The 112,985-nt window shown below is 68.1% G+C and carries 102 protein-coding genes, 1 tRNA gene, 1 other RNA gene and 4 pseudogenes (2 of these 108 running past the window's edge); 53 read left to right on the top strand and 55 right to left on the bottom strand.

Going from position 1 to position 112,985, the window contains the following annotated elements; all coding sequences use genetic code 11:
- Positions 1–1,360, top strand: partial view of a preprotein translocase subunit SecA gene (gene secA, locus MNOD_RS03440; RefSeq protein ID WP_015927445.1) — the 3' end only. The gene continues 1,517 nt to the left of window position 1, outside the view; the window shows 1,360 of its 2,877 coding nt (coding positions 1,518–2,877); its start codon lies beyond the left edge, outside the window; the stop codon is at positions 1,358–1,360.
- 492 nt (positions 1,361–1,852) lie between these two features.
- Complete coding sequence (locus MNOD_RS03435) at positions 1,853–2,212, top strand: hypothetical protein (RefSeq protein ID WP_015927444.1); 360 nt, start codon at positions 1,853–1,855, stop codon at positions 2,210–2,212.
- 64 nt (positions 2,213–2,276) lie between these two features.
- Here the strand turns inward: MNOD_RS03435 and MNOD_RS03430 are convergent, their stop codons facing one another.
- Complete coding sequence (locus tag MNOD_RS03430) at positions 2,277–4,040, bottom strand: carbamoyltransferase family protein (protein ID WP_015927443.1); 1,764 nt, start codon at positions 4,038–4,040, stop codon at positions 2,277–2,279.
- Between the two features lie 242 nt (positions 4,041–4,282).
- Here MNOD_RS03430 and MNOD_RS03425 point away from each other — a divergent pair, with 242 nt between their 5' ends.
- Positions 4,283–7,807 (top strand): AsmA-like C-terminal region-containing protein, encoded by a 3,525-nt coding sequence (locus tag MNOD_RS03425; RefSeq protein WP_015927442.1) that lies wholly within the window; start codon positions 4,283–4,285, stop codon positions 7,805–7,807.
- Between the two features lie 614 nt (positions 7,808–8,421).
- Here MNOD_RS03425 and MNOD_RS03420 read toward each other — a convergent pair.
- From MNOD_RS03420 to MNOD_RS03390, 7 genes are all read right to left on the bottom strand, one after another.
- Complete coding sequence (locus tag MNOD_RS03420; protein ID WP_015927441.1) at positions 8,422–9,924, bottom strand: DegQ family serine endoprotease; 1,503 nt, start codon at positions 9,922–9,924, stop codon at positions 8,422–8,424.
- Between the two features lie 130 nt (positions 9,925–10,054).
- A complete protein-coding gene (locus MNOD_RS03415) occupies positions 10,055–10,249 on the bottom strand; it encodes a DUF2065 family protein (protein ID WP_015927440.1) in 195 nt (64 codons plus the stop codon).
- A 46-nt stretch (positions 10,250–10,295) separates the two neighbouring features.
- Positions 10,296–11,228, bottom strand: coding sequence for a protease modulator HflC (gene hflC / locus MNOD_RS03410; protein ID WP_015927439.1), 933 nt, complete (start codon positions 11,226–11,228; stop codon positions 10,296–10,298).
- Positions 11,225–12,394: an FtsH protease activity modulator HflK gene (gene hflK / locus MNOD_RS03405; protein WP_015927438.1), complete on the bottom strand. Its 1,170-nt coding sequence runs from the start codon at positions 12,392–12,394 to the stop codon at positions 11,225–11,227. Before hflK ends, hflC begins: the two co-directional genes overlap by 4 nt.
- Before the next feature lie 206 nt (positions 12,395–12,600).
- Positions 12,601–13,092 (bottom strand): dihydrofolate reductase, encoded by a 492-nt coding sequence (locus MNOD_RS03400; protein ID WP_015927437.1) that lies wholly within the window; start codon positions 13,090–13,092, stop codon positions 12,601–12,603.
- 274 nt (positions 13,093–13,366) lie between these two features.
- The gene (locus MNOD_RS03395) at positions 13,367–14,161 is read right to left on the bottom strand and encodes a thymidylate synthase (RefSeq protein ID WP_015927436.1); all 795 of its coding nucleotides are present in this window, start codon (positions 14,159–14,161) and stop codon (positions 13,367–13,369) included.
- 115 nt (positions 14,162–14,276) lie between these two features.
- On the bottom strand, positions 14,277–15,011 hold the full coding sequence (locus tag MNOD_RS03390; RefSeq protein WP_015927435.1) for a CPBP family intramembrane glutamic endopeptidase: 735 nt from the start codon (positions 15,009–15,011) through the stop codon (positions 14,277–14,279).
- 42 nt (positions 15,012–15,053) lie between these two features.
- Between MNOD_RS03390 and ssrA the strand changes: the two genes are divergently transcribed.
- Positions 15,054–15,418: a transfer-messenger RNA gene (ssrA, locus tag MNOD_RS42330) on the top strand.
- Positions 15,419–15,467: 49 nt separating this feature from the next.
- Positions 15,468–16,103, top strand: coding sequence for an SspB family protein (locus MNOD_RS03385; RefSeq protein WP_015927434.1), 636 nt, complete (start codon positions 15,468–15,470; stop codon positions 16,101–16,103).
- Positions 16,104–16,195: 92 nt separating this feature from the next.
- Here the strand turns inward: MNOD_RS03385 and MNOD_RS03380 are convergent, their stop codons facing one another.
- Positions 16,196–17,530, bottom strand: a complete 1,335-nt coding sequence (locus MNOD_RS03380; protein ID WP_157091372.1) for a cytochrome P450 — start codon at positions 17,528–17,530, stop codon at positions 16,196–16,198.
- A 184-nt stretch (positions 17,531–17,714) separates the two neighbouring features.
- On the opposite strand from MNOD_RS03380, the gene fumC reads away from it, so the two are divergent.
- Genes fumC through MNOD_RS03365 form a run of 3 tightly spaced genes read left to right on the top strand, consistent with a single transcriptional unit; the run spans position 17,715 to position 19,583 of the window.
- Positions 17,715–19,124, top strand: a complete 1,410-nt coding sequence (gene fumC, locus MNOD_RS03375; protein ID WP_015927432.1) for a class II fumarate hydratase — start codon at positions 17,715–17,717, stop codon at positions 19,122–19,124.
- A 4-nt stretch (positions 19,125–19,128) separates the two neighbouring features.
- The gene (locus MNOD_RS03370; RefSeq protein ID WP_015927431.1) at positions 19,129–19,320 is read left to right on the top strand and encodes a DUF4169 family protein; all 192 of its coding nucleotides are present in this window, start codon (positions 19,129–19,131) and stop codon (positions 19,318–19,320) included.
- Positions 19,317–19,583 carry a ribbon-helix-helix domain-containing protein gene (locus tag MNOD_RS03365; RefSeq protein WP_015927430.1) on the top strand — a complete coding sequence of 89 codons (267 nt, stop codon included), beginning with the start codon at positions 19,317–19,319 and terminating at the stop codon, positions 19,581–19,583. Before MNOD_RS03370 ends, MNOD_RS03365 begins: the two co-directional genes overlap by 4 nt.
- Positions 19,584–19,749: 166 nt before the next feature.
- Here MNOD_RS03365 and MNOD_RS03360 read toward each other — a convergent pair whose 3' ends face one another.
- Positions 19,750–21,090, bottom strand: a complete 1,341-nt coding sequence (locus tag MNOD_RS03360) for a dihydroorotase (protein WP_015927429.1) — start codon at positions 21,088–21,090, stop codon at positions 19,750–19,752.
- 126 nt (positions 21,091–21,216) lie between these two features.
- Here MNOD_RS03360 and ygfZ point away from each other — a divergent pair, with 126 nt between their 5' ends.
- A complete protein-coding gene (gene ygfZ, locus MNOD_RS03355; protein ID WP_015927428.1) occupies positions 21,217–22,047 on the top strand; it encodes a CAF17-like 4Fe-4S cluster assembly/insertion protein YgfZ in 831 nt (276 codons plus the stop codon).
- A 263-nt stretch (positions 22,048–22,310) separates the two neighbouring features.
- Here the strand turns inward: ygfZ and MNOD_RS03350 are convergent, their stop codons facing one another.
- The gene (locus MNOD_RS03350; protein WP_015927427.1) at positions 22,311–22,565 is read right to left on the bottom strand and encodes a hypothetical protein; all 255 of its coding nucleotides are present in this window, start codon (positions 22,563–22,565) and stop codon (positions 22,311–22,313) included.
- 147 nt (positions 22,566–22,712) lie between these two features.
- On the opposite strand from MNOD_RS03350, the gene MNOD_RS03345 reads away from it, so the two are divergent.
- Together MNOD_RS03345 and MNOD_RS03340 are read left to right on the top strand one after the other, a co-directional pair.
- Positions 22,713–25,052 (top strand): ATP-dependent helicase, encoded by a 2,340-nt coding sequence (locus MNOD_RS03345; protein WP_043747959.1) that lies wholly within the window; start codon positions 22,713–22,715, stop codon positions 25,050–25,052.
- Positions 25,053–25,445: 393 nt separating this feature from the next.
- The gene (locus MNOD_RS03340) at positions 25,446–26,162 is read left to right on the top strand and encodes a PhoH family protein (protein WP_015927425.1); all 717 of its coding nucleotides are present in this window, start codon (positions 25,446–25,448) and stop codon (positions 26,160–26,162) included.
- A 358-nt stretch (positions 26,163–26,520) separates the two neighbouring features.
- On the opposite strand, the gene MNOD_RS03335 is transcribed toward MNOD_RS03340, so the two are convergent.
- From MNOD_RS03335 to MNOD_RS03325, 3 genes and pseudogenes are all read right to left on the bottom strand, one after another.
- Positions 26,521–27,501 (bottom strand): IS110-like element ISMno29 family transposase, encoded by a 981-nt coding sequence (locus tag MNOD_RS03335; RefSeq protein ID WP_015927424.1) that lies wholly within the window; start codon positions 27,499–27,501, stop codon positions 26,521–26,523.
- Between the two features lie 434 nt (positions 27,502–27,935).
- Positions 27,936–28,391 (bottom strand): annotated as a pseudogene (locus tag MNOD_RS03330) (YbaK/EbsC family protein); the annotation flags it as partial.
- A 10-nt stretch (positions 28,392–28,401) separates the two neighbouring features.
- Positions 28,402–28,665, bottom strand: coding sequence for a hypothetical protein (locus tag MNOD_RS03325; RefSeq protein ID WP_015927422.1), 264 nt, complete (start codon positions 28,663–28,665; stop codon positions 28,402–28,404).
- 429 nt (positions 28,666–29,094) lie between these two features.
- On the opposite strand from MNOD_RS03325, the pseudogene MNOD_RS03320 reads away from it, so the two are divergent.
- Positions 29,095–29,329 (top strand): annotated as a pseudogene (locus MNOD_RS03320) (hypothetical protein).
- A 151-nt stretch (positions 29,330–29,480) separates the two neighbouring features.
- Here the strand turns inward: MNOD_RS03320 and MNOD_RS03315 are convergent.
- The gene (locus MNOD_RS03315) at positions 29,481–29,732 is read right to left on the bottom strand and encodes a hypothetical protein (protein WP_015927420.1); all 252 of its coding nucleotides are present in this window, start codon (positions 29,730–29,732) and stop codon (positions 29,481–29,483) included.
- 327 nt (positions 29,733–30,059) lie between these two features.
- Between MNOD_RS03315 and fabI the strand changes: the two genes are divergently transcribed.
- Together fabI and MNOD_RS03305 are read left to right on the top strand one after the other, a co-directional pair.
- Entirely contained in the window at positions 30,060–30,920 is an 861-nt protein-coding gene (fabI, locus tag MNOD_RS03310) for an enoyl-ACP reductase FabI (protein WP_015927419.1), read from the top strand.
- A 74-nt stretch (positions 30,921–30,994) separates the two neighbouring features.
- Positions 30,995–32,200, top strand: a complete 1,206-nt coding sequence (locus MNOD_RS03305; RefSeq protein ID WP_015927418.1) for a pyrophosphate--fructose-6-phosphate 1-phosphotransferase — start codon at positions 30,995–30,997, stop codon at positions 32,198–32,200.
- A 123-nt stretch (positions 32,201–32,323) separates the two neighbouring features.
- Here the strand turns inward: MNOD_RS03305 and glcF are convergent, their stop codons facing one another.
- The 6 genes from glcF to MNOD_RS03275 all read right to left on the bottom strand — a co-directional run bounded on the left by glcF (position 32,324) and on the right by MNOD_RS03275 (position 39,328).
- Entirely contained in the window at positions 32,324–33,667 is a 1,344-nt protein-coding gene (gene glcF, locus MNOD_RS03300; RefSeq protein WP_015927417.1) for a glycolate oxidase subunit GlcF, read from the bottom strand.
- Between the two features lie 247 nt (positions 33,668–33,914).
- Positions 33,915–34,505: a hypothetical protein gene (locus MNOD_RS03295; protein WP_015927416.1), complete on the bottom strand. Its 591-nt coding sequence runs from the start codon at positions 34,503–34,505 to the stop codon at positions 33,915–33,917.
- Between the two features lie 2 nt (positions 34,506–34,507).
- Complete coding sequence (locus MNOD_RS03290; protein ID WP_015927415.1) at positions 34,508–35,152, bottom strand: hypothetical protein; 645 nt, start codon at positions 35,150–35,152, stop codon at positions 34,508–34,510.
- A 203-nt stretch (positions 35,153–35,355) separates the two neighbouring features.
- Entirely contained in the window at positions 35,356–36,543 is a 1,188-nt protein-coding gene (gene glcE / locus MNOD_RS03285) for a glycolate oxidase subunit GlcE (RefSeq protein WP_015927414.1), read from the bottom strand.
- Between the two features lie 197 nt (positions 36,544–36,740).
- A complete protein-coding gene (locus tag MNOD_RS03280) occupies positions 36,741–38,180 on the bottom strand; it encodes a lipopolysaccharide biosynthesis protein (protein WP_015927413.1) in 1,440 nt (479 codons plus the stop codon).
- Between the two features lie 173 nt (positions 38,181–38,353).
- Positions 38,354–39,328, bottom strand: coding sequence for a magnesium transporter CorA family protein (locus tag MNOD_RS03275; RefSeq protein ID WP_015927412.1), 975 nt, complete (start codon positions 39,326–39,328; stop codon positions 38,354–38,356).
- Between the two features lie 176 nt (positions 39,329–39,504).
- Between MNOD_RS03275 and groES the strand changes: the two genes are divergently transcribed.
- The 3 genes from groES (at position 39,505) to MNOD_RS42645 (ending at position 42,635) form a co-directional block, all read left to right on the top strand.
- Positions 39,505–39,792 carry a co-chaperone GroES gene (groES, locus tag MNOD_RS03270; protein ID WP_015927411.1) on the top strand — a complete coding sequence of 96 codons (288 nt, stop codon included), beginning with the start codon at positions 39,505–39,507 and terminating at the stop codon, positions 39,790–39,792.
- Between the two features lie 102 nt (positions 39,793–39,894).
- Positions 39,895–41,532, top strand: a complete 1,638-nt coding sequence (gene groL, locus MNOD_RS03265; protein ID WP_015927410.1) for a chaperonin GroEL — start codon at positions 39,895–39,897, stop codon at positions 41,530–41,532.
- A 50-nt stretch (positions 41,533–41,582) separates the two neighbouring features.
- A complete protein-coding gene (locus tag MNOD_RS42645; protein WP_157091371.1) occupies positions 41,583–42,635 on the top strand; it encodes a pyridoxamine 5'-phosphate oxidase family protein in 1,053 nt (350 codons plus the stop codon).
- Between the two features lie 9 nt (positions 42,636–42,644).
- Here the strand turns inward: MNOD_RS42645 and MNOD_RS03255 are convergent, their stop codons facing one another.
- The 4 genes from MNOD_RS03255 to MNOD_RS03240 all read right to left on the bottom strand — a co-directional run bounded on the left by MNOD_RS03255 (position 42,645) and on the right by MNOD_RS03240 (position 45,967).
- Positions 42,645–43,130 carry a flagellar biosynthesis protein FlhF gene (locus tag MNOD_RS03255; protein ID WP_015927408.1) on the bottom strand — a complete coding sequence of 162 codons (486 nt, stop codon included), beginning with the start codon at positions 43,128–43,130 and terminating at the stop codon, positions 42,645–42,647.
- The gene (locus MNOD_RS03250) at positions 43,120–44,022 is read right to left on the bottom strand and encodes a ParA family protein (RefSeq protein WP_015927407.1); all 903 of its coding nucleotides are present in this window, start codon (positions 44,020–44,022) and stop codon (positions 43,120–43,122) included. The genes MNOD_RS03255 and MNOD_RS03250 overlap by 11 nt, the downstream gene beginning before the upstream one ends.
- 216 nt (positions 44,023–44,238) lie before the next feature.
- A complete protein-coding gene (locus tag MNOD_RS03245; RefSeq protein WP_015927406.1) occupies positions 44,239–44,988 on the bottom strand; it encodes a hypothetical protein in 750 nt (249 codons plus the stop codon).
- A 346-nt stretch (positions 44,989–45,334) separates the two neighbouring features.
- Positions 45,335–45,967, bottom strand: coding sequence for a 2OG-Fe(II) oxygenase family protein (locus MNOD_RS03240; protein WP_015927405.1), 633 nt, complete (start codon positions 45,965–45,967; stop codon positions 45,335–45,337).
- Between the two features lie 313 nt (positions 45,968–46,280).
- Here MNOD_RS03240 and MNOD_RS03235 point away from each other — a divergent pair, with 313 nt between their 5' ends.
- Positions 46,281–48,071: an ABC transporter ATP-binding protein/permease gene (locus tag MNOD_RS03235; protein WP_015927404.1), complete on the top strand. Its 1,791-nt coding sequence runs from the start codon at positions 46,281–46,283 to the stop codon at positions 48,069–48,071.
- Between the two features lie 66 nt (positions 48,072–48,137).
- Here the strand turns inward: MNOD_RS03235 and MNOD_RS03230 are convergent, their stop codons facing one another.
- The 4 genes from MNOD_RS03230 to MNOD_RS03215 form a co-directional block, all read right to left on the bottom strand.
- Positions 48,138–48,854 carry an LrgB family protein gene (locus MNOD_RS03230; RefSeq protein WP_015927403.1) on the bottom strand — a complete coding sequence of 239 codons (717 nt, stop codon included), beginning with the start codon at positions 48,852–48,854 and terminating at the stop codon, positions 48,138–48,140.
- Positions 48,851–49,222 carry a CidA/LrgA family protein gene (locus tag MNOD_RS03225; RefSeq protein WP_015927402.1) on the bottom strand — a complete coding sequence of 124 codons (372 nt, stop codon included), beginning with the start codon at positions 49,220–49,222 and terminating at the stop codon, positions 48,851–48,853. The genes MNOD_RS03230 and MNOD_RS03225 overlap by 4 nt, the downstream gene beginning before the upstream one ends.
- 117 nt (positions 49,223–49,339) lie before the next feature.
- The gene (locus MNOD_RS03220) at positions 49,340–50,074 is read right to left on the bottom strand and encodes a glutamine amidotransferase (RefSeq protein WP_015927401.1); all 735 of its coding nucleotides are present in this window, start codon (positions 50,072–50,074) and stop codon (positions 49,340–49,342) included.
- Positions 50,071–50,553, bottom strand: a complete 483-nt coding sequence (locus tag MNOD_RS03215; RefSeq protein WP_015927400.1) for a tellurite resistance TerB family protein — start codon at positions 50,551–50,553, stop codon at positions 50,071–50,073. Before MNOD_RS03215 ends, MNOD_RS03220 begins: the two co-directional genes overlap by 4 nt.
- Positions 50,554–50,702: 149 nt before the next feature.
- Here MNOD_RS03215 and MNOD_RS03210 point away from each other — a divergent pair.
- Positions 50,703–50,778, top strand: a tRNA-Thr gene (locus MNOD_RS03210).
- Between the two features lie 290 nt (positions 50,779–51,068).
- Here MNOD_RS03210 and MNOD_RS46015 read toward each other — a convergent pair.
- The 5 genes and pseudogenes from MNOD_RS46015 to MNOD_RS03190 all read right to left on the bottom strand — a co-directional run bounded on the left by MNOD_RS46015 (position 51,069) and on the right by MNOD_RS03190 (position 56,916).
- Positions 51,069–51,230: a hypothetical protein gene (locus tag MNOD_RS46015; protein WP_157091370.1), complete on the bottom strand. Its 162-nt coding sequence runs from the start codon at positions 51,228–51,230 to the stop codon at positions 51,069–51,071.
- Between the two features lie 256 nt (positions 51,231–51,486).
- A pseudogene (locus MNOD_RS03205) lies at positions 51,487–52,727 on the bottom strand (acyl-CoA dehydrogenase).
- Between the two features lie 62 nt (positions 52,728–52,789).
- The gene (locus tag MNOD_RS03200; protein ID WP_015927398.1) at positions 52,790–53,938 is read right to left on the bottom strand and encodes a CaiB/BaiF CoA transferase family protein; all 1,149 of its coding nucleotides are present in this window, start codon (positions 53,936–53,938) and stop codon (positions 52,790–52,792) included.
- The gene (locus tag MNOD_RS03195) at positions 53,935–55,173 is read right to left on the bottom strand and encodes an ABC transporter substrate-binding protein (RefSeq protein ID WP_015927397.1); all 1,239 of its coding nucleotides are present in this window, start codon (positions 55,171–55,173) and stop codon (positions 53,935–53,937) included. Before MNOD_RS03195 ends, MNOD_RS03200 begins: the two co-directional genes overlap by 4 nt.
- A 48-nt stretch (positions 55,174–55,221) precedes the next feature.
- Positions 55,222–56,916 carry an acyl-CoA dehydrogenase family protein gene (locus tag MNOD_RS03190; protein WP_015927396.1) on the bottom strand — a complete coding sequence of 565 codons (1,695 nt, stop codon included), beginning with the start codon at positions 56,914–56,916 and terminating at the stop codon, positions 55,222–55,224.
- A 108-nt stretch (positions 56,917–57,024) separates the two neighbouring features.
- Between MNOD_RS03190 and MNOD_RS03185 the strand changes: the two genes are divergently transcribed.
- Together MNOD_RS03185 and MNOD_RS03180 are read left to right on the top strand one after the other, a co-directional pair.
- A complete protein-coding gene (locus MNOD_RS03185; protein WP_015927395.1) occupies positions 57,025–57,942 on the top strand; it encodes a LysR family transcriptional regulator in 918 nt (305 codons plus the stop codon).
- A 333-nt stretch (positions 57,943–58,275) separates the two neighbouring features.
- Positions 58,276–58,488 (top strand): hypothetical protein, encoded by a 213-nt coding sequence (locus MNOD_RS03180; protein WP_015927394.1) that lies wholly within the window; start codon positions 58,276–58,278, stop codon positions 58,486–58,488.
- Positions 58,489–58,719: 231 nt separating this feature from the next.
- Here the strand turns inward: MNOD_RS03180 and pyk are convergent, their stop codons facing one another.
- The 6 genes from pyk to MNOD_RS03150 form a co-directional block, all read right to left on the bottom strand.
- Complete coding sequence (pyk, locus tag MNOD_RS03175; RefSeq protein ID WP_015927393.1) at positions 58,720–60,132, bottom strand: pyruvate kinase; 1,413 nt, start codon at positions 60,130–60,132, stop codon at positions 58,720–58,722.
- A gap of 40 nt (positions 60,133–60,172) precedes the next feature.
- Entirely contained in the window at positions 60,173–61,432 is a 1,260-nt protein-coding gene (locus tag MNOD_RS03170) for a glycerate kinase type-2 family protein (RefSeq protein WP_015927392.1), read from the bottom strand.
- An 85-nt stretch (positions 61,433–61,517) separates the two neighbouring features.
- Positions 61,518–62,348 carry a sugar phosphate isomerase/epimerase family protein gene (locus MNOD_RS03165; RefSeq protein ID WP_425277502.1) on the bottom strand — a complete coding sequence of 277 codons (831 nt, stop codon included), beginning with the start codon at positions 62,346–62,348 and terminating at the stop codon, positions 61,518–61,520.
- Between the two features lie 93 nt (positions 62,349–62,441).
- Entirely contained in the window at positions 62,442–63,224 is a 783-nt protein-coding gene (locus MNOD_RS03160; protein WP_015927390.1) for an enoyl-CoA hydratase/isomerase family protein, read from the bottom strand.
- Between the two features lie 11 nt (positions 63,225–63,235).
- On the bottom strand, positions 63,236–64,864 hold the full coding sequence (locus MNOD_RS03155) for an acyl CoA:acetate/3-ketoacid CoA transferase (protein WP_015927389.1): 1,629 nt from the start codon (positions 64,862–64,864) through the stop codon (positions 63,236–63,238).
- A gap of 76 nt (positions 64,865–64,940) precedes the next feature.
- On the bottom strand, positions 64,941–66,341 hold the full coding sequence (locus MNOD_RS03150; protein WP_015927388.1) for an MFS transporter: 1,401 nt from the start codon (positions 66,339–66,341) through the stop codon (positions 64,941–64,943).
- A 143-nt stretch (positions 66,342–66,484) separates the two neighbouring features.
- On the opposite strand from MNOD_RS03150, the gene MNOD_RS03145 reads away from it, so the two are divergent.
- The 4 genes from MNOD_RS03145 to MNOD_RS48735 all read left to right on the top strand — a co-directional run bounded on the left by MNOD_RS03145 (position 66,485) and on the right by MNOD_RS48735 (position 70,995).
- On the top strand, positions 66,485–67,258 hold the full coding sequence (locus MNOD_RS03145; protein ID WP_015927387.1) for a 3-ketoacyl-ACP reductase: 774 nt from the start codon (positions 66,485–66,487) through the stop codon (positions 67,256–67,258).
- 194 nt (positions 67,259–67,452) lie between these two features.
- Positions 67,453–68,619, top strand: coding sequence for a dihydrodipicolinate synthase family protein (locus MNOD_RS03140; RefSeq protein WP_015927386.1), 1,167 nt, complete (start codon positions 67,453–67,455; stop codon positions 68,617–68,619).
- 98 nt (positions 68,620–68,717) lie between these two features.
- Positions 68,718–69,773: a LacI family DNA-binding transcriptional regulator gene (locus MNOD_RS03135; RefSeq protein WP_043747950.1), complete on the top strand. Its 1,056-nt coding sequence runs from the start codon at positions 68,718–68,720 to the stop codon at positions 69,771–69,773.
- Positions 69,774–70,533: 760 nt separating this feature from the next.
- Complete coding sequence (locus MNOD_RS48735; RefSeq protein ID WP_015927384.1) at positions 70,534–70,995, top strand: hypothetical protein; 462 nt, start codon at positions 70,534–70,536, stop codon at positions 70,993–70,995.
- A gap of 510 nt (positions 70,996–71,505) precedes the next feature.
- Here MNOD_RS48735 and MNOD_RS03125 read toward each other — a convergent pair.
- Together MNOD_RS03125 and MNOD_RS50480 are read right to left on the bottom strand one after the other, a co-directional pair.
- The gene (locus MNOD_RS03125; protein WP_012631034.1) at positions 71,506–72,840 is read right to left on the bottom strand and encodes an IS1182-like element ISMno38 family transposase; all 1,335 of its coding nucleotides are present in this window, start codon (positions 72,838–72,840) and stop codon (positions 71,506–71,508) included.
- A gap of 56 nt (positions 72,841–72,896) precedes the next feature.
- Entirely contained in the window at positions 72,897–73,325 is a 429-nt protein-coding gene (locus MNOD_RS50480; protein ID WP_425277495.1) for an alpha-hydroxy-acid oxidizing protein, read from the bottom strand.
- A gap of 553 nt (positions 73,326–73,878) precedes the next feature.
- Between MNOD_RS50480 and MNOD_RS42635 the strand changes: the two genes are divergently transcribed.
- From MNOD_RS42635 to MNOD_RS03105, 3 genes are read left to right on the top strand one after another with little or no spacing between them, the layout of a single operon-like run.
- Entirely contained in the window at positions 73,879–75,042 is a 1,164-nt protein-coding gene (locus tag MNOD_RS42635; RefSeq protein ID WP_015927383.1) for a cysteine desulfurase family protein, read from the top strand.
- Entirely contained in the window at positions 75,039–75,935 is an 897-nt protein-coding gene (locus MNOD_RS03110; protein ID WP_015927382.1) for a DUF4007 family protein, read from the top strand. Before MNOD_RS42635 ends, MNOD_RS03110 begins: the two co-directional genes overlap by 4 nt.
- Complete coding sequence (locus MNOD_RS03105) at positions 75,932–78,862, top strand: hypothetical protein (protein WP_015927381.1); 2,931 nt, start codon at positions 75,932–75,934, stop codon at positions 78,860–78,862. Before MNOD_RS03110 ends, MNOD_RS03105 begins: the two co-directional genes overlap by 4 nt.
- On the opposite strand, the gene MNOD_RS03100 is transcribed toward MNOD_RS03105, so the two are convergent.
- Positions 78,852–79,709 (bottom strand): IS5-like element ISMno12 family transposase, encoded by an 858-nt coding sequence (locus MNOD_RS03100; RefSeq protein ID WP_015927380.1) that lies wholly within the window; start codon positions 79,707–79,709, stop codon positions 78,852–78,854. The genes MNOD_RS03105 and MNOD_RS03100 overlap by 11 nt on opposite strands.
- A gap of 142 nt (positions 79,710–79,851) precedes the next feature.
- Here MNOD_RS03100 and MNOD_RS03095 point away from each other — a divergent pair, with 142 nt between their 5' ends.
- The 9 genes from MNOD_RS03095 (at position 79,852) to MNOD_RS03045 (ending at position 93,026) form a co-directional block, all read left to right on the top strand.
- Complete coding sequence (locus tag MNOD_RS03095) at positions 79,852–80,898, top strand: IS110-like element ISMno22 family transposase (protein WP_015927379.1); 1,047 nt, start codon at positions 79,852–79,854, stop codon at positions 80,896–80,898.
- 308 nt (positions 80,899–81,206) lie between these two features.
- Positions 81,207–81,485: a hypothetical protein gene (locus tag MNOD_RS03085; RefSeq protein WP_015927378.1), complete on the top strand. Its 279-nt coding sequence runs from the start codon at positions 81,207–81,209 to the stop codon at positions 81,483–81,485.
- Entirely contained in the window at positions 81,482–82,294 is an 813-nt protein-coding gene (locus MNOD_RS03080) for a phosphoadenosine phosphosulfate reductase family protein (RefSeq protein WP_015927377.1), read from the top strand. Before MNOD_RS03085 ends, MNOD_RS03080 begins: the two co-directional genes overlap by 4 nt.
- A gap of 8 nt (positions 82,295–82,302) precedes the next feature.
- Entirely contained in the window at positions 82,303–84,102 is a 1,800-nt protein-coding gene (locus tag MNOD_RS41220) for a hypothetical protein (protein WP_015927376.1), read from the top strand.
- Between the two features lies 1 nt (position 84,103).
- The gene (locus tag MNOD_RS03065; RefSeq protein ID WP_015927375.1) at positions 84,104–85,720 is read left to right on the top strand and encodes a hypothetical protein; all 1,617 of its coding nucleotides are present in this window, start codon (positions 84,104–84,106) and stop codon (positions 85,718–85,720) included.
- Positions 85,717–85,974: a hypothetical protein gene (locus MNOD_RS03060; protein ID WP_015927374.1), complete on the top strand. Its 258-nt coding sequence runs from the start codon at positions 85,717–85,719 to the stop codon at positions 85,972–85,974. The genes MNOD_RS03065 and MNOD_RS03060 overlap by 4 nt, the downstream gene beginning before the upstream one ends.
- Before the next feature lie 74 nt (positions 85,975–86,048).
- Positions 86,049–87,329, top strand: coding sequence for an IS66-like element ISMno2 family transposase (locus tag MNOD_RS03055; protein ID WP_012631399.1), 1,281 nt, complete (start codon positions 86,049–86,051; stop codon positions 87,327–87,329).
- Between the two features lie 99 nt (positions 87,330–87,428).
- Positions 87,429–92,468: an FtsK/SpoIIIE domain-containing protein gene (locus tag MNOD_RS03050; protein ID WP_015927373.1), complete on the top strand. Its 5,040-nt coding sequence runs from the start codon at positions 87,429–87,431 to the stop codon at positions 92,466–92,468.
- Positions 92,469–92,471: 3 nt separating this feature from the next.
- A complete protein-coding gene (locus MNOD_RS03045) occupies positions 92,472–93,026 on the top strand; it encodes a class I SAM-dependent methyltransferase (protein WP_050783268.1) in 555 nt (184 codons plus the stop codon).
- On the opposite strand, the gene MNOD_RS42630 is transcribed toward MNOD_RS03045, so the two are convergent.
- Positions 92,983–93,944 (bottom strand): IS630-like element ISMno11 family transposase gene (locus tag MNOD_RS42630; RefSeq protein WP_076611772.1). Its coding sequence is split into 2 segments (ribosomal slippage): positions 92,983–93,605 and positions 93,605–93,944, totalling 963 coding nucleotides; the frame shifts between segments, so codons are not numbered across the junction. The genes MNOD_RS03045 and MNOD_RS42630 overlap by 44 nt on opposite strands.
- Before the next feature lie 148 nt (positions 93,945–94,092).
- Here MNOD_RS42630 and MNOD_RS41215 point away from each other — a divergent pair.
- Entirely contained in the window at positions 94,093–95,523 is a 1,431-nt protein-coding gene (locus MNOD_RS41215) for a DNA phosphorothioation-associated putative methyltransferase (protein WP_244424652.1), read from the top strand.
- 1,138 nt (positions 95,524–96,661) lie between these two features.
- On the opposite strand, the pseudogene MNOD_RS48725 reads toward MNOD_RS41215, so the two are convergent.
- The 4 genes and pseudogenes from MNOD_RS48725 to MNOD_RS03025 all read right to left on the bottom strand — a co-directional run.
- Positions 96,662–96,862 (bottom strand): annotated as a pseudogene (locus MNOD_RS48725) (integrase core domain-containing protein); the annotation flags it as partial.
- Positions 96,863–96,967: 105 nt separating this feature from the next.
- The gene (locus MNOD_RS46010) at positions 96,968–97,837 is read right to left on the bottom strand and encodes a hypothetical protein (protein ID WP_015927372.1); all 870 of its coding nucleotides are present in this window, start codon (positions 97,835–97,837) and stop codon (positions 96,968–96,970) included.
- Positions 97,838–97,957: 120 nt separating this feature from the next.
- A complete protein-coding gene (locus MNOD_RS50475; RefSeq protein ID WP_425277501.1) occupies positions 97,958–98,125 on the bottom strand; it encodes an HGGxSTG domain-containing protein in 168 nt (55 codons plus the stop codon).
- A 28-nt stretch (positions 98,126–98,153) separates the two neighbouring features.
- Positions 98,154–98,429, bottom strand: coding sequence for a hypothetical protein (locus tag MNOD_RS03025; RefSeq protein ID WP_015927371.1), 276 nt, complete (start codon positions 98,427–98,429; stop codon positions 98,154–98,156).
- Between the two features lie 774 nt (positions 98,430–99,203).
- Between MNOD_RS03025 and MNOD_RS03020 the strand changes: the two genes are divergently transcribed.
- Complete coding sequence (locus MNOD_RS03020; RefSeq protein WP_015927370.1) at positions 99,204–99,653, top strand: DUF5681 domain-containing protein; 450 nt, start codon at positions 99,204–99,206, stop codon at positions 99,651–99,653.
- A gap of 117 nt (positions 99,654–99,770) precedes the next feature.
- A complete protein-coding gene (locus MNOD_RS03015) occupies positions 99,771–99,971 on the top strand; it encodes a hypothetical protein (RefSeq protein WP_157091369.1) in 201 nt (66 codons plus the stop codon).
- A 422-nt stretch (positions 99,972–100,393) separates the two neighbouring features.
- Here MNOD_RS03015 and MNOD_RS03010 read toward each other — a convergent pair whose 3' ends face one another.
- Positions 100,394–101,905: a DUF927 domain-containing protein gene (locus MNOD_RS03010; protein ID WP_244424761.1), complete on the bottom strand. Its 1,512-nt coding sequence runs from the start codon at positions 101,903–101,905 to the stop codon at positions 100,394–100,396.
- Between the two features lie 284 nt (positions 101,906–102,189).
- On the opposite strand from MNOD_RS03010, the gene MNOD_RS03005 reads away from it, so the two are divergent.
- On the top strand, positions 102,190–102,375 hold the full coding sequence (locus tag MNOD_RS03005) for a hypothetical protein (RefSeq protein WP_157091368.1): 186 nt from the start codon (positions 102,190–102,192) through the stop codon (positions 102,373–102,375).
- Positions 102,376–102,572: 197 nt separating this feature from the next.
- On the opposite strand, the gene MNOD_RS03000 is transcribed toward MNOD_RS03005, so the two are convergent.
- The 5 genes from MNOD_RS03000 to MNOD_RS02980 all read right to left on the bottom strand — a co-directional run bounded on the left by MNOD_RS03000 (position 102,573) and on the right by MNOD_RS02980 (position 105,880).
- Entirely contained in the window at positions 102,573–102,905 is a 333-nt protein-coding gene (locus MNOD_RS03000; protein ID WP_015927366.1) for a hypothetical protein, read from the bottom strand.
- Between the two features lie 887 nt (positions 102,906–103,792).
- Positions 103,793–104,200: a hypothetical protein gene (locus tag MNOD_RS02995; RefSeq protein WP_015927364.1), complete on the bottom strand. Its 408-nt coding sequence runs from the start codon at positions 104,198–104,200 to the stop codon at positions 103,793–103,795.
- 3 nt (positions 104,201–104,203) lie between these two features.
- Positions 104,204–104,767: a hypothetical protein gene (locus MNOD_RS02990; protein WP_015927363.1), complete on the bottom strand. Its 564-nt coding sequence runs from the start codon at positions 104,765–104,767 to the stop codon at positions 104,204–104,206.
- Positions 104,768–104,929: 162 nt separating this feature from the next.
- On the bottom strand, positions 104,930–105,574 hold the full coding sequence (locus MNOD_RS02985) for a glycoside hydrolase family 108 protein (RefSeq protein WP_015927362.1): 645 nt from the start codon (positions 105,572–105,574) through the stop codon (positions 104,930–104,932).
- 48 nt (positions 105,575–105,622) lie between these two features.
- On the bottom strand, positions 105,623–105,880 hold the full coding sequence (locus MNOD_RS02980; protein ID WP_015927361.1) for a hypothetical protein: 258 nt from the start codon (positions 105,878–105,880) through the stop codon (positions 105,623–105,625).
- Positions 105,881–106,108: 228 nt separating this feature from the next.
- Here MNOD_RS02980 and MNOD_RS02975 point away from each other — a divergent pair, with 228 nt between their 5' ends.
- The 12 genes from MNOD_RS02975 (at position 106,109) to MNOD_RS02935 (ending at position 112,525) form a co-directional block, all read left to right on the top strand.
- Positions 106,109–106,480, top strand: coding sequence for a hypothetical protein (locus MNOD_RS02975; RefSeq protein WP_015927360.1), 372 nt, complete (start codon positions 106,109–106,111; stop codon positions 106,478–106,480).
- 86 nt (positions 106,481–106,566) lie between these two features.
- Positions 106,567–107,352 carry a hypothetical protein gene (locus MNOD_RS02970; protein ID WP_015927359.1) on the top strand — a complete coding sequence of 262 codons (786 nt, stop codon included), beginning with the start codon at positions 106,567–106,569 and terminating at the stop codon, positions 107,350–107,352.
- A 4-nt stretch (positions 107,353–107,356) separates the two neighbouring features.
- Positions 107,357–108,562, top strand: a complete 1,206-nt coding sequence (locus tag MNOD_RS02965; protein WP_015927358.1) for a DUF7146 domain-containing protein — start codon at positions 107,357–107,359, stop codon at positions 108,560–108,562.
- The gene (locus MNOD_RS02960) at positions 108,562–109,143 is read left to right on the top strand and encodes a hypothetical protein (RefSeq protein ID WP_015927357.1); all 582 of its coding nucleotides are present in this window, start codon (positions 108,562–108,564) and stop codon (positions 109,141–109,143) included. The genes MNOD_RS02965 and MNOD_RS02960 overlap by 1 nt, the downstream gene beginning before the upstream one ends.
- The gene (locus MNOD_RS02955) at positions 109,143–109,361 is read left to right on the top strand and encodes a hypothetical protein (protein WP_015927356.1); all 219 of its coding nucleotides are present in this window, start codon (positions 109,143–109,145) and stop codon (positions 109,359–109,361) included. Before MNOD_RS02960 ends, MNOD_RS02955 begins: the two co-directional genes overlap by 1 nt.
- Positions 109,361–110,431, top strand: a complete 1,071-nt coding sequence (locus MNOD_RS46005; protein WP_015927355.1) for a hypothetical protein — start codon at positions 109,361–109,363, stop codon at positions 110,429–110,431. Before MNOD_RS02955 ends, MNOD_RS46005 begins: the two co-directional genes overlap by 1 nt.
- Complete coding sequence (locus MNOD_RS02950; protein ID WP_244424651.1) at positions 110,428–111,069, top strand: DNA adenine methylase; 642 nt, start codon at positions 110,428–110,430, stop codon at positions 111,067–111,069. The genes MNOD_RS46005 and MNOD_RS02950 overlap by 4 nt, the downstream gene beginning before the upstream one ends.
- Positions 111,070–111,132: 63 nt before the next feature.
- Positions 111,133–111,330 carry a hypothetical protein gene (locus MNOD_RS48720; protein ID WP_244424650.1) on the top strand — a complete coding sequence of 66 codons (198 nt, stop codon included), beginning with the start codon at positions 111,133–111,135 and terminating at the stop codon, positions 111,328–111,330.
- Complete coding sequence (locus tag MNOD_RS42620) at positions 111,327–111,686, top strand: hypothetical protein (RefSeq protein ID WP_015927354.1); 360 nt, start codon at positions 111,327–111,329, stop codon at positions 111,684–111,686. Before MNOD_RS48720 ends, MNOD_RS42620 begins: the two co-directional genes overlap by 4 nt.
- 77 nt (positions 111,687–111,763) lie before the next feature.
- On the top strand, positions 111,764–112,039 hold the full coding sequence (locus MNOD_RS02940; protein WP_015927353.1) for a hypothetical protein: 276 nt from the start codon (positions 111,764–111,766) through the stop codon (positions 112,037–112,039).
- Positions 112,032–112,184, top strand: a complete 153-nt coding sequence (locus tag MNOD_RS47885) for a hypothetical protein (RefSeq protein ID WP_015927352.1) — start codon at positions 112,032–112,034, stop codon at positions 112,182–112,184. The genes MNOD_RS02940 and MNOD_RS47885 overlap by 8 nt, the downstream gene beginning before the upstream one ends.
- Positions 112,181–112,525, top strand: a complete 345-nt coding sequence (locus tag MNOD_RS02935; RefSeq protein ID WP_015927351.1) for a hypothetical protein — start codon at positions 112,181–112,183, stop codon at positions 112,523–112,525. Before MNOD_RS47885 ends, MNOD_RS02935 begins: the two co-directional genes overlap by 4 nt.
- 65 nt (positions 112,526–112,590) lie before the next feature.
- Here the strand turns inward: MNOD_RS02935 and MNOD_RS02930 are convergent, their stop codons facing one another.
- On the bottom strand, positions 112,591–112,985 hold the 3' portion of the coding sequence (locus MNOD_RS02930) for a helix-turn-helix domain-containing protein (RefSeq protein WP_015927350.1). 22 nt of this gene lie beyond the right edge of the window; 395 of the gene's 417 nt are visible here — the last part of the coding sequence; the start codon falls outside the window, past its right edge; its stop codon occupies positions 112,591–112,593.

The raw sequence follows: 112,985 nt of genomic DNA, 5'->3' as shown, positions 1-112,985 counted from the left end.
GGGCGTGCCGGGCGCGATCACCATCGCGACGAACATGGCCGGGCGCGGCACCGACATCAAGCTCGGCGGCAACGTCGAGATGCGCGTGACGCAGGAGCTCGCCGGCCTGCCCGAGGGGCCGGAGCGCGAGGCCCGCATCGTGGCGATCAAGCAGGAGATCGAGGAGAACCGGGCCAAGGTGCTGACCTCCGGCGAGCCGGCCGACCCGGCGGCGGGGCGCAAGACCGGTCTGCCCGGCGGCCTCTACATCATCGGCACCGAGCGCAATGAGAGCCGGCGCATCGACAACCAGCTGCGCGGCCGCTCCGGCCGCCAGGGCGATCCCGGCCGCTCGAAATTCTACCTCTCGCTTCAGGACGACCTGATGCGGATCTTCGGCTCCGACCGCATGGACGGCATGCTGCAGAAGCTCGGCCTGGAACAGGGCGAAGCCATCATCCATCCCTGGATCAACAAGGCCATCGCCAAGGCGCAGCAGAAGGTCGAAGCGCGCAACTTCGACATGCGCAAGAACGTGCTGAAGTACGACAACGTCATGAACGACCAGCGCAAGGTGGTGTTCGAGCAGCGCCGCGAGTTCATGGCCCAGGAGAGCGTGCGCGAGACGGTCGACGAGATGCGCCACGGGGTCGTCGACGACGTGGTGGCGCAGCACATCCCGGAGGACGCCTATCCGGAGCAGTGGGACATCGCGGGCCTGCGCGCGAGCATCGAGAATCAGCTCAACCTCGACGTGCCCGTCGAGGATTGGGCCAAGGAGGAGGGGATCGCCGACGAGGAGATCCGCGAGCGCCTGCGCAAGGCCGCCGACGAGGCCTATGCCGACCGCGTCACCCGCAACGGCCCCGAGCTGATGGCCTATGTCGAGAAGCAGGTTCTGCTGCAGAGCCTCGACCATCTCTGGCGCGAGCACCTCGTCACCCTCGACCATCTGCGGCAGGTGATCGGCTGGCGCGGCATCGCCCAGCGCGATCCGCTCAACGAGTACAAGTCGGAGGCCTTCGAGCTCTTCAACGGCCTGATCGGCTCGCTCCGCGAACAGGTGACGGGCCAGCTCATGCGCATCGAGATCATGATGCAGGAGCCCGAGGCGCCGAGCCTGCCGCCGATGTTCGCCCAGCACCTCGACCCGGTGACCGGCGAGAACGAGTTCTTCCTGCCGGAGGGCAGCGGCAGCTTCGGGGCGGCCGGCGGCGCCTATGGCTATGCGGCGCAGGGCCTCAACACCGAGGGGGCCGTGCTGGAGCGCGATCCCGCCGATGCCTCCACCTGGGGCCGCGTCGGCCGCAACGAGCCCTGCCCCTGCGGCTCGGGCAAGAAGTACAAGCACTGCCACGGGCGCTACGCCGCCGAGGCGTGAGGACGCATCGTTTCCGGTTCGACAAGGGCTCGGCGCGCAGGCGGTCGGGCCTTTTTCCCGGGCGCATGCAGCGGCAGCGGAATGCGACTCGGGGCCCAGCACAGGACCTCGCGCAGCGACCGCTTGTCAGCACCGGTGCTGGAATATTGAGCTGCTTCGCGGCAGGTCCTCGTGCTGGTTCCCGGATCTCCTTCCGCTGACGCTGCACTCGTCCGGGAAAGCGAGGTGGCTGAATTGGCGGCCGGTCGGAGGCGGCGGTGACGATCGTGGCCCGCCGCTCTGATGCACCGGCACCACACCCGTCTGTGCAATGCGCGGAATCCGGCCCCGTCACCCGGAATTTGCCGCAAACCGCCGCCACCGTCCAAGGCACCGTCGCGGCCGCACAACAGGCGTGTCGCGTCGACCCGCGCCCCGCGCGGCCCCGTCTCCTTTTGGCGCTTCGTTAAGCAATCGCCGTCACCCTGCACAGACATCCTCGGGAGATCCAGCGTGCGCGCTCTGTCTTCTTTCGGCCTCTCGCGCCTCGGCGCGTGTGCGGCGCTTGCCGCTGTTCTGGCTGCGACCGCCCCGCAAGCCGCCTCGGCGCGCGACGGCGTCGGCGCCGCGATCCTCGGCGGGGCGGCTGCCGGCGTGCTCGGCGGCGTCGCCGCCGGTGCCATTATCAACGGCGCCCAGGCGGCCCCGCCCCCGCCGGTCTACGTGGCGCCCCCGCCGCGCCGGGTCTATGTCGAGGATCCCGGCGAGACCGTCATCGTCCGCCGCCGCGGCCCGGTCTGCCACTTCGAGCGCCGCAAGGTCTGGCTCGACGACGAGTCCTTCACCTATCGCCGCGTCGAAGTCTGCGAGTAGGCGCCAGGCCTCACTGGGCGGATGGTCGGGGCACCGCACAGCGGTGCCCTTTTTCGGGCCGCCGTCAGCAGCCGGGAAGTACCGCCGGGTCCTTCACCAGGAGCCAGTCCTCCACCACCAGGGCGTCGAGGCCGGTGGTATAGAACATCAGGATCGCGTCCTCCGCCGTGTGGAGGATCGGCTTGCCCATCACGTTGAAGCTGGTGTTGAGCAGGATCGGCACGCCCGTGCGCGCCGCGAAGGCCTCGATCAGCGCCGCATAGGCCGGGTTGCGCGCCCGCGTCACGCTCTGGAGGCGGCCGGTGCCGTCCTCGTGCACCACTGCCGGGACGCGCCCGCGCACGGCCTCGCGCCACACCAGGGTGCGCTCCATGTAGGGGCTGTCCTGGTAGTCCTCGAACCAGTCGGGGCCGGCCTCGGCCAGGATCGAGGGCGCGAAGGGCCGGAACGCCTCCCGGTACTTCACCTTGGCGTTGAGGATTGCCTTGGCGTCGGCCGGGCGCGGATCGGCCAGGATCGAACGGTTGCCGAGCGCCCGGGGCCCGAACTCCGCCCGGCCCTGGACCCAGCCGACGAGGCCCCCGGCCGCCAGGATCTCGGCCGCGGCTTGCGTCACGCCCGCATGGCCGAGGCGCCGCAGGCGCGGCTCGGAGCCCGCCATGCGTTCCAGCGGCTCCGTCGAGACCGTCGAGCCGAGATAGGGGGTGACCGCCGCGCCGGTCCCGGGCCCGGTCCAGTCCGGGTGGTCCTCCGCGAAGGCGAGCCAGGCCGCCCCGACCGCGTTGCCGTCATCGGCCGGGGCCGAGGGCACATGCAGGTGCCGGTAGCCGCTGCGGCCGAGAAGGCGCCCATTGTAGGAGGAGTTGAGGGCGCAGCCGCCCGTCACCACGAGATTCTCGCCCGGGGCGAGCTCTTCGGCCTGCCCCACCAGGGCGTCCATCATCTCGGCGAAGGCGTCCTGCCCGCAGCGGGCGAGATCCGCCCAGCCGCAATCGAGGGCGTCAGTTGGGCGCCGCGCCAGGATCTCGGCGACCACCGCCTGAACGGTCTCCGCATCGGCGAAGCGCAGGCGTCCGCCCTCGATCCGGTAGAGCCGGCGCAGCAGCCCCATCAGGTCGGGATCGGGGCGGCCGTAGGGGGCGAGCCCCATGATCTTCCATTCCTCGCCCTTCGTCTGGTCGAAGCCCGCGAGATCGGTGACGAGGCCGAAGAAGAAGCCGACCGATTCCCGCCCCCGATGGCGCTTCACCTCGGCGATGCGCCCGGCCGCCATCCGGTAGATCGCCGAGGCGCCGGTCTCGCCCATGCCGTCGACGACGAGGCAGGTCGCGTCCCGGAACGGGCTGCCCCAGAGGCCGAAGGCCGCATGCGTGAGGTGATGGGAATAGCGCCTCAGGCCCGCGATGCGGCTTGCGCCCCCATGCGCCCGGTCGAGGCCAAGCAGCGTGCCATAGCCGGCCCGTCCCTGCGCGACGCCGAGTTCCGCGATGAAGGTGCGCTCGGCACGCTCCGGCACGAGGGAGCGGTTGAGGCCCGGCGCATGGGCGGCCAGCGCCTCCAGCCCGAAGGCGCCGGCCGCGGCGGATCGGGCCAGGAAGCTGCTGAAGTCCGGCCCCCAGCTCGTCGCTACCACGAGTTCGGCGCCCGCCGGGAGGAAGCGGCCGAGGAGGCCGGCCATGCGCGGGGCCGAATCCGGTTCGCAGTTCGGCGCGCGCTTGTACTGCAGGTACCGCTCGGTGGCCTCGGCGAAGAGGATCCCGCCATCCGGGCCGATCAGCGCGAGCGCCGGATCGTGGAAGGTGGTCGCGAGGCCGAGATAGTAGCGCATCGGGGCTGCCGCATCGCCGGAAGGGGAGGGGATCCCGCGCGATAACAGGCGCGCGAGCGGCTGTCAGGCCGTGGCATCGTTGCATCGCTGCGGCGCGACGCGCGCCCCGGTGCAGCGGAGGGTTGCGGATTGGGCCGCGGCGAACGAGCCGATATGCTAGCCCTGTCAGGACCGTATGGCCTCGGGCGGCCGCGCGGTTCGGGAGGGGGAGCCCCGGCGGACGGGACGGAGAAGGGCTTTCGGTGCGCGACATCCTGACCGCCCTGGCGGGCCTCGTCATCCTCATCCTGGTCGCGGCGCTCGTCGTGCCGCCTTTCGTCAACTGGGAAGGACAGCGGGCCGCGGTGGATGCGGCGCTCGCCCGGTCCCTCGGCGTCGAGGCGCGCAGCGACGGCCGGCTGGAGATCCGGTTCCTGCCCTCGCCGCGCCTGCGGATCGACCATCTGGTGCTCGGGCGGCCGGGCCGCCCGGCCCTCGATGCCCGTTTCGTCAAGGCCGAGATCGCGCTGACGCCGCTCCTGTCCGGCGAGATCCGCTTCACCGAGACGAAGATCGGCCGCGCCGAGGTGACGGTGCCGGTGACGGAGGGCGGCGCCCTGATCGTGCCGCCGGATTTCGGCGCCGCGCTCGGCGGGCGCGACCTCGCGGTCGAGGATCTGCGGGTGTCGCAGCTGCTCTTCACCACCCTGGTGCCGGCGACCGGGCGCACCGACCAGTTCTACGCCGAATCCGTCCGCCTCGCCGCGCCGCGCCTCGCGGGCCCCTGGCGGGTCGAGGGCGATGCCGGCGCCCTGCCGTTCCGCCTCGTCACCGGCGCCCCCACCGCCGTGGGCGCCGTGCCCGTGAAGGTGACTGCCGGCGGCGACACGGCGCCGAAGCTCGAGATCGACGCCCGCGTCAGCCTCGCGGGCGATCCGGCGCGCGGCTTCGCGCCCGAGGCGACCGGCACCGCCCGGCTCGTCGTCGGCCCGCCCCCGCGCCCCGAGGGCGCCCAGGCGGCCGGTCCGATGACGCCCTTCTCCCTCCAGGGCTCCTTCAAGGCGCGGGGGCGGGTCGCGGCCTTCGAGGGGCTCACGCTCGAGGTCGAAGGGGGCGGCGCACCCTTGCGCCTCAGCGGCCGCGGCACCCTCGATCTGCCGAGCCTGAATGCGGCGCTCGCCCTCGATGCCCGCCGGCTCGACCTCGACGCCTTCCTGGCCTCGCCGTCCGGACAGGCCCTCGTCGCCCGCGGATTCGGGGCCTTCGGTCCGCCGCTCCCGGGGACTATCGCCATCGACCTCTCGGTGGACAGCGCGGCGCTCGCCCTCGGGGAATGGTCGGGCATCTCGACGGCGGCGATCCTGCGGCCCTCCGGCGCCCTGACCCTGCACCGGTTCGAGGCGACAGCCCCGGGCGGCGTCCGCCTCGCCCTCGATGGCGATCTCTCCGGGCCCGGCAGTTTCGCGGGCCGGCTCTCGGTCAAGGCTGCGGCCTCCGACCGCCTCGCCCGCCTCCTCAACCGGCTCGGCCTCGGCAGCCCCCTGCTGCGGCTCCTCGACGGGCGGCCCTTCGAGGCCGCGGCGGACGTCACCGCCGCCCTGCCGGTCCTCTCCCTCCGCAATGCCCGCGTGGCGCTCGGCGAGGCCCGCATCACCGGCAGCGCCCGCTATAGCCCGGCCAGCGGCGACACGGCGCGCCCGCGGCTCGATGCCCAGGTCGTGGCGGACGGGCTCGACCTCGCCGAGCTGCCGCCGATGCGCGGCCTGTTCGAGACGCTGCACGACCACGATCTCGGCCTGACCCTGCGGGCTCGCGACCTGCGCTACGGCGCGGGCGGCCCGCGCACGGGCGAGATCGCCGCGAGCCTGCAATCGGAAGGGCCGGCGCTGCGGGTCGACAGCCTGGAGGTGAAGGGGCTCGCGGGCGCGCAGGCGAGCCTCTCGGGGCGCATCGCCGCGGACGGCTCGGGCCGCATCGCCGGCCGGGTCACCGCGCCGGTGGCGGCACCGCTGATCGACCTCCTGGAGCGCAACCTCGTCGCGGAGGCGCGGCTCGTCCCCGGCTTCCTGCGCGACGGGCCGCTCGCCCTCGACGTCACCCTGGAGCGCGATCCCGGGGCCGTCGAGGCCGGGCGCCTGCGCAGCCACGCGCGGGGCGAGGCGGCCGGCGGCCGGCTCGGCCTCTCCCTGGTGACCAATGCGGGCCGCATCGACAGCCTGGAGGCGCGGCTCGACCGCGTCCGCTCGGGCCTCTGGCTCGGCCGGCCGGACGATCCGGCCCTGGCCATGCCCGCCTCCCTGCGGGTGAGCGGGCGCCGGGGAGGCGATCCCGGCGCGCCGCTCGCGGTCACCCTCGCGGGCGATCTCGCGGGGGCCCGGATCACCACCGCGCGCCCGCTTCTCCTCGACGAGGCTGCCGCTCTGCCGCAGGAGGGCGAGATCGGCGTCGACAGCCCGGACCTGCGCCCGCTCGCGGGCTTCCTCAGCCGCAGCGCGGTGCCCGCCGGCCCGGTGCCGGCCCGGCTGACGGTCGGTCTCGGCCGCGAGGGCGAGGGGCCGCGCTTCGCGCTCGAAGGCACCATCCTCGGCAGCCCCGTGGCGGCGACGCTCCGGTGGTCGGCCGAGGGAGCCCTCTCCGGCACCGCGCGGCTCGACCGGCTCTCGCTGCCCTGGCTCGCCGCGGCGCTGATGCTCGATGTGCCGACCGCGACCGCCGAGACTTGGCCGAGCCGGCGCTTCGGGCCGGCATTGGCGACGGGGCTGCGCGGCAGCATCGCCACGATGGTCCAGCACTTCGATCTCGGGCGCGGGCTCGCGGCCGAGGCGGCCCGGTTCGACCTCGCTCTCGGTCCCGAGGGACTCTCGCTGCGCCGGTTCGACGGCGGGCTGGCGGGAGGGCGGCTCTCCGGCGGCATCACCCTGGCGCGCCAGGGCAACCAGGCCACCGTCTCGGGCGAGGCGTCGCTCAGCGACCTCGCCATCTCGGCGCTCACCGGCGGCGAGGCCGTGCGCGGCCGTCTCTCCGGCCGCCTGCGCTTCGGCGCGGCCGGGGACAGCGTGGCGGCGCTCGTCGGAAACCTCGCCGGGAGCGGCGAAATCGGTCTCTCCGACCTGACCCTGCGCGAGATCGACCCGGTGGCGGTCGAGCGCGCCCTCGCGCGCCTGCTCGCCGAGGAGGATCCGCTGCGCTCAGGGTATGTCGAGCAGGTCGTGTCGGAGGAGTTCGGCCGCGGGCCCTTGCGGATCGCAGGGCCGCTCACGATCCCGGCCGCGCTCGTCGGCGGGGTGCTGCGCACGAGCACCGTCTCCCTCGACTTCGGCCCGTCCGCCTGGAGCGGACTGGTGCAGGTCGACCTGCGGGCGCTGCGCCTCGACGTCCGGGGCACCCTCACGGCCGAGCGGACGCCGCGGGCCTGGACGGCACCGGCGCCGATGCTTGCCCTCGCGCTCGCAGGTCCGTTCGCGCATCCCGCCCGCGAGATCGACGTGACGACCCTCACGACTGCCCTGGCCGCCGTGGTGCTGCAGCGCGAGCTCGACAAGATTGAGACCTTCGAGGCCGACCGCAACGAACGGGCCCGGCGCCAGAGCCGCCTGGAGATGGACCGCTTCCGGGCCGCCGCCGAGGCCGAATGGGCCCGCCGTCAGGCCGAGGAGAAGGCGAAGGCGGAGGAGGCGGCCCGCGCCGCGGAGGAGGCGCACCGCCGGGCTGTGGAGGAGGCACGTCGCCGGGCCGAGGCGGAAGCCGCCAAGGCTCGCGAGATGCAGCCGGCCGAAACCAGCCAGTGATCCGATACCCGGGCGCTCGGTTCAGACCGTATCACCAAGCCTCCGCGGCGCGGAGTTGTGCTCCGCTCCGGCCTGAATTCATCCGGCATCCGATGTATGGCTTTGCCATGCGGATGTCGGTTTTGCTCAGGCGGATGGTTCTCTGCCCTTCCTGGATTTCTCCGTCCTTTCCCGCTCCTTCTTTCCCGGACGACTGCAGCGCCAGCGGAAGGAGATCCGGGACCCAGCACGGTGAGTTGCCGCGAAGCGGCTCCGGTTGCCTCCACCGTGGCTGACAAGCGGGCGCTGCGCGACTTCCTGTGCTGGTCCCGGGTCGCATTCCGCTGCCGCTGCAGTCGTCCGGGAAAGCTGCGCAATCTTTGATCGTCGGCGCCTCAGCATGAGGGCCGTTCTGGCCTCCACGATCGTCTTCCAGAACAGGGATGGGCGGCCTTGGCTCCCTCCGGCCGAGCCGACCCTGATAGATGACGCGGAGGCGCCATGCGGCGTGCCGCATCCTCAGATCGCGAGTTTTCGATCGAGGACCGTTCCCAGCCCGCATTCGGGGATCTCTGATCCGGTCTCCGGACGATCCATTCGGAGATCCGTCTCACGGGCTGGTTTCGGCGGGCCGCCTATTCCAGGCTCAGCGCCACGAAGCGCACCTCGCCCTGCGCGTTCGACACGAGCAGAAGCGCGGACTTGCGGCCCTCCTTCTTGATCTGGTCGATGCGGCGGGTGACGTCCGTGGGAGAGTTCACAGGCTCCTGGCCGACCTCGACGATGATGTCGCCGGGCTGGATGCGCTTGTCGGCGGCGGTCGAGTTCGGATCGACCCGGGTGACGACGACGCCCTTCACGCCGTCCTTGATGTTGAAGCGCCGGCGCACCTCGTCGGAGAGGCCGGACAGGTTGAGGCCCAGCGCTTGGCGGGTGACGTCGGCCTCGGGCTGCGGCCGGTTGAGGGCGGCGGGCTGGGCCTTGTCGTTGTCCTCCAGGCGGCCGAGGGTGACCGGGCGGTTCTGCTCCTGGCCCTTGCGCACCGTGATCACGTCGACGGTCTTGCCGACCGGCGTCGCCGCCACGATGCGGGGCAGGTCGCTCGACGACTTCACGTCGATGCCGTTGAACTTGACGATCACGTCGCCGACCTCGAAGCCGGCGGCCTTGGCCGGGCCCTTCTCGTCGACCCCCGCGATCAGCGCGCCGCGGGCCCCACCCTTGAGGCCGAGCGCCTCCGCGGTGGTGTCGTCGACGTTCTGGATGCGCACGCCGAGCCAGCCGCGCCGGGTCTCGCCGTACTGGCGGAGCTGCTCGATCACCGGCGCGGCCGTCGCGGTCGGGACCGCGAAGCCGATGCCGACCGAGCCGCCGGTGGGCGACAGGATCGCCGTGTTGATGCCGATCACCTCGCCGTCCATGTTGAACAGCGGGCCGCCCGAATTGCCCTTGTTGATGGCCGCGTCGGTCTGGATGTAGTTGTCGTAGGGGCCGGACTCGATGTTGCGGCCCCGCGCCGAGACGATGCCGGCCGAGACCGAGCCGCCGAGGCCGAACGGGTTGCCGATCGCGATCACCCAGTCGCCCGGCCGCATCTTGTCCGAGTCGCCGAGTGGCACCGCCTTGAGCGGGCGGTCCGTGTCGGGCTTCACTCTCAGCACGGCGATGTCGGTCTTGGAATCCTTGCCGACGATCTCCGCCTTCAGCTTGCGGCCGTCATGCAGGATCACCTGGATGTCGTTGGCGTCCCCGATGACGTGGTTGTTGGTCACCACGATGCCCGAAGCGTCGATGATGAAGCCGGAGCCGAGCGAGTTCGACCGGCGCGGCGCCCGCGGCTGGTCGCCCTGACGCCGGTTGAAGAAATCCTCGAACAGGTCCTCGAAGGGGGTGCCCGGGGGCAGCTGCGGCAGGGTCCGGCCACGGGTCTCCACCGTGGTGGAGGCCGAGATGTTCACCACCGCGTCCGTCACCTGCTCGGCGAGGTCGGCGAGCGAGGCGGGCCCCTTCGCGATGGCCGCGCCCGGCAGGATCGCGGTCCCGACCGAGAGCGCGAGGAATGCGCCCGCGAGCGCCGGCAGCCGCCGTTTCGCGAACGCTGGGGATCGGCGCGCGGGCGCGGTCTCGGCAGCAGGCATCGGGAACCTCGTTCGATCGGCTTATGGCGGAGCAATGCTGCCAGATCGGCCGATCTCCGGAAAGCGCGAGCGCGGCCCCTGGCGGACCCCTTAGATCGTGGTCGCCGCGGCCGGATCAAGGGCATCGTGTCTAACGAAGGAGCAGGCGCACCACCCCGACCACGATCACGCCCGCGACCGCCGAGACGACGCCGACGAGGCGCATCCGCTCCGTCGGCGTGTGGGCCGCTTCCAGCATCGCCCGCCGCATGGCGCGCGGAAAGGCTGCGCAGAGCAGACCCTCGATGGCGAGCGCAAGCCCGAGCGCGGCGACGAGGTCGCGCACGGGCTCAAGCCCGCCCACGCGGAGGACACGGCACGGCGCCTCGTCCCTACGGGCCGTTCGCCGGGGCGCCGGGCGCCGCGGCGGCCGGACGGGGTCGTCCCTGCGGGTCGTTGAAGTAGCGGAAGAAGTCCGAGCCGGGGCCGATCACGAGGCGCGTCTCGGTCCCCGTCAGCCCCTTCTCGTAGGCCTGCATCGACCGGTAGAAGGCGAAGAAGTCCGGGTCCTGGCCGAAGGCACTGGCGAGGATGCGGTTGCGGTCGGCGTCGCCCTCGCCGCGCAGCTGGTCGGCCTTCTGGTTCGCCTCGGCGATGAGCACCGTCACGTCGCGGTCGGCCCGCGCCCGGATGGTGGCGGCATCCCGCTCGCCATTCGCCCGCAGGTCCGCCGCCTCCCGCTGGCGCTCGGTCTGCATCCGGCCGTAGACCGCCTGGCTGTTCGCCGCCGGCAGGTCGACCCGGGTGAGCCTGAGGTCGATGATCTCGATGCCGAGATTCTTCGCCTGCCGGTTCACGTCGTCCTGGATGCGGTTCATCAGCGCCTCGCGCTGGGTGCGCACGATGGCGTCCCGCGAGGCGCTGGCGAGCACGTTGCGGGTGGCCGCATTGGTGAAGCTCGACAGGCGCTGGTTGGCCACCGCGATGTTGTTGACCGCCTGGTAGAAGCGCAGCGGGTCGCTGATCTTGTAGCGGGCGAAGGCGTCGACCTCCAGGTTCTGCCGGTCCGCCGAGAGCACGGTCTGCACCGGCAGGTCGAGGTCGAGCAGCCGCTTCTCGAACAGGACCACGGTCTCGAAGAACGGGATCTTGAAGTAGAGGCCCGGCTTGTCGGTGCCGGCCTGGTTCAGGACCGTCCGCACCCGCCCGAACTGCAGTACGAGCGCCTGCTGGGTCTGGCTGACCGTGAAGGCCGAGGCGTAGAGGAGGAGCGCGGCGACCGCCGCGAGGCCGATGATGGCCGTGCGAAGGGCGTTGCCGTTCATCGGGCCGCTCCCTGGGGCTGGGCGCCCGGACGGGCCGCGCCGAACTCGCTGAGCGGCAGGACCGGGATCACCCCCGCGGCGGTGCCGGAGGACGCGCCGGTTCCGGGCTGGTCCACGATCACCTTGTTCACGCCGCCCAGAACCTTCTCCATCGTGTCGAGGAACATGCGTTCCCGGCTGACCGCCGGGGCGAGCTTGTAGGATTCGTAGACCTCGCGGAACCGGGCCGCCTGACCGGTCGCCTCGGCGGTGGCCTGAGCCTTGTAGCCCTCGGCCTGCTGGATCATCTGCGAGGCGCGGCCCTCCGCCTGCGGCACCACGCGGCTCGCATAGGTGCGGGCCTCGTTGCGGGCGCGCTCGGCGTCCTGCTGCGCGGCGTTGACGTCGATGAAGGCCTGGCGGACCTCCTGCGGCGGGCTCACGCCCTGCAGCTGCACCACGTTGATCAGCACGCCCGCCCCATAGGAATCGAGGGCTCTCTGGATGATCTCCTGCACCTCCTGGGCGACGCTGGTCTGCTCGGTGGTCAGGATCGCCTGGATCTTGCGCCGGCCCACCACCTCGCGCATGGCGCTCTCGGCCACGGCCTTGATGGTGCCCTCCGGGTTCTGCAGGTTGAACACGAATTCCTCGGCCTTGGCCGGGTTCACGCGCCACTGCACGTCGAAATCGATGTCGACGATGTTGTCGTCGCCGGTGAGCATCAGGCTCTCTTCCGGCACATCGCGCATGCGCTGCGGGCCGGTGCCGGATCCGGAGCGGTAGCCGATCTGGATGCTGTTGACCTGCCCCACATTCGGCTTGACCACCGCCCCGACAGGGTAGGGGAAGTTGTAGCGCAGGCCCTCGCCGACCTGTCCGGTATAGCGCCCGAACACGGTGTTGATGCCGACCTGGTTGGGCGCGACCGTGTAGAAGCCGGTGAGCAGCCAGAGCGCCGCCACGATCAGCACCGCCAGCACCACGCCGCGGCCGCCGACCGAGCCGCCGCCCGGCATCAGGGTCCGCAGCCGGTCCTGCCCGCGGCGCAGGAGATCCTCCAGATCCGGCGGCTGATTGCCGCCGGACCCGCCGCCCCAGGGGCCGCCACCATTGCCGCCGGGCCGGCCCCAGGGACCTCCCCCGTTGCCGCTCCCGCCGCCGCCGCTCTGATTACTCCAAGGCATGCTTGCCCAATTCCTTTCCCGGCCGGCACGCCTCTCGCTGTCGCGACCCGCGCGGCATCTGAGTTGGTTTCGGAAGCTGTCACCGCTGCGATATCGGCTGGGCTTGGCGCGAAAGCAACCTCTGCCGACCGGGCTACCCTCAGGCTTCGGCTTAAGACCGAGGGGGTTCATCGCCGCACCCATCACCACGGATGGCCGGGCGGGCCTCATACGTTACGCAAAAGCGTCACGAACCGGAAGGCATGCTCGTCGTCGGGCCCGGCCGGGTGCGACTCGCTGGCGACCTCCCGGAAGGCGCCGGGCGGGATCTCCGGGAACAGGGTGTCGCCCTCGGGCGCCGCCTCGACCTCGGTGAGATGCAGGCGGTCGGCCTGGGGGAGCGTCAGGGCGAAGATCTCGGCGCCGCCCGCCACCATGATCTCGTCGGCTCCTTCCGTCCGCGCCAGCACCGCCGGCCAGTCGGCGGCGCTCTCCACGCCGGGGGCCGACCAGCCGGGGTTGCGGGTCATGACGATCACCCGCCGGCCGGGCAGCGGCCGGCCGATCGAGTCCCAGGTCCGGCGGCCCATCACGACCGGCTTTCCCATCGTGAGGGCGCGGAAGTGCCTGAGGTCGCTCCGCAGGCGCCATGCGAGATCGTTGTCGCGGCCGATCACGCGGTTCTTCGCCACGGCGGCGATCAAGGTGATGGTGGGCATGGCGTGGCTCGTGGTGGTCTCGGGCGGGACGGATCCGTCTGCCCCGGTCGTCCGGGACGGGGCCGGCGGGCCTCGAGAGCGGAGTGGACGGAGTCGGTTTCGGTGTTCGAGCTTGCCGCATCGTCTGCGACGAACCGGGATCCGCTTCGTCGCAGACGATGCTCTCCGCTCTCCTAGAGCCGCGCCCGTTTCGGTTGAAACGGCCACGGCTCTAAGCCTTTGATGTGACGCGCTCCCTTGCGCCGAACCGGCATCCACTTCGACGGGGAGCGCTCTAGACCGCCACCGGCGCGCGGATCGCGGGGTGCGGGTCGTAGCCCTCGATCACCACGTCGTCGTACCGGAAGTCGAACAGCGAGCGCACCTCCGGGTTGAGGCGCAGGCGCGGCAGCGGGCGCTCGTCGCGGGCGAGCTGCTGGCGGGCCTGCGCGACGTGGTTGGAGTAGAGATGCGCATCGCCGAGCGTGTGCACGAAATCGCCGGGCTCCAGGTCGAGCACATGCGCCATCATGGCGGTGAGCAGGGCGTAGGAGGCGATGTTGAAGGGCACGCCGAGGAAGGCATCCGCCGAGCGCTGGTAGAGCTGGCAGGAGAGGCGCCTTTCCGCGATGTAGAACTGGAACAGGCAGTGGCAGGGTGCGAGGGCCATGCGGTCGAGATCGGCCGGGTTCCAGGCCGACACGACGAGGCGGCGCGAATCCGGGTTGCGCCGGATCTCGTCGAGCACCCAGGCGATCTGGTCGACGCTGCCCCCGTCGGGCTTCGCCCAGGAGCGCCACTGCCTGCCGTAGACCGGGCCGAGATCGCCGTGCTCGTCCGCCCACTCGTCCCAGATCGTCACGCCGTTCGACTGCAGGTAGGCGACGTTGGTGTCTCCCGCGAGGAACCACAGCAGCTCGTGGATGATCGACTTGAGGTGCAGCCGCTTCGTCGTGACGAGCGGGAAGCCCTCCGCGAGGTCGAAGCGCATCTGGTGGCCGAAGACCGAGAGCGTCCCGGTGCCGGTGCGGTCGTGCTTCGCGACGCCGTCGTCGAGGATGCGCCGGAGCAGGTCGTGATAGGCGCGCATGGCATTCGTCCTCCGAGGGGGCATGGACGATAGCGCATCCGGGCGCCGCCGGCAGCGCCCGTGCGGGTGCTCCCCAGCTTTCAAAGGGGGTGCGCCCCTGGACCGGCCTGGGTCCTCAGGCCCCCTCGAAAGCAAGCATCACCAGCACCAGCGCGCCGTTATTGGCCGCGTGGAGGGCCATGCAGGCGAAGAGGCTGCCGGTATGCACCCGCAGGAGGCCGAGGGCGAGGCCGAGCGGGAGCACGCTCAAGGGGCGGGTCGCGGGGCCGAGCGCATGGCTTAAGGAGAAGAGCCCGGCGCTCAGCAGGACAGTGGTTCCGGGGGCGAGAACGCCCCGGGCGCGGGCGAAGAGGTCGCCCCGGAACAGCAATTCCTCGGCGAGCGGGGCGAGCAGCACGAGCCATGCGACCCAGACCGCGAAAGCGGCGCCGTCAAGGGCCGGCGGCAGCCGGAACACGGCGGCGGGCAGCTCGCCGGATAGGGCCGCGAGCCCCGAGACCCAGCCGATCTGGAAGGCCGGCCAGAGCAGGATCGTGGCGGGCAGGGCCGGGCCGGGCCGGGGCGGCACGAGGCCGAGGGCGGCCGGCCAGGCTCGGCCGTAGCGGGCCCGCGCCCGCCAGATCACCAGCCCGGTGAGGATCGGCAGGGGCGCCACCGCGAAGGTCAGGGCATAGCGGTCGGCCTCGCCGAATCCCGCGAAGGGAAACCCCCAGACCGAGAGGTCGTGCGCCCGCAGCGCCCGGGCCGCGCCCGCCACCAGCGCGAAGGCGAGGAGGCCCGCCGCCGCGAGGAAGAGCGGCGGGCGTAAGGCGAGCCCCGCGACGCGGCACGCCCGGATCCAGGCGCGCATCGGCGGCGGATCGGCCACAGGAGGCAGGGAAGGGCGATCGATGGGCTTCAAAACCGGCGCGCGTGCCTCTATATTCGGTGGGCCGGCCGCGAGGTCGGCTATGGCGATAAACGTTCTTCGCAATAAACCTATCGGACCCGGGGGCGGTACCCGGCGCCTCCACCCAAGCCCAGCCGGCATGAGGCGGGTTGGGCTTCGGCGGGGGCGAAATAGGATCGACGAGGGCGTAAAGGTTGGACTTTCGCTCGGCATGGTTCCGCCGTTATCGGGCCAATGCAATAGTTGCCAACGACAACTATGCTCCGGTGGCGGTGGCCGCGTAAGCGGTCCCCAAAACCAATCAAAGTCCTAGCGGTTAGCATCGCATAGGCGGGGTTCGGAGGCACCTGGCAACAGAAGCCTCCACTTTCCTCCCTCGATGCGCCGATGGATGCGGCACCGGGTAAGCGACCGCCGATGGCAGACGATCTGATTCGCTACGATCTCCTGGTGCAGGACGCCCTGCGCAGCGTGGTGCGCAAGGTTCTCGGCGATGCGGCCCGCGAGGGACTGGCGGGCGAGCATCACTTCTACGTGTCGTTCCGGACCGATTATCCGGGCGTGCGGATCTCGCAGCGCCTGCGCGAGAAATACCCGCAGGACATGACGATCGTCCTGCAGCATCAGTTCTGGGACCTCGGCGTCACCGAGCACGCCTTCGAGGTCGGCCTGTCCTTCTCGGGCGTGCCCGAGCGGCTGCTGGTGCCGTTCGAGGCGGTGACGGGCTTCTTCGATCCCTCCGTCCAGTTCGGCCTGAAGTTCGAGCTCGGCGACGGCCAGGCGGGCGACGAGGCCGCGACTCCGACCGGGGCGGGCCTGCGGGCGATCCGCGGCGCCGGCTCCGAGCCGAGCGAGGCGGCTCCGAAGGTGCCGGCGCTCGCGGGCGTGCCGAAGGTGGTGCCAGGCGCCGACAAGGCCGAGGCGAAGCCCGCCGCCAAGGACGCGGCCAAGGATGCGGCCAAGACGCCGTCGAAGCCCGCGGCCGAGGAGCCCGCGGCGTCCGAGAGCGGCGCTTCCGTGGTGAGCCTCGACGCCTTCCGCAAGAAGAGCTGACTGTCCTTTGCAACGTGCGGGGAACCCCTCTCCCGAGTGGGAGAGGGGTTCCTGTGTGGACTCGTCTCCGAACGGATCAACCGGAAACCGTATTACTCCGGTGGAGCGGCTGCGCGGCGCGTCACCCGCATCCGCAGCCCATCCCGGGGCCGCAGCGTCACCCGGTGCAGCGGCACCACCGGCCCGGCCCCCGGCGAGCGGTCCAGGCGCACGGCCCGCATGAGATGCGCCAGCACCAGCGTCGCCTCCATCAGCGAGAAGCTCATCCCGATGCAGACCCGCGGCCCGGCCCCGAAGGGCAGATAGGCGAAGCGGTCGATGCGCGCGCGGTTCTCCGGCAGGAACCGCTCGGGCACGAAGGCATCCGGATCCTGCCACAGGCGCCGATGCCGGTGCAGGACGTAAGGAGCGATCGTCACCAGCGAGCCGCGCGGGATCTTGATGCGCCCGAGCCGGTCCTCCGCGAGGGCCTGCCGGCTCATCAGCGGCACGGGCGGAAACAGCCGGATCGCCTCCTCCAGCGCGGCCCGCGTGAAGGGGAGGGCCTCGCTGCAGGGCGCCGGATCGCCTGCGAAGGCCGCGTCGATCTCGGCCTCGGCACGCTCGCGCGCCGCCTCGTCCTGCGACAGGCAATAGAGCGTCCAGGTCAGCGCATTGGCGGTGGTCTCGTGGCCCGCCCCGATGAAGGTGACGATGTTCGCCCTCACCTCCAGGTCGGAGAGGCCGCGGCCGGTCTCCGGATCCTGCGCCCGCAGGAGCAGCGTCAGCACGTCGTGCGGCGCCTCGCCCCCGGCGAGCAGGGCCCGGCGGCGCGCGATCAGCTCGTCCACGATCTCGGCGAAGAAGCGCAGGGCCGGCCGCGCCCGGATGCGGCCGATCCGCGGCACCCAATCCGGCAGCCCGAACACGTCGAGGGGATCGATGGGCCCGAGCGCCTCGAAGTAGCTCGTCATCGCGCGCCCGAGCGCTTCGGGCTTCCGCGGCAGCCCGTGCGTGAAGATCGTCCGCTCCAGCACGTCGAGGGTGACGCGGGTCATCTCCAGCGCCACGTCCACCGTCTGGCCGCTGCGCCGGGCGAGCCGCCCGGCGAGGCGGTCGGCGGCCTCGGACATCGGCGCCTGAAACCCCGCCACGTGGCGCGGCGAGAAGATCGGGGCGAGGGTGCGCCGCTGCAGCCGCCATTCCTCGCCTTCGGCCGTGAGCAGCCCGTTGCCGAGCCCCGGCGCCAGCACCCGGCGCTGCAGGTCGTCCTTGCGGTAGTTCGCGGCGTTGTCGACCAGGATGTGCCGGATGGCGGCGGGATCGCTCACCACCGTCACGCGCCCGAGCGCTCCGTCGCCCGCCACGATCAGGTGCTCGAAATGCTCCCGGAACCAGGTCGTGAGCGGGTTCGCCCGCGCGGCGCGCAGGAAGGCGAACAGGTCCATCGGCTCCGTGCGCGGGCGCGGCACGGCCGGCCGGAAGGGGGATTGAGCGGGGCGAGCCGCGACCGCAGCGTCTGACAGAACGGGTCTCCTGTAATGCCGCGGGCGCGCTGGCGCCGATCCGGCATCGCGCAACGCCCGCCTTTGGCTTAAGTAGGCGCCGATTCGAACCGCCAAAGAGGCCATGATGTCGCCGACCGAGAAAGCCACCCGCACGGAATCCGACACGTTCGGGCCGATCGAAGTCCCGGCGGACCGCTACTGGGGCGCGCAGACCCAGCGTTCGATCCAGAATTTCCGCATCGGCACGGAGCGCATGCCGGCGCCGCTCGTCCATGCGCTCGGCCTCGTGAAGCAGGCCGCCGCCCTCGTGAACCGCGACCTCGGCGTGCTGGAGCCGCTTCTCGCCGACGCCATCGCGGCGGCCGCGGCCGAGGTCGTCGAGGGCCGCCACGACGGCGAATTCCCGCTGGTGGTCTGGCAGACCGGGTCGGGCACCCAGTCGAACATGAATGCCAACGAGGTGATCGCGAGCCTCGCCAACGAGCGGCTCGGCGGCCAGCGCGGCGGCAAGTCGCCCGTGCACCCGAACGACCACGTCAATCGCGGCCAATCCTCCAACGACACCTTCCCGACCGCGATGCACATCGCGGTGGCCCGCGAGATCAACGACCGGCTGATGCCGGCCCTGCAGCACCTGTACGCCGCCCTCGACGCCAAGGCCCGGGAATTCGCCGAGATCGTCAAGATCGGCCGCACGCACCTGCAGGACGCCACGCCGGTCACGCTCGGCCAGGAATTCTCAGGGTATGCCGCGCAGGTGGCCCTCGGCGGCTCGCGGGTCGGCGCGACGCTGCCCGGCGTGCTGGCGCTGGCCCAGGGCGGCACCGCGGTCGGCACCGGCCTCAACGCCCATCCGGAATTCGCCACGCGCTTCGCCGCCAAGGTGGCGGAGCTGACCGGGCTGCCCTTCACCTCGGCCGACAACAAGTTCGAGGCCCTGGCCAGCCACGACGCCCTGGTCTTCGCGCAGGGCGCGCTCACCAGCCTCGCGAGCGGTCTGTTCAAGATCGCCAACGACATCCGCCTGATGGGGTCCGGCCCCCGCTCGGGCCTCGGCGAGATCTCGCTGCCCGAGAACGAGCCCGGCTCCTCGATTATGCCCGGCAAGGTCAACCCGACCCAGGCGGAGGCCATGACCATGGTCTGCGCCCAGGTGATCGGCAACGGCACGACCGTGTCGGTGGCCGGCAGCCAGGGCCATTTCGAGCTCAACGTTTTCAAGCCGGTCATCGCCAACGCGGTGCTGCAGTCGGTGCGGCTCCTCGCCGACGCGGCGGTGAGCTTCGCCGATAACTGCGTCGTCGGCATCAAGCCGAATCACGACCGCATCGCCGACCTGATGAGCCGCTCGCTCATGCTGGTGACGGCGCTGGCGCCGACGATCGGCTACGACAAGGCCGCCGAGATCGCCAAGACCGCACACAAGAACGGCACCACACTCAAGGAGGAGGCGCTGCGGCTCGGCTACGTCACGGCCGAGCAGTTCGATGCCGTGGTGCGGCCGGAGACGATGCTGGCGCCCAGCGCGGAGTAGGCCCATGGCCGAGATCGTCAACCTGCGCCAGGCCCGCAAGGCCAAGGCACGGCAGGCCAAGGAGGCGGCGGCGGCCGAGAACCGGGCCGCCTTCGGCCGGCCCAGGAAGACCAGGACCCTGGCGGAGGCGAGGCAGGCGATCGAGACTGCGCGCCACGAGGGCCACCGCCTCGAGGGATCCGGCCCGTCCGAATGACCGGCGCGCCCGAGGGGCTGCGCAAGCGCTCCGTGATGATCGCCGGCCACCGCACCAGCGTCTCGCTGGAGGGACCCTTCTGGGAGGCCCTCCAGCAGCTCGCCGCTGCGCGCGGGCTCTCGGTCCAGGCCCTGATCGGCCGGATCGATGCCGGCCGGGCCGAGCAGAACCTGTCCTCGGCGATCCGGGTCTTCGTTCTGCGCGAGGTGCAGGCCGCGCAGACCGCAGAACCCCTCTCCCGAGTGGGAGAGGGGCAGGGGTGAGGGTGGAGACGGTGCTAGCCAAGAAGCCTGAACCGTGCCGCTAACCCGCGGAACGCTCAGTGCTTTGTTCTGACGCGTAGCACCCTCACGCGCGATCTTCGATCGCCAGCCCCTCTTCCACTCGGGAGAGGGGTTCCGGTGCTGCCCGCGGCTCGCCCTGAAAGCCTCAGCCGCGCGCCGGAAAGGCCTCCTCGAACCGCGCCGCCTCGCCGCGCGCGGGTGCATCGAGGCTCCCTTCCCACATCACCACATGCCCGCGCACCACCGTGCCGATGGGCCAGCCCGTCACGGTCGTCCCGTCATAGGGCGTCCAGCCGCAGCGGGAGGCGATCCAGGCATCCGTGATGGTCTCCCGCCGCTTCAGGTCGACCACCGTCACGTCCGCGTCGTAGCCTATCGCGAGGCGCCCCTTGCGGGCGAGCCCGAAGGCGCGTTTGGGGCCGGCGCTGGTGAGGTCGACGAGGCGCGCCAGGCTCAGCCGGCCCGCCGCCACGTGGTCGAGCATGATCGGCACCAGGGTCTGCACGCCGGTCATGCCGGAGGGCGAGTCCGGATAGGGCTTCGCCTTCTCCTCCCGCGTATGGGGCGCGTGGTCGGAGCCGAGCACGTCGGCGACGCCCTGCGACAGCCCCCACCACAGCCCGTCGCGGTGGGCGGCGTCGCGCACCGGCGGGTTCATCTGCACCAGCGTGCCGAGGCGCCGATAGGCTTCCGTCCCGTCGAGGGTCAGGTGGTGGGGCGTCACCTCCACCGTCGCCACGTCCTTGTGGGCGGCGAGGAAGCGCATCTCCTCCGCGGTCGAGATGTGCAGCACGTGGATGCGCGCGCCGGTCTCGCGGGCGATGCGCACCAGCCGCTCCGTCGCCTTCAGGGCCGCCTCGGGCGAGCGCCAGACCGGATGCGAGGAGGGATCGCCCGGCACCCGCAGGCCCTTGCGCTCGCGCAGCATCGCCTCGTCCTCCGCATGGAAGGCCGCGCGGCGGCGGATGCGCTTCAGGATCTCGGCGAGGCCCGCATCGTCCTCGACGAGGAGCGAGCCCGTCGAGGAGCCGATGAACACCTTGATGCCCGCCGCACCCGGCAGACGCTCGAGCTCCGCGACCTCGGCCGCATTCTCGTGCGTGCCCCCGACCCAGAAGGCGAAGTCGCAATGCATGCGGTGATGGGCGCGGCGGACCTTGTCGGCGAGCGTCTCGGGACTCGTGGTCTGCGGGTTGGTGTTCGGCATCTCGAACACCGTGGTGACGCCGCCCATCACGGCCGCGCGCGAGCCCGTCTCCAGATCCTCCTTGTGGTCGAGCCCCGGCTCGCGGAAGTGGACCTGGCTGTCGATGATTCCGGGCAGCAGGTGGAGGCCCCCGCAATCCTGCACCCGGCCGGCCGAGGCCCGCGAGAGGTCGCCGATGGCGGCGATGCGGCCGTCCCGCACGCCGAGATCGGCCGGGCCGATCCCGTCGTGGTTCACGACGGTGCCGCCGCGCAGGAGGAGGTCGAAACTCTGGCTCATGGCGGCATTCCCTTGGCAAGGGCCACGCTCGGCGCAAGGCCGATTGAGAGCGGCCGACCGGCGGCTTATGTCAGCCCCGCCGGAGGTTCAAGCCGGGCCGTCCGGACGAGAAGGATCTTGGTGCCGATGCCCATCGCTTCCCTGACGGACCGCGCCGTCCTGGCCCTGACCGGAGACGACGCGCCCGGGTTTCTCCAGGGCCTCATCACCTGCAACGTCGAAACCTTGCCGCCCGACGAGGCGCGGCTCGGGGCGCTGCTGGCACCGCAGGGAAAAATCCTGTTCGACTTCCTGCTCAGCCGCGCCGGGGACGGCTTCCATCTCGATGCGCCGCGTGCCGTGCTGCCGGACCTGATGCGGCGGCTCACGCTCTATCGGCTGCGTGCCAGGGTTGCGTTCGCGCAGACGCCGCTTCGGGTCTTCGCCGCCTGGGGCGCGGAGCCGGAGGGGTCCTGGCTGCGGGATGGGCGCCTGCCGGCGCTCGGCTGGCGGCTCTACGCGCCCGAGGGGGGAGAGCCGGCCGTCGATGCCACGCCGGAGGCGTTCCAGGCGCACCGGATCGCCCTCGGAGTGCCGGAGAGCGGCGCCGATTTCGCCCTGGGCGACGCCTTTCCGCACGAGGCGCTGATGGACCAGCTCGGCGGCGTCGATTTCCGCAAGGGCTGCTACGTGGGCCAGGAGGTGGTGTCGCGCATGCAGCATCGCGGCACCGCGCGGACCCGCGTCGTGCCGCTGCTGTATCCGGGCGCCGCCGTCCCGGCCGGAACGCCGGTCACGGCCGGCGCCCGCGCGCTCGGGCAGACCGGGAGCGCCGCGGGCGACCGGGGCCTCGGGCTGCTGCGCCTCGACCGCCTGGCGGATGCCGTCGCGGCCGGCGAGAGGGTCGAGGCGGGCGGGCTCTCCGTGCGGGTGGCGAAGCCGGATTTCGTGACCTTCGAGGTTCCGGGCGCGGCGTGAAGAACCCGTGAAGCGCGGGAACCGCGGGATCCCCTCTCCCGTGCGGGAGAGGGGCAGGCGATCGAAGATCGCGCGTGAGGGTCCAGGTGGTTCAGCAAGACGACGGAGCCGTCCCGCTGCCAGCACCACCGTCTCGGTTTTATTCTGAAGGGTCCGGAACCCTCACCCCTGCCCCTCTCCCGCACGGGAGAGGGGATCCCGCGGTTCCGGCAGGACCCACACTTCTTTCGGCGGCCGCAGGTTCACGGCCGGCGCCACGCCCCCTACCGCGGCCGGCCGATGATGCTCGGCGTGACCGGCGGAGGGGGCAGGGTCTCGTTGCGCCGGATCTGGCCCTGCAGCTGGTTCGTCTCGAAGCGGTTCTGCTGCTGGATGTCGCGCAGGTCACTGCGCGTGTTCATCGAGTTGTTGAGGCCCTCGACCGTGCGCTCGGCGCGGCTCGTCGTGCGTTGGCTCTGGGCGAGGGCGGGGCCCGCCGCGATGGCGGCGGCAAGGATCAGAAGGGCGCGGGCAGGCATGGGAACTCCGGCGGGCAGAAGGCTTACCATCATCAGATGGGGACGCTCCGGGCCGCCGCCAGGTTCCTGCGCCGGCAGCCCTGCGGCTCTCCGCCACTGGCCCGCGAACCCTCGACGCCGTTCGCGTTTTGGTCCAGTGATGGCGCCATGACTCGCGAAGCCGCCGGGGCCGAGGCGCCCGTCCCCACTTCGATCGCCGCCCGCGCCCGGGCCGCCGTGGCGCCCCCGAGCGCAGCCTATCTCGAAGGACTGAACGCGGAGCAGCGTCGCGCCGTGGAGGCGACGGAGGGGCCCGTCCTCGTGCTGGCGGGCGCGGGGACCGGCAAGACGCGGGTGCTCACCACCCGCATCGCGCATCTGATCGCCATCGGCCGCGCCCGGCCCTTCGACATCCTGGCCGTGACCTTCACCAACAAGGCCGCCCGGGAGATGAAGGAGCGCATCGGCGCGCTGATCGGCTCGGCCGGCGAGGGCATGCCCTGGCTCGGCACCTTCCACGCCATCGGCACCAAGATCCTGCGCCGTCATGCGGAGCTGGTCGGTCTCAAGTCCGACTTCACCATCCTCGGCACCGACGACCAGCTCCGCCTGCTCAAGCAGGTGATCGAGGCCGCCAATGTCGACGAGAAGCGCTGGCCCGCCCGCAGCCTCGCCCAGGCGATCGATGGCTGGAAGAACCGCGGCCTGTCCCCCGAGCAGGTGCCGGCCGGCGAGGCGGGCGCCTTCGGCTTCGGCAAGGGCGGGAAGCTCTACGCCGCCTACCAGGAGCGGCTCGCCACCCTCAACGCCGTCGATTTCGGCGACCTGCTGCTCCTGTGCCTCAGGCTGTGGCGCGAGAACCCGGACGTGCTGACGGGATACCAGGACCGCTTCCGCTACATCCTCGTCGACGAGTACCAGGACACCAACGTCGCGCAGTATCTCTGGCTGCGGCTGCTCGCGCAGGGGCGCCGCAACGTCTGCTGCGTGGGCGATGACGACCAGTCGATCTATGGCTGGCGCGGGGCCGAGGTCGACAACATCCTGCGCTTCGAGCACGACTTCCCGGGAGCCGTAGTGGTGCGGCTGGAGCGCAACTACCGCTCCACGGGCCACATCCTGGCCGCGGCCTCGACGCTGATTGCCCGCAACGAGGGCCGGCTCGGCAAGACGCTGCGCACCGAGGAGGGGGCCGGCGAGCGCGTCACCGTGACGGGGGCCTGGGATTCGGAGGAGGAGGCGCGGCTCCTCGGCGAGACCATCGAGGGCCTGCAGGCCAGGGGCCACGCCCTGTCGCAGATCGCCGTGCTGGTGCGGATCTCCGCGCAGATGCGCGAGATCGAGGACCGCTTCGTCCAGCTCGGCCTGCCCTACCGCGTCATCGGCGGCCCCCGCTTCTACGAGCGGGCGGAGGTGCGCGACGCGCTTGCCTATCTGCGCCTCACCGCCAACCCGGCCGACGACCTCGCCTTCGAGCGGATCATCAACACGCCCAAGCGCGGCCTCGGCGACGCGACCCTGCAGGCGCTCCACAGCCTGTCGCGGCGGCAATCCGTGCCGCTTCTTCATGCAGCCTGCCTCATCGTCGAGACGGAGGAGCTGAAGCCCAAGCCCCGCTCCACCCTGCGCGCCCTCCTGCAGAGCTTTTCGCGATGGGCCAAGCTCCTGGAGATCCAGCCCCACGCGGAGGTCGCCCAGACCATCCTGGAGGAATCCGGCTACACCGAGATGTGGCAGAAGGAGCGCACCGCCGATGCGGCGGGCCGCCTGGAGAACCTGAAGGAGCTGGTGCGCTCCCTCGAAGAATTTCCCGACCTGCCGGCCTTCCTGGAGCACATCGCCCTGGTGATGGATGCGAGCGAGGCCGAGGGCGGGGAGCGCGTGAGCCTGATGACGCTCCACGCCGCCAAGGGGCTCGAATTCGACACGGTCTTCCTGCCGGGCTGGGAGGACGGGCTGTTTCCCAACCAGCGCGCCATCGACGAGAGCGGCCGGGCGGGGCTGGAGGAGGAGCGGCGCCTCGCCCATGTGGGCCTCACGCGGGCCCGCAGGCGTGCCAAGATCTCCTTCGCGGTGAACCGCCGCATCCACGGCCTGTGGTCCTCGACGATCCCGAGCCGGTTCGTCGACGAGTTGCCGGAGAGCAGCGTCGAGGTGATCGAGGCACCGGCGAGCTTCTCCTACGGCCCCTCGCGCTTCGACCGGCAGCCGACGCCCTTCGGCTCCTCCTATGCGACGCCCGGCTGGCAGCGCGCGCAGGCGAACACCGCTGGTCAGGACCGGTTCGGCGGCGGTGCGCGGAGCAGCCGCAGCGGGCCGAAACAGATCGAGGGCACGCTGGTGGCCAAATCCACCGGGACGGCGTCGGATTACGCAACCGGAGCGCGCGTCTTCCACACGAAATTCGGGCCGGGCTCCGTGGCGGCGGTCGACGGCAACAAGCTCACCGTTGACTTCGACAAGGCCGGCCGGAAGATGGTTCTCGACAGTTTCGTCCAGCCGGCCTGAGCCGGCTCGGGCCTCCTGTCTCCGCGTCGTGGCAGCGGAGGTCGCGATCGTGAGGGTGTCGTCATCCGGGCCGGGCACCGCGCAAGGGTCCACGGCTCGCCTTTGGGACGCTCCCCGGTCGCCATCGCTGTGTGTTTTGAGACACAGCCGCTCAGCTAATCTTGGCAACTGCGAAAAGCGCCTTGTGCGCTGCGGCGCGGGAATTGCTGGTCGACCCGTGTCGGCATACCGTTACGGGAGGCGCAAGCGGACTTGTCCACCGCTGGCGTCGATCAGATGTGGAACTCGTACGAACCCACGGATTTGAGTCGTTGAACGGCACTGAAGGAGGTCTGGGGACACAGGAGGGCACACGATACAGCGGCACCGCAAGTCCAGTGGGAGTGTTGATCTATGAAGAGACGACGCGCACGACTTGAACTGGTCGATGACCGCCCGATCCGGATGTCTCGTACCCGGTTCGAGGAGGAGCGTAATCCGCCGCCGATCCAACCCATGACGGCCCGTCAGGCCGAATATCTCGAAGCCCTCGGTTCCCATTCGCAAGTGATCGTTCTCGGGCCGGCCGGCACCGGCAAGACCTACATCGCCGGCACCCGCGCCGCCGACCTCCTGCGGCAGCGCCGCATCGCCAAGGTGGTGATCACGCGGCCCAACGTCCCCTCCGGCCGCTCCCTCGGCTACTTTCCCGGTACCCTCGACGAGAAGATCGCCCCCTGGGTCGCTCCCCTCACGGAAGCGATGAAGGAACGCATGGGAGCGGGCGCCTTCGACATCGCGCTCAAGGCCGGCGACATCGAGATCGTGCCCTTCGAGGTCATGCGCGGCCGCACCTTCAAGAACTGCCTCGTGATCCTCGACGAGGCCCAGAACACCACCCCGTCCGAGATCAAGATGTTCCTGACCCGCATCGGCGACGATTGCCAGGTCATCATCAACGGCGACGTGTCCCAGACGGACCTGCGGGAGACCTCGGGCCTCAGGACCGTGATCCATCTCGTGAAGAGCCGGCTGATGCCGATCCCGATCGTGGAGTTCGGGCTTGAGGACATCGTCCGCTCAGGCATCTGCGCCGAATGGGTGAGGGCCTTCGAGGAGGCGCGGCTCTGAAGCGGGGGGCGGTCATCCTCTCTTTCGTGCGGAGAGGGGATGCCGGCCCTGACCGATGAAACCGGCTGACTGAGCGCTTCCGCACCCTGTCACCGGCCCCGTATGCTGAGGAGCGCGGCCGCTTCCACGCGTCTCAGGGTCGATTGAGACTGCGTCAGCCCACGCGACGATGTCCGCTTTCCCGGGCGCATGCAGCGTCAGCGGAACGCGACCCGGGACCCAGCAGAAGACGTCGCGCAGCGACCGCTTTCAGCGACAGTGCTGGCATGCGGAGCCGCTTCGCGGCACGCCCTCGTGCTGGTCCCGGATCTCCTTCCGCTGCCGCTGCAGACGTCCGGGAAAGCATCTGTGTTTGGCGTCAAGCCTGTTGGGGCTGATTTGGCGTCCAGAGGCGGTCCTGAGCGATGAGGCTGTTGGCCAGCACGGCGAGCTTGCGGGCCACGGCGATGATGGCGCACTTTGGCTTCTTGCCGTTGGCGATCAGGCGTTCGTGGAAGGCTTTCAGGCCGGCGTTGTGGCGGGCGGCCGAGAGCGCCGCGAGGTAGAGGACGCGGCGCACGGGCGGGCGGCCGCCCCAGATGACCCGCACGCCCTGGCGCGCGCCGGAATCGTCGGCGACCGGCGCCAGGCCCGCCAGCAGGCCGATCTGCCGGCTGCTGCAGGTGCCCAGCTCGGCCAGGCTGGCCACCAGGGTGGCCGCGATCGTGTCCCCGATCGAGGGGATCGAGACCAGGATGGCATGCCGCCGGGCCAGTCCGGGATCGGCCGCGATGAGCCGGCGGATCTCGCCGGCAAGGGCCTCGATGTCCGCGGCGATCCTGGCCAGACGGTCCTGGAGCTGGCGGATCAGGAACGGGCTTGCGGCCGCGGCCAGCTGGTTCTTGAGGGCGGTTTGTTCGGCCACGGCGCTGTCGCGGGCCGCGACCAGTTCCTGGAGCGCTTCGAGCGCGTCCGAGGCCGGCGGGCGCTGCGGGGGGGCCATCACCGCGGCAAACTGCGCCAGCACGCGGGCATCGAGCCGATCGGTCTTGGCCCAGATGCCTTGCGCCTTGGCGAACATGCGCACCCGAAACGGATCGACGACGGCGACCGGCAGGCCCGAGGCATGCAGGCTGCGGCGGGTCTGGCGGTGCCACTTGCCGGTGGCCTCGACCACGACCAGCCCCAGAGCAAAGCGCCCAAGCCAGCGCTTGAGCTGCCGGATGCCGACCTCGGTATTGGCGAACCGCTGGGCTTGGCCGGAGGGGAGGACGTGGACGTCGAGCCAGCTCTTGCTGACGTCGATCCCCACGCTAGACTTGCCCGCGGTCTCTTGTTTGGACACTTCCTTGCCTTGCATACGGGACTTGCTCCCCAGCATCTGTTCAGGACAAGAGCCAGAGGGCGGCCGGATCCTGCTTTCCCACGGTGCCAATCCTAGAGGGAGATCGATCCCGGCCGCCCGCGTCGCGGCCGGTGGCCACCGGCCGCGACGCACCTCACAGCTTGGTGCGCTGGTCGGCCCGTCAAACATGCAAGAGGGTGCGCGAAGGGGCGGAGACCGTCTCACCGCGCCCCCTTGAGCGAAGCCGACATCCGCATGGCGACGCCAGCAACCGGATTTCACGAGTTCACTACCGGCCGAACCGACCGGGGCGGATGACACCACGGCTTCCGCGCAGGTCAGTCTCGATTGGGGAGCGCAGCGGCTTCCACGCACGGTGTCCGGGACGGGGATAAGCCTCTGTCATCGATCGACGCGCCGACGACGGTCTCCGCCATGCTCTCGACCGGCTGGCACACATCAACCCACTCCGCCTCTACGAGGGCGGCCATCCGCTCGGGGGAGAGCCGCACGGAGCTGTGCGTGGAGCCTGCCGCCGGGACGACCTCGTCGAAGGCGCGCAGCGACACGTCGCAATAGACCGGCAGCGGCGCCGGCAGGCCGAAGGGGCAGACGCCGCCGACCGGATGGCTGGTCGCGCGCTCGGTCTCCTCGGCATCGAGCATCCGCCCGCGCCCGCCAAAGGCAGCCTTCATCTTGCGGTTGTCGAGACGCGCGTCGCCGCGCGTCACGACGAGGAGCACGTGCTCGCCGACCCGCAGCGCCAGGGTCTTGGCGATGCGGCCCGGCTCGACGCCGTGCGCTGCCGCCGCGAGGGTGACCGTCGCCGAACTCGCCTTGGTCTCGATCACCTGCAGGTCGGGCGCGCGCTCGGCCAGGAAGGCGCGCACGGAAGCGAGGCTCATGGGCGCGGGCTCAGTGCCGGGGAACGGGGTTGACCGTATAGGCACCGCTGCGGATGCGGTCGGGGAAGCCTTCCGCATAGCGCGCGGTCGCCTCCTCGCCGTAGGTCTGCACCAACTCCTGGAAGGCCGCGAAGAGCGCGGCCTGAGCCATGCAGTCGCCGTCGATGCCGTCGAGGCAACCCTCGGCGAAGGCTTCCGACACGTAGGTCAGAGCGGCGCGCTTCGCTTCCTGGTCCGAGAGGTCAGGGGGAAGAAAGGAGTCAGAATCCGACATCGGCTGAATTGATTCGGGCGTCCGGCGCGGGTCTCAGATGGCCTTAAGTCATAGGATCGGGCCGCGGCCCGGGCCAGCGAGGAATTGCGAAGAGGTTAACGCGCGCGGCTCAAAGCCGCGCATCGCGGCAGGCGGGCCACAGGTGTGGCGGCCGGGCGACAGAGGTGGGCCGGCCCGCCGCGCCGCGCGATCCTGACGTGACGGCGGGCCGCTGGAAATCGGAGCGAAGGCGCGCCATGTAAAAGGCGGCGATCCGCGCGAGAGCGCCGCTCCCGGCCCGACCCTTCGCCGGGCCTCGACCCGCACTCCCGGCGCTGGGCCGGCGAGGGGTCTTTCGATCCGCATCTGGCCCCGACAGCCCGTGCCCGGCGCCGCCCCGCCACCCCTCATGGCCGGCCGCGCCTTGCTCCATGACGAGAGACGAAGCCCATGTTGCGTTCCAAGCAGAAGCCCAAGCCGCAGGAGACCGGCTTCATCCTGTTCGATGTCTACTACGAGGACGGGTCCCGGCGCTCGAACCGCCGTGTGCCCCGCGCGGCTCTCAACGGCCTCGACGGCGATGCGCCGGCGCGGCAGATCATCGAGGAGCAGGGATCGGGAGATCGCCGCGAAGTCCGGCCGTCCGCCGCTCGCCATCGCCAAGCTGGTGCGGTCGGCGACCTGACCCGCCGCAAGGCCGCCCCGCGCCGTCCGCCGGGAGGCTGCCGGACGATTCCTGGCGGCCCCGGGCCAGTGGCTCTCAGGTCTTGATGTGACGCGCTCTCTTGCGCCGAACCGGCCTCCACTTCAGCGGGGAGCGCTTGAGCGGCGCAGGGTCAGGCGTGGGTGTCGGCCGCGAACACCCAGTCGGACAGCCTGGTCGGCAGCGCGAGGCGGCGCAGGTCCAGCCCGCAGGAGGGTTTGTAGGTTTCCCCGTGGATCAGCCGGTCGAGGGCCGTCTCCGCACTGTCGAAGCAGCCCAGCGGCTCGCGCTCGTAGAACAGGACGACCCGGTCCCGTCCCGCCCATCGGGTCATCGCGATCCGGAACTCGCCCTGCGCGGTCTCGCAGAACCAATACCCGCTCATGGCGCGCCTTCCTCCTGTGACATCCCCGGTCGACGCCGCGGGCCGCCAGGGCCGTCTTGCGCGCCGATCGGGCTCTTGTGGCTTTATCTTGTTGTTGTTGATCGCATATCGCGTCGTACCCTGGAGGGCAATCGCCGCGCCGGCGAGGGTGCACTCACGCGAAGCGGGATCCGGCCCCCGCTCCCCGCGGGCGTGAGACCGCCGCCAGCACGACGCCCGGACTTCCGTCGCCCGCGGGCGTCGGCTAAGGATGCCGGGCGGAGGCAGCTTTCCTTTCGCATTTCACGGCCCGGCAGGCCGTCCCGCGGCAGCATGCGTTGGTGAACCATGGCGGATACGAACCGGGCTCAGGTCGAGGATTACGAGCAGGCCGCAGGCCCGAGGACCGGGCTTTTGGCGGGCAAGCGCGGCCTCGTGCTGGGGGTCGCCAATAACCGCTCGATCGCCTGGGGGATCGCCCGCAGCGCCCGGCAGCACGGGGCCGACCTCGCTTTCACCTATCAGGGCGAGGCCCTGAGGAAGCGGGTCGAGCCGCTGGCCAGGGAACTCGACGCGGCGGTGGTCGGCCATTGCGACGTCACCGACCCGGCCTCGATCGACGCGGTCTTTGCCGAGGCGGGCCGCCATTTCGGCGGCGGCCTCGATTTCGTCGTCCACTGCATTGCCTTCTCGGACAAGGACGAGCTGACCGGCCGCTACATCGAGACCAGCGAGGCGAACTTCACCAAGTCGCTCCTCATCTCCTGCTACTCGTTCACGGCGATCGCCCAGCGGGCCGAGAAGCTGATGAAGGACGGCGGCTCGCTGCTCACCCTGACCTATTACGGTGCCGAGAAGTGGATGCCCCACTACAACGTGATGGGCGTCGCCAAGGCCGCGCTGGAAGCCTCCGTGCGCTATCTCGCGGCCGATCTCGGCCCCTCGAAGATCCGGGTCAACGCCATCTCGGCCGGCCCGATCAAGACGCTGGCCGCCTCCGGCATCGGCGATTTCCGCTACATCCTGAAGTGGAACGAATACAACGCGCCGCTGCGCCGGACGGTGACCATCGAGGAGGTGGGCGAGACGGCCTCCTACCTCGTCTCCGACATGTCGCGGGGCATGACCGGCGAGATCCTGCACGTCGATGCGGGCTACCACGTCGTCGGCATGAAGAATCCCGAGGCGCCCGACCTGAGCAAGGAGTGACGGCGGGCTTGGCCTCGGCGGGGCTTGAGGTCAGTATGCGGCTCTGATGCTCTGAGCGCCGCGGGAAGCCCGCCATGACCACAGCCAAAGTCGCCATGCTGACCGCCGGGGGCCTCGCGCCCTGCCTCTCGGCGGCGGTCGGCGGCCTGATCGGCCGCTACACCGACCTTGCCCCCGAGATCGAGATCATCGGCTACCGCAGCGGCTATTGGGGCCTCCTCAAGGGTGAGGCGCTGGCGGTGACGCCTGCGGTGCGGGCGCAGGCCGGCACGCTGCTCCGTCATGGTGGCTCGCCGCTGGGCAACAGCCGGGTGAAGCTCACCAACGTCAAGGACTGCGTGAAGCGCGGCCTCGTGCGCGAGGGCGAGGACCCCCTGAAGGTGGCGGCCGAGCAACTGGCCCGGGACGGCATCACGATCCTGCACACGATCGGCGGCGACGACACCAACAGCACGGCCGCCGAGCTTGCCGCCTACCTGGACCGGAACGGCTACCGGCTCACGGTGGTGGGGCTGCCGAAGACCATCGACAACGACGTGGTGCCGATCCGCCAGTCGCTCGGCGCCTGGACGGCCGCCGAGCAGGGCGCCCTGTTCTTCGAGAACATCGCCAACGAGCAGAGCGCCAACCCGCGCATGCTCCTCGTCCACGAGGTGATGGGCCGCAATTGCGGCTGGCTCACCGCCGCCACGGCCCGCGCCTATCGCGAGCGCTTCTCCCGCCAGACCTTCCTGCCGGATTTCAACCTCACCGCCGCCCACAAGGACATCGATGCGGTCTACGTGCCGGAGGTCGAGATCGACCTCGACCGCGAGGCCGAGCGCCTGCGGGCGCGGCTTGCGGCGAAGGATTGCGTGACGATCTTCCTCAGCGAGGGTGCCGGCCTCGACGCGATCGTCGCCGAGATCGAGGGGCGCGGCGAGGTGCTCGGGCGCGATGCCTTCGGTCACGTCAAGATCGACACGGTCCATGTCGGCCAATGGTTCGCCGACCGCTTCGGCCCACGGCTCGGCGTCGAGAAGACGCTCGTCCAGAAATCCGGCCACTTCTCCCGCTCGGCCGCCCCCAATGCCGAGGACCTCCACCTGATCCAGGGCATGGTCGACCTCGCGGTCGATTGCGCGCTCCGGGGCGTGTCGGGCGTCATCGGGCACGACGAGGAGCACGGGGGACGCCTGCGCGCCATCGAGTTCGCGCGCATCCGCGGCGGCAAGGCGTTCGACCCCGCCACCCCCTGGTTCACGGATCTCCTCGACGCGATCGGGCAGCCGCACGCCTAAACAGAAGCTGACGTGCGTGGAATCCGCCCGGCACCTCAGCATGAGGACCGGTGGGGCTGCCATCAGGGGGCGCCCATGCGGCCGGGTTCATCCGCCAGGGACGGCCAGCCGGTGGTATGACGGCTACTCCGCCGCCACCGGCAGGGGCGCCCGGTCGGCGAGGCCCTCCAGGGCCGCGGGCCGCGGTCCCCCGGTCGCCCAGTCGAGCAGCTCCACCGTGTGGACGATCGGGATCTCGGTCCCTTTCCCGATCTGCGTCACGCAGCCGATATTGCCGGTGGCGATCAGGTCGGGATGCACCCGCTCGATATTGGCGACCTTGCGGGCGCGCAGTGCAGCGGCGAGCTCGGGCTGCAGGATGTTGTAGGTGCCGGCCGAGCCGCAGCAGATATGCCCCTCCGGCACGTCCTTGACGGTGAAGCCCGCCCGCTTGAGGAGCGCCTTCGGCTCGGTGCGGATGCCCTGGCCGTGCTGCATCGAGCAGGCGGAGTGATAGGCCACCACGAGGTCGGTCTCGATCACCGGCTCCAGCAGCCCGATCGCCGAGACGTATTCGGTGACGTCCTTGGCGATGGCCGAGACGCGCCGCGCCTTCTCGGCATAGGCCGGGTCGTCGCGGAACATGAAGCCGTAATCCTTGATCGTGGTGCCGCAGCCCGAGGCGGTGATCACGATGGCGTCGAGGCCGGGCCCGTCCATCTCGGCGATCCAGGCGTCGATCGTGCGCTTGGCGAGCGCGTGGGAGGACTCCTCCCGGCCCATATGGTGGGTGAGCGCGCCGCAGCAGCCCTCGCCCTTGGCCTGCACCACCTCCACGCCATGGCGGTTGAGCAGGCGAATCGCCGCCTCGTTGAAGTCGGGCCGCAGCACCGACTGGGCGCAGCCGCGCAGGAGCGCGACCCGCCCCCGGGCGGGGCCGTCCGGCGGGAAGCGGCCGGGGCGGTCGGCGGCGGACCGGGTCGGCAGTGCGCCCGGCGCGAGGTCGAGCATGGCGGCGAGCCGGCTGCCCACCCGCGGCAGCCCGGCGACGAAGCCGCGGAACGGCCGCCCGAGCGCCGCGGCGAGGAGCGCGAGGCGGAAGCGGTTCGGATAGGGCAGCACCCGCGCCAGCAGCGCCCGCATCCAGCGATCGGAAGCGGGGCGCCGGTAGGTGTCTTCGATATAGGCCCGGGCGTGATCGACGAGGTGCATGTAGTGCACGCCCGAGGGGCAGGTGGTCATGCAGGAGAGGCAGGAGAGGCAGCGATCGATGTGCTTGACCACCTGGGGGGTGGCGGGCTTGGCCCCTTCCAGCATGTCCTTGATCAGGTAGATGCGTCCGCGCGGGGAGTCGAGCTCGTCGCCGAGCAGCAGGTAGGTCGGGCAGGTGGCGGTGCAGAAACCACAATGCACGCAGGTGCGCAGGATCTTCTCCGAGGCCGCCATGGCCGGGTCGGCGAGCTGCGCTGGAGTGAAATTGGTCTGCACGACGGTTCCTCGGTCACGCTTTGTCGGGTCGGCTTCTCGCGGGCCGGGCGTGTTCTAGACCAATTTCAAGGCGCGTGGGGCGCCTGTATCGCCGCATCCGGGCAAGCCGGCGGCGGAATTTCTCAATACAGCCATTTCCCTCGCCGAACCCGCCCTCTCGGTCGCCGGGATCCGCCGCGCCTGCGATCTGCCGATGACGATCCAGCTCCTGCGGCGCGACGAGCCCGCGGCGGAGGGGTGGGGGAGATCACGGTCCCGATCTGAAGTCCGGCCGCTGATCCATCTGCGAGAGTGCCTTGGTCAAGGTCTGGGCGCGCGACGCCAGCGTATTCAGGAAATCATCCGCCACGTCGACCTTGGCGCCACGCAGCCTCTTCATGTCCAAATAGGGAATGAAGATGTTGTTCTCGCCGGCGAGCCAGATTGCCGAGACGTGTAGGGCCGGAACATCCAGGATGCGAACCTCATACTCCTCAGGCTTCTGTTGCGCCACGGATTCCGCCAGCGTGGCCGCCTCGATCAAGCGCCGGGCATTCTCGCCGCGGGCGAGGCTGGCGAAGCGCGTTTCCCCGCCGCCCACCTCGCCGACGTCTGCCACGGCGGTATCCCCGCCCGCCGTTTCGAGAAGATACCGCCAGCCGACATGCTGCGCCTGGGTGAGGCCGCCGGTCGCGTCAATCTGATTGAGGCCAAGGCGGTACAGCGGGATCGGTTCCGCGAGATTGATCGCGGCTCCGCCCGCGGCGTCAGCGGTGGGGCCCTGATCCCAGAGATCCCGCAATGCTCGTCTGACCACGGCCCGACCCGTGGCGGGTGCGGATTTCAATACAAGGCTCACGGTCAAGCTCCCAGCAGGTCCGGATCATCGATGTCCGCTTGTGCGACGGCGCCGCCAGCCGTCGCGGGACCCGTCAAGTACGAATGCGTCCAGTCGCCTCCGGTCTGATACAACGAAGGAAAGTCATCGTAAGGCACCTGCGTTTCCATCCAGATCGGATCCGCAATGTCGATATAGGTCCGGCCGGTCCCGGCGACGTGCCAGCCGATGACAACGGCGAAGTGACCGCCGCCATCATACCACCCGATTCTGCAGCCGACGACCAAGTCGCTGTTGATGCGCGTCTGCAGATCGGCGAAGGGCAGGGCACCCTGCGCCACGTCCTCCAGGTTGCCCGTGATGCGGAGCACGCGGTCGAGATACCACGGCTTGTCGCACTTCCCCGCGTCGTCGGCTCCGTCGGTACAGCAATCCTGGCGGCCAAGCGCCGTGTTCGCCAGCTCACACTGCGTGCGCGTTTGGGTGTGGTCGTAAAATCGTTCGATGCTGACGCCGACTGCCGACCAGCACCAATTGTCCTGCTCTTGCCGGTCGATCCGGAAGTTCGTTTTGCGATGCTGGGCGGGACCGGCTCCGCCGAGTGCTGATGCTGCTGGAGGCGAGCCAATGACGATGGGCTTGGGAAACAGAAATTCAGGAATTGGCATCCAGTCCTCGCCGAAAGCCGGACGACACATGGTCGTGACGCCCGAATCATTTCGAGCGACAACTCGACCTCCCGGAGAGATGCACGAAAAATCCTCTCTGGTCCAGCAAGTGGGCAGGAAGGTGGAAATTTAATTTCCATTCTTCTGGCAGGCGACAGCTGAGTTCGGCGCCGGCAGGCGCTGTCGGCGGTGCCTGAGCCGCACTAAACTCCCGCATACATCCGCCCCGGATTGAACAAACCGGCCGGATCATGCGCCGCCTTGATGCCGGCGGTGAGCCGCATCAGCGGCTCCGACAGGGGCTCGAAGACCGGCACGGAGGCGCGCACCGCCTCCGGCGCGCGCACCAGCGTCGCGTGGCCGCCGGCCCGGGCCACCGCCGCCCGCACGAGAGCGGCGCCCGCATCCCCGGCCGTGTCGGTCCTCAGCCAGATCAGGCCGCCGCCCCAGTCGTAGAACCACGTCGCCATCCGCTCCCGCGCGATCGCGGCCGTGACCTGCGGGCCGCGGCTCGGCGCCGTGGAGATCCGCCAGACCGCGCCGTCGCCCTCCGCCGCCAAGGGCGTGGCATCCCGCACCGCCCTCCAGTGGGCGGTCGCCGCCTCGCCTTCGATGACCTCCGGGGTGCCGAAGCGCCGCAGCAGCCGGCGCAGCTCGCCGAGCCGGTAGTCGATCGAGGCGGAGAAGCCCTCGATGCGCAGGAAGGTGCGCGCCTGCGCCGCGCCGATCCCGGCCGGCCAATGCGCCGCCCCGGTGATCTCGAAGGGCGAGCCGAGGCCGAGGCTGAGCGCCTCGACGGCGCGCCCGTCGTCGAGCCCGGGAAAGACGAGCGTCGCGGTGCGCTCCGGAACCGGGAGCACCTTGAAGGTCACTTCGGTGAGGAACCCGAGCGTGCCCCAGGACCCCGCCATCAGCTTCACGAGGTCGAGGCCAGTGACGTTCTTCATCACCCGCCCACCCGACTTCACCACCTCGCCCCGACCGTTGACGAAGCGCACGCCGATCAGGCTGTCGCGGGCCGCCCCGGCGGTGATCCGGCGCGGTCCCGAGATGTTGCCGGCCGCGACCGCCCCGATCGTCGGCTCGCCCGCGGAGCCGAGCAGCGCCCGGTGGTCCATCGGCTCGAAGGGCAGCATCTGATGCGCCGCGGCGAGCCGCGCCTCCACCTCGGCGAGCGGCGTGCCGGCGAGCGCCCGGATCACCAGCTCGGCCGGCTCGTAGAGGGTGATGCCGGTGAGCCCGCCCGAGGAGAGCGTCGCCTCGTCCTGGGCCGGACGCCCGATCGCCGTCCGCGTCCCGCCGCCCACGATGCGCAGCCGCTCCCGCCGCGCTGCCGCAGCGGCGACCAGGTCCGCCGCCTCCGCCTCGGTCCGGGGCTGGTACACGCTCATGGTCGGAAATCCCTGGCGGCCAGGATCGGCCGGTCCGCCGAGGAATGCGGCGAAGGCGCCGGCTGTGCAAGCGGGGCCGTGTCACGCCGGCTGCCGGCGGCGCGCCCCACCATCGTGCCTCGCGGGCCGCGACGGGGCGTCTTCGCAAGGCCCTGAGCCGGAGCAGAGCCGCCTGGCTCGGCACCGCGCGACCAGCCCTATTCTGCCGGGACCGCCCGCCGCAGGCGCGGCGCCACCGCCGTCCGCAGTCCCGCGATGTCGAAGCTCCAGACCAGCGTCCCGTAGACCGCCGCGCCGACGGCCACGCTCGAGGCCAGCGCCAGCCAGGGCGCGAGCCCGCGCAGGGGCAGCACGGCCACAACCATCACCGTCGTCGCGGCGAGCGTCGCCCCGAGGTCGCGCAACGGCAGGCGCAGGCGCTGCGGCCCGGCCAGGCCCCGCAGGCCGAGGAAGCCGCAGGCGGCGATGAGGCCGAGCGACTGCGCCGCCGCGATGCCGGACGCGCCGAAGCGTCCCGCCAGCGTCAGCACGCCGAACGCGTTCACGGCGGCGCCGATCAGGGCGGCGGCAATCACCGGCCGCGTGCGGCGCCGGATCTGGAAGATCGGGTTGAGGGCGAAGTTCATCAGCGCGCCGGCGAACAGGCCGGGCAGCAGGATCAGCGTGTAATGGGTGAAATGCCCGCGGAAGGCCTCCGGCACCACGATCGCCTCGACGGCGGGCGCCACGAGCCAGAACCCCGCCGCGGACGGAAGCATGAGGGCGACCACGACGGCGGCGTTGCGGGCCACCTGATCCTCGCCCGCGGCCGCGCCGTGGTGCTCCTCCGCCCGCACGGCGAGCTGGAACAGCAGCAGGTCGAGGGCGGCCCCGAGCGTGCTGAAGATGCGCCCGCCGATATCGGCGGCGAGGGAGAAGTAGCCGGATTCCGCGAATCCGGCCGCCGCCGCGATGGCTGCGCGGTTCGCGAAGGGCATCAGGTGATAGACGGCATTGGCGGCGATGAGCGGCAGGCCGTAGCCGAGGAAGAGCCGCAGGGTCTCCGGCCCGTGCCGGCGCGCTTCGGCCCGCGCCGGGTCGGCGAGCGCCTGCCGGACTGCCAGCACCGCAAGGAGCTGACTCAGGCCGCCCGCCACCATCACCAGGGCCGGGGAGGGGAGGAGCCACGCCGTCCCGGTCATCAGCAAAGCCGCGATCGCGTTCTTGGCGAGCACCAGCCGGAGGTAGAGGCCGCCCGCGAACCGCGCCCGGGCGAGCGCCGCGTAGGCGTCGAAGAGGCCGATGCCGATCGCCGCCGCGGCCGCCGCGGCTGAGAGCCGCGCCTCGTCGCGCCAGCCCGCCGCGGCCTCGCCGCCGCCGAGGCAGATGAGCGCCGCGCCGAAGAGCCCCACGGCCACGGCCGCATAGGCGCGGTTCAGCATGTGGCGGATCCAGGGCTCGTGCCGGCGCACCCGGTCGGAGTAGAAGCGCGTGGCCGAGAGGCGCAGCCATTCGAACAGGAGCGTGTTGAGCAGCACGGCGCCCGCCGTGCCGAGCGCGAAGCGGCCGAAATCCGCCGGCCCGAGGAACCGGGCGATCAGGAGCCCGAGCGCGAAGTTCAGCGCGGCATTGATCACGAAGGCTGCGATGACCGCCATGTCCGGGCTTTCGGGGATTGCGGGACGGAACGGGGGGATTCTAGGTACCAGCGGCGAAGATGTCCTTAAGTGCGTCGGCGCAGCTAGGTCGCGCGATGCTCCAGCGGCCCTCGGCAGCCCGATTCCCCGCATGTGGGCGGCCCCTGGCCTTGAGGCCGATCGAGGCCCGCGGGTCAGAACCAGCCCTTCGCCTTGAACCACACCGCCGGCGCCAGCGCGCTCAGCAGGATCAGGCCCAGCCCGTAGGGGTAGCCCCAGGCCCAGTCGAGCTCCGGCATGTGCTTGAAGTTCATGCCGTACATCGATGCGATCAGAGTCGGCGGGATGCCGATGATCGACACCACCGTGAGCACCCGGAAGGTGTTGTTCTGCTCGATGTTGATGAGCCCGAGCGCCGCGTCGAGGAGGAACTGCACGGTCTCGGAGAGGCGCGTCTCGAATTCCTCCAGCGAGGCGATGTCGAGGTGCAGCGTATCGAGATGGGCGTGATCCTCGGGCTTGAGCCAGGTGGCCTCGCTCGCCACGAACGGCACGATGCGGTCGAGGCCGACGAGGGCGGCCCGCAGCTTGGCGAGGGCCTTTCCCCGGCGGCCGATCTCGCCGAGGATGCGCCGCAGCGCGAGGTCGCGGCGTTTCGGGGCCGCCTGCCCGCCCTGGGCGGCGTCGAAGTGGAAGACGCGGGTCGAGAGCGCGTCGAGGGCGTCGCTCATCGCCTCCAGGCTGTCGGCCATGGCATCGACGAGTTCCGCGACGAGCGCGCCGAACACCCCGACGCTGGTTTCCGGGCCGTCATGCTCCGCCTGGCGCTGCTTCACGGTATCGAAGGCGGCCAGCGGCTGGAAGCGGATCGACACCAGCCGCTCGCGGGTCAGAATGAAGCCGAGCGGGCGCAGCGAAAGGTCGCCCGGCACGAAGGAGACCATCGGGGTGCTGAGATAGAGCGCGTCCCGCCGCCGCCGCAGGCGGCTCGACCGCTCCACCTCGCTCAGCGCCTCCCGGGAGGGCACGGCGAGGCCGGTCGCCTCCTCGGCCAGCGCGATCTCGGTCTCGTTCGGATCGACGAGGTCGAGCCATGTCGCGTGGGGCGGGGGCGCCGCGCAGGCCGCGCCCTCAGCGACGACGCCACCGGGACCGTGCAGGGTGATCATCGGGGAAGGTTCCTGGATGGGGCCGCGGCGATCTCGCGGACCGTCTTGACTCGCCCGAAGGCTCCGCATAACTCACCGCCAGCCTTGGCACTCACTTCGTAAGAGTGCTAGCAGGCCGGCGGGCGCCGCGCCGCCGCACCAACCGCAAGTCCTTGTGGGAAGCAAGAGGGCAGCACATGCAATTCCGTCCGCTGCACGACCGCGTGGTCGTCCGTCGCATCGAGAGCGAGGAGAAGACCAAGGGCGGCATCATCATCCCGGACACCGCCAAGGAGAAGCCGCAGGAGGGCGAGATCGTCGCCGTCGGCCCGGGCGCCCGCGACGAAACCGGCAAGCTCGTCCCCCTCGACGTCAAGGCCGGCGACCGCGTGCTGTTCGGCAAGTGGTCCGGCACCGAGGTCAAGATCGACGGTCAGGATCTCCTGATCATGAAGGAATCCGACATCATGGGCGTCCTCGCCTGAGGGCGGGAACCGGATTCCTGTGAGACGTCCGCCGCCCGGGCGCCGATGACGGGCGCCGCGCGGACGATCGACGATAAGACAATCGTTCAGAGAGGATTGGACATGGCAGCGAAAGACGTCCGTTTCGCCTCCGACGCGCGCGACAAGATGCTGCGCGGCGTCGACATCCTGGCGGATGCGGTGAAGGTGACGCTCGGCCCGAAGGGCCGCAACGTGGTGATCGAGAAGAGCTTCGGGGCACCCCGCATCACCAAGGACGGCGTGACGGTCGCGAAAGAGATCGAGCTCGCCGACAAGTTCGAGAACATGGGCGCCCAGATGGTGCGCGAGGTGGCCTCGAAGACCAACGATCTCGCGGGTGATGGCACCACCACGGCGACCGTGCTGGCCCAGGCCATCGTCAAGGAAGGCGCCAAGTACGTCGCCGCCGGCATGAACCCGATGGACCTCAAGCGCGGCATCGACCTTGCGGTCACCGCGGTGGTCAAGGACATCCAGGGCCGCTCCAAGAAGGTCTCGGCCTCCGAGGAGATCGCCCAGGTCGGCACCATCTCGGCCAATGGCGACAAGGACATCGGCCAGATGATCGCCCAGGCGATGCAGAAGGTCGGCAACGAGGGCGTGATCACGGTCGAGGAGGCCAAGACGGCCGAGACCGAGCTCGACGTGGTCGAGGGCATGCAGTTCGACCGCGGCTACCTGTCTCCGTACTTCATCACCAATGCGGAGAAGATGATCGCCGAGCTCGAGGATCCCTACATCCTGATCCACGAGAAGAAGCTGTCCTCGCTCCAGGCCATGCTGCCGGTGCTGGAGGCGGTGGTGCAGACCGGCAAGCCGCTGCTGATCGTGGCCGAGGACATCGAGGGCGAGGCGCTGGCCACGCTGGTGGTCAACAAGCTGCGCGGCGGGCTGAAGGTGGCGGCCGTGAAGGCGCCGGGCTTTGGCGACCGCCGCAAGGCGATGCTGGAGGACATCGCCATCCTGACCGCCGGGCAGATGATCGCGGAGGATCTCGGCATCAAGCTGGAGAACGTGACGCTGCCGATGCTCGGCCGGGCCAAGCGGGTGCGGATCGAGAAGGAGACCACCACGATCATCGATGGGGCCGGCGAGAAGGCGGACATCGAGGCGCGGGTGGCGCAGATCAAGGCGCAGATCGAGGAGACCACCTCGGACTACGACCGGGAGAAGCTGCAGGAGCGTCTGGCCAAGCTCGCCGGCGGCGTGGCGGTGATCCGGGTCGGCGGTGCCACCGAGATCGAGGTCAAGGAGAAGAAGGACCGCGTCGACGACGCGCTCCATGCCACCCGCGCTGCGGTCGAAGAGGGCATCGTGCCTGGCGGCGGCACCGCGCTCCTGCGCGCTCGCGACGCCATCAAGGACCTCAAGAGCGACAACGCCGACGTTCAGGCCGGCATCAAGATCATCGTGAAGGCCCTTGAGGCCCCGATCCGCCAGATCGCCGCCAATGCCGGGGTCGAGGGCTCGATCGTGGTCGGCAAGGTCAGCGAGAACGGCTCGGCGACCTTCGGCTTCGATGCTCAGACCGAGACCTATGTCGACCTGATCCAGGCCGGCATCGTCGATCCGGCCAAGGTGGTGCGCACGGCGCTGCAGGATGCCGCTTCGGTGGCGGGCCTGCTGGTGACGACCGAGGCGATGGTCGCCGACGCCCCCAAGAAGGAAGCCCCGCCGGCCATGCCGGGCGGCGGCGGCATGGGCGGCATGGACTTCTAAGTCCGGCCACCCGGCAATCGAAACGGAAAGGCCGCCGCGAGGCGGCCTTTCTGCTGTTTGGAGCCCGCGATCGCGAGCCCGACCGGCCGCGAGGCGTCGTCGACCTTCGCGCGGGCGGCGCCTACCGGCTCGAAGGGATCGATCCCAACGGCGCGGCCTACGCGATCTGCGGCGAGTACCTGGAGGTCGTGCCGGATCGCCGCCTCGTGATGAGCTGGTCCTATCGGGGCGCCGCGGCGCTCGGCGGGCCGCCCTCCCGGGTCCGCATCGAGCTGCGGCCTCTCGGGCCGGACACCACCGAGATGTCCCTGACTCACGCCCAGATCGATGCGCCCGAGACCGCCGACCTCTACGGCACGGTGTGGTCGATCTGCCTCGACCGCCTGCGCTGGTCGACCGATCCGGCGGTGGAGGAGGGGGAGGTGTTCAGCGCACTCGGGGCGATCAGCACCCTGTATGGTGAGCCGCACCGCGCGCTCCAGGACGCGTTCGAGACCCGCGACCTCGCGAACCGGCTGCGGAGCCTGTCCGTGACCTGCGCGATGAGCCCCACCCAGCAGCGCTTCATCGCCGAGCGCGACATGGTCTTCCTGACCACGATCGACCATTGCGGCTACCCGACCTGCTCCTACAAGGGCGGAGCTCCCGGCTTCGTGCGCGTCCTCGACGCGCAAACCCTCGCCCTGCCGAGCTACAACGGCAACGGCATGTACCTCACGGCCGGCAATCTCTCGGCCAATCCGAAGGTCGGCCTCCTGTTCGTCGATTTCGAGCGGCCGCACCGGCTGCGCATCCACGGCACCGCGCGCCTCGTCCGCTCCGGGGCGGAGCTGGGTGCTCATCCGGGTGCCGAGTTCCTCATCCGGATCGCCATCGCGGAGATCTTCGTCAATTGCCCGCGCTACATCCACCGCTACCGCAGGATCGGCACCTCCCGGTTCGTCCCCGGCGAGGATCGCGCCGGTGAGGTGCCGGCCTGGAAGCGGATCGACGCCTTCCGGGACGCAGTGCCGCCGCGCGACCGCGCCGCCCTCGCCGCGTCCGGTGCGCCGCCGCTCACGATCGACGCCTACCGCAGGCTGCTCGACGCGGGCGAGACCTGACGCGTGCGGTCAGGCGGGACGTCGCCGGCGCGGCGGGACGGCGGCCATCGCCGCGGAATCGAGCGCGCGGCCCGTGGGCGGCCCGGCGGGAGAAGGCTCGGGCGCGGCTTTCCGCCGGGAGCGCGCACCGGCCGGCTTCGCCGTGGGCGCCGTGGCGGGGGTCGTCTCCGGCTCGGCGCCGGCCGCCAGGGCGAGGAGGCGGCGGCGGTGCTCCACCGGCGTCGCGGCCTTGAGAGCGGCGTTGGTCCTGTCGAGGCGCGTGACGAGGGTCCTGACCTCCGCGTCGCTGAGACTCTCGACCACCAGGGCGAGCGGCTGGGGCCCGAGGGCGGCCTGCAACTGCCGCAGGGCGTCGAGCGTCAGGTCCTTCGCCTTGAGCTGCTTCGTCACGAGGCTCTGGGCGACCTTGCCGACATCCTGGCGGATCGCCGGGAAAGCCTGCGGCGCCTCGGCGATGGCGCAGAGGATGGCGAGACCGTCGATCTCAAGCGCCATGCAGCACCTCCTGAAGCTCGGCCATCAGCGGGGCAATCGTCCCACCGATCAGGTCATGATAGCTGTCGTGATACTTGTTCCGATAGGTCGTGTCCTGCCGGGTCAGAGCGTTGGCGAGAGCAACCGACTGAGGAACCCGGGTCGCGAACAGGCGGAAGGCCGGATTCTCCGCAGCGGCGCCCTGCGCCAGCATGCTCAGAGTGCTCTGGTGATGCTTCACGGTCTTCTGCAGGCGGGTGACGAGCACGTGCGGCAGGCGCCTCGGCCTCGGCACGCCGTCGGGTCCGCCCGGCGCGCCCCAGATCATCCGGGCGAAGCCCTTGAGCCCGTAGGTCGACAGGAAATCCGGAATGCAGGCGACCACCACGAGGTCGCAGGCCCGGATCGCCACCTCGGTCATCGGCGAGATGCCCGGCGCGCAGTCGAACAGCACGTAGTCGTACTGCTTGCGCAGCGGCACGAAATCCTCATGGAACAGCGTCCAGAGATGGCTCTCGATGGCATGCATCGAGAATTTCCGGGTCGTGAGCGCGTAGATGATCTCGCGTTCCACAATGCGCAGGTCCGGCCCGGAGGGCAGGAGCGAGACGGCGAGCGGCTCCCCGAGATGCGTCGTGGTGCTGATCGAGCCGCGGATGAAGGCGGGCAGCAACGCGCTGTCGCGGTCGACGATCCGCAGCCCGAGATAGTGATCGAGGGTGCGCCCGTTCCGGATCAGCTCCGCCAGGGTCTGGTCGCCGGCAAAGCAGATCGAGGCGCTCGCCTGCGGATCGAGGTCGACCACGAGGACGCGCGAGCCGCTCGCCGCGAGCGCATCGGCGAGCATCACCACGGTGGTGGTCTTGCCGACGCCGCCCTTCATGTTGGCGACGGCCACCAGCTTGCCGCTCACGGCCGGGCCTCCGCCGGCATGCGCTCGCGCCGGGGCACGCCGTCACCGGGCCGGCAGGGGAGGGGAACCCGATCGAGGGGCGCGTAGCGAAGGCGTGCCATGGGAGGCTCGATGGTCGCCTCCTTCCATCACCGCCGGATACGCTGCGTCAAGGACAGGTTGTGGCCGCCTGCATCCCGCGGCCGTGGCACGCGGCCCGGGAGGATCCGCAGGGGCTCACGCCTTCGGGCAGCGCACGTAGACGGCGGCGCCGCGCTCGCTCGACCAGGTCAGCCGGTCGCCATCCACCGACAGGCGCACATGCGAGGTCCAGCGCTGGCGGGCATTGCGACAGGTCGCGGCCATCGTCCACGAGTTGCCGGTGCGCTTCGTGTCCCGGAAGGTGCAGGAGGTCTTGCCCGCCCGGGCGGCGTCGTCGCGGATCACCGCCGGCAAATAGCCCAGGCGCCTGGCGCGCCGGCCCGAGCAGGCGGCGGCCGTCGGTCCCCAGATCCCCACATAGGTCACGGTCGGCGCTTCCTCCGGCTCGTCCTCGTCGGGCCGGGGCGCGGGTGGCGCCGCTGCGGCGGGCTGAGCCGGCGGCACCGGGATCACCCGCACGGGCCGGCGCGGCTCGGGTGCGGGGGCCTCGGCCGCAGGCGCGGCGATGGCCCTGGGCGGCTGTGCCGCCGCCGGCTCGGCAGCCGCATCGCGGGATGCGGCATCGCGGGCAGGGGCGTCGCGAGCCGCCGCCGCATCGCGAGTGGCCGCATCGCGGCCGGGCGGCTCCCGCCACGGGTCGCTCTGCCGGCGGCGGAACTGCGGGACGGAGGAGCGGTAGGGCTTGGACAGCACCGGTTCCTCAGCGGGCGGCGGCCCCTCGAGGTCGGATTGGGCCGCAGCCCGTCCGCAGGCCGCAGCGAGGATTCCGGCGAGGACGACGAGCCCCGCGGCTGTCGCCCGTCCGCTGAGCTGCCGCTTGTTCACGCCCCATGCCCCCTCGATCCGCCGGCGGTGCCCGATTCGCTGCCGGAATCTAGAATAAAGTCCAGGAGAGCGGGAAACCGGTTCTCCTGGCCTGCGCGATCAATCGCCATGCGGGGCCGGCCGTCTTTCCGAAGACGCGCCCGCGGGCTTTCGAGCGCTCCCCGCCGAAGTGGATGCCGGTTCGGCGTCAGGGAGCGCGTCACATCAAAGCTTGAGAGCCGTGATCCGACCGGTCGGGCACGGCTCTAGAGCAGGATCCGTTCATGCTGGAGCGGACCCTGCTCTCGGTTCTTGATTGTGCCGCATCGTCTGCGACGAACCGGGATCCACTTCGTCGGAAAATGCTCTAGCGGCCGAAGATGCCCTTGAGGAACTGGGCCGTGCGGTTGCGCTTCTTCTTGCGCTCGAGCTCGGCGGCATCGCGCACCCAGGCGACCTGCACCACGCGCCGCTCGCCCTCGAAGGGCCGGTGGCCGTGCCAGGAATTGTCGGCACGCAGGAAGGCGAAGAGCGTGCCCATGGTGGGCGGCACCTCGACCGCGTAGGGCTCGAAGTTCTGTCCGTCGTAGAGCACCCGCAGCCGCCCGCCCGCGGGCGCCTCCCAGGCGTCGTTCATGTAGACGAGCAGCGTCATCACCTTGGACGGGCCGTCGGTGTGGATCGCCCCGTATTTGGGCTGCGAGCGCTTCATGATCGTCGTGAGGCGCGGGCAGGACACGAGGTCGATGCCGAACTTCTCGCTCATCACCGCCGAGAAGGCGTCGCTCTCCAGCTCCTCGATCAGGTCCTTGAAGCGGCCCTTGAGCTGCACCTCGTCCACCGTGAGATAGCCGGGCTTGGCGATGTCGGGGAAATCCCGCCGCAAATCGTCCACCGCCTCGGGACGCAGCACGCCCTCCCCGAGGATGTAGGAGTAGGGCTCGCGCGAGAGGGGCGCCGCGCGCACGGCGTCGACGTTCAGGATCGAAAGGCCCGACATGGTATCCGTTTGGTCCAGGATGAGGAGCGCCGGCCCGTCATTAAGCCGGCACGGACGGCCGGCTTAAAGCCGGTCGCACAGCGTTCTTCCGCCCGGATTGCGGCGAGGCCGCGGCATCCTGGCCGCCGCGGCGGTCCCGATCACCCCGAAAACGCCCTTTTCGCGAGGGGCGGCCGCCGCCGCGGCAGAGCTTGCGTCCCGCCGGGGGGGGCGGATCGGTCGCGGTCCGTCTCGGCCCCGCCCTCTTGCGGCGCGGCCGGCCTTCGCGACATGAAGGCCCGCCGCGATCGGTCGCGCGGCCCGGGAGACACGCATGCAAGGATTGAAGCGGGCCCTCCTGCAGATCTGGCGCCTCACCTATCCGTATTACGTCACGCGGGAGGAGACACAGATCCGCATCTGGCCCTTCGGGACCTTCCGATTGCAGGAGCGTTGGGTCGCCCTAAGCATGGCCGTTCTGGTCATCGGCATCGAGTTCGCGCAGGTCGCGATCAATGTGCGGCTCTCCTACTTCAATCGTGACTGGTTCAACGCGATCCAGAGCAAGGACGCGGTCGCCTTCTGGGCGCTGCTGTTCTCGGTGTTCTGCTTCTGGGCGGCGATCTACGTCGGGAGCGCGATCATCCAGTACGTGATCCAGTCGTTCCTGCGGATCCGCTGGCGGGCCTGGATGACGCGGCATTACGTCGACCGCTGGCTCGGGAACGACACCCATTACCGCATGGGCCTTACGGGCGCGCGGGCCGACAACCCCGACCAGCGCATCGCCGACGATATCGACCAGTTCACCCAGACCACGCAGACGCTCGCCATCAGCTTCCTGTCGGCGGTCTCGAACCTCGTCTCGTTCTCCGTCATCCTCTGGAACATCTCGGCCGTCTTCACGGTGCCAGGGACCGACTGGCACGTGCCGGGCTTCCTGGTCTGGGGGGCGCTGATCTATTCGGGCCTGGTCACGTGGCTCACCCACCTGATCGGGCGGCCCCTGATCCGGCTCAACTTCGAGCAGCAGCGGCGCGAGGCGGATTTCCGCTTCTCCCTGGCGCGCCTGCGCGAATACGGGGAGCAGGTGGCGCTCCTGTCCGGCGGGGCGGCCGAACGGGCTTCCCTCCGCGACCGGTTCGGCGCGCTCATCGCCAATTTCTACGCCATCGTCGACCGCCGCAAGCGGCTCTCCGCCTTCACGGTCAGCTACCAGCAGGTCAACGTGGTCATCCCCTACATCCTGGTCGCGCCCTACTACTTCGCGGGCCAGATCCAGCTCGGGATGATGACGCAGACGGCCGGCGCCTTCGCGCGAGTCGAGAGCACGATGTCGTTCTTCATCACCTTCTACGTCACCCTCGCCGACTACAAGGCGCAGGTCGACCGTCTCACGAGCTTCGACGCGGCCATGGAGCGGGCGGAGGCGATGCGGGCGCAGACCCGCCTCGTCGTGGCGCCGGGCGCCGGTGCGGCGCTGCAGGTGCGCGACCTCGCGCTCGGCCTGCCGGATGGGCGGCGCATCGCCGCCGTGCGCGATCTCGTCCTGGAGCCGGGCGAGACGACGCTGCTCACCGGCCCCTCGGGCTCGGGCAAGTCGACGCTGTTCCGGGCGCTGGCGGGCATCTGGCCCTTCGGCGAGGGCACCGTGCGCACGCCTGCGGGCGCCACCCTGATGCTGCTGCCGCAGCGGCCCTACCTGCCGATGGGGACGCTGCGGATGGCCGCCACCTATCCGGACGCCTCGGGCCGGCACGACGACGCGGCGATCCGCGAGGCGCTGGAGGCGGCGCGCCTGCCGCATCTCGTCACCCGCCTGGACGAGGAGGCGCCCTGGGCGCAGACCCTGTCGCTCGGCGAGCAGCAGCGCCTCGCCATCGCCCGGGCGCTGCTCGCCAAGCCCGACTGGCTGTTCCTCGACGAGGCGACCGCGGCTGTCGACGAGCCGACCGAGGCCGCGCTCTACCGGATGCTGCGCCAGCGGCTTCCCGGCACGACCCTGGTGTCGATCGGCCACCGCTCGACCCTCGACGCCTTCCACCAGCGCCGGCTGGACATGACGCCCCGGCACGACGGCGTGTTCGTGCCGACGGATCTGCGCACGCCGGTGGCGGCGCAGTAGCGGCGCGGGGGCGAGGCGCCCCGCGCCCGGCCGAGACCGGGCGGGGCGCCTGACCCGAATCTCGGGTCAGCGCAGCAGGGTGAGCGCGGCCGGCACCATTACGGCCGTGAGGAGGGCGTTGAGCCCCATCGCGATTCCCGCGAAGGTGCCGGCGACCTCGCTCACCTGGAACGCCCGCGCCGTGCCGATGCCGTGGGCGGCAAGCCCCGCCGCGAAGCCGCGGGCCCGCCAGTCAGTGAGGCCCAGCCGGTCGAAGAGCGGCGTCACGAGCACCGCGCCGATGATGCCGGTGAGGATGACCAGCACCGCGGTGAGCGCCGGATCGCCGCCGAGGGCGCCCGAGATGCCCATGGCGACGCTGGCCGTGACGGATTTCGGGGCCAGCGCCACCAGCACGTCGCCGGGCACGCCGAGGAGCCGCGCCATCACGAGGGCGGTCGCGACCGCCACCGTGGAGCCGACCGCCAGCGCCGCCAGCATGGGCACCAGCACCCGCAGCACCGTCGCCCGGTGCTCGTAGAGCGGAATGGCGAGCGCGACGGTGGCGGGCCCGAGCAGGAAGTGCACGAACTGAGCGCCCTCGAAATAGACCGGGTAGGGCGTGCGGGTGGCGTGGAGCACGAGCCCGATCATCCAGACGGCGTGCAGAACCGGGTTGGCGAGGGGGTGGCGGTCCGTCGCGAGCGAGATCCGGTCCGCCGCCACGTAGGCGACGAGGGTCACGGTCAGCCACAGCAGCGGCGAGTGGGCGAGGAAGACCCAGAGGGCGAAATCCTGGCTCATCGGCCGACCCGGCGCGCGACCCAGGCGAAGGTGAGCGCCGTGGCGACGAGGGCCGCGGCGGTCGACACGACGAGGGTCGCGGCGAGGGCGGGACCCTGTGCGGCGAGCACGTCGAGCCGTCCGACCACGCCCACTCCCGCGGGCACGAAGAGGAGCGAGAGATTGGCCAGAAGCCCCTTGCCGGTGCCCTCCAGGGTGCCGTCGACGAGGGGTTTCGGCAGGCCGCCCGGATGCCGGTCGCGCAGCGCCATGACGCAGAGGAGCAGCGCCATGCCGATCACCGGCCCCGGCACCGGCAGGTCGCCGCCCCGCGCGATGATCTCGCCCAGGAGCTGGCAGAGGAGGAGGAGCGTGAGGCTGAGGATCATCGGTGGGCCCGTCGCCGCCCGCGGGGCTAAGCAGGCTTGTGTTGGAAAACCTGCTCAGGTCATTGATCTGTCGCAGGTTTTTGCCAGAAAACCGCGGGCACATTTCTGAAACCTGCTCTAGGTCCCGAGGGCGAGCCAGTGGTCGAGGAAGGCATCGAGCCAGCGGGCGACCTGGGGATCGTGCATGTAGCGGCCTTCGAGCTGGCGGACGCGATCCTGGGCGCCCGGCAAGGCGAGGCGTTCGGCGGCCCGCACGGTCCAGCGGCAGAGCATGGCGTGCGTGACCTCGGGATGGAACTGCAGCCCGAAGGCGGCCGGCCCGACGCGGATCGCCTGGGTCGGGAAATCGTCGCCGGTCGCCAGCGTGGCTCCGCCCGCCGGGCAGGTGAAGCCCTCGCGGTGCCAGTGATAGACGTGGGAGGGCCAGGGCTGCCCGATCTCGCCCGCAAAGCTCCGGCCGGCCTCGGTGGGCAGGAGGGGGTAGTAGCCGATCTCGGCCCGGCCCTCCGGATGCGGGCAGACGGTCGCGCCGCAGCATTTGGCGAGCATCTGCGCGCCCAGGCAGAGGCCGAGGAATGGTTTCTCCTCGGCGAGGGGCCGGCGGATCCAGTCGATCTCCCTGCGCACGAAGTCGTCGGGATCGTTGGCGCTCATTGGCCCGCCGAAGATCATGGCGCCTGCGTGCCGTTCCAGCGTCTCCGGCAGGGGATCGCCGAAGCGCGGGCGCCGGATGTCGAGGGCATGGCCGCGCTCCTGGAGCAGGCGCCCGACCCGGCCGGGGGTGGATTGCTCCTGGTGCAGCACGATCAGCACCGGCTTCTTCGCCGGCATGGTCCCGCCGGCTGCGCTCACGCGCTTGCCTCGCGGCTCGGCAGCGCGGCCAGGGCCACGGCCCGGGCGGTGGTGATCTGCGCTTCCTCGAAGCCGAGGAGCTGGCCGAGCCGCCAGACGAGGTCGTCCTCGAACTCGTGCACGCGCCCGTCCGCCGCCGCCACCGCCCAGGCCATCCCAAGCAGGCTGCGCCGCTCGGTCTCCGATGCGTCGCGCCCGATCATCGCCACGAGGTCGGCAACGTCGCGGGTCTCGTCGTCGATATCGATCGCCCGCGCGATCAGCGCCTCGGCTTCGGCCTCCGTCCGCGCGAATCGCCCGACCAGCAGGCGAGCCAGCCGCTCGCGCTCAACCGGCGCGAGCGTGCCGTCGACCCGCGCCACGTGGACGAGGAGGGCGGCGGCGGCGAGGTGCTCGTCGCTCGCCGTCGCTTCTCTCCGCAGGGGAGGCGCGCCGAACATCTCGGCGGCATAGGCGAGGAGGCGGGGCATCAGGGGCATTGGGGTGCAGCGGAGGACGAGGGCGGGGACTCTTCCTGAAGCACTCCCCGTGCCGCAGTGCAAGGCCCGGTCATCTCCGGCTTGCCAAGCCCGGATGTCCCGCGTATGAGGACGCCCAGCCGGCCGCCGACGCCTCGGATGCCGGGGTCGCCGCAATAGCTCAGCTGGTAGAGCATCTCATTCGTAATGAGAGGGTCGGGGGTTCGAATCCCTCTTGCGGCACCATAGATTTCAAATGCTTAGCTGATGAGTCGGCGAGGACCGCTTACCAGAAGACCACATTGGTAAGCGTGTGGTAAGCAAGGCGCAACGTTCGCCCTGAAGTGCGTGGCTACGCCGCTCTCGGCCGCAAGCCTGTTCTGCAGCAAGCATCATCCCGGCTCAGCCGCGCTGACACACGAGCGGCGCGATGCGTGCGCTTGCGTACACGATGGCGTCTGCCTCATCGGAAACAACCGGGCGGCTGACGAGACGTGCCTTCCCGAGTCAGAGCCCACTCAACCGATTCAAGATGCCTAGCCAAGCAGCAAGGAACCCGAATCGCGCATCACTTCAAAGCCGAAGCGGCACCGGGCATAGCGATGATAGGAGAGGTGAACATCATGCCTGAGGCGGTTGCGCTTCCGCATCGGGGCGAAGCTGCTCTCGAAATCCGCCGCGGGCGCGAGCTCCATCATGTGACTCAATGGGAAAGGGAAGAACCTTGAGCGCATGCTATCGCCCGCTTGACGTGGGAGCCATGCGGCTCCTGCCAATTTTTCGGCTTTGCGCCACTTCCGGACCTTCGATCGGGGCCGCCGGAAGGGCCGCTCGTCACCCGATAGCTGACCTTTCGAGGACCCGCGCAGTTCGCCTCGGGCCCTCGGCCATTCGCATAAGCTGGGCGCATGGAACCAGCCGCAGACGCGGCGGCGTCCTCAGGCAGGACCAACTTCAGAAGAACGCCTGCAACCCCGTCTGCGCGCGCCCGAGGATCAGGGCGTGGACGTCGTGGGTGCCTTCGTAGGTGTTCACCGTCTCGAGGTTCTGGGCGTGGCGCATGACGTGGTACTCGCCCATGATGCCGTTGCCGCCGTGCATGTCGCGGGCGGTGCGGGCGATGTCGAGCGCCTTGCCGCAATTGTTGCGCTTGACAAGCGAGATCATCTCGGGCGCGACGCGGCCCTCGTCGAACAGCCGGTCGACCCGCAGCGAAGCCTGGAGGCCGAGCGCGATCTCGGTTTGCATGTCGGCGAGCTTCTTCTGCACGAGCTGCGTCTGCGCCAGCGGGCGGCCGAACTGTTTGCGGTCCAGCGTGTACTGGCGGGCGCGACGCCAGCAATCCTCTGCCGCCCCCATGGCGCCCCAGGAGATGCCGTAGCGCGCCCGGTTGAGGCAGCCGAAGGGGCCCTTGAGCCCCGACACGTTCGGCAGGAGCGCGCTCTCCGGCACTTCGACGCCGTCCATCACGATCTCGCCGGTGATCGAAGCACGAAGCGAGAGCTTTCCGCAGATCTTCGGGACGGAGAGCCCCTTCATCTCCTTCTCCAGGATGAAGCCGCGGATCTGGTTGTCATGCGCGGGGGACTTCGCCCAGACCACGAACACGTCAGCGATCGGCGAGTTCGAGATCCACATCTTGGCGCCGTTCAGAACGTAGCCGCCGTCGATCTTCCGGGCGACCGTCTTCATGCCGGCGGGGTCGGAGCCAGCGTCGGGTTCGGTCAGGCCGAAGCAGCCGACCTACTCGCCGCTCGCGAGCTTCGGCAGATAGCGCGCTTGCGCTGCGCCTCGTCGCCGTAGGCGTAGATCGGGTACATGACGAGCGAGGACTGCACGCTCATCATCGAGCGGTAGCCGGAATCGACCCGCTCCACCTCGCGGGCGACGAGCCCGTAGGCGACGTAGGACGCACCCGCGCAGCCGTACTCCTCCGGCAGCGTCACGCCGAGAAGGCCAAGTTCGCCCATGGCGTTGAAGAGCGAGCGGTCGGTCTTTTCGTTGGCGTAGGCGTCCACGATGCCGGGCAAGAGCTTCTCTTGCGCGAAGTCGCAGGCGACCTCGGAGATGGCGCGCTCGTCCTCGGTGAGCTGGTCCTCAAGAAGGAAGGGATCCTCCCAGACGAAGCGGGCGGAGGGCGCCTTGGCGGCGGCCGGCTCGTAGGTCTCGGCGGCCTTCTGCGGGGCGGCGGTCATGGCGTCCTCCCGATCGTGCGTAAATTGCAGCGTTTCATATGACCGGACATGCGGCGGTCGCCTTAGTCCTGCGCAAGGTACGGCGCGAGGACCTCATGTGCATGCTCGCCGAAGCGGGGCGGTGGGCGGCGCACGCTGGCAGGTGTGCGCGAGAGCTTCACCGGCGGCCCGAGCCCTCGGTAGCCGTCGAGTTCGACGACCATGCCCCGATGCAGGGTATGAGGATGGGCCAGCACCTCGCCGACATCCGCGACAGCGGCGGCCGGCACGCCCGCTTCGAGGAGTGTTTCCGCCAAGGCGGCAGCCTCGTGTGCACTGAGTGGTTCGGCCAATGCCGTGCGCAGCCGCTCGCGGTTCGTGAGCCGTGCGGCGTTGGTGGCGAAGTCCGGCTCCTGCGCCAGATGCGGAACGTCCAGGAGACGAACGAGATTGGCGAACTGACGGTCGTTGCCGATCGCGAGGAAAATCTCGCCGCGCGCCGTCGGCAGGGTCTCGTAGGGCGCGATGTTCGGGTGCGCGTTGCCGGTCCGGACAGGAACGCGGCCGTTCATGAAGAAGTTCGCGGCATGCGGGTGCAAGAGAGAGATCGCGCAGTCGTAGAGGGTGGTGTCGACGAACTGACCTCTGCCGCTGCGTTCGCGCTCGAACAGCGCGAAGGCGATGCCGATGACCGCATTGAGGCCCGTGACCATGTCGACGACGGGCAGGCCGACCCGCATGGGGCCGCCTTCGGCCTCACCGTTGACGCTCATCAGCCCGCCCATCGCTTGCGCGCAAGCGTCGTAGCCGGGCAGTCCGCCGAGCGGACCGTCTGCGCCGAAGCCGGAGATCCGGCAGTGGACGAGGCGCGGGAAGGCCTCCTCCAGCACCGTGCGCGAGAAGCCCCAGCGGTCGAGCGTGCCCGGCTTGAAGTTCTCGACGAGCACATCGGCGTCCGCGAGGAGCGCGCGGAGCAGGTCGCGCCCGGGATCGGTCGTGAGATCGAGGGTGATCGCGCGCTTGTTGCGGTTCGTCCCCTGGAAGTAGGAGGCGGTACCGTCGCGGAACGGCGGTCCCCAGCCGCGGGTCTCGTCGCCGCCGGGCGGTTCGACCTTGATCACGTCCGCGCCGTGGTCACCGAGGATCTGCGTGCAGTACGGACCGCCGAGGACGCGCGAGAGATCGACGACCCGGATACCGGCGAGCGCACCGGATGCTGCGTCCGTCATCATGAGCGCACCATGGGGCAGCTACCCTCGGCCAGCGGTCGATAGGCCTCTTCGCCCGGCGTCGTGCGCACGAGCCGGTACAGGTCCCATGACGACTTGGACTCGCCTGGCGTCTTCACCTCGAACAGGTGCATGTCGTGGATCTTGCGCCCGTCCTCGCGCACGCGACCTTTTCCGAAGACGTCATCGTCGGTGGGCATCTGCTTCATCTGCCGCACTGCCGCAGCTCCACTCACGCGGGCCGCGTCGACGCCCATGGCCGCGACGGCCTTCAGGTAGTGCAGCACGCCCGAGTAGCAGCCGACCTGGATCGTGCAGGGCATCTGCCCGTCCATGCGCGCGCCGTAGCGCTTGGAGAACGCCCGCGTGCGGTCGTTGAGGTCCCAGTAGAAGCCTTCGGTCAGAAGCAGGCCCTGTGCGGCCTGGAGCCCGATGCCGTGGATCTGCGGGATGAAGCAGAGGAGCGAGGCGAGCTTCTGTCCGCTCTGCGTCAGGCCGAACTCGCCGGCCTGCTTGATGCAGTTGGCCGCGTCCGCGCCAGCGTTGGCGAAGGCCACCACCTGCGCCCCCGAGGTCTGCGCCTGGAGCAGGAAGGAGGCGAAGTCCATGGTGCCCGGAAAGGGGTAGCGCACGCTGCCCAGCACCTTGCCGCCCTGCTCCTGCACGATCCGCCCGGTATCGGCCGCGAGCGCCGCCCCGAAAGCATAGTCGGCCTGGACGAAGAACCATGTCCGGCCACCGCCGGCGAGGATTGCCCGGCCGGTCGAGTTCGCCAGCGCATAGGTGTCGAATGCCCAGTGGACGTGGTTGGGGCTGCACGCCTTGCCGGTCAGGTCCGACGTGCCGGGGTTGAGGATCGCGACCTTGTCTTTCTGGCGGGCGATGTGCGCCACGGCCAGGGCCGCAGAGGAGACCGGGAGGTCGACGATCACGTCGATGCCGTCGCGGTCGTACCAGGCGGAGGCGAGCGCCGAGGCCACGTCGGGCTTGCCCTGCATGTCGCCGGAGACGAGCTCGACCGCGATGCCGGGACTCAGCTTTGCAAAATCCTCGATCGCGAGCTGAGCCGCCACGACCGACCCGCGGCCGCTGTCCTCCGAGTAGGGACCCGCCATGTCGGTGAGGACACCGATCCGGATCGGCCGGGTCGCCGCCCGGGCGCGCCGCGGCAGCAGCGGCGCGACGGATGCGGCGGCGATGCCGCCGAGCACGGTGCGCCGGGTAGCGCCGAACACCATGGTTTCCTCCTCCCTATTCTCTTAGGTCTGAGCGAGCAGTCGAGGATGTCAGGCCGGCGTCACGGCGGCGTCGAGCACGGCATCGATCAGCCCTGCGTCGTCGGGGCTGCTCAGCGGGTCGCGTGGCGCGAGCCGGTGAGTCAGAACCAAGTGTGCCAGCGCCAGGCGGTGGGGCAAGCCGGCGCCGGCGGCCTCGCGGGCGAGGCCTGCCGCAGTCACCGCATGGTAGAGGCCGGAAGCCGCTTGACGGGCGAGGGTATCGGAAGCCTCGCGTGCCGCTGCTTCGGCGAAGGCGCAGGCCCTCGCGAAGGCCGCCTCGAACGCCTCTCGTTCCGCCCGGTCGAGCTGCGCGGCGTCGAGGAGCTCCTTGAGGTGCGTGCGCAGGGCCGGGAGGGCCGTGTCGCGGGTGATCGCCCGCAGCACGTCCAGGGCAACGATGTTCGAGGTGCCCTCCCAGATCGAGCCGAGATGCGCGTCGCGCACGAGGCGCGGGTCGGACCATTCCTCGATGTAGCCGCAGCCGCCCCGCACCTCCATGGCATCCCCCGTGACGCGCCGGGCGTCGCGGCAGGCGCGGAACTTGATGAGGGGCGTCAGGATGCGGGTGAGCCGGGCCGCCTCCGGATCTCCACCGTTCGCCCGGTGCAGCGCATCGGCAGTGAGGAAGACCATCGTGCGGGCCTGCTCGGTCCAGACCAGCATCTTGGCGAGCTGGCGCCGCATCAGCGGCAGGGCAATGAGCGGGCGGCCGAACGCTTGGCGTCGGCAGGCGATGAACAGCGCCTCCGTCGCAGCCCGGCGCATGAGCCCGGCCGCGCGCACCCCGTTCGACAGGCGCGAGTTGTTGATCATGTCGGCCATCTGGTGAAAGCCGCGCCCCCGCTCGCCGACGAGGTAGGCCTCGGCCCCTTCGAGGCGGATCTCTCCGCTGGCCATCGACCGGGTGCCGAGCTTGTCCTTCAGCCGCAGGATGCGGAAGTCGTTCGGCAGGCCGTCCCGGCGCTGCTTCGGCAGCAGGAACAGCGACACGCCCTTGAGGCCCGACACTGGCTCGCTGCGGGCCAGCACCATCGCGAGGTCGGCATCCGCGTTCGAGCAGAACCACTTGTCGCCCGTGAGGCGCCAGGTTCCATCCGCCTGCTCCTCCGCCCGGGTCGTCGTGGCAGCGACGTCCGACCCAGCTCCCTGCTCGGTCATGAACATCGCGCCCTGTGCGAGGGTGTCGAAGTCCAGACTGGTCAGGCGCGAGAAGAAGCGCTCCACGAGTGCGGGGTCGCCGTAGCGCTTGAGCGTGCGGGTGAGCGAGTCGGTCATCGAGACCGGGCAGCACAAGCCGAACTCCGCCTGCACGAACAGGTAGGTCAGGGCGTACTTGGCCGCCGGGAGCATCGGCTCGGGCCAGCCGAGCACGCCGCCGCGGTGCGACAGCGCCGCGAGCCCGAATTCGGCATAGGCCAGGCGCTCCATCTCCACGTAGGCGGGATGCTTCTCGACGATCGCGCAATCCTCGCCGGTGCGCCGACGCAGGCGCAGGGTCGGCGGATTGCGATCGGCCGTGGCGGCGAGTTCGTCGAGATGACCGCCGGCGAGCGCACCCAGCCGATCGAGGTGCGGGTCGAGGTGCCGGAAGAGGGTGTCCGGCATGTAGAAGCCGAACAGGGCCGCCGCGTCGCGGTCGGCCCGGTACAGGTTGAGACCCCGCGCGTCCGGGATCGCACCTACGACCTGCGCCGTCATCGTCATCGGCATCCTCCCTGTCCTTGCTTAGGGTGGAGGATGGTGCGCCGGATCGATATAGTCCAATACGGATTGTGTTCCGATCGATACGGAAAACTTTCAAGTGGGCACCGCATGGATCTTCGTCAGCTGCGCTACTTCGCGGTGCTCGCGGAGGAGCGGCATTTCGGGCGGGCCGCGCGGCGGCTGTCGCTCTCGCAGCCCCCACTCAGCCATGCCATCCGCCAGCTGGAGGAGGAGCTCGGGGCGACCTTGTTTACTCGGACGAGCCGGCAGGTCGCCCTCACGCCAGCCGGCACGGCGCTGCAGCGGGAGGCAAAAGCGATCCTGCAACGGGCTGCAGATGCCCGTGTGCTCGTGCACGACATTGCGTGTGGCCGGCGCGGCCGCCTGCGCATCGGATTTTCTGGCTCAACGGTCTACCGTGGCCTTTCCCACATCCTGACGGCGATGCGCACGGAGGCACCGGACATCAAGGTCGCCCTACGGGAGATGAACTCTGCCGAGCAGGTCGAGGCGCTCCTCCACGACGAGCTCGATGCAGGGTTCGTCCACCTCCGTGAGCGGCCGGAGGGGCTCGACGGCATCCTCTTTCATGCCGAGCCGTTCGTCACCTGCCTTCCGGTGGGCCATCCGATGGCCGCGACCCCGGATCCGAGCGAGACGCGGCTGATCGACCTTCAGCACGAGGATTTCGTTCTGTTCTCGCGAACGGTCTCACCAGACTACTACGAGTCCATCCTTGCCATCTGCCGCACGGCGGGCTTCCTGCCGCGGGTGCGCCACGAAGTACGGCATTGGCTCACGGTGGCTGCCCTCGTCGCTCACGGTGCCGGCGTCGCCCTGGTGCCGCAGGCTCTTGCGGGTTCGCAGCTGGCCGGGGTCGTGTTTCTGCCGATCCCGCCGAGCCCGATCCAATCCGAGACCTGGTGCGTGTGGAAGGCGAGCGCACCGGCGCCCGGGATCCTAGAGACTTTCCTGCCGCAGGTGCGTGCCGCAATGAAGGATCTCCACGACAGGTCATTGGCCTGACCAGAAGCGGATTAGTGCCTCATTGGGGTATACCTCTTTGAAACTGCGGCGGAGGCGAACGGTGTGGGAACGAGAGGCAAGTGGCAGCCGATCCGGATCTGTTCCGAGCTTTTCTGCTGATCAGGCAGCATCGGCTGGGTTGATGATAGCCCGTCGGCCCGGCCGTCGTTGCCGCTCACACTGGCAAAACAAAACCCCGCTCGCAGCCAGGCTGGGCGGGGTTGATGAAGCTGGAGAATTGGCAGCGCTATTCTTGTGTGGGCGGCTGGAACAGGCCCTTGTCCCGGATGATGATCTCCACCAAGCCAATCAGAGATCAGCCGGAGGAATGCCATGCCGGATCGCGGGTACGCTGCGCGCAGGGAGCGCGAGGGGTGGGGCGTGTACGCCGTGCACACGGGCGAGCCGGTGCGCGTGAATGGGCGCGTGCAGACAGGACTGTCGCGCGAGGCCGCCACTCAGCTCGCTGCGTCGCTGAAGATACTCGCCTTCATCGAGGATGACACCGGCGACCGGCGGGTCATCAGGCGCTACTCGATCCATTAAGGACGTGGCGCTGAAGCGGGCCAGCACGCGCTGCACCTGCGTCTTCACGGCACTTCGTGGCCTTCTTTGTTGGCGGTCACGTGCCCGCTCGCATAAGAGCGGCGTATGGAACCTGCTACCAGCCAGGAGAGGCTGAAACCTCGTGGGCGCAGATGCCAGTGACTGTGGTCATAGGCCACCTCGCCATACAGCCGATGTGGAACGTCGTGTCCTCACACGTGCAGCCGTGTTTCACAGCTGGATGACGCGGATGTTGTTGGTGTTGCCAGCGGTGTGGAAGGGGATGCCGGCGGTGGTGACGATGATGCCATTGCGCTCAGCGAACTCCTCTCGCCGGGCGCAGTCCGCGGCCTTCGAGGTCATCTCCTCGTAGGAATCGACGTCGTCCGTGTGGACACTGTGCGCCCCCCACATCAGGCACAGCCGCCGCGCCGTGGCGAGGATCGGGGTCAGCGCCAGGATCGGCACCGCCGGCCGCTTGCGCGCAACCCGCGCCGTGGTCGTGCCGCTGGTCGTGTAGGTCACGATCGCGCTGGCCTGCACCGCCTCGGCCAGCGTCGCCGTGGCCGTCGCCACCGCATGCGGCGGGGTTTCTTCCACGACGGGCTCGGAGGCCGCGACGATCGAGCGGTACAGCTTGTGCCCCTCCACGCTGCAGATGATCCGGTCCATCATCGCCACCGCCTCGACCGGATAGCGCCCGGTGGCCGACTCCGCCGAGAGCATCACCGCATCCGCCCCGTCGTAGATCGCGGTGGCCACGTCCGAGGCCTCGGCCCGGGTCGGGGCCGGCGCCGCCACCATCGAGTCGAGCATCTGGGTCGCCACCACCACCGGTTTGACCGCCAGCCGGCAGGCCCGGATCAGCTCCTTCTGGCGGCCCGGCACCTCCTCGTGCGGGATCTCCACCCCGAGATCGCCGCGCGCCACCATCACCGCGTCCGAGAGCCGGATGATGTCCTTGATGCGCTCCAGCGCCTGCGGCTTCTCGATCTTGGCCATGATGCCGGCGCGCTCCCCGATCAGCGCGCGCGCCTCCACCAGGTCGGAGGGCTTCTGCACGAAGGAGAGCGCGACCCAGTCGACGCCCAGCTCCAGCCCGAAGGCGAGATCCGCCCGATCCTTGGGCGTCAGCGGCGAGAGGTCGAGCAGGGTGCCCGGCAGGTTGACGCCCTTGCGGTTGGAGATCGGCCCGCCGGTGATCACCTCCGCGGTGAGCGCGTCGGCTTCGAGACCAACCACCCGCACCCGCACCCGGCCGTCGTCGATCAGCAGGTCCTGGCCCGGTGCGGCCGCCGCGAAGATCTCCGGGTGGCGCAGCGGGATCGCCTGCGTGTCCCCGTCCGATCCCTCCAGCACGAAGCGCACGGTCTCGCCCGCTGCGAGCTCGAGCCGGCCGTCCTTGACGGTGCCGATGCGGATCTTGGGCCCCTGCAGGTCCTGCAGGATGCCGATCGGGCGGCCGACCTCCTGTTCCAGCGCCCGGATGGCGGCATGGACCCGGGCGTGGTCCTCCTGCAGGCCATGGCTGAAGTTGAGGCGGAAGGTGTCGACGCCGGCCAGGAACAGGGCCTTCAGCCGGTCCGGGGCGGAACTCGCGGGCCCGACGGTGGCGACGATCTTGGCACGGCGGTGACGGCGCATGGTCGGGTTCGGCCTCTCGGCCGCCTCTGCTGGAAGGGGCTCAGACGATCAGGATCGCGCGGAAATCGTTGACGTTGGTCAGTGTCGGGCCGGCGACGACGGCGTCGCCGAGCGCTTCAAAGAAGCCGTGCCCGTCGTTGCGCTCGAGGCTCTCGGTGAGAGAGAGGCCGAGCGCGGCGGCCCGGGACGGGGTATCGGGCGCGATCACCGCGCCGGCGATTTCCTTGAGGCCGTCGACGCCGTCCGTGTCACCGGCCAGGGCGTGGATCTGCGGACGCCCGCCGAGGGCGGCGGCGAGGGCCAGCAGGAACTCGACATTGCGCCCGCCGCGGCCCGAGCCCCGCACCGTGACGGTGGTCTCCCCGCCCGAGAGCAGCACGCAGGGGGCCGGAACCGGCAGGCTGTGGGTGGCCGCGCTGAGGGCGATCCCGGCCATGACGCGGCCGACCTCGCGAGCCTCGCCCTCGAGCGCATCGCCGAGGATGCAGGCGCGCACGCCCTCGTGCTCCGCCAGGACGGCGGCGGCCTGGAGCGCCATTAGGGGCGTCGCCACCATCCGCACGTCCGGCGTGCCGAGGCGCGGGTCGCCCGGCTTGATCGACTCGCCGGCGCCGCTCTCCAGATGGGCGCGGACCGCGGACGGAACCTCCACGCAGTAGCGGGCCAGGATCGCGAGCGCGTCCGCACAGGTGGTCGGATCGGCCACGGTTGGTCCGGAGGCGATGTCGAGCGGGTTGTCGCCCGGCGTGTCGGAGATCAGCAGCATCACGACCCGCGCCGGATGGCAGGCCGCCGCGAGCCGGCCGCCCTTGATCGCCGAGAGGTGGCGGCGCACGCAGTTCATCTCGCCGATGGCGGCGCCGGACTTGAGCAGGGCGCGGTTGACCGCCTGCTTGTCGGCGAGGCTCAGGTCCGGCCCCGGCAGCGAGAGCAGGGCCGAGCCGCCGCCGGAGATCAGGCAGAGCACGAGGTCGTCGGCGTCGAGCCCGGCGACGCGGTCGAGGATGCGCCGGGCGGCGGCTTCGCCCGCCTGATCCAGCACCGGATGGGCCGCCTCGACCACCGCGATCCGGCGGGTCGGGGCGGCGTGCCCGTAGCGGGTGACCACGAGCCCGGAGATCTCGCCCGGCCACGCCGCCTCAACGGCGCGGGCCATCGCGGCGGCGGCCTTGCCGGCCCCAACCACCACGGTGCGTCCCCGCGGCGGCTCGGGCAGGTGCTGGGCGAGGCTGACGGCTGGATCGGCCGCCGCCACGGCGGCGGAGAACAGCCGCCGCAGGAGATCTCCGGGCTCGGTCACGGCCTCACCTCACTCGTTGTCGTCCTCGATAGCGCAATGATCTCGCGCCTAAGCGCACCAGCTTCGGGTCAATGCATTTGATGGATCAGATCAGCTGTAAGCTGCGCCCGCAGGCTTCCAGCACATGCTGCTCGGGCTGGTTCCACCAATGGTTGGAGAAGATCTCTACCTCGACAAAGCCATCGTACCCGGCCGCCTCGATCAACGCGCGCATGGCACTGAGGTCGATGACGCCCTCTCCCATCATGCCTCGATCGAGCAAGAGATCCTTGGTGGGCACCAGCCAGTCGCACACGTGGAAGGCGGCGATCCGACCCTTTCGGCCAGCCTCGGCGATGCCGTCGGCCAGCTTCCAGTCCCACCAGACATGATACGCATCGATGGCGGTCGCCACGCCACCGCGTCCTTCGGGATCGAGGGTGTCACACATCGCGAGCGCCTCAGATAGGCTCGCGACGCAAGACCGGTCACCGGCATACATCGGATGCAGCGGCTCGATCGCCAGGGCCACGCCGACGTGTCTGGCATGGTCGAGCAGGAGCGATAGCCCCTCCAGAACTTGCGCACGCGCGAGGTCCAGGCCCTTGTGTCCCGCAGGCGTCGTTCCGACCACCAGGACGAAGCATGGCGCCCCCAGCACGGCGGCATCGTCCAGCGCCCTGCGATTGTCCTCCACGTTGGCGAGGAAGTCCTGTCGAGTGGCCGCCGGGAAGTACGTGCTGCGGCAAAGGCCGCTCACGGCCAGTCCGGCATCGCGGATCTGCCGCGACACGGTCGTCACATCGTGTCCACTCAGATCGCGGCGCCAGGGCGCGATCGCACCGAAGCCATGGCGCGCGACGAGATCGATCACCCGCTCGATCGGCGAGTGATGGCCGAGTGTGGCCGTGTTGATGGAGCAGCGATCCAATGTCAGCGGGCGTATATTCTGGGGCGACATGATCACTCGGCAGTTCTGGATGGACAGGATGTGCATCCCTCCGGAAACTCTACCCGGAGGGTGCATGACTCAGGCGAACCTGGGAGCACGTTTCTCCACGAATGCCGCCTTGCCCTCGACGGCGTCGTCGGACAGCCCGAGCGGAACCGTGATCTCTTCTTCCATCAGCAGTCCGGTCGGATAGCCGTGACGCAGGCCAGCCGACACGCAGCGGCGGCAGGCCGAGACGGCTTTTGGCGACACGGCAGCGATCTGCGCCGCCACTTCGAGCGCGCGCGTCTCGAGCTGGTCATCGGGGACCAACTCGTCGAAGATCCCGATCCGGTGAGCTTCATGCGCGTCGATCGACTGACCGGTCAGCATCAGGCGCAGCGCCTGCCCGCGTCCGACCAGCATCGGCAGCCGCTGCGTCCCGCTCGCCGTGGGCATGGCGCCCAGCTTCACTTCAGGCACGCCGAAGCTCGCACTATGCCCGGCGATCCGGATGTCGCAGGCGAGCGCCATCACCGCACCGCCTCCCAGCGTGTGGCCGTTGCAGGCAGCGATCACGGGAACCGGACCGCGCTCGATCGTCTCATTCAGCGCCGTCTCGACCCGTCTCGCCTCCTCGATCCACTCCGCGGTCGCCTCGAACTCCTTGATGTTGGATCCGGCCGAGAACGACCCGCCCGAGCCGATCAGGATCACGCAGCGGGCCGCGTGGGTCTGATCGACCGTTTGCAGGAACCGGGTCAGCTGGCGCCGGGCTTCGACGCGGAACACGCCTATGGGCTTGGACACGATGCGCACCAGGACGACCCCGGGCGAGGCCACGCGCGCTTCGAACGTCTCGTTGATCACAGGATCAGCCACGATCTGCCTCCTCAAGCCGCCTGGCGTTCGGTCAGGGCCGCACCCGCCGCCGAACGGGCCGGAAGAGCCAGGCCGAACGGTTCCGGCCGGAACAGGCGCTCGTCCATCAGCTTCAGATCGGGTGCGACCTCGAGCGGCGTGCCGGCGCGGGCCAGCACGTCGCGCTGCAGGTCGACGCCCGGCGCCACCTCCACGACCGTCAGACCGGCCTTGCGCAGCTTCAGGACGCAGCGCTCGGTGACGTAGGTGACGTCCTGGCCGCGCGAGACCGCGGACCGCCCGCTGAACGTGACGTGCCCGACCTCGGACACGAACTTGGAGATCTTACCTTCCTGCTCGATCCGTAGAACGCCGTCGCCAGCGGACACCTTAAGTCCACCTGCGGTGAAGTAGCCGCTGAAGACGAGTTTGCGGGCATTGGCGGTGATGTCCACGAACCCGCCGCAGCCCGCGGTGAGGTACGGTCGAGACGGCAGGCGCGAGACGTTGACGTTGCCGTATGCGTCCACCTCCAGGAAGGACAGCAGGGAGCAATCGAACCCGCCGCCCTGGAAGTAGGTGAATTGCTGTGGCGAGGGGAACAAGGCCTGGGCGTTGGCGGCGCAGCCGAACTGGAACCCGGTCAGGGGAACGCCGCCGACCGCTCCCTGTTCGATCACCCAGGTCACTGCGTCCGACTGACCTTCCTCGATCAGGATCTGCGGGACCAGGGCCGAGATGCCGAAGCCGAGGTTGACGGCACTTCCATCCGTCAGTTCCATCGCGGCCCGGCGCGCGATCAGCTTGTCGACGCTCCACGGTTCCGCGGCGAAGCTGGCGGCAGGGCGCCGAAGCTCGCCGCTGATGGCGGGATCGTAATCCGTCTCTGTTGCTTGCGCCTGATGCGGGTCGACGACGACATAGTCCACCAGGGTGGACGGGATGTGGACCTGCTGCGCCGGGAGTGAGCCTACAGCCGTCGTGCGCTTGACCTGACAGATCACGATCCCGCCCGAGTTGCGCGCCGCCAGGGCGAGGTCGACCCCGCCGAGCACCGCTCCCTCGTGCTCCATGGAGACGTTGCCGTACTCGTCAGCCGTCGTGCCGCGGATTACCGCGACCTGCGGGTAGTGGTTGGGGAAGTGGAGCCACGCGTCGCCCGCAAACTCCACCAAGTGGACGATCTCGCCCCGCGTCGCGGCCGCTTCGTTCATCTTGCAGCCGTCGAGGCGTGGGTCGACGAAGGTTTCGAGGCCGACCTTCGTCAGCACGCCGGCCCGCTTGGCGGCCGCGTCGCGCGCCATGTCGTACATGATGCCCGAGGGCACGTTGTAGGCGGCCACCTCGTTCCGGCCGATCATCTCCCAGATCGCCGGCGAGGGCAGCGAGGAGGGCCCGCTCGGGTAGGAGCCCGCGATGATCGTGGAGATCAGACCCTTGCGGGCGAGGTGATCGACGCCCTTGATGCCGTACATGTCGCCGGCGGCGATCGGCGAGAGCACCGTCAGATCGCGTGGCCGGCCTTCCGTGGCGAAGCGCTCGCCGATGGCCCGCAGGACGCGGTCCGGGCAGCTCAGGCCGCTCGATGAGGCGATGGCGATTACGGCTCCGTCGGGGATCAGCGCCGCGGCTTGCTCCGCCGAAACGAGTTTGTTGCGCATGTCAGTATGCTCCGATGGGTAGGAGATGCGCCGCTCAGCGGCGCAGTTTCGATGCAGTGGTCGGAGGACGCCGGGCCTAGACGCCAGTCGCCTGTCCGGCATCGCGGAGGTCATCGAGATCTCGCGCCCGCGTCTCCGGCATGACGAACGTCGTCACGATGGTGATGAGGCTGAGCAGGGCGACGTAGCAGGCCAGAGGAACCCAAGCGGATACCGCCGAGCTGTAGGTCGCCGTGGCCCAAGCAATGATGGAGGCGCCGATCAGCGGCGCGACGCCGCCCCCGATGACAGCGGAGATCTCGCGCCCAAAGGCCACGCCGATGTAGCGATGCCGAGCGCCGAACAACTCCGGAAGCAGTGCGGCCTGGGTCCCGAACATGCCCCACACGGAGATGAGGGCGACCGGAATGGCGATGATGCTCAGGGTCTGGTTGCCCAGGCTCAACACCCACCAGAGCGGGAACGCGAGCAGGAGCTGGTAGCAGGCGAAGAACCGGTAGACCGGCCGGCGGCCGATGCGGTCGCTCCACAGTCCGCTCAGGGTGACGGTGATCGCACCCGCGATCCCAGCCAGCATGAGCGCGAACGTCCCCGCCGAGCCCGGCATCTTCGTGACCGCGACCATGTAGCTGATGGCGAGCGACTGGTAGATCGACGACGCGCCGTTCTCCGCCATGCGCAGGCCGATGACGGTGAGGGTGTTGCGCTTGGAGTGCTTCAGCAGGTGGGCCAGCGGCTTGTCGTCGACCTGGTGGCGCGCCTCGAGCTTGCTGAATTCCGGCGACTCCTTCAGCCGCAACCGGATCCAGACCGCGACGGCGATGATGACGACGCTGAGCAGGAAGGGGACACGCCAGACCCAGCTCTGGCCGACATCGTCGATGCGGACGAGCAGGACGAAGTAGATCAGCGCGGCCGCGACCGTGCCGAGTTGGATGCCCATGAACGGCAGCGCGGAGAAGAAGCCTCGCCGTTGCGGCGGTGCATATTCGGCCATCAGCACCGATGCACCCGCCTGCTCGGCACCCGCGCCGAGGCCCTGCAAGAGGCGCAGGCTGATCAGCAGGATCGGCGCCCAGATCCCGGCCGTGGCGTAGGTGGGCAGCAACCCGATCAAGGTGCTCGCCACACCCATCAGCAGCACGGTTGCCATCAGCGCCGTCTTGCGACCGAGGCGATCGCCCAGCACACCGAAGGCGATCCCGCCAATGGGACGGACCGCGAACCCGAGAAAGTAGGTGCCGAAGCTGGCGATCAGCCCCAGGCTTGGATCGCTTGAGGGAAAGAACAGCGGCCCGAAGATGAGTGCTGCGGCGAGGTTGTAGAGAGCGAAATCGTAATACTCGAGCGCGCTGCCGAGCGATGACGCCCAAGCTGCACGATACAGATCAGCTTGGGTGACTCCTTTGCCGATTTCTTGCGGCGCTGCCTCCGCGACGGCGATCCGCTCGTAATGCAAGCCGGCTTGCGACTCCATGGCCTTCCTCCCGTGTACGCCCATCGTCCGCCATCCGGACGTGCGACATTTCACTTGATCGATCTAGTAGAACGATCTAGTAAGCGGGTCAAGCGCGGTCGCCAGCGAAAAATGCGGCCCCGCCGCGTAGCAGGAGGAGCTCCATGGAAGAGCAACAACGCCGCACCGCGCTGGTGACGGGCGCGGGTCGCGGGATCGGGCGGGCCATCGCGCTGGCCCTCGCCGACGCGGGTTTCGACGTGATCGTGAACGACCTGCCGGGATCGGACGATCTCGCCCACACGGCCGCCGCCGTGCAGCAGCGCGGCCGCAGGGCCGTCGCACTTGGGCTCGACATCTCTGATGTGGCGGCCCACGACGGCTTCGTCGATCAGGCTTGGTCCGCACTCGGCGGGATCGACTGCCTGGTCAACAACGCGGGCGTCTCCGTCGCGCGGCGCGACGACATCCTGGCCGTCACGCCGGAGAGCTTCGACCGCCTGATCAGGATCAACTTGCGCGGCCCGTTCTTCCTCACCCAGGCCGTGGCCAAGCGCATGGTTGCGGTGCCCGCCGACCACCTGCGCACCATCGTCACGATTTCATCGGCGAACGTCGATTTCGCGTCCATCGATCGCGCTGAATACTGCTTGTCCAAAGCACCACTTGCCATGATGTCGCAGCTCTACGCCGCACGTCTGGCTCAGCACGGCATCAATACCTACGAAGTTCGCCCGGGCGTCATCAGGACCCAGATGACCTCCGTCGCCAAGGACCGCTACGACCAGGCCTTCGCCAATGGGCTCACCCCTATCGCACGCTGGGGCGAGGCGGAGGACATCGGCCGTGCGGTCGCGATGCTGGCGTCGGGCGCCCTGTCCTATTCGACCGGCGAGACCCTGCGCGTCGATGGCGGCCTCGCCGTGCGGCGGCTGTGACGAAGCGGTTCCGGCCACCGAATGACGGGCACCCATCCGCCGAACTGACCCTTGGCGAGCGCCACGCGACCACGCGCCCGGCCCTCGCGAACCCTCACGCCGCCCTCACGCCGGACGCTCGGCCCTTCCGCCCAGCGAGGCGGTGAGGCGGATTCGGCGGGATCACGACACATCGACAGCGAGGACACCATCCGATGGCATCCATCCGACTCCCGACATCGAACGGCACGATCGAGACCGTCGAACTCCCCGAGCCGAAGCCGTGGCGCACGGCCAGAGCCGGACAGGCGCTCCCACGGATCGCCCTCTCGGCGGGTCACGTCGTGGCGAACCCGATGGCCGACATCTCCCCCATGCGAGGAGAGGTCGCCATCGACTTCGAGAGGACCCAGCGCTTCCGTGACCACCTCTGGGACCTCGGTCTCGGCATCGCGGAGGCGATGGACACGGCCCAGCGCGGAATGGGGCTCGACTGGGAGGCCGCCAAGATCCTGATCCGCAACACCGTCGAGAGCGCCAGGCGCCGGCCGGGAGCCGTCGTCTTCTCCGGCGTTGGCACGGACCAGCTCGATCCGGCCGGGGCGACGCTCGATGACGTGGTCCGCGCCTACCTCGACCAACTCGGCTTCGTTCAGGGCCTCGGTGGCCGCGTCATCCTCATGGCCAGCCGCGCGCTCGCCCGTGCCGCGCGCAGCCCCGCCGACTACGCCGACGTGTACCGCCGCGTCCTCGCGGAGGCGGACCAGCCTGTCGTCCTGCACTGGCTGGGCGAGATGTTCGACCCGGCCCTGGCGGGGTATTGGGGGCCGCACGCCGTCCCGGCGGCCATGGACGCGTGCCTCGCCATGATGGGAGAGAACGCGGCCAAGATCGACGGCATCAAGATTTCGCTGCTCGACAAGGATCTTGAGGTCGGCATGCGACGCCGTCTGCCACGCGGGATCAAGATGTACACCGGCGACGACTTCAACTACCCGGAGATGATCGCCGGCGACGAGGTGGGCTACAGCCACGCGCTGCTGGGCATCTTCGACCCCATCGCGCCGGTGGCGTCCGCGGCTCTGGCGGCGCTCGAGACCGGCGGGGTGAGAGAGTTCAGAGATATTCTGGACCCCACGGTTCCGCTGTCGCGCGAGTTGTTCCGGGCTCCGACCCAGTACTACAAGACCGGCGTCGTGTTCCTGGCCTATCTCAACGGCCACCAGGATCACTTCGTCATGCTCGGGGCACAGCAAGGCGCCCGATCGATCCTCCACTTCGCCCGCGTGTTCCGCCACGCGGCGGCTATCGGCCTGTTCCAAGACCTCGAGATGGCCGTCGCTCGCATGCGGACCGTGCTGGCGCTGCACGGCATCGGGTGATGGCGCAGCGCTTGACCCCGACCCGCCGGGGTGTGACGAACGGGAGAGGCCGCCTCGCAAACAGGTGCGGGGCGGGCGGCATGGAGCGCGTTGGTCGTTTGGGCGAAGATAAGCAACAGGCACGGCCCACGCTTCAGGACATCGCCCAAGCCACGGGCCTTTCCAGGGCAACCGTCTCTCTCGTCCTGCGTAACAACCCGAGCATTCCGGAACGGACGCGCAGGCGCGTCCTGTCGGCCGCGGAACAGCTCGGCTACGTCTACAACCGGGGTGCGGCAAGCCTGCGCTCGACGCAGACGCGCCTCGTCGGCCTCGCCATCAACGATCTGGTCAACCCCTACTTCGCGGAGGTCACTGCGGCGATAGAGGACGCGCTCACGGCCCAGAACCGCATCGTCATCCTGTCCAACACGGGCGAGTCGGTCGAGCGGCAGAGCGCCTTCGCGGCGACGATCCGGGAATACAACGTGGACGGTCTGCTGGTCGTGCCTGCGCGGGGCACCGATGCCGCGTTCGCGGACCTGCTGCGATCGTGGCGGCTGCCCTTCGTGATGGTGTCCCGCTCGGTTCCGGGTGCGGAGACCGACCTCGTGCAGGCCGATCATCGCGCCGGGATGGTGAGCGCGACCGAGCATCTGATCAGCCTCGGCCACAGGCGCATCGGGTTTATTGGCCTGAACACGGACATCTCGACCGGGCGCGAGCGACTGGAAGGATACCAGCAGGCGCTGGCGCGGAGCGGGATCGAATTCGAGCCGCAACTGGTGCGGTCCGGGCCGGCGAGTCGAGATGCTGGCATGTCGCAGGTCTTCGCGCTCCTCGATCTCCCGGACCCTCCGACCGCCACCGTCTGCTTCAACGACGTGGTCGCTTTTGGCGCCATGCTCGGTCTGCGCGCGCGGAGTTTGACGCCTGGGCTCGACTTTTCCGTCGTCGGGTTCGACGACGTCGCGGAGGCGACGCTGTGGCGGCCTGCCCTCACCTCGGTGTCCGTCCCGAGCAAGCTCATCGGGCAGACCGCTGCCGAACTCCTGGTCAGACGCATCGACGACCTCGACGCGCCTGTGAGTGTCGTGCACCTGCCGACGGAACTCATCATCCGGGATACGACGGGTAGACCCGCCCCGCGCCGCCGTCAGGCTCGCAAGGCCTAAGTGGCAAGTGGCTCTCAGGCCTGGGCTGGGCGGCCCACAGGCAGGGTGAGGTGCATGGTGACATCGCAGCGTCGCCAGGCCCGGACTGGGCGCAAAGGCCTCCTGCGCCCCCGTGAGCCGCGGCAGGGCCGATGAGGCGGCCAGAATGCCACCGGCCGTAAGGAGATCGCGTCGACACATCAGGCGGCCTCTCGCTCGTACATCCAGACCATTCCTGTTGCCGGGCCAGGACTGGAGGTAGAAGCGCGATCGTGAGCATCGTCCCTCGGACAAGACGTCGATCGATGTCGCATTTGAGTATGCCCAAGCGAGACGGCGGCGTGAGACACTGAAAGTCGTCGGGCGCCGAGCACGACGCCATCCCGCAACTGCCCACCAGGCCTTCATCTAGACCCAAACGAGACAGGCCACAGTCGTCAGATCGCGAGACGGCTTGTACAGAAAACGACCAGAAACTTTACACGCGAACGGAGGCCCTCGTGGTGCTCCACCCCCTCAGCCGTCTGTGTCAGGAAACCCTGTCAGGAAATCAAATGTCTGGAAAACGCTCGCGACCGGACGTTCCCGACACGTGCCGCGAACGTCCGGAAGGGGTCATGAGCACCTGTTGGCCCGCACGCCTTGAGGCTCGGCGGCGGGTCGGAAGCGGATGCACCTATGATCAATGTGATTTGGTCCTGACCCAAAACATGTTCGGATCAACGTTGGTCCGCATACTGAGGCGCGGTGATGGTTCCGTTACACCCCGAAGGAGGCCGGGATGCAGGGGCTTGGGACATCGTTCGGCATCGGTCTTGTGACCGGCCTGCGCAGCATGACGGCCTGTGCCGCACTTACCTGGGCTGCCTCGCTCGGACGGACGCGGATCGCGTGGATCCCGTCTGGTTCAGGGCCACGCGGCTTGGCCACGGCCGCCGCCGCGGCCGAGATGGCGGGTGATAAGATGCCGTTCGCGCCCGACCGTCGCATCCCGCCTTCCTTCGCAGCTCGGCTCGCAATCGGTGCGGTTGGTGGCGCGGCACTGGCGGGACGGGATGTGACACTGGTCGGCGGCGTCCTGGCGGGTATGGCGGGAGCGGTGGTGGGCACCCTATTGGGGCGTGCCCTCCGGGGGGCAACGACGCGCTCCGCCTCGGACTGGGCCCGAGGCCTGACGGAAGATGCTGCGGCCGTCGGACTGGCTACCGTGCTGATCCGTCGAGCGGAACATCAGCTCAGCTAAAACCCGCCCCGGAGTCCGCGTTGGGTGCGCCCGGCACGTGCAGCCGCTTTCCGCTGCGGGCGTGATCCCGTAGGCGGAGCGCGGGCGGTATGCCCTGGTCCGGGCGGTTCAGGGCTACATTGAAGAACGAACCGCTTGCTGATCGGCGCAGCACGATTGAACGCCACCTCACCCGCATCACCGCGGATTCCGATGAAGCCGGACGCGTTTTCCGAAGCGATGCCGGACGCCGCGAGCTGTTCCTCCAAGTCGTGGGGGATGGTCGGTGCTGCAACGGCGCAGGCCAAGCGGGAACGGGGTCCGGGGCCCGGCGTCGGCGCAGGCTCTCGCCAGTGAGCTCGATGCGGTACCCGGTCCACGGCTGCCGGGGCGATCGCGACCAGAGCACCGGGCCGCTCTGCCAAGAGGTCCGCGCTCAGCCGGTCGATGATCTAGGAGCCCGTCCGAGTAACGGTTTGATGCGTTGGGACTAAGGTTGAGATCTGGGCGGATGGCTCCTGCGCCACAGGCTCAGCGCGCGGCCTGCGCCAGCTTCAGGAGGTTATGGGCGGTGCAGATCATCGCCCACTCGCCGCGGACCTGATCGAGCCCACGTAGCAGGAACTGTCGGAAGCCTCTGGCCTGCTTGATCTGCCCGAACACCGGCTCGACGACCTGCTTCCTGAGACGGTAACGGCTCCGGCGCCCAGCCCGCTTCAGGCGGACGGCCATCGCGCTCATCAGGGGCATCTTCGTCAGCCTCCGGCGACCTGCTGCATCCGCCTCGCCGTGACGGGCACGGCCCGGAGCGAGATAGGCTGTGATCCGTCGCTCCTGCAGCGCGGCCAGGTTCGCCTCGGTGGCAAAGCCGGCATCTCCGGAGACCTCCCGCGGCTTGCGCCCGAGATGGGTGCAGACGCCGTCGACGAGCGGCACGAGAGCGCGCGAGTCGGCGGGGTTCGTCACGAGCCGATGCGCGACGATCACCTGATGGGCCGCATCAACCGCAATCTGGCCGTTGTAGCCCTGCACGAACCCGTCGCGCGTGGGCAGGATGCGGCTGTCCGGGTCGGTGAAGTTGCGCTGCGCCCGGTCGGGCGGACCGCCGTCCTCGCCCCGCAAGGGCCGACCTTGCCAGCGCATGCCCGACGAGGCCCCCGGCCCGTCCTCGTCCTCCGGATCGGGCGGATCGGCAGCCTCTGCCTCCAACGCGGCCTTGGCGGCGCGGATCGTCTCCAGCCGCCGCTGCTTGTCGGCCATCCAGGCCGGTGTCTCGTCGCCACGATGGTCGGTCCCATGAGCCCGATCCTCCGCCGCGTCGGCCTCGCGCGCTTGATCCAGCCAAGCCTCGACCTCGGCGGCCAGCGTCGACTCGGCCGCCTTCATCCGGCCGTAGCTCATCGCCTTGTGGCGCGAGGCGTTGGCCTTCAGCTTGGTGCCGTCCACCGCCACGTGGGCAAAGCCGACCAGCCCGGCCGCCCGGCACAGCCGCAGCACCTGCACGAACAGGTCCGAGAGCGCCGTCAGATGCCGCTTGCGGAAGTCAGCGATGGTGCGGAAGTCGGGCCGGTTCAGGCCGGTCACGGCCATGAAGTCAACCCGCTCCTCGCAGGCGCGGGCGAGCTGACGCGACGAGTACAGACCGCGGCTGTAGCCGTAGAGGAGCAGGGCCACCATCATGCCGGGATGGTAGGGCGGGTAGCCGCGCTCCTCGGTGTAGGTGTCGAGAATGGCTGAGAGGTCGAGCGCCTCGCGCACCGTATCGCGCACGAAGTGCGCCATGTGCCCGGGCGGCACGAACTCATGCAGCGAGGGTGGCAGCAGCCAGCCCTGATCGACGTCCCAGGAGCGAAACACCTTGGCCATGAGCCGAGTGAATCATCCCAAAGCGCCGCCGTCGAGGTACTTACTCGGACGGGCTCCTAGTCGCGCGCGTCCTGCTCGCCGCGCTCGCGCCCGACCAGATCGCGATCGCCGTTGCCGCGCTCGCCCAGACCGAGGCGGAGGCGCAGCAGCTTGAGCGGCAATGGGGCCTGCGGCGTGAGCGGACCCACTACGAGGCCAAGCGGGCGCGCCGTCAATACGATGCGGTCGAGCCGGAAAACCTTCCCGATTGGATCGACGGTCCGCTTCGCAAGGCAGTGCACCCTGACCCGTTCAGACGCTATCGAGATTTGTCCGAGTTTCACTGCGGCTGGGAGAGCCCGCATCGGCGAAACTGCACCGTCCAGCTGGCGACCTCCATGATTCGGTAGAATGACGCCGTCCGCGCCAACTTCCCGCGCCGTAGTCACATCCTTTGGATGCAACAGGCCCTTGATTACCAAGCGATCCTTCCAGTGCTTCCGCACGAAGCGAACCTCGCCTCTGCGAGGATTGTGAACTGGTCCGTTCGGCCGGATCGGGGGAGATGACGTCGTTCGAAGGACTTAAACAGCCAAGCTAGCCGCAGGCCTCCCGGATGATCAAGTCCGCCTAGTCATGTAGCGGTTAAATGCACAGAAATCTGCGGCGCATGAGTGGGTGGGTTGACAATGGGACTGGCTCAAAATACGCGAGACATTGAGGTGTGAGGTATAGCAGCAATCAAGCCGCTCGATCATCACCTGCGCTGGGTGGGGCCGTTGTGGGGTGCTTACCAAATGTCGCGACCGAGCTGAACGTGTATGCGAAATTCAACTAAAATATTTCCTCTCCATTGGTAGTTAATTTCTTAGGAGGGGCAATAATGACTGAAGAGGCGCTCCAATTCCGTCATGATCTACTTGAGGCTGGGCAGTCAACTGAACTACACAGCTTGCTGTTGTAGAAGCATATGGTCAAGCATTGCTCCATATGCTGAGCATTAATCAGTAAATTCTGTAGTGCTCCAACGATAAACACTCGTTTGGAGCGTGGGGCCGAATGAGCACTCAGCGTAAAATCTACGTCGACGCGAACGCGACAGCTGCGCCTCTCCCGGAGGTTGTTGAGGCAGTCGCGTCGGCGATGCGGTCGGGCTTAGGTAATCCTGCGAGCGCCCACCGTGCCGGCGGTGAGGCGCGCCGCGCGGTAGAGAAGGCTCGCGAACAGGTGGGCCGGCTCATCGACGGGGCATTTTCGGAGGATGTCGCGTTTGTGTCGGGCGGCACCGAGGCCAACAACACCGTACTGCGCCATTTTGATGAGAGAATCGCCGCAGTCTTCTTTGCCGCGCGTTGCGAGCATGCCTCAATCTCAAGGCCCTTGAAGCGTGCGGACCAGGACGGCCGAGTTATCTGGCTAGATGTCGATTCATCAGGACGAATTGATGCGGAGGGCATTAGACGCCGAGCCCGCGCTGCTCCAAGGGCACAAACTTACGTGCTCGCGATCCAGGCGGCGAACAGCGAGACGGGCGTTATACAACCTGTTGAAGAGATCGTTACAGAGTTTAGGTCGGCATACGACAGCGCTTTTATACTGCTCGATGCGGCGCAAGCCGTAGGCCGAGTTCGCCTTGAACTGAATAAATTGCGTGCCGACGCGATCTCGTTCTCCGGCCACAAGCTTCATGGCCCTCAAGGCACAGGCGCGTTGATTTTGGCCAATTCAGAGGCGGTCGTGTCGCCGCTACTTTACGGAGGAGGGCAAGAACGCGGTCTCCGGTCAGGAACGCAAAACGTGCCGGGCATCATAGGCTTCGGCGTGGCTGCAGAGCGTCGTACAGAGGAGTTTCTGGCTGCATCTGTGACGCTCAGGGCGATTCGAGACGAGTTCGAAGGGCGCTTGAGGCAGCATCTCGGAAATCGGGTCACTTTCAACGGCGCTGTGGCGCCACGCGTGCCGAATACCTCAAATGTCCGCTTCGCCGATGTTGATGGCATGCAACTTCTCGCGCTTCTCGACGCAAGAGGCGTAATGGCGTCGCAGGGCTCAGCCTGTTCGAGCGGACGCCCCGAACCTTCATCGACGCTGACGGCTATGGGGCTCTCCACAAAAGAGGCGTTCTCCAGCCTCCGGTTCTCGTTTTCGATCCTCAACAAAATCGAAGAGGCCGTTGAAGCCGCGGACATCGCGGCCGAACTGGCCAAGGCAATCGCGAGATGAACCAGACGCTGAAGCCCATCAGGATGGAGTTCGGGCGCCACGAAACCTTCACCATCCGGCACGGCTGGCTCGGGAAGGGGCTTGAACGTCTCGGCTCGCCCGAGGGGTTCGCTGCGGATACAGCGACTGCGGACAAACTCGGGCTCGGAAGCCGCATGGTACGTTCTCTGGCGTACTGGCTTGAGGCATCCGGGCTTGCAGACGTCGTTATGGAGGGGCGGTCCCGGCGCCTGAATATGTCCGACATCGGTCGCGTCATCGACGCGAACGATGCGTACGTGGAATACCCGGGGACGCTCTGGTTTTTGCAGCTTGCGATCGCGAGCCGCGACGGCTCGGCGCCGGCTTGGTTCTTCAATGACTATCTCGAACGCAGCTTCGAGCGCGCGGCCTGCGTCGAGGCGTTTCTGAGGTACGCAAAGCAGCGGGCGACCAAGACGCCGACGCTACAGTCCACTCAGCGCGATGTCGCAAACGTCCTTGCGAGCTACGCCTACAACCCAACCGAGGCTCAGGATCCTGAGGACGGAACAATTTGTCCGCTCATTGAACTGCGCCTTGTAACCTACCATCGCGACACGCGACGCTTCGAGAAGGTCAGGCCGGTTGATCCGGTGCCTATTGAGGCTGTCCTCGCTGCAGCGTCATCGTGCAGCAATGGCGAGGAAACCTTGTCCGTGATGGACCTCGCTTCTCGCAGGCACGGCCCTGGACGCTTGTTCGGTCTCAGTCCGGAGATGATTGACCGCGCCGCGCAGGAGGGCGCCCGCATCTACGCAAAATCCGGGGTCACTTACGTCCTACTTGGCGCCGAGCGCCGCCTCAGTGTGCCGAACAGGCCGCCGGCTTGGTGGCTGGAGCGGCATTACCGCCGGATTGAGAGGCAGGCATGAGCAAGGCCCGAAGCTTCTTCCGGGCAGTGAACCTTGAATCCGACATCGAGGTCCCTGACAGGCTTTCCCACTACCAACCGACAACCCGGTCCCTTCCCATTATCGAGGCGGTGCTTGGCCGCGATCCGACGCTCGTCATCGCGGCCTATGGCAGCGGCAAGTCGCTCGCTGCGGGGGTGGGAGCGCTGATCGCGATCAATGACCCACGCTCCCGCGACGCCGTCAAATGTATCCTCCCGAAGGTGCAGCGCGTTGACCCGGAGGCTCACCAGAGATTATCGCAGCGTTTCGCCGCGCGCGGCCAAGGGCGCGCCATCATCTTGTCCGGCCACATCGCAGACCTCGCGCGCGAGATTGGCTCGGCGCTCGGCGCACCCGAGAAACTCTCGACGCTGGAGCGGGTGCTGAACTGGGCGTCTGCAAATCTCCCAAGCGCGGCGCATCTCGCGATAGTCTGGGACGAGTTCGGACGCCACCTCGAAAGCCTTGTCGCCGAAGGCCGCTCCCGCGAGCTGGACTTCGTTCAGCGCCTCGCAGAGTGGGCAGCGCGCGCGGAGGCGCCTACCGCGAGCCTCACCCTACTCTCGCACCAGAACCTGTTGGCCTACGCGGGCGGTCTCAACCAGACGTCGCGCAATGAGTGGCGCAAGATCGAGGGGCGCTTCCGGACGCTGCGGTTCGTCGAGGACAGCCGAGAACTCTACCGGCTCCTCGTCGACCGCATCGGTGAGCGCCGCGAAAGCGGGACGCCGCCGCTGGATTCCCGGCTGAAAGGGGCTGTCGTCCAGCGCGCGATGGAGGCAGGTTGGTTCGATGGCGCGGCCGACGTCAACGAGGTGGCAGACCTCGTCGAGGGGGCCTGGCCGCTCTCGGCCGGCGCGCTGCAAAGTCTGCCGCGCTTAGCGGCGAGGATAGGCCAGAACGAACGGAGCCTATTCTCGTTTGTCGAAGAGGTTGATCTGTCACGCCCCGTCGGCTTCGAGGAGCTCTACCGGGGGTTCTCGGACGCGATGCGTTCCGATGTTGGCGCCGGCGGCGCTCACAAGCGCTGGATTGAGACGGAGAGCGCGAGGGCCAAGGCCGAGAGCGACGTCGAGCGCGAGGCGCTCGCCGCGGCATGCCTGCTGCAACTCGGGACGGATGGCGAACGCCGCAAACTGTCCCGCGCTGCATTGGAGGTGGCGGTTGCGTCGCGAGGCATCCCGCTCGCGGAGGCCGCGTCGGCAATCAACGCGCTGATCGGGCGAAAGCTGCTCCTGCACCGGTGCGTCGTCGACGATGTGTCAGTGTGGCACGGCATTGACGTGGACGTCGCCAGCCGCCTGGCGGAGGAGCGCGCGAAGCGCGCCGACGCGTTCGACGCCGTAGCCTTCCTCGCGGAGCGCCGTCCCGCGCCGATCGTGCGCGCGACGCGGCACAACATCGAATACGGAACGGCCCGCTACCTCTGTGGGCGCTACCTCCTTTCGGAGGAGGTGGAGCTGCAGGCGGAGGGATCCGCCCCGGATGCCGCACCGGTGGGACCGTGGGGCGATGTGCTCTACGTCCTCGCTGAATCCGAAGTCGAGATCGCCAAAGCGCGGGGCGCTGCACTGGCGTCCCCCCGCGAGCGAACGCTCTACGTCATCCCTTCGCGGCCGCTGCGGGTGGTTGACGCCGCGCTGGAGGTCGCTTGTCTCGAGGCCCTTAGGGCCGACGACAATCTGTTAGCGGAGGACCCGCTTGTCTCGGTTGAGATCGACGAACTGCTGTCAGTCGCGCGCCGCCAACTCGATCTCGCCGTGCACCGGCTGACGAGCGACCGTCCGACAGACGCGAAGTGGTACTACGCCGGCGCCGAACTCCCAGTCACAGGCGAGCGGCCTGCAACGATCGTCGCCTCGGAAATGATGGGTGCCTGGTATCCGAAGACGCCGCTCATCGCGAACGACCAACTTATGCGGCAGCGCGTCTCGAAGCAGATGAACACCGCACGCGTGCGCCTCCTGATGCGTATGACGGAGTCGGCGAAGAAGCCCTGGATGGGCTACGGCCGAGACGATACGTCCGTCGAGGCATCGGTGTACCGTACGGTGCTCGCCAACACCGGCCTCCACAGGGAGGGTCCCGCCGGCTTGTGGGGGTTCGCGGAACCCGAGAAGGTGCAGGATCCGGGTCTGAAGCTGGCTTGGACGACGGCGAAGTCGTTCTTTCAGGAGCCGTCCGCCGAACCGAAGAAGTTGTCAGGGCTCGTCGCGGTGCTGACCGGTCCGCCAATCGGCGCGCCCTCGGGCGTGATCCCCGTGATAGTGATGGCAGGGTACCAGGCTTTCGCGCGATGCGTGTCGCTGCGCTCCGACGGCGCCTACGTCGCCGATATCCTCGGCTTCGACGCGAACCGCATGTTCGCCGACCCCGAGCGCCACGAGGTGGAGGTGCACGAGGCCGACGACGGGACGCTGCTGTACCTCGACGAACTCGCCTACGTGTTCGCGCACGCCAAGAATGATGAGGAGGTCGAGGCCCTGCGCTTTGCGCACGACGCGTTCGCCCAATGGTGGGCCGGCCTGCCCAACGGAGCGCGGCGCTCGCATCGCCTGTCACAGGGCGCACAGGCGCTCCTGCGTGCAGCCGCTGAGGCATCCGATCCCGCTGCCTTCTTCCTGCGCGTGCTGCCCGACCTGTTCGGCGGCGGGCGCCGCGACTTCGACGCCGTCGTAGCGGTGGTGGAGGCCGCGCGTGATGAGATCGACGGACTAGTGGAAGGCTACCTGGACGAGGCGGTGCGCGTCCTCGGCGAGGCGTTCCGGATCGGAAACGACAATGCCGTACAGGGGATGCAGTCCTGGGTCGCCTGCCTCGACGTGGACTCACTCCTGACTCGCAACGACCTGCGCCTGACCGACAAGGCGATCCTCAGAGTCCGTTGGGAAAGGGTCATTTCATAGTGATTGACGCGAGAAGCCGAGTTATAGAGGCGAAAAGCATAGCCGCCGCCGAGATGTGAAGCAGCGTATCGTAATCCAGCTTGAGACGGCGCGACACCGTGAGAGCGCCGATGCTTTGCTCAATCCGCCATCGTTTCGGCAGAAGCACAAAGCCCTTCCCAAATTGCGGCCGTACGACCACTTCCACGACACGGCTCGTGCCAGCCTGAACCGCCTCAATGAAACGGGCCTTGTACCCACCGTCCACCACGATTGTCTTGATCCAGGGACAGAGACGAACCAAGCGCTTGACGAGCGGGATCCCGCCCTCTTGATCCTGAACGTTGGCCGGAGTGATCATCACCGCAAGCAGGCGTCCGTCGCTGTCGACCGCCAGATGCCGCTTGCGCCCCAGCACTTGTTTCGCCGCATCGTACCCGCGCTCGCCTTGCGGGGCGTCACACTTCACCGCCTGGGCATCCACAATCGCCAGCGTTGGACTGGCTTCTTTCCCGGACTTCTCACGATCCCTCATCACGAGATGATGGTTGATCCGGTCCATGTGGCCGCCATCGGTGAGCAACCGCCAGTAATCGTAGCAGAGACTGGCGGGCGGCAGATCCTTTGGCATGGCATCCCAGGGAATGCCGTACCGCTGCACGTAGCGGATGCCGTTCATGATGTCCCGAATAGGATAGGTCCGGGGCCGCCCGATCCCCTCCGCGACAGGAAGCAGTGGCTCCAGGGTGAGCCACTCGTCGTTCGTCATATCACTCGGGTATCTCTGGCTGCGACGATCATAGCGCGGCCGATTTGCAGCGGTCCAGACCAAGGAGGGGCCATTCATCCATTCGAGACGAGCAGACATGCTCTATCATCCCGCATTTTCTCTTGGCCACCCTTTCCCAACAGATGGGGTGATTGGGGTCTTAGCCGAGGGTGGCTGCTCCGTTCGGGATGTTGGAACGTGGTCCGTGTTGAGCGGCCACAAGCATCGGGAAGGAGCAGCCGTGAAGTATTATGCCGGACTGGACGTTTCGCTGGAAGAGACCGCGATCTGCGTTGTCGACGATACGGGTCGGATCGTGCGGGAGGCGCGGGCGGCGAGTGAGCCTGGCGCGCTGGTGCAGGCGCTGAACCAGATCGGCCTGCCCCTGGAGCGCATCGGCCTGGAAGCGTGCTCGCTGACGGCCTGGCTGCACGACGGCCTGCGCGAGGCGGGCTTGCCGGCGATCTGCATCGAGACGCGCCAGGCCAATGCCGCGATGAAGACGATGCCCAACAAGACCGACCGCAACGACGCACGCGCCCTGGCGCAGATCATGCGGACGGGCTGGTTCCGGCAGGTCCATGTCAAGAGCCGTCAGTGCCGGCTGTGGCGTTCGCTGCTGGTGGCGCGCCGCACGGTGCTCAACGAGATGCGTTCGATCGAGAACGTGGTGCGGGGGATCCTGCGCGAAGCCGGGCTCAAGCTCGGCACGCCTGGCCGTGCAGCCTTCGCCGGCCGCGTACGCGAACTGGCCGAGGGCGTGCCCCTGATGACGCAGCTCGTCGAACCGCTCCTGGAGGTGCTGGCCAGCATGCTGACCGCACTCGCCGGCTTGACGAAGCAGGTCATGGATCTCGTCAAGAAAGAGGCGGTCTGCCAGCGGCTGATGAGCGTGCCGGGCGTCGGCCCCATCACCGCGCTTGCCTTCCGGGCGACGATCGACCGGCCCGACCGGTTCAGGCGCTCGCGCGACGTCGGCGCCCATCTCGGTCTGACGCCGGCGCGCTACCAGTCCGGCGAGACCGACATCCAGGGCAAGATCAGCCGTTGCGGCGACGAACTCGCGCGCACCGCGCTCTACGAGGCGGCGCATACGCTGCTGGTGCGGAGCCAGAAATGGTCGAGCCTGCGCGCCTGGGGGATGAAGATCGCCAGGCGTCGCGGCATGGCCCGCGCCCGCGTCGCGGTCGCCCGCAAGCTCGCCGTCATCCTCCATCGCATGTGGAGCGACGGCACCGCGTTCCGCTGGGGTAAGGAGCCCGCAGAGGGTGCCACGCTCGCAGGATGACGCCGTCACCGCGAAACAGGAGGGCAAAACACCACGCATGAACCCGAAAGGGTGAACCGGATCGTTCCCGTGGGGACGATGGGCCTGGCGATCTCGTTGAGAGTCCAGAACCTGCGGGTGCAAACCCGCAAGGTCGTGAAACAGATTGAGACGCCTCGCCCTCCTGACCCCATCATGCGGCGGCCAAGCGCCGACCGCGAAGAGAAGCGTGTGACCCACGGGGCGACACAAGCCGGAGAAACCACAACGAGCAGCTTGACCTAAACGACCCCAATCAGAGAAGGACTCTCAGGACGGCGAGGGACACGGTGAACGGGCGCTACACGCCCGCGAGCCTGGCGCGCGCGGTCAGTTCGATCCTCCTGCAACGGGGTGTCGAGCAGTGGCAGGACGGGACGGCCGGACAGTACGCGATGTTGTTGCGCGAGTGCCGCACACGGATCGAGGACGCGGCCCTCGCGACAGACGCGCCGTCGCCGCGTTTGGCACCTGTGATCCGAGAGCGGATCGCGGAGCTTCAGGCGGTACTCGCGCGCATTGAGGAAAACGGGGAGCCGCGGCGAGCTGTGGCCGGAGCGAAGCGATGACGGTAACACCAGCAAAGATGAAAGAGGCCGCAGCGGACGCGTCGCGGCGACATATCGTGCCGCTGTCGGGCGGCAAGGACTCAACAGCGATGTCAATCTACCTCGCGCAGACTTATCCGAATCTCGAATTCGAGTTTGTCTTCTGCGACACTGGTGCAGAGCTGCCGGAGACCTACGAGTATCTTGACCGCCTGGAGCACGTGCTGGGACAGGCAATCGCACGCATCTCGGCGCTAGAAATGCTCGATGTCCGCGCCAAGCCCGGGCGCTCAGCGTTCGATGTAGTGCTTTACGACCACTTCAACGGCTACTTGCCAAGCCCGCGGTCGCGCTGGTGCACGCGGATGCTCAAGATCCATCCCTACGAAAAGTACATCGGCAGCGCGCCGGCCTACTCCTATATTGCAATCCGCGCCGATGAGAACCGACAAGGCTACACAGGTAGCGGCAAGCCCGTCCTTCTATCGGAGGAGCCGAATATCGTGCCAGTCTATCCCTTCAAAGACGACGGCCTCGGATTTGCTGACGTACAGAAATTGCTCGACGACAGTGGTCTCGGTCTTCCGCGCTACTACGAGTGGCGCAGCCGGTCGGGATGCTATTTCTGTTTCTACCAGCAGATCGCTGAATGGCAGGGGCTCAAGGAGCGCCATCCCAACCTGTTCGAGAGAGCGAAGACCTACGAGACGCACAGCGGGCGTGACTACACGTGGGTCGACGGACGCTCCCTCGACGACGTTGAGAAGATGTCGCGCCGCACCCTCAAGGCGAAGTCGGACGAGGACGGCTGCGCGATCTGCCATCTCTGAGGCGACTGATGTCAACCAAGGCTCTTGTCGATTTTCTCGCGACCTACGGCCCCACACCCGCGGCGCAATCCATGTACGACGAACACGTGCTCGAAGGCGCACGGCGGTTCGAGGTCAGCCCGATCTCGGTAAACACGGACAAGGTGGATCGGATTCTGTCCGCCCTCATGGGCGAGCAGCCGCGCTCGGTGATCCTCACAGGCACCGCGGGCGATGGCAAGACCTGGCACTGTCGAAAAGTATTCACTGCCCTCGTAGGTACCGAGGAGGAATGGCGGAAGACCGACTGTCGCATCGACAAGACACTGCGCGACGGGCGGCGGCTGGTTATCATCAAGGACCTCAGCCAGTACAATGAGAAGCCGGAGCAGGACGAGATCGTCAGAGGTCTCTGTAGGAGTGCGTACGGCGAGTGCGGCACGGTCTACCTCGTCGCCGCTAACGATGGCCAGTTGCTGCGGACACTCCGCCGTTACGCGGAGGCGGACGATAGCGGAAAGGCTGCCGAAGAGGCTATCCGCAATATGCTCAAGAACGATGCCAGTCGCGTGCCCGGGCTGCGGCTGGACATATGGAACCTGAGCCGGCAGCCGCACGACGAGACTTTTGATAAACTGCTCGACGCCGTTGTCGATCACGAAGGTTGGGGAGGTTGCGCTTCATGTGGCAGCGCGCTTAGCTGCCCGATACGGCGGAATCGGGACCTCCTCAAGCAGAAGAGTTCCGTCGGACTCCGCGCGCGAATGCGCGACATGATTCGGATCGCCGCCGACAACGACATGCATCTCCCGATCCGGCAGGTGCTGCTAGTGATCGTCAACACGTTGCTCGGGGTGCGGGGCCTGCGGTCGAAGCTCATGAGCTGCTCGTCTGCGGCGGCGCTCGTAAGTGAGGGCAAGCTGATATCGTCGAACCCGTACGACAACGTCTTTGGCCTGAACCTGGAGGCCGATCGGTCCACCTATCGCGCGTTCGGGATCCTCGCTGCATTCGGGGTTGGGCGCGAGACCAACAACCTGATCGACGGGGTCCTAATCGACGCGGAACCACAGGCAGCGCATTCTCAATTCGTGGCGGACGATCCACTGTTCGGAGAGGCCCTGTTCGAACCGATGCGGCGCCAGTACCGCCGCGGTGAAGCCATCGACCAGGACGAGTTCAGGCACGCGATCGAGCAGCAGCGGAGACGCTTGTTCTTCAGGCTGCCGGTGCCCCAGGCGCTGTCCCAGAGTGACCTCGACCCCTGGCGCCTGACCGTGTTTATGCACGGTGGGGAATATCTCATGTTCGCTGACTCACTGCGACGCGGCCAAGTAGACGCGCGGATCAGGAACCGTCTCGCAATTGGCCTGAACCGGACCTACACCGGCATGATGTGCGATGACGGCGCCTCTTTGTGGTTTGCGGCGCCGGCCGCCAACGCGCAGAGCCGCATCGGACAGGTCTTAGACATAGAGATGCCGGTTGGGGAGCGGCGGGCCGTTAGGGTCCACCTTGACTTCGACGCACTGGGCCCGCACCGCACGCTGCGGATGATCGTCCGCGAGGGCAAGGACGTCGTCGAGGCGAACGCGCTACAGCCGCTCCTGTTCGAGTACCTGCTCCGGGTGGAAGCCGGCAGCTTGCCGGGCAGCTTCTCGCGGCAGTGCTCTGAGGAGCTGCGCCAGTTCCGGCTCAGGGTCATAGCGTCGCTCGAGAAACGCGGACTGATCGACTCCGAGGGAGTCGAGGATATCCAGATCGTGCGACTGTCCCCGGAGGGACGGCTGAATGCTGACAAGGTCGGCGTGGTGGCGCTGGAGAGCTGAGATGCCCGCGATTCAGACCTCCCCTTTCAGTCCGACTGACGGGCTAATCGCCCAGGTGCTGCACAACGACGGATCCAGCGCGGCCCTGACCGTGGGCAATCGCGTCGTGAAGTACCAGCCGCCAAAAACGGAAATCTGGCTCGAACAGCGCATTTGGGGGCACCGGTTCCACAACGACCAGACGCCGTGGCTCTTACTGCTCGAAGCCCTGAACATCATGGCGGCTTTCGCGGCGGACCGGAACGTCGAGGAGATCTTCCCCGGTTTGGGGGAGAACCACGAAAACCGCACCTACGAGATGCAAAAGAGGTCCGATCTCCGCCACCTGCTGTTCCGCGATCGGGACCTGGACGAGATAGCGTCTTCGCAGGCCATTGCTGACCCTAGCCAGTGGGCGGCATGGTTCGCCCGCGTGCCCGACGGCAAGGATCGGTTCGCATATCTTCAGGAGCGGTTCGTCAGCTTCGCCGCGCTCCGGAACGCGGTGACGCTGCTGCGCGGCGCCGAGGTCGAGTCCGAACGGCACCGGCGCCCGACATCGAGGCACCTCGCCCCGCGTGGCGTCGACATGCTGACGGCGGACTATGGGGAGAGCAGAAACGACGGGGTGAACAAGGACCGTCGGTTCTTCGCACGCGGCGGCGAGCTTCTCTATCTCATGCTGAACCGGAGCGAGAGCCGGAAAAAATTGGAAGCCGTCGTCCGAAAGCGCTTCATCGGGGAGAACAGCCGCTGGAACAAGCTAGCGAAGGCACTTCAATCCGGGGTGGAGGAGAAGAAGGTCTCGATGGACACCTTCGGCTACTTGCCTTTGGCGCGCCATCCTGCCTACGACCGCGTGGCCGAAGATTGGTACTCGCTTCTCTCGCTCGAAGGACTTCCCGACGACAGCGTGCCCGAGCCCTTGATGCGCCTCTCGGGGTTGGGTGTCCTCCAGTACATCGTTGATCGTTCAGCGGACATGATCGGCGAGAGACGTCCACCATATCCGATCGACATGTTGGCGGCCGAGACGGCGAATGTGCACAAGCAGGCGAAGGATGCCTTTGCGCGACATAAGGAACTCAGCCGGAAGGCAATCCGCAAGCTCGTCCAGGCCCTCGTCGAATCAAATGAATGGAAGGCTGCCCAGTGCCAGACGAACGCAGAGAAGGCGCTGAAGAAGCTCTGCGAGGAGGTGTTCAAGTACGAACCGTGGGCTCACACTGCGGAGATGATGGCAGAGGAGGTCACAAACGCCGCTATCGACAACCACGACCAGCATCTCGGGAGGGTAGTCGGGTTCTATGCGGAGCAGATCGGTTTCGCAGTGGCGCGGCGTGGCAACGGGCGCTGGTACGCCGCCTCCGACGGGTTCCTTGAGGCGTTGGTCCTGGCCAACGTCGGAGCGCCGATGGAGCTGGAAGGCTTTCTCGACAAATTGTGGCGCCGCTACGGCTTTGTGATCGGGACAGAGGCAGCCCGCCAGGAATACCCCGAAGCAAACTACGAACATTTCAAGGCAAACCAGCGCATATTCGAGGATCGCCTTAGGATTCTCGGTCTATCCAAGCGTCTATCAGACGACTGCGCCTTCGTGATCAATCCCTTTCATCGTCATAACGGGGCTACACTATGAACGTCGCGTTTAAGTTGGAGCCCCTCGACAAGAAACTGCCCGAGGTCGAGGATCTCGCGACTAGGGTGGCCGTCGCGCGCGTAGCCGCTGCGCTTGAGGCGAACCCTGGCGTCAAGAGCCTGTTCTCGATAGTCGGCCTGGATAAGACCTTGACGTGCGCCATCGCTAGGAGGATCGACGCTGAGGTCCGAGACTCCATGGTCAGGGTGCACATATCGGTAATTACCCACGGGGTGCGCGCGAGCGCGGCGTGACCCACAAGCGAGGCCGCTAGAGGGAGTTCGCCGCGCCTCTTGCCGGGAGGCGATTTGGCTGATTCCCTCGTGGGATGGGCCGCAGCGAGCTGGAACGCCTGAGCAAGCAGGAGCTGATCGAGCTGGTGCTGCGGCTGCAGCGCCCCGAGAAGACCTCGCGCACCTCGTCCAAGCCGCCCTCGACCGACCGCAAGGAGCGGCGCGAGCAGGCCAAGCCCGGCGGCGCCAAGCCGGGTCACGAGGGACATAGCCGAACGCTCAGCCCCGATCCCGACGAGATCGTCGCTCACCGCCCGGGTCACTGCCCCTGCTGCGGAGGTGTTCTGGCTCCGGATCTGCCGGCCGAGATCGTCAGCGTGTGCGAGCAGATCGACTTGCCCGCGGTGGCACCGATGGTCACCCAGCATCAACGGCTCGCCGTCCGCTGCCCGGCTTGTGGCACGCGCGTCGTCGCTCCAGTGCCGCAGGCCGCACGCGGCACGCCGTTCGGCCCGCGCCTGCACGCGGTGGCGGTGTATCTGAAGACCTTCCAGGCTCTGTCCTACGAGCGGCTGCAGGCCGCGTTGTCGGACCTGTTCGGGCTCACCTTGAGCCAGGGCGGGCTGATGAACCTGCTGCGTCGGGCCCAGAGGCAGTTCCGTGCCGATCGCGAAGCTGCGGTCTCGGCGCTGCGCCGGGCCGCGGTAGTCGCCTCGGATGAGACCGGCGTGCGCATCGAGGGCAGCAACTCGTATCATTGGGTGTTCCGCTCGGACGCAGCGGTCGTTCATCACGCGGCCTCGACGCGGGCCGCCGCGGTGGTGCACGCGATGATGGACGGACACCGGCCGTCCGTGTGGCTGTCGGACCGCTACACCGCCCAGCAGGGCCACGGTGAGCATCACCAGACCTGCCTGGCGCATTTGGCCCGTGACGTCGCCTACGCGGTCGAGGTCAGCGACGACCCCGTGCCGCTGCGCCTACAACTCTGGCTGGGAAGCGTGTTCAGCCTGGCCGAGCGCGTCACCGACCTGGCCGCCTCGACGCTCTCGGCCAAGCGCCGGGCCCTGGATCGGCAGCTGTCCGCCATCCTCGCTGCACCAAGCCGCTGCGATCTGACCCGCGCTCTGCAAGCCAAGATCGGCCGAGCCCGCGACCAGCTCCTGGTCTTCCTCGACCATCCCGGCCGCGTGGCGGTCACCAACAACGCTTGCGAGCGCGCGCTGCGCCCGGCAGTGGTGCAGCGGAAGGTGACGAACGGCTATCGGGCCATGTGGGCGGCCGCGGGTGAGGCGGACGTGCGCACCGTCGTCGACACGGCCCGCCTCTCGGGGGCCGGCACCTTCGCCACTATCCTCAACATCATCCGCGCCTGATCCTACCGCCACGGGCGTGGGTAATTACACATATCGCTGGACGACGGGACCCTCGACGATCGCCTGAGGACTACGTGGAACACGACCGATTTCCGCAACATGCCGCGAGGCGCTGGCGGCGGCTGCATAGTATTTGCGACGCCGACGCGGGACCTCGATGTCGTCGGGGCGACGGCAGGCGAAATCTCCGCCATCTCATTCGAGAAGCTCGCGACCGATCCGGACCTCTGGATAGAAGCCTGCTCGAACCTCGCGGACCTCGGGGGACGGCAAAGGGCCGAACTGAGGAACTTCGTCGTCGGACTCCACGCGTCGGGCGTGGTGGTCGGCGGCCTCCGCATGCTCGCGAACTTCTTCCTAACGCTGAACAAGAACCGGGGCGATAAACCTCTTGAGCGCGCGATCGACGAGTCGCTTCCTGCGCTGAGAATCTGCCGTTGCGCGGGGCGCTTCAAGGAGCCGGGCCAGAAGGGCCGGCTTCGCACGCCGGCCAAGTGGGCGGAGATACTCAGGGACCTGCAGAAGCAGACCGACGACGTCGTGCACCTCGTCAACGATCGCGGCGTTGAACTAGACCGCAAGACGATCAAGGAGCAGATCGATAGACTCGCAACATCGGGACGGCTAGAGGAGACCGATGCTGAGACGCTGCGCAGCCTCGTTGCCGACCGGGCGATCGAGCCGGGCTCCGAGTGGCGCCCGACCCAAGAGGCGGTGGTCCAGCTCTCCTGGGACAAGGTTGAGCCGGTCTTCAAGTCGCCAAAGAAGGCGAGGAGAAAGAGCCTCGGCGATGAGACGCTCGAATTCTTCAACGCGAACTTTCCGCGCGCCCTGTCAAAGGCCGAAAAGGAATTGCTAGAAACGATCGTCAGCGAGGAGAATGGCCCTGAGGAAGACGAGAAGGTCTTTTTCCACGACCATCGCGACGAGTTCGCCGAGGACAAGAAGCTTCTGAAGCGCTGGGAGTCGTACGTCTTCAGTTCGAGCAATGAACACTCGGACCTCCTAGTCGGCCTCCTTTCCGCCATCCGCGACCTCGTCCTCGAGGCCGATGTCGTACCGTCCGAGCCTAAGGTTTTCGCGCGACTGGCGAATGCGGACGCTCAGTCGTATTGGAAGAACAAGAACTCGGAGATTTCGGCGTACCTGCGGGACCGGTTCCGGGGGCTCGACAAGGCCCTAGCGCCAGCTGGTGTGATCCTCGACTTCGGCCTCCTGTGGGAGGCCGGGCGCACACCGGGCAACGGATCGCCCAAAACCGGGCCGAGCGCAAGGCAGTTCAAGGTCGACTTGCACCTCCTCGGCGCCGCGGACTTCCAGGACGGGCGCCCGAAACCGGATGCCCTCAAGGCTGCCCACAGCCGGCAACTGATCTGGTCCATACCGGCGAATTGCATGGGGGTTGCCTACAGTGCCAATCTTGCGGACATCGCGGCCGCCGCGCCAATGGGACACCTGCCGATCGGACGGTTCGCTCGCGCCCAACGGTCCGAGAGGATCGTCGAGGAAGGCATCGACCTCGGAAACCGAGGCTCAATCCAGGACGTGCACGGCAATCCGGACGGCATGCTTTTCGACACTAACCAGCCGTCGCTGAACGCTGCCGCGCTATTCGAGCAGGGCTTGGTGAAGGTGTCGAGCTTTCTCCCCTCGGACGTCGTGGAGGCCATCCGGATGTCGCTGGCCGAGTTCCGGAAGTACTACGCCGAGGCAATCTCCGCGATGGTCTCGGGCGACGGCCTCGTTTCCGACACGCTGTTCGAGCAGGCGCACAGGTTCGGTGCGCTCCTCGAGCTGCTACGCAAGACTGCGCGCCAGGACTTGTGCCGGAAGGAGCTGTGGGAACCGATCCTTCTCATCGGGACCGCCCTGTCGGAGGACCGACCCGAGGTCGCCATCATTACGCCGTGGCATCCTTTCCGGCTGGCTGAGGCGGCCGCCAAAACGCGGCGCGTCGTAGCTGCGGTGCGCAGGATCCTCGCTCCGAACGGCGCGTCGGAAGCCAGTATTCGCCGGTTCGCGACGGGGGTGGCGGAAGGGCTCGAAACGCCGTGGCACCCAGCGGTCGCCGTCCGGATGGACGGGCCGACGCGGCGCCTGTTCGTGGAGACCGACACATCGTTTGAGTTCAGCCTGCTCGAGTCCCCGAACACGGGCGAGGGCGGCAACACCGCCTTCGACGGCTACTCGCGCGAGGCCGCCTCCGAGCTGATGGCGATGGCGGCGGAGTACCTGTCGCTCCAGCCCCACGAGCGAGCCAATTTCTCGGTGTCCTTGTTCAATGCGGATAATCGTGAGCTGCCTTCGCGTATCGCGGAGCGCCTCGCGCGCAAGATCGAGACGGAGCCGGACCTGCGTTGCGACCTGATCTTGACCCACACGGACCAGCAGAGGCTGCGCCAGATCTACGCCGAGCAGAACGTCGCCATCAGCCGCGAACTCGACGGCGCGATCGCGAGCGAAGCCGCGCGGTCGTTCCTGTCGCGCCTCAGGGTTGGGTTCCTCGATGCGGAGACCGTCGCGCAGGAGTCGGAAGGCAGGAGTCGCGTGGACATCGTATTCCTGCACGACGTCATCGCGCGCAGTGCCAAGACGTCCTGGCGCCGTGTCGATCCGGTGGACGTCACCTACGCCGACTTCTGTGAGCCGGACGGCGAGCAGTCGACGAGGCGGCGTCCCTTCGAGACCGGTGCCCGCAAGACCGAGGTCTTCCTCGTTGCGAATGAGCGGCCGTCCGAGGTCCAGAGTTATCTGAATCTTGTTCACGACCTGGAGCAGGACGAGCAGGACGATCAGTTCTTCAGCTTCGCCCCAGTGCGTGAGATTGTGTTTGATGACGCAGGAGTGGGCCAGGTGATCGAGAAGGCTCACAAAGTCGGCAACTGGGTCGTGACCTTCGACGCGATCGCGGACAAGCAACTTCTACTCGCGAATGGGGTCAGTGTGATCCGGTTCGTGGCGAAGCCGGGGACGCGGCACAGCGTCATCGTCTCTACGAACAAGCACGAGCATACGTTGACGAACCGCCTGGAGGAAATCCTCGGGCATATCGCCGACCTCCCGGCCGCCGATGCGTCAGCGGCGGCGAAGCTGTTCGTCGACGAGGCAGCGCGCATCTCGGGCAAAGTCGTGCTGCACGCGGCACGCAGCGAGCAGAACGCCAACGAGCTAGTGGGCCTGGTCCTCAGCCAGGCCCTTGTCGCCAAGGCGCTGCAAGACCGGTCCACGCCCGTCGCGTGGCTGCTCGTCGACGACTTCGCGGACCTCGTGGGGCACCCGCCCGGCAAGCGCGCGGACATCCTCGTCGTCGGCCTAGTCGAGGAGGATGGGCGTCCGATCGTTGACCTGGTCGTCGTCGAGAGCAAGTTCGTGGCCCAAAGCGCCGAGACGCAGGAAGCGAAGGACGCCCTTGCGCAGCTCAAAGCGACGACGGACCACTTCCGCGACAGCCTTGTCCTCGACAAGGATGCCTTGAACCGCCAGACGTGGCTGTCCAGGCTAGCGGACCTGATCGCAGAACAGGGCTCATTCGATGGGCCAGTCGGCGGCCGGGACGCCGCAGCATGGGCCGCCGCCTTGCGCTCTGATGGTGCGATCCTCCGCATCTGCGGCGTGGCGCTCGTCTTTACGCACGACCGCCGCGACGGGTGGGGCGAGGCCGCCGTCGGCAAGGCCGAGGAGCAGAGGGAGGTCCTCTTCGACCGGAGCGACGTCGCGAAGCTGATACGCTTCGTAAGGGGTGAAACGGTCCTTCCGCCGGCCCTCGTCCTGCCGCCTTCTATCAGCGGCGGCGGCGCCGCACCGACCGGCGGGTTCCTTGACGAGCCGCCGCAGGCTGAGCCCGCTCCCCAGCCCGCACCACCGACGGGGACGCCCACTCCCGAGCGTCCGGCTCTGCAGGCGCCGCCGACGTCAGCGCCGGTCCTAGGCGCCCCCGGCGCTCTTCCCGGTCCGGTCATCGAGTTCCTGATGGACCACGCGTCTCCGAAGGCCGAGTCAGATGGCTTGGAGTGGTTAGCCGCGGCCCGCAAGAAGCTAAGGGCTGCCCTGAGGAACTACGGCTTCGACGCTGAGGTGCTCGGCGAACGCCTAACGCCGAACGCGGCCCTGGTGCGCTTCAAGGGAAGCGACCGGCTGACCGTAGCCGACGTTGAAAAGAAGCAGGAAGTGCTGCTCACCTCGCACAGCCTTGCGGTAATCGCGGTCCATCCCGCCCCAGGCGAGGTAGTGGTCATGGTGGCGCGTCCGGAACGCGCGTTCCCCGACCTCCCTGATGTCTGGCTGAGGCGGAAGTTCGCGGACACCATTCCCGAGGTGAACGCGTCGTTCCTGCTCGGGGAGCGGGAGAGCGACGGAAACATGGTCTATCTGAACCTGGCGAACGGATTCAATGGACAGCCGCAGCACGGGCCGCACACGCTAATTGCGGGCGAGACCGGCAGCGGCAAGGGCGTGCTGACCCGGAACATCATCTTGGACATCTGCTCAACGAACTCGCCGCGGAACGCACGCATCCGGATGATCGACCCGAAGAGCGGTGGCGACTATCCCTGGATTGGGAGCCTGCCCCACCTTGATGGTGGCCTAGTCACGACACAGCCCGACGCGACGGAGACGCTCAAGCAACTCGTCGAGGAGATGGAGGAGAGGTACGCAAGAATCACCCAGACAACGTCCAACATCGACCGTTATAACGCGAAGCTGCCTCCCGAAGAGCGAATGCCGCGCATCTACGTCTTCCACGACGAGCTAGGTGACTGGATGGCGGACAAGGACAACAAGGATTACCGTGAGGCAGTCGGCAGCTATGTCGCCCGTCTCGGCATGAAGGCACGCGCGGCGGGCATCCACCTCTTCCTGATCCTGCAACGGCCGGACAAGGATGCGCTGCCAGGGCCGATCAAGGCGAACATGAACAATAAGGTCTGCCTGCGCGTGTCCTCGGCGACCAACTCGCGCATCATCCTCGAAGAGGGCGGCGCCGAGATGCTGTTGGGCAAGGGCCATTTTGCGGCGAAGCTCGCAAATGAGCAGCCGGCCAACCAGAAGAGCCTGATATACGGTCAGGCCCCGTTCCTCGACGACGACCTGGCGTTCGATCTGGCGCTGGCGATCGGGAACTACTGGAAGGGGAGATAGGCCGTGGCGAAGCGAGCCCGCGCGAGCGACGCGGTGGGCAAGCGGGTTGGGGGAGCCCTATATATCCATCGCGAAGCGGTCGGGCTCCTCGGTGGGGAGCGGGAGCGCGTCGCCGAGGCGGAGGCCCGTGTCCCCTCGGCGGAATGGAGCGTCGCGAAGATCGAGAGGTCTACGATCTCCCTGCTGCTCTACGAATCGTTCGATGTCGACTTCCCTGCACTGCTGCGCTCGACGAAGGTCGACTTGAAGTCCGGGGCCGTGGCGTCGACGGACTACGCGGGCCGCGCGAACCCGCCGATCCTGCACCGGAAGGAACTCCTGCTTCCACCTGACGATCCGAGGCTCCCCAAGTTCAGGGCACTAACGGCTGCGGCGGAGGAGCATGGGCTGTTTGACGAAACGAATAAGATTGGCACGCGCGCCGCCTGGAACGCGCGTATCGAGGCTGCCGGCCTAGTGCTGAGAAACGGGAGGCTCCTGCGAGCCGACGAGGAGCACCTAGAGCCGCTCCCGATCAGGTTGAAGCGTAAGCATCATCCTCGTATCCAGCAGCTGTGAAGTAGTTGCGGCACTCAGCCGGCGAGAAGCATTTGAAGGCTTGGTGGATCGCCGCCCAGAGTTCACTGACACTGCGGGCCGCCGCCCTGCGCAACAGCGCTTTCAGCTTGGCGAAGGCCTGCTCAATCGGGTTGAACTCAGGTGAGTACGGAGGAAGATAAAGCAGCCGGGCCCCGGTTGCCGCGATCGCCTCGCGCACGCCGGCCACCTTGTGAGCGCCCAGATTGTCCAGGATCACGGTGTCGCCGGGTCTCAGGGTGGGGACCAGGGTGTCGGTCACGTAGGCGCGGAAGCGTTCGCCCGTCACAGGGCCGTCCAGCAGAGCGATCGCGTCAGGCCCGCTCGTGCGCAGCCCGGCAATCACAGTGGTGGTTTTCCAGTGCCCTGCGGGTGCCGCGAGGCGGCAACGCTCGCCGCGCGGGGCCCAGCCGTAGCGGCGGACCATGCTGGTGGTGGCGGCGGTCTCATCCAGGAACACCAGTCGCTCCGGATCCAGCTCAAGCTGGCCGGCAAACCACGCCTCACGAGCCGCCTTTACATCCTCCCGCTCCTGCTCAGCTGCGTACGTCGCCCTTTTTTCCGCGTGATGCGGTGCCGGGCGAAGAAGCGCGACAGGCTACTGCGGCTGACCGGAACGCCTTGCTCCTGGAGCGTCTCGCAGAGCTCATGCAGGAAGCTCTGCGGGTGGGCTTGGTAGGTCTGCAGGATGAGCTCGGCATGAGCCTCGATGCGCTGCGAGCGCTGGTCGCCGCCCATGGGCTTGGGCGTGACATCTCCCTGGCCCTCCTGCTGCCTGGACCAGCGGCTGACGCTGGCCACGCTGACCCCGAAGCGCGCGGCGGCCTGATGGCAGGAGGCGCCTTCTGCAACGGCCGAGACGACGCGCTGGCGCAGGTCGACAGACAAAGCTGAGGGCATGGGCCACCTCCGTTGAGCCGCCCCCCCGGGGACCGGCCAACGCGTTGCCATCACCACGGTTTCAACCCGCTCGGACCCCGCTCTAGAGACCGAGCGGCACAAGACCGCGATCTTCCGACGCGACCTGTCGCAGCCGATGCAGCTTCTCATGCGCTACGGCATCATTGCCGCCGATCGCAGTGTGTTCGACTACGGCTGTGGGCAGGGCGCAGACGTCGAGGCGCTGACTTCGCAGGGGTTTGACGCATTCGGTTGGGACCCTCACCATGCGCCATCGGGCCCGCGTAAGCCGGCAGACGTCGTGAACCTCGGCTTCGTCATCAATGTGATCGAGGACCTGCGCGAACGGGTCGAAACCCTGAAGGCGGCGTGGGGTTTCGCGCAGCGGGCCCTGTGCGTGGCAGTGATGTCGCTGGGTAAGGCATCCACTGCCGGTCACCGCCCTTACCGCGACGGCTTCGTGACCTCGCGCGGCACGTTCCAGAAGTACTTCGATCAGCAGGAGCTTCGCGCTGTTGTCCAGGGCGCGACCGGCGAGGCTCCGCTCTCCCTAGCTCCCGGAATCGTCGTCGCGTTCCGGGACAAGGACCTCGAACAGGAGGTCCTGTTGCGCCGCCGATCGGGGAGCCTGGTGTCCGGGGCCCTGCCGCGACCGCCGTTGCGCGAACGGCCCGTTGGGGCGCCGCGAATGCGTAAAGAGCGCGCGATCGTCGAACGCAGCCCGCTGCGGGAGCGGATCGCACCGCTGCTGCACAGACTGCGCGCGCTGGCTCTGCGACTCGGGAGACTCCCCGAGGCGGAAGAGATACCCGGCGAAGAACTTGCCTCTCTCTCGACCCAGCGGGTCGGCACCCAACGCGCCTTGGAACTTCTTGGTGAAGACCTGGCCGGCGACGCGGAATTCGCACAGTCGTCTCAGTCTCGTCGTCAGGACCTTCTGGTCCATTTAGCACTGACTCAGGTTCCGGGCGCACCCAAGTACAAGACGCTACCCCAGTCTATCCAAGCGGACATACGCGCCTTCTTCCGCACGCACGCTGCGGGCCTGGAGGAGGGGCGAAGACTGCTCTTCGCGGCGGGTGACCGCTCGGGCGTGCGGGCAGACGCCGAGGCCGCCGCCGCCATGAGGCTCGGTGGCATCCGAGCGGAGAAGTCCTTCCGCTTCCGGTCGTCGGCTCTGCCCTGTCTTCCCGCTCGCCTGCGCGTAATGGTCGGCTGTGCCGAAGTGCTGCAAGGCGGCGTGGACGCTGCGGACTTCGTCGACATCGACCTGGAGGGGCCGCGCGTCACGATGGTTGTATGCGACGATATCGAGAAGCCGGTCCCGTTCATCATTGAGCGCGTGCGGGTCGACCTCGGCCGCCAGAAGGTGAGCATGGATCGACGTGAGCCGCAGTCGACGCCTATCTACTTCAAGTCCCGCTATTTGTCTCCGGATGATAACTTGCGAGAAGGTCAAGTGGAGTTCGAGGCGACGCTCTTGGCAACTGGCATGTTCAAAGAGGGACAGCCGGAACCGCCGTGGGAAAAGGTCCAGCCCGCTCTAAAGGCGCTCGACCCTGACATTTTGGAGGCCTAGGACGAGCAAAGGCCCCCTCGAGTTAGTAGATGATCCTGATACGGTCTTAGCCGAGGTCGCCCGCACACTTCCGGCCGAGCAGCACGCCGTCCTCGTGCTGGTTCAGACGATCTGGCATGGCGCGAAGACGCTGGTCGTGCCGGACACGATCAAGCTCGTGCCCTATCCGGTCTACGTCCCCGAACTTAACCCCAATGGAGCGGGTCTAGCTGTCAAGAGGCTTGAGCGCGGTCGCAGGAACAACGGATCGTGTCTTGCCTCTGCCCGCAGCCGCTGTCTGCTGTCATGCAGCCGGCGCCTCAACCCTGAGCAGGCGAAGCGCGCGGCGGGAGATAGATTGCGTCCTCGATGATGCGCCCACGAGCGGCATTATGGTCAGCGACCTGGGATATATTCGCGATTGAGGCCGGCGAGCGTGGGGTTGAGATCAAGTAGGAATTTATGAGCCCGTCGGATCAGTGCTTGCGAGCGCTCTGGCTTTCGAGCTCAGCCATCGCAACCGCGATAGCCTCCTTTTCTGCTTCCGTGCGCCGTTTAGGCGGCTTAGCGATAGCATCAGCGACGAACGTCTTCCAAGCGTCAGACCCAACTTCCAGGGTGGCTTGTGCGGCTTTTTCGTCATCGTATCACCTCTATCTTCCCGCCTAGGAATAGGCATTGCGATGATTTTACCACGTGATCGCATTTCAATGTCAGAGCAGTGATGCTCTCTCGAGTTGGTGACTCACCAACACTTTGCGTGGACGGGTCACGGCGCCGAAGTCGTCGCGGACTGATTCGCGGTGGGCATGATCCTGCCCTCGTCCCTGCTTGGCTGCGCCGTTGACCACGCATCTGCCGTTCCGACCAGCTCGTCATCGTCGCCCACCTGCGCCGCGATAGCGGGCGCGCCATGGGCCTCGTGATCAGCCCCCCACCGGGTGGCTCTTCGCCAACTTTCGTGGAGCGGCTTAAGCCATTCAAGACATAGAGCTTCTGCACACGCCCGGTGGGACCCTCTCTGCGTCTACGAGGACCGGCTCTGCGTCTGCGGAGGGCAGGCCTTTGCGGCGCGACCGGCGGGATCTGGGCTTCGACCTTCTGCCCACCATTTCCACGAAAGTTGGCGAAGAGCCCACCGGGTGGCCCGGTTTGAATATTAGAAGGTTGGCCTGTCCACCACGGATAGCTTAGTCGGCGGAGCCGGTCGGGCGAGCGCAACCGGCCAAGCGGTCAAGACGGGCATGAACACCTCCGGGGCGGGTGGCCGACAGCCCAGTGAGACATGCGGCCAAACCCGGTTGGAATGCCGCCTACAGCTCTCAATGATGATTTGGGCTGCGCGCAGCGTATAGAGCAGGATCCGCTCCTACCGAATCGGATCCCGCTTTTGGTTCTTGGCTTTTCGCATTTTTCTGCGACGAACCGGTATTCGCTTAGTCGAAAATTGCTCCAGATCCTACTATCATGGATCAGGTTTTTCATTGGAATTCGTTATCCTCGTAAGGATAGTACGGTATAGTTTTGGATCTAGAGTCGGCTGATTGTAAACTGATGAGACGAGAGACGCGGACATCAATGTCGCAATCCTCTGGCCATATATTTCAGTATCTGACTTGTTCCATACAAAGGTAAATCCTATTATGCCGTATTTGTCCTGATAGTATCTGACGTATTTGTATTTCCCGTCAGCATCTAATGAAAATATGGAAATCTTACTCTCGGTTGTAGCTGTGTAAATAATCTCTTCGTTATTGCGCTTGATGGCAGATAGCAGGCGTCGGGCGAAGTGCTTCAATCTTTTTCCATTGAAGTAGTTGTATGCAATTATCGTTCTCTTATTGCTGTCGCTAAAAATCAGCCCATCACTGGTAATTTCTTGGTTGGATGTTATGCCCATGGGAATCCACAGAGGTCTTCTACCCCAAGGGTGAGATACCCTCTCGAACTTCCACTTGTTGAGGAGAGATTCCGACTTTCTTATTAAGCTTAACATATCAGCATTGGGTATGAGTCTATCAAATTTATACTTCTGCTCGTCCGAAAATTTCTTTATAGCATGATAACTCTCTTTCGTAAGCGATGGAGTCGGGATGCTTCCTTGATAGCCGGACGCAACCAGCATAACTTGTATGATTATTCTACTGTCTACAGGATATTCTATATCAAAGAATCTCTTTGCGTGCGCAAAACCATTCTCAGCACCTGTCTGAGCGGATAGGTTATTTGGAAATAAGGCAAGATTTAGAAACATCAATATGAAGAATATTCGCATAAACCGCCCGCTCGTCAGAGCCGCCGCCGCCTCGACCATAACCCACACCACCGCACGCATGACTTGTGCTTCCGAAATCGACCAGCGTGTATGATTGAAGACCTGAAGCAGTCGAATTTGCAAATGTTTTCGGCGGCAGGGCGCATCATTCGAAGCAACCCTCTGAGTTCTCTCTGCTCGTTAATTGCCTCTGCCGAGTAGCGCCGTGGCGGTACATGCCATTTCCTTGCCCCTTGGCGCCTCAGGCGAAGCGCCTCCGTGCAACCGACACCGACCGTTCCGCATCCCGGGGCCGCGGCAGGGGGCGCCGGCCCGCGTCTTGGCTCCGTAGAGGGGCGACAGGTGCATGGCGAGGTTACTGCGCATGGGGTTGCCCTCACTCTCCATTGCAAGCCCCACCCCCTCCCAGCCGCGGGCTCACAGCGCCCACGATTGCCTGCCCACTGGCCTCGACGGTGACGCGCTCGACCCGAACTATCTGCCGCCCATCGCTGCGGTATCGCTTCACGGCCTCAACCTGCGCCGTGAAGGTCCGCGCCAGCTTGAAGGCTTGCTCGGCGCTGTCCTGCTGCAGGACGGTCTCTGCCTGCGCGAGGCGGCAGATGAAGATCATCGTCGCTATGTGAGCCGCAGCCATTTGGGCGACGAGCATGGATCAATCCGGGCTCAGTCGATCTGCGACTGAGAACCGCAAACCCCTGACTATCGAGCTCAAGCCGAGATTGTGGTAATATGATACCATAATCTCGTCATTGATATCTCGCGGAAGGTGATCAGCCCCACCGGAGTGGCTCATCGCGTAGTTTGATACTGCTGACGAAGTCCGATGCGCTCTCAATCCGCATCGTCCAGGCCGCCTCTTTGCAGCCGAGAAGGTGCCATGGGAGCGTTGGAATCCGGCGCTCAGGCTGTGGGCCGGTGCTTCGGGGCCGACTTCGCCAGCAGTATCAAACTTCGCGAAGAGCCACCTCCTGGGGGCTGATCAATGCGCTTCAGCATGTCGAGGAGAGCGCCGCTAAGTTCAGCGCCACGCGAGCCTGCCAACCTCCCGGAAGGACGCAGGACGCGGCACCCCGGTCACCACGATGATGGCCTTGCCGCCCGGACAGCCCGCGGCGTGCCAAGCGGAGCGAACGGCCTGGGCCTCAGCCCTATCGAACACCGCAACGAGAGGGGAGGGGGCGTGACGTGATTGGGTTCGCTCAACGCGAGCGAGACGGCGCCGCAAAGCCACGCTCGTCACGCATGTCGCTCCAGTCGGGCGACGTGCTTGGGTGCAGAGCCGCCTGCGATCGGGCGGTTATACCTGCACGTTGCTCTGTCGATTTCCTGCGATTCGCCCACGGTGATCCTCCGCGATACCTCACTTGATGTGGTACCATAGCACCGTATTTGTGCTAGCCGAAGCCCTTCGGGAGGAGCATCCATGTCGCGAAAGAGCGCGGAAGGTACGCAGGCAGGAAAGCCCCGGGGTAGGCCGTTCACGGCAGGCAATCCGGGCCGGCCCCGCGGATCACGCAACAAGACCTCGCTGGCCGTTGCGGCGCTCCTGGACGGAGAGGCCGAGGCCCTGACCCGCAAGGCCGTCGAGCTGGCCATCGGCGGCGACACCGTCGCGCTCCGCCTCTGCCTGGAGCGGATCTGCCCGCCGCGCAAGGACCGACCCGTGCACTTCAGCATGCCGGCCATCAAGACCCAGGCGGATCTGCCGAAGGCAACCCACGCACTTCTGCAGGCCGTCGCCGCGGGGGACCTCACGCCATCTGAAGCTTCGGACATCGGCAGGGCGGTCGATGCGCACGTGCGCGCCGTCGAGCTGACCGAGGTCGCCGAGCGCCTGGCTCGGCTGGAGGAGATGCAAGCGCGTCAAGCCTGATCGCGCTTAAATCGGGTGATCCGCGCGCACTGGTTCGGATTCGGAGGCCTTCCTGTGAACCGATTGCGAAGCCGCCTACGCCGCCTTGAGCTGGCCTCCAGGCCAGAGCAGCAGATTGTGACCACGATCGGCCGCACGCAGGAGGAGCACGATCGGCAGATCGCTGCCCTGATTGCAGCGGGCGAGGCGCACGAGACTGACCTGTTCGTGTGTGTGATGAAATTCAGCGAGGACGAGCTGCGGGAGGACGAGTGCCCCCGCATCTCCTCCAGCAGCGAGAGGCGCCTCATCCCGCTCGGTGCGCTGGGTCGGGCGTGAATACAGCCCACTTCACCATCTCGGTTATCGGGCCGCACGAGGCGCTTATTTCGCTATTCGTGTGTGACTGCGTGACTGCGTGACCAAGGCAGCTAAGTATATGGCCTCCTTCATGTTTTCTTGTCACACGGTCTGCGCACCGTATCCAGCGTCCGCGTCACTGCAGAGGGTCTTGGCGACTCTGGTCACGCAGGTCACACACGCCCTATTGCTGGAGGCGCCGCCAAAGTGTCTGAGTTTATTCGAGGTCACGCGGTCACGCAGGTCACGCGTTAGAGCATTTTCAGTGAAATCCGGGTCAGCCTTTAGATCGTATCCTGGGCTGCACCCGTCGCAGCCTGCCGGCGCGCCTGCGGCCTCACCTGGCGAGACGCGATCAGGATTAAGCTGAAAATGCTCTAGAAGCGACCGAGATGGAAACATTAGGGTGAGGTAATCGCGTCACCCTTTTCCTCGTCTTTGAACAGTGCCCCGTATCGCACAGCGTAGGTTGCGACGGACCGGCCGTCCACCTTCAGGAACAAGCGCTGGCTCCGGTCCTTTCCGCTGATCAGCACCCCGCGCTGGTGTAGGATTGCAGCGATCATGCGAGGATCACCGATGCCGGCCAACGTCTCCCGCCAGCCAGTCGCGGTGAAAGCGTAGCACACTTCACCCTCACGCTTGATTCGGTAGCCCAGAAGGTCTCGCACGGGCGGCAGAAGTAGATCTGGCTCGTCCTCAATCAGTTTGCGGAAGTGTGCCTCACCGTCTCGCTCGATGGTTGCGCGGATCGCCTGCATGGCGGCCATGATCTCGCCGGGATCATCGCCGCCGCGCAGAGCGCGCCAAGCCCCGAAGCACGTCTGCGCCGCTTTCTCTGCCTCACCCTCGGCCCAAGGCAGCCCGAGCGCAGCCCGGGCCATCTCGCCGGCCGTCGCAATCAGGGCGAAGCGCTCGGCCACCCGGATCAGCTGACCGTCTGCACTTTCAGCGCCGCCGAGAACCTGCTTGGTCATCGCGCGGATCTTGGCTCGACCCTCCTGCTCGGCTGCCGCGAGGTCCTTCGCGAGCGCCTCAACGAAGGCCGGACCTGCAGTGCCATAGACCCGCAGCGCCGCCTCCTTGATGCTCCTGGCGAATTGCGCGGGTTCCTCTCCCTTACAGTTCTCGAACAGGCCGAAGCCCGCCTGCGCGTCAGCCGGGACATCGACGATGCGCACCAACTGCCCAGCCTTAGCCGCGCGACCGCCCTCCGCGATCTTGTCACCCAGCCCGACCTCGCCGGCTGACAACAGCATCAGGCGCCACTCGTCACGGCGGCGCGCCTCCGCATCGCGCGTGGCGCGCAGCTTGGCGACCCCGTTCATCAGCATGTAGGCGATTGAGCCCGCCTCGCGCGCGCCGGACTCGCCCAGTTCGTCGAGCACCAGGATGGTGCCGGAATGAGCCCGGGCGACGCTCTCGACGCCGTTGTCGGTCGCCCGCCAAGTCTGGCAGAAGCCAGCACGGCTCCCGCCGCCCCAGACGCTGCCCGCAGCAACCAACGCCGTACTCTTGCCGAGGGAGGAGCCGCCGACCAGGTGCAGACCGCCTCCTTCTCCCTTCAGCAGATCGTTGAGCGGGCCGGCAAAGGCAGCCGAGATCGCCATCACCAAGCGCGAGTTGCCGGAGGCGGGCCGCGCGACTTGGTCGATCCAGCCCTGCAGGCTGCCGCTGCTGGCGTAGCGAGCGGCCTCGGCGCGGCCGTCGTACACCACCTGCTCGCCAATGGCGCCAATGGTGCGGTTGGGGAGCACGAACGCAGTCTCGTGCCAGCCCGCGCGCTTCACCAGCCGTACCCGCGTGCTGCAGATCAGCTTCATCAAGCCTTCTTTGAGCAGGCGGAGGCTCTTCTGCGAGGCGGAGAGCTGGAGCCCCGCTGCCGCAAGCGGCCGGAGGGCGTCGCTGCCGATGGGTCGGCCGGGACGTGCCGTGGCCGGATGAGAAGGCCTGAAACGCAGGGAGCCCGATCGACCACAGGCCGCCGAAGCTTTTCATCATATTTCCAGCCGCGCAAGCGCCTATCTGGCACATGCCGGAAGGTCATTTGCCATCATGGCCCAAGGTAATGTATGCGGCGCAACGGCTCTATCAGTCGATGCCACACCGAAATGTATTAGCTAAGACAGATCGGTGGAGGCGCAAACCTTGGGTTGTGGGAATGAGTACGTCGAATGCGCCGAAGGAAGTGGCGGTCGTGACCACGATCACAGAGGAGGACCGCAAGCGCCTGCACCATTTGCGGATCGATCTGGGTCTGACGCTCCAGGAGTTGGGCGTGCAGGCCTGGAGCCTCCTCTTGGCCAAGCACCGGCTGCCTCCTCTCCAGGAGGTGCGGCGACCGAATGCGCGTCCGGTCGCCCGCCGGCGTCGCCCAAAGTGAGATGGCCCGTATGGTGGTCGCGCCGGACGGACCGGGACGGGGCTCGCCCGATGCGCGACCGGCGTGACTCCGGTTCGGCTTCAGCGCTCGTCCGCGCCACCCTCATCGTCGCATAGCTGCGACGCGGCGCCGGAGCGCCGCCATGGCCCACTGGATGCGCTTGAGGCGCCAGAGGTGCAGGAGTGAGGCGAAGAGGTTCATGGCCGGCCTCCGCGCCAGTCGCACCCGACCGCACTCAGCACCACGGCTGCGCGGGTCGACGGCGGCGGGTTCCTGTGCTCGGGTACCGCATGGTGGTACCAGTAGCCGGCGTTCGTCGTCACCCCGCGGATGCGATCACCCTCGCGACCGAGCTCTTGCTCGACCCGGACGCGCTCGCCCCAGAGCCAGGTCGAATAAACCTTGAGGAGGTCGGACGTGACCGGCTCGGCCGCGGCGGTCGGGTTGCCGATGAGGGTGATGCCACCGCCGATCAGCGGGAGGCCCACCAAGCCGCGCAGGAATGCGCGACGATCGTGCGGGGCGCTCATAGCGTTTCGCCCCCGCGGAATTCGAAGTGCTGGAAGCAACGACGCGCGAACGCGCGCCGGGAGACGGCGATCGACATAATATACGGCGACCTCGGTGTAGATACCCGGACGGGCAATGCACGGCCAGAGCAAGTAGGGGGTGCGGCGCAGATCCGGACCTCTGCACCAGCTGACGCAGCAGGAGATGCGACAGCGGGTGCCTTCGGCCGGCTCTACACCACCTGCCGTTGAGCCGCTGACACAACGTTACCACAGTATAGGGTGGTGTCGATATAGCTCCTGCAAGTAACGCTGGAAAACCGACACCGGACCCGGCCGGGCCGGGCGAAACGAATTATCTTTTTATCTCAATCGGTTGACCCCACCATACGAGATCCCGACTCCGCCCGCGCCGCCGGCTTAGGCCGAATGGCCTATGTGAGATCACGCCGGTTGTACGATGCTGACCTTAGGAGTTGTTGGTATTAGAGGTTTAGGAGTTTAGGGATTTAGCGATTTAGCGATTTAGGAAATGCGGGAGCCACCATTCAAACCTAGAGTGTGATTTTAGAACTTAAGGTGCGGCGGGGCCGGGCGCGATGTCGGAAACGACAAAAAGCCCGCCGCGGCGGGGCCGGGCGGGCTCAGAGCATCAGGATCGGGCGGATCAGGAAGCGCCAGAGGCGTATGGCCGGATCATGGTCGGGCATCCCTGGACCGCCCGCCGTGCGCTCCCTGATAACGGCGCATCAACTCGGCCGCGCGATCAACCTCGTCCAGAGCGACCCGAATAAGATCGCAGCTCGAGCGCCGATGCTGGCGCTCAGCCCGAGCCAGCCGCAGGCGGGCACCCTGGGACGGCTCGATCCGGGGCTCATCCTGCTGCGGCCGGAACCATCGGAACGGGTTCATTTGCCCACCTCCCTCCGGAGGTCTTCGATGCGCTGAAGGATCGTCTCGATTCGCCCCACCGCCGCGACGAGCTTCTCCCGCGTCCACTGGTCGTTGGTGACCCCGTGCTGCTTCAGGTCGGTGATCAGGCTGCGCGTCTCGGCTTTGGCCTGCTCGACCGCCTCATGCAGGCGTTCGAAGATGCCGGTCCTGCTCTCCAACGCTGCCGTAACCGCGGCGTTCGTGCCATTGTTCCGCTCGACCGTGACGGCGAGCTTCTCGACCAGAGCCTCCAGGTTGCGCTGGTACTTCTCGGTCACGGCATCGGAGCGTCGCTGAAGGTAGGAGACCGCCAGGAGCGCGAGCGCGAGCAGCCCCCACGGACCGTAGTCCTTAAGGAGACCGGCGAGTTCGACGGCCGTCACGGCTCAGCGCTTCACCACGCTCGGCAGGATGGCGCTGAGTTGCGCGTCCTTCTGCTGGCTCGAGCGCGAGGAGCCGAGCCAGAAGGCGATGGCGGTGCCCAGCGCGAGGTTGGCTGCGCCATAGGCTTGGCTCAAGAGCTGGTAGACGCGCTCGGGGATCTCGCCCTGGATGAAGTAGAGCGCGCTGGTCAGCAGCGCCCAGGCGGTGAGGATCGCCAGCGTGACGATCGCCGGCATGGAAGCGGTCCAGTGAGTGGCCTGCACCAGCCCGAGATGCATCTGGCGGGCGTTGGCGAGGTCGCCGAGCTCGGCCACCTGGAGTTTCGCGGCGGCCTCGATCTCGGCGAGCTTCAGCTGCGCGCCGGACGGGTCGGCCTGCACCGCCTGGCTGATGGCCTGTGGGGTGGCCGGCACGCCAAGCGCCGCGCCGATCGCGGCTGCTGCCGTCTTACCGGCGGCCGCGCCGATGCCGCCGCCGATCGGACCGCCCAGCGTGGTGCCGAGGAGCGTGCCGAGCGAGGGCAGCCCGACCTGCGCGAGCTGCCCGGCGAGTTGAAGCCAATCCATGTGAGGAGGTCTCCACCCCTCTCCTGTTTCTGAGAGGGGGCGTGCGCGCGGCGGGCCCGGCCGGCTCGGGTGGTGACGAGATCGAAACGGGAATTCCCGTAACGTAGCGAAATCAACGGCTTAAGGCGGTGGTGAACTGCCGCGGATTTTGCGGTAGTTCGATCAGGCGGCCTTGCCGCGCCACAGGCGCTTGAGCGCCCGCAGCAGGCCGCCGGTCTGCACCAGGCCCGCCTTCGGCGGCGCACCGCCTTCGGGCCGCGCCATGGTGGTTGCGGTCGCGACGACCGGTGCCTTGACCATGGCGAGCGCTTCCGTCCGGACGCCGGCCACCCGCTTCGTCCAGCCCTTCCCGAAGACCGGCCAGCTCTTCGTCAGCGACTTCATGAAGACCACCCGGCTGTCGCAAAGCCCGTTGATGAGCCAGCGCTGATCCGTCCGCGCGACCGCCGCCAGGGTCACCGCTCCGATCACGCCGTCATCCGCCACGCCAACGAGGCGCTGGAGGGCGATGGCCGCCCGGGTTGGCCCGCTGTTCACCGCGAAGTCGAACACGGCGTAGTCGACGCCCGCCGGGAGGTCGTCGCCGCGCACCGCGTCCCAGTAGCGGGCGCGGTAGATCGGAGCGACCTTGGCGGGCGTCAGCGCCTTCACGTCGGCGCGGGTGGCGGGCCGCCCGAGCACGGCGGAGAGCGTGCCGAGGGTCACCCCGAGGTTGGTCGGCCCGCCGGGATCGTCGGGGTGATCGACATACCCTCCCTCGTGCGCCAGGACGAGCGACAGCGCCCGGTCGTAGGATGACGCGGCCATGGTGGTCTCCGGTGTCAGGCTGTGCGCCGCAGCGTCGCCGTCGGCAGGTCAGTTGGAAGGCTTCTGCGCGTCCGGGTCGGGCATAGGGACAGGCGCGGGCACCAGGTAGACCGCGACGGTGCCGACTGCCTTGTGGTCGTAAGGGGTGAGGCTGATGCCACCATCGCGCGTTGCGGAGGCACAGAATGAGTTGTGTGCGTCGGACACGCAGAAAACCGCGCCAGGGGCGGGGGCGGAAAATGCCGACACGGAAAATGCGGCGACGCAGGCGAGCGACAGCGCCGCGAGCGGGAGTTTGCGGAACATGAAGTGGGTCCTTTTACAGGCGCGCCGAGACCAACGAGCGTAGCGAAGAAATCGTCGTTGAGATCCAGCGCCTCCTTGAGGAGCTGCGCGCGCTCGGCGTCAGAGTTGTTCCTCCCGGGACCGGTCCGCCCGATCCCCCAACCACGGCGCCGGCCGACCCGCCCGCGCCCAACACCTGACGGCCACCGCCGCCCGCACCGGAGTGCGGGGCGTTCGCAGAGGTCTCGGATGACAACCCAAGCGTTTCCCCGGCGCGTGGTCGTTACCGCGTCGCTCCTGTCGTGCGCCCCGCGGCCCGGCTCGCCCGAGGCGCCGGCCTTCGCCGCTCTTCTCGCGGATGAGGCGGACTACCTCCTGCGCCGCTACGGCACCGCCCAGCGCGGCCTCACCGATGAGGCAGCGGAGGAGCGGGATTACCTCGCGGCCGCGGCCCAGGACCTCCAGGCCCTCGCCGACCTCTACCGGGGCAGCCCGACGCCCTACCGCGACGACCCGCGGGCGGCGCCGCCGGCAGGTCAGCGTGCTCGACTCCCGGTCGCCGGCCATCTGCTGATCGCGGTCGGCGAAGGCCGGCCGACCAGCCTGTTCGCGCGGGGCTGATCATGGCCCGCCCGCGCCCCGCCTGGTCCCCGAAGGACATCCGCCGCACGGCACCGAGGCCGGCGCCCGCAGGGGCCGTTCCGGCCATGACCGTCCCGCTCCCGCCCGGAGTGCCCGAGTCCTACGCCGAGACCTGGGCCACGATCGTCGCCGCCTTCTGTCAGGGTGTTGCCCTGCAGGAAATGCAGAAGGCTGACGCTGGCGTAGCTCTGAATGAGAGCGCCGTCCGGACTGCCGAACCAGCGCCTCCCCAACAGGATGCCCCCGCCACCCGGAAGAAGCGGGAGGCAACCTGCAGGCGGGAGAAGGCAACCGCCAAGCGCCAGGCCGCGGCGTCACCGAAGGCGTCGGCCCGGCCCCAGCGCCGCCCGAGCGCCACCGTCCCGACGACCGGCGCGACGATTGTCGCCAAGGCCGAGGCGCAGCAGCTCGCCGCGCTCGCTCGTCCCGCAACCCCGGCAGCAGCGGACCGCCCGGTCGTGACCGTCCAGGCGGCAGTCCGCCGCGGTCGGGTCGCCTCCGACTTTCCGAATGCCGACGCCTTTCTGCTCGCGCCCCCGCCGGGCGGAAAGGGCGCGCGCATGTTCGCCGCGCTGCTGCGCCTCAGGGCCGGCGCCCTGCCGTCCGCCACCGGCCTCGACGACGGAGGCGATGACCAGCGCGCGATGGCGCTCGCAGCGCAGCGCCGCCTCAAGGTCTGCGCAGCGCAGGATCTCCTCGCCCTCGCCGACCTCTACGACCACTGCTCGACCCTCTACCCCGAGGTGCAGGTCCCGCCCACGGACGGGCTCCCGATCAACGGCGACGCCCTGCGCGCCGCCGTCGCCCGCGCGTCCGGCTCCTCGCCGGCCCTCGCCTGCATGGAGGTCTGAGGCGATGCGCACGGCGGCGTTCGATGCGTGGGTGGAGGAGGCGCGGGGCGTTGACCTCGTGGCCTACGCCCGCGCGCGTTCGCCCCGCCTGCACCGCTCGACCACCGAGTGGACGGGCCCATGCCCCGGCTGCGGCGGCCGCGACCGTTTCGGGATCAATGTCAGCAAAAAGCTCTGGTCCTGCCGTCAGGGCGGCGGCTCACCGATCGGCGGCGACATCATCGCCCTCGTCCAGCACGTCGAGGGCTGCGACTTCCTGGCAGCCTGCGCGATTCTGACGGGCCGCTCCGCACCCGGCCACGAGCCCGAGACGGCAGAAGAGGCCACGGCCCGCCGGGCGGCCAAGGCGGCGCGCGAAGCCGAAGCCGCTGCGAAAGCCAAGGCGGAGGCCGAGGCCTCCGCCCGCTTCCGCGAGGCCGAGCGGCGGCGCCTCTACCAGCTCTGGCGCGCGGCCGGCCCTGTCGCAGGCTCGCCGGCCGAAGCCTACCTCGCCCTGCGCCGCGTCGCGGCCCCGCCCAGCGCCCACCTGCGCTGCGCTCCGCATCATCCGCTCTATGCGCATGGCGGCCGGCGGGCCGAGGTGATCCACGTAGGTCCCGCGCTGCTCGCCGCGATCCTCTCGCCGGAGGGGCGGTTCACCGGGCTGCACGCCACCTGGATCGACCTCACGGCCCCGGACGGCAAGCTCCGGCTCGCCGACCCGAAGACCGGCGAGTGCGTACCCGCGCGCAAGGCCCGCGGTTCGATCGGCGGCGGACGCATCGAGCTCGTGCGCGTGCCCGACCCGGTGCGCCTCGTGCTCGGCGAGGGCAACGAGACCGTGTTGTCCGCATGGGGCGCGCTGCGGGTGCACCGGCCCGCCTTCGTCGAGGGCTGTGCGTTCTGGGGTGGCGTCAGCCTCGGCAACATCGCGGGGCGCGCCGCCGACACCGTGCCCCATCCCACCCAGACGCTCACCGACCGCCGCGGCCGCACCCGGCCGGTCCGCGTCGGGAACGGCATCCCGGCCGACGATCCCGGTCCCGCGATCCCGATCCCTCCCACCGTCACCGAGCTCTGGCTCTGCCAGGACGGCGATTCCGACCCCTTCGCCACACGCCTCGCCATGGAGCGGGCCGCCCGCCGCTACGCCCGCCCCGGCCTGACCATCGGCATCGCCCCTGCCGATCCGGGCCAGGACTTCAACGACATGCTGAGGAGCGCCGCCTGATGGCCCTGTTCGCCCCGCCCGTCCCCACCACCCTGGCGCTCGACCGGCTGCCGGCCCCGGTCGGGTGCGGCGTTGCGGTCCGTCGGGCGGGGCCGCGGCCTGGGGCAGGCGAGGGGACGCGCGCGACCGCGCCGGCGCCCGCCTTTTCCGCCGTGCTGCCGGGCCTTGGTCCGCTGGCGCGGCAGGCGATCGACGAGGCGCGGATGCGCCGGGCGGGCGCCGAGGCCGTGCTCCCCGTGGGGCCAGAGCCGGCCCCGATCCGGATCGCCCCGCGCCGCGATCTCGCCGATGCCCTCGGCGGCTTCACCCTGGCCCAGCTCTACGCCCACGCCCTCGACGTGCTTCGCCGCGCCAAGATCACGCTCGAGCACGCCGAGGATCTCGCCTCCGGCCGCTTCGAGGATCGCGCCACCCGCAACGATCCGACCCTCGATCACGCCACCCCGCACTGCATCGCGAGCTTCGTGGCCAAGGCGCGGGTGGACCACGCCAAGGCGGAGGCGATCGTCGCCGTCCTCGAACGCTGCATCGGACGGGAGGCGGCGCTTGCCGCGGTACTGGACGGGGAGGGCGCCCGCTGATGGCCGATATCAGCACGGTCGCATCGCTGGCCCTCAACGGATCAGCCTGCGTGCTTGGCCTTATCCAGTCATGCTGGGCCGGATCGCCTTGGGTGATCTTCCTCGCCTTCATGAGCGGTGCCTGCTGCGCGATCTCGGCGACGATCGCTCGGAAAGAGCGAGAGCGCCGGTCACCCATTGGCGTCGCCGACCAGCCCGCCGCCGGAGGGCTGCACTGATGGTCGTCTCCGCCGTCCCTTACCGCATTGAGATCTACACCCTGACGCCGATCCGCGACCGGGACGGCACGGTCTGGCTCGACCTCCACTTGATGGGCGTCGGGCAGAACACGAGCTATGTTATTTTAGACCTTGGTCATCTTCAATGTGCGATCAATCGCTCGATCTATATTACATATTCCAGCCGAAATAAGTCGGTAGTCTGGCTTTGGACATTGGACTTCTCGCATAATTTGTTTGATGTTGTATTGTTTTTTCCAAAATTCTCTAACATCGGTATCATCTCTCTTCTCGCGCAAAATTTCCAGAAAGTGAAAGACGTCTGCAGTTTTTTTGAGAGTGTCCAGGTAGTTCGCAAGGTTTTTGAGATTATTTTCGGTTTCGTCTTTTATCGAACTTTCGAATACCTGCTGTTCCATAAGAAGGCCCAGATCCAGTACGGAGTTCTGGTAGTGCTCGATATACTGAGCAAATTGTTTATTATGGTTTTGCAGCATATCTATTTCAGCACTGATTTTGCCATCGAGGCCGTATGCGCTTGTGTCAACGAAAACATCTATGACCAAAACCGCTTGTCGTACTCTGTTGGTGGCTCTCTCTACATTATGAAAAGCATCGCTCATGGCAGAAAGCAAGGCGCGCAAAGATTGTGCCCGCTGTTGAAGCGGGGCAAGTGCACTTGCAGCAAACTGACGACTTGCGATGTCAACCTGCTGGCGAGCTGCGTCTACTTGCTGCTGAACGCCGACCCATGCCAAGATAGCGGCCAACACTGCAACAAATGCAGCAATGGAGCTCTGGTAGCGATTAATCCAGAATTCAGTGCAGCTTGTGGCTCCATCTTTGGCGCACGCCACCTTATCTTTATCCGCATCCTCGATTGGGCATGTAGTCGAAGCGACCCGTGCGACCTGCAGGTCACACAGCCCTGTGCTGGACGTCGCCCAGCCCCAGGCAATCACGAAGGCGAACAGAGCGACGGTGAAGAGCGAGACACGCCAGTTCATGCGCTGACTTCTCGCGCAGCCAAGCTTCTGTCCGCAACAGAAAATGCGGCGGTGTCCCCATGACCTCCGCCGCCCTCGCGCCCACGCCCGAGCCGCCGCGTCCCGTCCTGCGCTGGCACGGCGGCAAGTGGCGCCTCGCCCCCTGGATCGTCCGGCACTTCGCCCCCCACCGCCTCTACACCGAGGCGTTCGGCGGAGCGGCCAGCGTCCTGCTGCGTAAGCCGAGGTCCTACGCCGAGATCTACAACGACCTCGACGACGACGTGGTCAACCTGTTCCGGGTGCTGCGCTCGGACCGCGCGCCGGACCTGATCGCGGCCCTCCGGATGACGCCCTTCGCCCGGGCCGAATTCGATTGGGCCTATGAGGTTGCGGCGGATCCGGTCGAGGAGGCCCGGCGGCTCATCGTGCGCTCGTTCATGGGCTTCGGCTCGGACGGCTTCAACCGGGACGTCACCACCGGCTTCAGGGCGAACGCTCATCGCTCCGGCACCACGCCGGCGCAGGATTGGGCCGGGCTTCCCGACGCGCTCTGCCTCGCAGTGGAGCGGCTGCGTGGCGTGGTGATCGAGAACCGCGACGCAGTCGAGGTCCTGGCCCAGCACGACAGCCCCGAGAGCCTGCACTACGTCGACCCACCGTACCTGCCGGAGACCAGGTCCCAGAAGTCGCGGCGAGCCGGCGGCAAGTTTCACGTCTAGCGTCACGAGCTGACGGCCGCGGACCACGCGCGTCTCCTCGACGCGCTGCGCGGTCTCAGGGGTATGGTGGTGCTCTCCGGCTACCCGTCGCCGGTCTACGACGCGGCGCTGCCGGGCTGGACCCGGGTCGAGCGGGCCGCCCACGCCGACGGCGCCCGGGCGCGCACTGAGGTGCTGTGGATCAACCCGCGTGCGGCTGCCCGCCTCTCCGCCTTCGGCAGCGTGCTCGCTCAGGCGCAGCTCTTCGAGGTGCGGCCATGACCTCCGCCCGCCTCACGGACCTGTTCGCAGACGGCGCGAGCCTAGTCGTCTTTCACATCGTAAACCTGGAACATTGTGAGTGCCAGCTGGTGGATCGCCCCAATAAGAAGCTGATAATCCGCCTCGTCGCCATTCTCGAAACACAGAATGACACCAGGATCTTCATTACATTCGGTGGACGCAATAAGTCGAAAATATCTTATGTTTTCGCTGCCCGGAACGTTACGGACAATGTGGATGATCGCTTTCTCTATCTGGCTTCGAGTCTTGGTCAAAGGCTGCATGTGTCTGGCCCTGGCCCGCTGATAAACTTACCTCCACCTTGGCTAGCGACCTACTGCTCATTGGTGGTGTGAGGCCGTGACCGCCGCCCTCTCCCGCCTCACCCCGCCCTCAGGGCGCCCCGATCCCTCATCCACAGGAGCGTGATGCCGTGACCATCAAGAACGTGATCGCGCACGTCGAGTGCGACCGCTGCCGGAAGGACTTCAAGGTCCGCATGGAGACCGGCGATGCGATCCCCGAAGGCTGGGATCTGATGGACCTCGCCACCGACGCGGTGCGCGGCGGGGAGATCCACCTCGCGCCGCGGCAGACCGTGACCGTCGACAGCTGCTCGGTCGCTGGTGAAGGCTCAGGCCTCGAACATCTGTGCCCAGCCTGCACCCAGGCCGAAGACGCCAAGCAGGCGGAGGCGGAGCATGCCTGACCGCCTCTCCCTCTTCGATCTCATCAGCATCGCTGCCGCGGCCATCGAGCTGCTGGTCGCTGCCGTCTGGCGGATGCCGGCGGCGGTGATGGCGGATTGGCTCGACCTCGCTGCCGGGCGCGGCGGGGCAACGGTGGGGGTGTGATCGTGGCTCAGCTTTTACGCGCCATCTATCCGCCCGAGCACGCCTCGCGCCTCTCTGATCATGCAGGCGAGCCCTACCGGCCCAGCAACGGCACCGAGGGCGACATCTTCGCCGCCACTTGGTGCTCGGACTGCCACAAGCGCTCGCGCTGCCAGATCCCCTTGCGGGCCATGGCTCACGACATCGCCGAGCGCGGCTATCCGCGCCAGTGGCAGTATGGCGAGGATGGGCAGCCGGTCTGCACGGCTCACGACAATGGCCCGCCTCCGCCACGCCGTGCGCGACCTTGCCGCCGCACGGGAGACCTGTTCAGCCAGATGCCGGAGGGGCGTCATGCGTAGCCCGCGCACCCGGCGATGGCGCCGAGCGCACCTTCGCGCCGGCCTGCACGTGACCGCCCGGAATGTCAGTTGATCTCCTCCAACCAGGCCACATCGCAGCCGAGGGCCTGCGCGAGCTTGGCCTTCGCCTCGGCGCTCGCGCGCTTGGTGCTGCTCTCGATCTCGCTGATGTAGCTCTGCGGCAAGCCCGTCGCGTCCTGGAGCTGCTGCTGCGTGAGGCCCTTGTGCTTGCGGATGGCCCGCAGCGGGGATGTGCCGTCCAGGGTCGCGTCGACCAGCCACTCCGGCAGCAGCACGGCGCGGCCCGCCGCCTTGTCGGCCGCGTGCGCGTCGAGGATCCGGGCCGTCATGCGGTCCTCCGCCGCCTCGTCCCCGAGCCGGGCGCGCAGCGCGTCGGCTTCGGCCCGCAGCGCCTCGTAGGCGCGGCGCGGGAGCACCACGAACTCCTCGCCGCCCTCGG

This window comes from Methylobacterium nodulans ORS 2060, assembly GCF_000022085.1.
Taxonomy (GTDB): Bacteria; Pseudomonadota; Alphaproteobacteria; order Rhizobiales; family Beijerinckiaceae; genus Methylobacterium; species Methylobacterium nodulans.
This window is presented reverse-complemented; position numbering and strand designations above follow the sequence as displayed.

Excerpts from the sequence above, each read along its gene's own strand:
- MNOD_RS03430 (WP_015927443.1), bottom strand. The coding sequence starts at position 4,040 with ATGCGCTACTATCTCGGCCTCGCGACCACCTTCCACGATCCGGCGCTC.
- MNOD_RS03420 (WP_015927441.1), bottom strand. The coding sequence starts at position 9,924 with ATGCCTGCTGCCGAGACCGCGCCCGCGCGCCGATCCCCAGCGTTCGCG.
- hflC (WP_015927439.1), bottom strand. The coding sequence starts at position 11,228 with ATGAACGGCAACGCCCTTCGCACGGCCATCATCGGCCTCGCGGCGGTC.
- hflK (WP_015927438.1), bottom strand. The coding sequence starts at position 12,394 with ATGCCTTGGAGTAATCAGAGCGGCGGCGGCGGGAGCGGCAACGGGGGA.
- MNOD_RS03400 (WP_015927437.1), bottom strand. The coding sequence starts at position 13,092 with ATGCCCACCATCACCTTGATCGCCGCCGTGGCGAAGAACCGCGTGATC.
- MNOD_RS03395 (WP_015927436.1), bottom strand. The coding sequence starts at position 14,161 with ATGCGCGCCTATCACGACCTGCTCCGGCGCATCCTCGACGACGGCGTC.
- MNOD_RS03390 (WP_015927435.1), bottom strand. The coding sequence starts at position 15,011 with ATGCGCGCCTGGATCCGGGCGTGCCGCGTCGCGGGGCTCGCCTTACGC.
- MNOD_RS03385 (WP_015927434.1), top strand. The coding sequence starts at position 15,468 with ATGGCAGACGATCTGATTCGCTACGATCTCCTGGTGCAGGACGCCCTG.
- MNOD_RS03380 (WP_157091372.1), bottom strand. The coding sequence starts at position 17,530 with ATGGACCTGTTCGCCTTCCTGCGCGCCGCGCGGGCGAACCCGCTCACG.
- fumC (WP_015927432.1), top strand. The coding sequence starts at position 17,715 with ATGTCGCCGACCGAGAAAGCCACCCGCACGGAATCCGACACGTTCGGG.
- MNOD_RS03370 (WP_015927431.1), top strand. The coding sequence starts at position 19,129 with ATGGCCGAGATCGTCAACCTGCGCCAGGCCCGCAAGGCCAAGGCACGG.
- MNOD_RS03365 (WP_015927430.1), top strand. The coding sequence starts at position 19,317 with ATGACCGGCGCGCCCGAGGGGCTGCGCAAGCGCTCCGTGATGATCGCC.
- MNOD_RS03360 (WP_015927429.1), bottom strand. The coding sequence starts at position 21,090 with ATGAGCCAGAGTTTCGACCTCCTCCTGCGCGGCGGCACCGTCGTGAAC.
- ygfZ (WP_015927428.1), top strand. The coding sequence starts at position 21,217 with ATGCCCATCGCTTCCCTGACGGACCGCGCCGTCCTGGCCCTGACCGGA.
- MNOD_RS03350 (WP_015927427.1), bottom strand. The coding sequence starts at position 22,565 with ATGCCTGCCCGCGCCCTTCTGATCCTTGCCGCCGCCATCGCGGCGGGC.
- MNOD_RS03345 (WP_043747959.1), top strand. The coding sequence starts at position 22,713 with ATGACTCGCGAAGCCGCCGGGGCCGAGGCGCCCGTCCCCACTTCGATC.
- MNOD_RS03340 (WP_015927425.1), top strand. The coding sequence starts at position 25,446 with ATGAAGAGACGACGCGCACGACTTGAACTGGTCGATGACCGCCCGATC.
- MNOD_RS03335 (WP_015927424.1), bottom strand. The coding sequence starts at position 27,501 with ATGCAAGGCAAGGAAGTGTCCAAACAAGAGACCGCGGGCAAGTCTAGC.
- MNOD_RS03325 (WP_015927422.1), bottom strand. The coding sequence starts at position 28,665 with ATGTCGGATTCTGACTCCTTTCTTCCCCCTGACCTCTCGGACCAGGAA.
- MNOD_RS03315 (WP_015927420.1), bottom strand. The coding sequence starts at position 29,732 with ATGAGCGGGTATTGGTTCTGCGAGACCGCGCAGGGCGAGTTCCGGATC.
- fabI (WP_015927419.1), top strand. The coding sequence starts at position 30,060 with ATGGCGGATACGAACCGGGCTCAGGTCGAGGATTACGAGCAGGCCGCA.
- MNOD_RS03305 (WP_015927418.1), top strand. The coding sequence starts at position 30,995 with ATGACCACAGCCAAAGTCGCCATGCTGACCGCCGGGGGCCTCGCGCCC.
- MNOD_RS03290 (WP_015927415.1), bottom strand. The coding sequence starts at position 35,152 with ATGCCAATTCCTGAATTTCTGTTTCCCAAGCCCATCGTCATTGGCTCG.
- glcE (WP_015927414.1), bottom strand. The coding sequence starts at position 36,543 with ATGAGCGTGTACCAGCCCCGGACCGAGGCGGAGGCGGCGGACCTGGTC.
- MNOD_RS03280 (WP_015927413.1), bottom strand. The coding sequence starts at position 38,180 with ATGGCGGTCATCGCAGCCTTCGTGATCAATGCCGCGCTGAACTTCGCG.
- MNOD_RS03275 (WP_015927412.1), bottom strand. The coding sequence starts at position 39,328 with ATGATCACCCTGCACGGTCCCGGTGGCGTCGTCGCTGAGGGCGCGGCC.
- groES (WP_015927411.1), top strand. The coding sequence starts at position 39,505 with ATGCAATTCCGTCCGCTGCACGACCGCGTGGTCGTCCGTCGCATCGAG.
- groL (WP_015927410.1), top strand. The coding sequence starts at position 39,895 with ATGGCAGCGAAAGACGTCCGTTTCGCCTCCGACGCGCGCGACAAGATG.
- MNOD_RS03255 (WP_015927408.1), bottom strand. The coding sequence starts at position 43,130 with ATGGCGCTTGAGATCGACGGTCTCGCCATCCTCTGCGCCATCGCCGAG.
- MNOD_RS03240 (WP_015927405.1), bottom strand. The coding sequence starts at position 45,967 with ATGTCGGGCCTTTCGATCCTGAACGTCGACGCCGTGCGCGCGGCGCCC.
- MNOD_RS03235 (WP_015927404.1), top strand. The coding sequence starts at position 46,281 with ATGCAAGGATTGAAGCGGGCCCTCCTGCAGATCTGGCGCCTCACCTAT.
- MNOD_RS03230 (WP_015927403.1), bottom strand. The coding sequence starts at position 48,854 with ATGAGCCAGGATTTCGCCCTCTGGGTCTTCCTCGCCCACTCGCCGCTG.
- MNOD_RS03225 (WP_015927402.1), bottom strand. The coding sequence starts at position 49,222 with ATGATCCTCAGCCTCACGCTCCTCCTCCTCTGCCAGCTCCTGGGCGAG.
- MNOD_RS03215 (WP_015927400.1), bottom strand. The coding sequence starts at position 50,553 with ATGCCCCTGATGCCCCGCCTCCTCGCCTATGCCGCCGAGATGTTCGGC.
- MNOD_RS46015 (WP_157091370.1), bottom strand. The coding sequence starts at position 51,230 with ATGATGGAGCTCGCGCCCGCGGCGGATTTCGAGAGCAGCTTCGCCCCG.
- MNOD_RS03200 (WP_015927398.1), bottom strand. The coding sequence starts at position 53,938 with ATGATGACGGACGCAGCATCCGGTGCGCTCGCCGGTATCCGGGTCGTC.
- MNOD_RS03195 (WP_015927397.1), bottom strand. The coding sequence starts at position 55,173 with ATGGTGTTCGGCGCTACCCGGCGCACCGTGCTCGGCGGCATCGCCGCC.
- MNOD_RS03190 (WP_015927396.1), bottom strand. The coding sequence starts at position 56,916 with ATGACGATGACGGCGCAGGTCGTAGGTGCGATCCCGGACGCGCGGGGT.
- MNOD_RS03185 (WP_015927395.1), top strand. The coding sequence starts at position 57,025 with ATGGATCTTCGTCAGCTGCGCTACTTCGCGGTGCTCGCGGAGGAGCGG.
- MNOD_RS03180 (WP_015927394.1), top strand. The coding sequence starts at position 58,276 with ATGCCGGATCGCGGGTACGCTGCGCGCAGGGAGCGCGAGGGGTGGGGC.
- pyk (WP_015927393.1), bottom strand. The coding sequence starts at position 60,132 with ATGCGCCGTCACCGCCGTGCCAAGATCGTCGCCACCGTCGGGCCCGCG.
- MNOD_RS03155 (WP_015927389.1), bottom strand. The coding sequence starts at position 64,864 with ATGCGCAACAAACTCGTTTCGGCGGAGCAAGCCGCGGCGCTGATCCCC.
- MNOD_RS03150 (WP_015927388.1), bottom strand. The coding sequence starts at position 66,341 with ATGGAGTCGCAAGCCGGCTTGCATTACGAGCGGATCGCCGTCGCGGAG.
- MNOD_RS03145 (WP_015927387.1), top strand. The coding sequence starts at position 66,485 with ATGGAAGAGCAACAACGCCGCACCGCGCTGGTGACGGGCGCGGGTCGC.
- MNOD_RS03140 (WP_015927386.1), top strand. The coding sequence starts at position 67,453 with ATGGCATCCATCCGACTCCCGACATCGAACGGCACGATCGAGACCGTC.
- MNOD_RS48735 (WP_015927384.1), top strand. The coding sequence starts at position 70,534 with ATGCAGGGGCTTGGGACATCGTTCGGCATCGGTCTTGTGACCGGCCTG.
- MNOD_RS03125 (WP_012631034.1), bottom strand. The coding sequence starts at position 72,840 with ATGGCCAAGGTGTTTCGCTCCTGGGACGTCGATCAGGGCTGGCTGCTG.
- MNOD_RS42635 (WP_015927383.1), top strand. The coding sequence starts at position 73,879 with ATGAGCACTCAGCGTAAAATCTACGTCGACGCGAACGCGACAGCTGCG.
- MNOD_RS03110 (WP_015927382.1), top strand. The coding sequence starts at position 75,039 with ATGAACCAGACGCTGAAGCCCATCAGGATGGAGTTCGGGCGCCACGAA.
- MNOD_RS03105 (WP_015927381.1), top strand. The coding sequence starts at position 75,932 with ATGAGCAAGGCCCGAAGCTTCTTCCGGGCAGTGAACCTTGAATCCGAC.
- MNOD_RS03100 (WP_015927380.1), bottom strand. The coding sequence starts at position 79,709 with ATGTCTGCTCGTCTCGAATGGATGAATGGCCCCTCCTTGGTCTGGACC.
- MNOD_RS03080 (WP_015927377.1), top strand. The coding sequence starts at position 81,482 with ATGACGGTAACACCAGCAAAGATGAAAGAGGCCGCAGCGGACGCGTCG.
- MNOD_RS41220 (WP_015927376.1), top strand. The coding sequence starts at position 82,303 with ATGTCAACCAAGGCTCTTGTCGATTTTCTCGCGACCTACGGCCCCACA.
- MNOD_RS03065 (WP_015927375.1), top strand. The coding sequence starts at position 84,104 with ATGCCCGCGATTCAGACCTCCCCTTTCAGTCCGACTGACGGGCTAATC.
- MNOD_RS03060 (WP_015927374.1), top strand. The coding sequence starts at position 85,717 with ATGAACGTCGCGTTTAAGTTGGAGCCCCTCGACAAGAAACTGCCCGAG.
- MNOD_RS03055 (WP_012631399.1), top strand. The coding sequence starts at position 86,049 with ATGGGCCGCAGCGAGCTGGAACGCCTGAGCAAGCAGGAGCTGATCGAG.
- MNOD_RS03050 (WP_015927373.1), top strand. The coding sequence starts at position 87,429 with ATGCCGCGAGGCGCTGGCGGCGGCTGCATAGTATTTGCGACGCCGACG.
- MNOD_RS41215 (WP_244424652.1), top strand. The coding sequence starts at position 94,093 with ATGCGCTACGGCATCATTGCCGCCGATCGCAGTGTGTTCGACTACGGC.
- MNOD_RS46010 (WP_015927372.1), bottom strand. The coding sequence starts at position 97,837 with ATGCGTGCGGTGGTGTGGGTTATGGTCGAGGCGGCGGCGGCTCTGACG.
- MNOD_RS50475 (WP_425277501.1), bottom strand. The coding sequence starts at position 98,125 with ATGCACCTGTCGCCCCTCTACGGAGCCAAGACGCGGGCCGGCGCCCCC.
- MNOD_RS03025 (WP_015927371.1), bottom strand. The coding sequence starts at position 98,429 with ATGCTCGTCGCCCAAATGGCTGCGGCTCACATAGCGACGATGATCTTC.
- MNOD_RS03020 (WP_015927370.1), top strand. The coding sequence starts at position 99,204 with ATGTCGCGAAAGAGCGCGGAAGGTACGCAGGCAGGAAAGCCCCGGGGT.
- MNOD_RS03000 (WP_015927366.1), bottom strand. The coding sequence starts at position 102,905 with ATGAGCGCCCCGCACGATCGTCGCGCATTCCTGCGCGGCTTGGTGGGC.
- MNOD_RS02990 (WP_015927363.1), bottom strand. The coding sequence starts at position 104,767 with ATGGATTGGCTTCAACTCGCCGGGCAGCTCGCGCAGGTCGGGCTGCCC.
- MNOD_RS02985 (WP_015927362.1), bottom strand. The coding sequence starts at position 105,574 with ATGGCCGCGTCATCCTACGACCGGGCGCTGTCGCTCGTCCTGGCGCAC.
- MNOD_RS02980 (WP_015927361.1), bottom strand. The coding sequence starts at position 105,880 with ATGTTCCGCAAACTCCCGCTCGCGGCGCTGTCGCTCGCCTGCGTCGCC.
- MNOD_RS02975 (WP_015927360.1), top strand. The coding sequence starts at position 106,109 with ATGACAACCCAAGCGTTTCCCCGGCGCGTGGTCGTTACCGCGTCGCTC.
- MNOD_RS02970 (WP_015927359.1), top strand. The coding sequence starts at position 106,567 with ATGACCGTCCCGCTCCCGCCCGGAGTGCCCGAGTCCTACGCCGAGACC.
- MNOD_RS02965 (WP_015927358.1), top strand. The coding sequence starts at position 107,357 with ATGCGCACGGCGGCGTTCGATGCGTGGGTGGAGGAGGCGCGGGGCGTT.
- MNOD_RS02960 (WP_015927357.1), top strand. The coding sequence starts at position 108,562 with ATGGCCCTGTTCGCCCCGCCCGTCCCCACCACCCTGGCGCTCGACCGG.
- MNOD_RS02955 (WP_015927356.1), top strand. The coding sequence starts at position 109,143 with ATGGCCGATATCAGCACGGTCGCATCGCTGGCCCTCAACGGATCAGCC.
- MNOD_RS46005 (WP_015927355.1), top strand. The coding sequence starts at position 109,361 with ATGGTCGTCTCCGCCGTCCCTTACCGCATTGAGATCTACACCCTGACG.
- MNOD_RS02950 (WP_244424651.1), top strand. The coding sequence starts at position 110,428 with ATGACCTCCGCCGCCCTCGCGCCCACGCCCGAGCCGCCGCGTCCCGTC.
- MNOD_RS48720 (WP_244424650.1), top strand. The coding sequence starts at position 111,133 with ATGGTGGTGCTCTCCGGCTACCCGTCGCCGGTCTACGACGCGGCGCTG.
- MNOD_RS42620 (WP_015927354.1), top strand. The coding sequence starts at position 111,327 with ATGACCTCCGCCCGCCTCACGGACCTGTTCGCAGACGGCGCGAGCCTA.
- MNOD_RS47885 (WP_015927352.1), top strand. The coding sequence starts at position 112,032 with ATGCCTGACCGCCTCTCCCTCTTCGATCTCATCAGCATCGCTGCCGCG.